This window comes from Tumebacillus lacus (assembly GCF_026410385.1).
Lineage (GTDB): Bacteria > Bacillota > Bacilli > Tumebacillales > Tumebacillaceae > Tumebacillus > Tumebacillus lacus.
On the sequence record NZ_JAPMLT010000010.1, the window covers coordinates 57,672 to 173,014 of the forward strand.

Consider the following 115,343-nt stretch of genomic DNA (forward strand, 5'->3'; position numbering starts at 1 on the left):
GCGGGGATGCTCGCCCTGTACTCGATCGCCATCGCGATCAATCTGCGGCGCGGACGACTTGAGATGTCGTGCGGCTGCGGCGGTGTGGCCGGTCAGCATTCAATCTCGTGGAAACTGGTCGCTCGCAACGCGGTCTTGGCAGCTGCAGCGGTGTGGGTCTGCATCGCGAACGTGCCGCTCGGGACGACAGATGCGCTGCTCGGCGGTGCTGCATGGGGCGAAGTGTTCGGCCTGAGATGGGCGGCCATGCTCGGGATCACAGTCGCGACGATGATGGCGTGGACGATCGGCAACGAGCTGGCTTCGTTGCGCCAAGAGTTCCGAACGCTGCTGGAGGGGAAGTCCTGATATGAGTACTTGGATGATTGTATCGAACGTTTTGTTATGGTGTGTGCTCTTGGTTCAGATGATTTTGTTTTTCGCGGTGACACGGTCGGTGTCGGAGATGGTCAAGCGATTTCAGATGTCAACACCGGGAGGAAGCAATCTGAGCGACAAGTCGATCGTACTCGGGCAGAAAGCCCCGCTGTTCAGCGAGCAAGATCAGCGGGGAGAGATCGTGACGCTGCGCCGGGATGCGGATCATCGCACCTTGCTCTTGTTCACGCTGGACACGTGTGTCGCCTGTCAAAAGTTGATCCCGGAACTGCCGCAACTGCTGAAGGACGAGCCGAACTTGCGCCTGATCGCGATTGCGCAGGAGGACTTGGCCGCACCGGACAAACAAGTGCCGCCCGGCGTTTCCTTGATTCGCTGCAACTGGTTGATGGAACAGTATGAAATCAAACAAACGCCCTATTATGTGCTGATCGACCAAGACGGTCGCATCGCCGACATGGGCGCGGCGGTCAAGATCCGCGAGATCGCCGGATTGCTGGACAAAACGGCTTGAGAGGAGGTGATCAATCATGATGCAACAACTGATGAAAATGTTGGGCTTGTCCGTTCAAGAACAAGTGCAAGCGGAGGGGGACTGGTCTTGCGTTCAGTCCGATCGATGCCCGGACTTAGGCGAAAATACGTATTGCAACTACCATGTTTGCGACACGTACAACGAGTGCTGCTAACATCATTCAAATTGAGGAGATGATCTGTCATGTTGAACCAATTGATGAAGATGCTCGGCGTGTCTGAGTCGGACATCAAACCGGAGTACACCTACTACGCTTGTGAAATTCATGCTGCTTGCGACCTCAACTTGACTGAGTTTGAATGCACCGAAGGCGGCGGTTGCCGCCGCACCGGCTTGTGCTGCTAGTTTCATTCGTACCAAGTAGATGATTCGTCATGATGTACCCCAGAACGGAGTACACCTACTACATCTGCCACGGTGACGCTTGCGAAGGGTACGGCGTTTGCAACAGCACCGGCAATTGCTGCTAAAGTCGCGGATGACAGGCGGCGGACTGTTGGAGACGCTCCGGCAGTCTGCTTCCGTGTCAGGATCACGGTCACAGAAAGGAGCCTGGATATGGAGCAAGCATTGACTCTCTCTCAGTTTGGTTTGTGGGTGTTTGCGTTGGTGCAGTTTGTCCTGTACGGTGTGTTTTTGCGCTCCATCGGCAGGTTTCTCAAGCAAATGCGCCTGAAACAGCCGACGGTGCAGCGGGTATCCTTGACCATCGGCCAGACGGCACCGGCGTTCCGGGGTGTCGATCAACTCGGTCGCACGGTGGAGTTCGGAACTGCGCACGGTCAGCCTGTGCTGATGCTGTTCATCCTGCACACCTGTCAGATCTGCCATTCGATCGTGCCCCGTCTGCACGAAGTGCGGGCGCGATATCCGGAGATGCAACTGATCGTGATCGCCTCGGAAGAAGGCGAAGGAGAAGACGGGAACATCCCCGATGAGGTATCATTCATCCGCTCCAATTCGATTCGCAAAGAGTATTTTGTCACCTATGTGCCGGCAATGGTCATGCTCAGTCGCGACCGCCGCGTGCTGGGCACCCATCGTGCGACGAGCATCGGCGATTTTGAAGCTCGTTTGGAGTCGTATACAAAGACTGCCGGGATCTAGTTCCGGCGGTGTTGATCATAGCAAAAAGACCGTGAGTCGAACGCTCACGGTCTTTTTTCAGGTGGCGGCTTCTGCGTGCGGCTCCGAGTCCTGTCCGCCGCCTAGTTCAGCGAACAGCATGCCGCCGAGGATCAGCAGGCAGCCGAAAACTTGCGCTGCTGTCAGCCGGTCGCCTGCGACGAGAAATCCGGTCGCCGCCGCGAACACAGGCTCCGTGGCAAAGATCAGGGCCGTGCGCGTCGGCGAGGTGAATTTCTGGAATTGATTTTGCGCCACGAAGGCGAAGGCGGTGGCGATCACCGAGCAGATCAACAGCGCGGAGAGCACCCAAGCGTCGAGCAGCACCTGCGGCGACCACGCGGTGGTGTAGTCTTCGAACAGAAACGCGCCGATGGCGTTGAACACCCCGGTGGCGAGGATCTGGATCAACGCGAACGGCATCGCGTGAAAGCGCACCGTATAGCGGCCGACCAGCGTGATGTGCATGCCGTAAGACAGCGCGCAGCAGAAAACCAGCAGGTCGCCGACGTTGATCGACAGGTCCCGGTTCAAGGAGAGCAGCCCGAGACCGACGGTGGCGATGGCGACGCCGAGCAGGGCTTTTTTCTTGAGCGGGTGCTTGAGCAGCCACAAGGAGAGGAACGGCACGAGCACGACGGACAGCCCGGTGATAAACCCGGCCTTTGACGCGGTGGTGAACATAAGCCCGAATGTCTGGAACGCATAGCCGGCAAACAGCCAAAAGCCAAGCCACGTCCCAGCCAGCCAGATCTCCTTGCTCATCCCTTTGAAGGTGTGGCGGAAAAAGGCCGCCATGAACAGAGCGAGCACCAACCCGCCCAGCAAAAAACGGACAGCGAGAAACGTGAACGGCGGCATCGTGTCGATCGCTTCTTTGACCAAGACAAATGTCGCGCCCCACGTAAACGTGACCCCGAGCAAAATGAGGTCGGCCAAGTAGGATTTTTTCATGTTCATACTTCTTACAATAGCCAGAGAGATCCGTTCCGTCAATGTTGTGTGAATCGTTTTGTTAGAAACGAGAGGGACTATCGAACTGCTGATTATATTTTTGAATTGTTAGAGGGTGTTACGGGTGGAATGCAGAATTGTTATTATATTGCAATTGGGATCGTAACAAACAGCGTGTCATCTGTTGGGGGCTGCTGCTAAACTGTCGAATTTTTTCGTGAAATATTCCCCGAGGAGTTGTTCGAGTTGATGAATCTACTGATGAAAATGCTGGGCGTGAGTGCAAAAGAGCAAGCGGAGCCGGAAGTGATCTGGGAGTGCTATCCGGGCAACGTCTGTGAATACGAACTCATGTTGTGTCGTGACAGGGAATGTATGTCTTATGGAGAGTGCTGCTAACGGCACGACTGGCAGTATCATGCAGACTGTTGGGGGACGCTCCAGCGGTCTACTTCCTTTCTTTTTTCTAATGCTCTGACTGGCAGGTGAAAGACGTGAAAAGCAACGAATTGACCCAAGCGGTCCGCTACATCTGGCAGGGGCACCGCACCTGGGTGATCTGCACGGCGGTGCTGAGCCTGATGCTCGGGCTGACCCCGGCTGTGCATCTGTGGGTGGCCAAGGAACTGGTCAACGAAGTCGCGGCTCTGCTCAACGGCGGCGGCGACTACAGCGGAGCGTTTCAATTGCTCGTCGTGCAGTTTCTCGTGCTGTTGCTGGCCTCTCTGCTGACAAAGGCGCAGGAGTTGCTCGACAAGCGAACAGAACTGCATCTGGATCACGACCTGCAGCGGGCCGTCATGGAAAAGACGACGACTGTGCCGCTCGAACTGTATGACCGACCCGATTTTCAACATGCGATCGAACGCGTCCACGGCGGGCAGGCCCACCGTTTTCTCACGCCGATCAAACAGTCGATGGATATCGTCCGCCAACTGACCACCTTGATCTCGTTCCTCTTTTATCTGCTCAGCGTCCATTGGACGCTCGCTCTGGTCAGCGTCGTGGCGGCGTTCCCGCTGTTGCTCGTGCTCGCTCGATTTGGCAACAAACGTTTTTCCCTGATGATGTTTCAAACACCGCTGGCTCGGGAAGCCCGCTACCTGCAACACCTGATGGTGAAGCGCGAATCGGCGAAGGAAGTCCGCCTGTTCCAACTGCGCGACTTTCTGCTCGGCGTTTGGTCAGACCGCTTTCGGCGCAATCAAGAGGAGACCTATCGCTTGTTTAAACGGGAAAAAGGCACGCTGGTGCTGACAGATGCTCTGACCGCCTTTTTCTACGTGGGAGCAGCCGGATTGATCATCTGGGTGGCGCGCGCGGCGACGATCACCATCGGCGATTTTGTCGCGCTCGGTCAGGCGGTGCAAGGCACGCAGAGCGCGATCAACCAGATCGCGGGTCAGATCGCGAGGTTGTATGAGTCGAGGCTGTATCTGCGCGACTATTTTCGCTTTCTGGACGACTCGGTGTATGAGAGCCGAGTGGATCGGGGAACAAAGTCCTTCCCGGCTCCGCTGCAGGCGGGTATCTCGGTTGAGCGCGTCTCCTTCCGCTATCCGGGCAGCGAACGGCCTGCGCTGCAGGACGTCTCCTTGCAGATCCAGCCAGGCGAGCGGATCGCCATCGTCGGCGACAACGGCTCTGGCAAAACGACGCTGGTCAAATGTCTGATGGGCCTCTATCAAGTGCAGACCGGGTGCATTCGCGTCGACGGCGTGCCGATGCAGGACATCGCGGAGGAGCAGTTGTTCCACAACATCACCGTCATCTTCCAAGACTTCATGCGCTACGACTTCACGGTGCGGCAAAACATCACCATCGGCCAGTTGGAAGCGGCAGCCGACAAAGAGCGGCTGGAGACTGTGGCGGCGAACGCGGGCGTCGAGTCGTTTGTCGCCCGCTTTGCGCAGGGCTACGACACGCACCTCGGCCGCAGTTTCCAAGAGGGGGAGGATCTCTCCGGCGGACAATGGCAAAAGATCGCGCTGGCACGCGCGCTGTTTTCCGAAGGGCAGCTGCTGATCCTCGATGAGCCGACGGCGGCGCTCGACCCGAAGGCGGAGATGGAGGTGTTCGAGCATTTCGATCACCTGACGCGGGGCAAGACGGCCGTATTCATCTCGCATCGGATGGCGGCCGCCCGGATGGCCGACCGGATCATCGTGATGCGGGACGGTCAGATCTGCGAGATGGGCACGCACGAGCAGTTGATCGCTCTGGAAGGCGAATACAAGCGCATGTACACGATGCAGGCGCAGTGGTACCGCTAGCACTGAGCAGTACGCAAAGACAGCCTGGCTGAAGAAGAGCCCGGCTGTCTTTTATCTATTTAGTCGCGCCACTTGAGGGTGCGTTTTTCAAAATAGGCAACCAGGTGATACATCGCCGTCGAGACGATCAAGATCACGAACAGAGCCAGCATGACCAGCGTCAGATTGAACACTTGGAACCCGTAGATGATCAGGTAGCCGAGGCCGGACTGAGCCACGAGAAATTCGCCGACGATCACGCCGATCCACGCGAGGCCGACGTTGACTTTCAAAGTCGAGAGGATCGTCGGCAGGGCGGCGGGGAAGACGACTTTTTGGAACACCTGCCAGGTCGAGCCGCCGAACGTGCGCACCAGACGGATCATGTTGGCGTCGACATCGCGGAAGGCGGTGTAGACGACGATGGTCGTGATCACGACGGAGACGGCGAGTGCCATCATGATGATCGACAGGTAGCCTTGCCCGAAGGCGACGAGGAAGATCGGACCGAGCGCCACTTTCGGCATCGAGTTGAAGATGACGATATACGGGTCGAGCACGCGGGCGAGAAACGGCGAGGCCCAGATCAGGACGGCGACGAGCGTGCCGGCCGCCGTGCCGAGCAGAAAGCCGATCAGCGTCTCCGTGACGGTGATGCCGGTGTGATAGAGCAACTGTCCGTCGGCGAGCATCGTCAAGCCTTGCGCCCAGACTTTCGAAGGCTGTGAGAAGATGAAAGCGTTGACAAAGCCTTGTCTTGCGCCGATCTCCCAGAGACCGATGAAGAGCACGAAGATCGCCGCTTGCGTCAGAAAGACGCCGAGGCCAGTCAAGCGTTTTTTCTTGAGAAACTGTCCGTGGTCGGGGGTTTTGGCCCCTCTCGTCCAGAAATTAGTATTCATTTTGCAGATCCCCCCAGATCACGCGGAACAGGCTGTGAAATTCGGCCGATTCGCGGGCTTCGAGCGGCGAGAGGGCGCGCACGTCGTCCGGCACAACCAGCTCCCGTTTGATCGTGCCGGGGTTTTTCCCCATCACGAACACGCGGTCGCACATCGCGATCGCTTCACCAAGGTCGTGGGTGACCAGCACGCCGGTCAGACCGTGTTCCCGGAGCGTGCGGACGACGAGATCTTCGAGTTGCAGTTTGATCTGATAGTCCAGCGCCGAGAACGGCTCGTCGAGCAGCACGATCTGCGGGTCGGATGCGAGCGTCCGCACGAGGGCGACGCGCTGACGCATGCCGCCCGACAGCTGATGCGGGTACTGGTCGGCCGTGTCCGAGAGTCCCATGCGCTCCAGCAGGAGCAGGGTGCGCTCGCGCTTTTGCGGTGAACGGTCGCCGGTGATCTCGTGGCCGATCAAGATGTTTTCCCGGATCGTGCGCCACGGCAGCAGGCAGTCCTGTTGAAACATATAGCCGCACGCCGCGCTCGGACGCTCCACACGCTGTCCGAGCACGCGGATCGTGCCGCGGGTCGGGGTGAGGAGGCCGGCGATCAGCGAGAGGATCGTGCTCTTCCCGCAACCGCTCGGTCCGACCAAGGCGACGATCTCTCCGGGCTCGATGCCAAACTCGATGCCGGACAAAGCCACGGTCTCCCCGCTTTGCGTCATGTATTTCTGACTCACTCCCTCAAAGGAGATAGCTGTCATCTCTCTCTCACCTCGCAAAAAAGATGTGTGCCTACAAGGTATGTGGGTGTTTTGGAAATGTGCAAGTCCGATTTGTCAAAAAAAATGACATTCCCTTAAGAAAATTGTTTGAAAATGTTGCTTATGCTAGAAGGAAGTCGAACAATGTCTGTCTAATAAATTAAAAAAGGCAAACAGAACTGCGCTTTGCAAAGGGGAGGAAAACGTTTTGCTTAAGAAATGGACACAACAGTTAATGAACAAAGGCTTCTCCTTCAAGAACTTCTCCTTTTTGAAACGAGACATCGGATCCCAAGTGGCTTTGCTGCTGATCGGGGTGACGGTGCTTCCGCTCATTCTCCTGAGTCTGTTCGTTGATACGCTCTCGGCGCTCGTCGTGATCCCGTACGCTGTTCTCATGATCGTTCTTTCCATCGGGGCGAGCCGCTGGCTGCAAAAGAGCCTGCAAGCACCGATCCGCCGCATCTCCGAAGTGATGGAGCAGGCGGAGCACGGCGACCTGACCGTTCGTCTCGAAGTGACGTCGAACGACGAGATCGGTCAACTCAGCATGCGCATCAATGCGACGCTGGAAGCGATCTCCTCGCTGATCCGTCAGGTCGGCGAGATGACCGAGCAAGTCGCAGCATCTTCCCAACAGCTGACCGCCTCCTCGATGGCGACCAGCGAAGCCGCCCAAGAGATCAAAGTGACGATGCAAGAAGTCGCGTTTGGCGCGGAAGATCAGTTGGAAAAAGTCGAAAATGTCACCGCCATCCTCGAAGAATTGAACTCTTCGTTTAACCAAGTCTCCGAAAACTCGGAGGTCGTCGCGCACACGGCGAACAACGTCATGCATTCCAGCGAGACCGGCCAAGGTCTCGTTTCCTCGATCGTCACGCAGATGGAGTCCATCCACTACGCGGTCAACCACTCGGCGACCGCAGTCAAGAGCCTCGGTCAGCAATCGGCTTCGATCCAAGGCTTTGTCTCGACGATCTCCGATATCGCCGCTCAGACCAACCTGCTCGCGCTCAACGCTGCGATTGAAGCGGCGCGCGCCGGCGATGCGGGCCGCGGCTTCTCCGTCGTCGCGGACGAAGTGCGAAAACTGGCTGAGCAATCGGCCAAGGCGGCAGGTGAGGTCTCGCAGATTGTCGAGGCGATCCTGAAGGAGACCGACAACTCCACCGGTGCGATGAACGAGGGCATCCGCTCTGTAGAAGAAGGCCTTGAAGTCGTCGCCAAGGCTGGCGAGGTGTTTGCCAACATCCACGGCTCGATCACCGAGGTGGCGCGCCAGATCCAAGAGGTCAACACCTCGGTCAAAGAGATGACCGAAGGCAACGAAGCGTCCGTCTTCGCGATCACGATGATCTCCGGAGCGGCGGGCGAGACGGTCAACCAGACGTTCTCCGTGTTCAACATGACCGACGAGCAGACCTCGACCTCCACGGAGATCAGCGCATCTGCGGAAGCGTTGGCTCGACTGGCGGAAGAGCTGAACGTGATGGTCAACCAATTCCGCGTCTAAAATCGGCCTGACAGCCGTGTATAAAACAAAAGGAAGAGGAGAAGATAGGGATGAAACCCATATTTCTCCTCTCCTTTTCTTGATAGCCCCTTGCGCGAACGTGCGGAGGGGCCTTTTTTTCAACCATCGCCCCGGTTATTGCTTGGCTTTGGCGGCATATTCGGTGTTGACGAGCTTTTCGTAGGCGATGTCCGCTTTCAGTTCGCCCGCATCTTTCATCACGGTGAGCAGGTTGTTCCATTCCTCTTGGTCGATCACAGGGTCTTTGGCCCAAGCGTCCGTCTCCTTGTACCGTTTGACGACATTGACGAGAATGTCTTTTTCCACGTCGGCAAAGAACGGCGCGATCACGTCGGCCACTTGTTCCGGCGAGGATTGGTCGACGAACGTCTGCGCTTTTTGCACGGCGTCGGTGAATTTTTGCAGGGTCTCCGGGTGTGACTTCATGTAGCTCGATTTGGCCATGTAGACGGTGTAGGGCAGCTTGACGCCGTCTTGGCCGAAGGAGGCGAGGACGTGGCCTTGGCCTGCCTTCTCCAGGACGGAAGCGCCCGGTTCAAACGCTTGGAAATAGTCGCCGGTGCCCGATGCAAAGGCGGTGGCTTGGTTGTCGAACGTGATGTTTTGGATGATCGTGTTGTCCACGTGAGGCTGGATGCCCTTTTGTTTTTGCAGATACTCGCTGACCATCTCCGGCATCGAGCCTTTGCGGGAGCCGATCAGCGATTTACCTTTGATCATCGACCAGTCGAAGTTTTCCACTTTTTCGCGGCCGACGAGAAACGTGCCGTCGCGCTGCGTGACTTGGGCAAAGTTGACCACGGCGTCGCTCGCCCCCTGCTGGTCGACGTAGACGGTCGTCTCGGCTCCGATCAGCGCGACGTCGACCTGACCGGCCAGCAGGCGGGTCATCGCTTTGTCGCCGCCCCATGCGGTGTCCAGTTGGACATCGAGACCTGCTTCTTTGAAATAGCCTTTTTCCAGCGCGACATACTGCGGCGCGTAAAAGATCGAGCGAACGACTTCGGTGAGGCGCACCTCTTCCGTTTTTTGACTGGCACCTCCCGTACAAGCGGTGACGGTGAACAGCGAGGCGGTCAGCATGGTGCCAAGTGCGATTTTTTTCCAGTTCATCGTGACATCCCCCTCTGTAACGTAGGTTACTGCACAGGGTATGATGGGCATGAGACCATGGTGAATGTCGAATCAGGTCAAAAAGATGTCATATTTGCCAAGTGCGAATCATAGGCGGCACTGTGATATAATGAATCTGTTTGACTGTGAGAATTGCCATCTTTTGTCGAATGGCTCGTGACAACGAGTTCATCTATAGATTGAATTTTAGTTTTTACTAAGGGGAGTGTGAGTGGTCGTATGTATATCATGTCGATGGGTTTGAACTACAAATCAGCTCCTGTCGAGATCCGCGAGCGCTTCGCCCTGCCGGAATCTGATCTGGAGGGCGCTCTCGAACAACTTCGCGCTTCGGGTCAGGTGAAGGAGTCAGTGATCGTCTCGACCTGCAACCGCACCGAGGTCTATGCGGTGGTCGAATCCAAACCGGCGGGCGAGCAGGAGAGCCGCCGGTTTTTGAGCGAACTGTCCGGTCTGCCGGTCGAGAGCTTCACCGATTATCTGTATGAGCACGGGGAGCAAGAGGCGATCCGCCATCTGTTCCGCGTGACGTCGGGCCTTGATTCGATGGTGCTCGGCGAGACGCAGATCCTCGGGCAGATGCGCGAGGCGTTTTTGTACTCGCAGGAGCACGGAGCGACCGGTCCGATCTTCAATTATCTGTTCAAACGCGCCGTCACGGCAGCCAAGCGCGCCCACACGGAGACCAAGATCGGCGAAAATGCCGTGTCCGTCTCCTACGCGGCGGTGGAATTGGCCAAAAAGGTCTTTGAGTCGCTCGATGACAAGACGGTGCTGATCATCGGCGCCGGCAAGATGAGCGAACTGACGGCCAAGCATCTCAACGCCAACGGCGCGACCCGCGTCGTCGTCGTCAACCGCACTTACTCGCGGGCGAAGGAGTTGGCCGACAAATTTAACGGGCGGGCGCTCGATATGAACTCGCTCGATCTCGCCCTGCGCGAGGCGGACATCGTGGTGTCCTCCACAGGGGCGAAGGGCTATGTCGTCACCAAGGATCAGATCCAAGCGACGATGAAGCAACGCCGTCATCGTCCGCTGTTCCTGATCGACATCGCCGTGCCGCGCGACCTCGATCCGGCGATGGCCAAAGTGGACAACGTGTTTCTCTACGACATCGACGATCTGGAAGGTGTCATCGCCGTCAACATGCAAGAGCGCGCCCGCGAGGCGGAAAAGGTCGGTATGATCATCGGCGAAGAGATGGCGGCGTTCCGCCAGTGGATGCATGAGCAGCAGGCCGCGCCGCTGATCATGAAACTGCGCGAAAAAGCCAAGACGGCGCAATCGAACCTGATGCACAACCTGACCAACAAAGTGCCGAATCTGACCGAAAAGGAAAAGCACACCGTTAACAAGCTGACGATGTCGATGATCAACCAACTGATCCACGAGCCGATCGTCCAAGTCAAAGAGATGGCCTCCGAAAAAGACGCGGCGTTTTATCTGGAGACGTTCGCCCGCCTCTTCGGACTGGACAACCTGCCGGAAGAACAACAGGCGGTCGCGCCTGCCGAACGCGCGGAGCAGCAGGTGGCGGCGGCGATGGCCGTCACGGCGCAGATCAAACAAGCGCGTCAAGAAGAAGCATCGGCCAAAGCGAAGGTGGGCAGCCTGCTCGAACGCATCGGCGCGCGCTGACGACACGGGAACAGGGGTCCGGAAAGGAGGCAGAGAGTCATGCCGCAAAGCGCGTTCTTGTACGAGCTGATGACCGGCATCTACGCGGTGGTCGTCGTGCTGTATTTCTTGGATTTTTTGGCGCACAATGTATATTTAAACCGCGTCGCGTTCGGGTTGCTCGCTGTGGTCTGGGGCTTGCAGACTTCGTTCTTCCTCACGCGGATGACCGAGGTCGGCTATGTGCCGCTGCTGACGACATTCGAGACGACGCTGTTCTTCTCGTGGCTGTTGATCACGTTCTCGCTGGTGGTCAATTATTTTTACAAGATCGACCTGTTTGCGTTCTTTACCAACTTGTTCGGGTTTGGGATGGTCGTGTTCGACCTGTTCACAAAGGACATCAGCGGCGGAGTCGGCAGCTACCTGCAGGGTGATCTGCTCGTGTTGCACATCACGCTGGCGTTCCTCGGATATGCGGCCTTTTTGATGTCGTTTATCTTCTCGGTCATGTATCTGCTTCAGTCCAAGTTGCTCCGGGAGAAGCGATGGAACCACACGTTTCGCCGCCTGCCCGCGCTGGACAAGCTCGATTCGTTCACCTATCGCCTGATCGTGCTCGGGTTTCCGCTGCTCTTGACGGCGATGGTGATCGGGGTCAACTGGTACTATGTCGTGTTTGGCACGGTACTGGTCTGGGATGCCAAACCGATGGTGTCGGTCGTGCTGCTGGCGTTTTACATCGCCTGGCTGTACTTCCGCAACTCCAGCGGTTGGTCGGGGCGCAAACTGGCGTGGTGGAACGTGGCGTCGTTTGGCCTCGTCGTGATCAACTACCTGTTTGTCGGTACGTTCTTCTCCGGCTTCCACAATTGGTAGGGGGCGCGGGATGAGCCGGTTGTACGGAGCCTTTATACAGATAAAAGAACGGCGCTGTGTCGTCGTGGGAGGGGGCCCGGTGGCAGAGCGCAAGATCACCGGGCTTCTCGATTGTCAAGGTGTCGTGACGGTGATCGCGCCGTCTGTGACGGAGGTCATAGCCGGGTGGGCCGGGAGTGGTACAATCGAATGGTTGCAGCGCGAGTACCGGCCCGGCGATGCGGCAGGAGCTTTTCTGACCATCGCCGCCACCGACAGCAAAGAAGTCAACGCCCGTGTCGCGGCGGAGGCGGAGCAGAGCGGACGGCTCGTCAACGTCGTCAACGATCCCGGGCGGGGCAATGTCACGCTGCCGGCGGTCGTGCGGCGGGGGCGGTTGCAGATCGCCGTCTCCACCTCCGGAGCGAGTCCGCTGATCGCCAAGCGGATTCGTCAGGAGCTCGAACGGCATTTTGGCGAAGAATATGAAGAGTATCTCGATCTGCTGGCCGAAGCGAGGCGGCAGTTGTTGCTCCGTGAAAAGGAAGAGGAGCAGCGCACGGCGATCTTTCGGAAATTGGCCGACTCCGGCCTGCTGGCTCTCTTGCGCCAAGGGCGCAGAGCAGAGGCGGAGCGGCTGATCGCAGACATCACAGGGGGACGAGTGAAATGAAACGCATCGTAGTAGGCACACGCAAGAGCCCGCTGGCTCTGACGCAGACCGAATGGGTCATGGAACAACTGCAAAAGCACCACCCGGATCTGGAGATCGGCATGGAGAAGATCGTCACCAAAGGCGACCGCATCCTCGATGTCACGCTCTCCAAAGTCGGCGGCAAAGGGCTGTTCATCAAAGAGATCGAGCAGGCGATGTATGATCGCACCGTCGATTTTGCGGTGCACAGCTTGAAGGACATGCCGACGGAGATGCCGGAAGGACTGATGCTGGTCGCGATCACGCACCGTGAAGACCCGCGCGACGTGGTGATCACGCGGGATGGACGCGGTTTTTCCGACCTGCCGACGGGCGCGAGAGTCGGCACGTCGTCCTTGCGCCGTGCCGCTCAGCTGACCAACGCGCGTCCGGATCTGGAGATCGTCTCCGTGCGCGGCAACATCAACACCCGTTTGAAAAAGCTGGAGGAGCTGGAACTGGACGCCATCGTGCTGGCAGCGGCCGGTTTGGAGCGGATGGGTTGGGCGGACAAGATCTCGGAACGCCTGCCGACCGATCTGTGCATTCCGGCGGTGGGGCAGGGCGCGCTGGCGATCCAGTGCCGCTCGGAGGACAAAGAGATCCGCGAGTTGCTCTCCGTGCTCGACGATGCCAACACCCGCATCATCGTACAGGCAGAGCGTACGTTGCTCGGCAAGCTCAACGGCGGCTGCCAGATCCCGATCGGCGCGTTTGCCGAGTTTGTCGACGGCGGCGAGCTGCAGTTGACAGGCATCGTCGGTACGCCGGACGGCCGTACCTTGCTGCGAGAATCGGCAAGAGGGGCGGATGCGGTGTCGCTGGGGCACGCGGTGGCGGACCGTCTGATCGAACAGGGCGCAGGCGAGATCCTCGCCAAAGTGCGGGAGGAGCTGAACTCGTGATCGAGCGGGCTGGCATCGGGACGGTAGCACTCGTCGGCGCCGGCCCCGGCGACCCGCGCTTGATCACCGTGCGCGGCCGCGAGCTGCTGGAGCGGGCGGACGTCATCGTGTACGATCGCCTCGCCTCCCCGCGTCTGTTGCGGGCGGCAAAGCCGGGCGCGGAGCTGATCTACGCCGGCAAAAGCCCCGAGGGCAACGCCCTCGACCAAGAGGAGATCTCGCTCCTGCTGGTGCGGCTCGCACAGGCGGGCAAGAGTGTCGTGCGCCTCAAAGGCGGCGATCCGAGCGTGTTTGCCCGCGTCGGCGAGGAGATGGAGCTGTTGGCAGCAAACGGGATACCTTATGAGATCGTGCCGGGCATCACATCCGCTCTGGCAGCCCCGATCTTTGCGGGCATCCCGGTTACATATAAAAATGTCGCGTCCTCCTTTCACGTGATCTCCGGTCACGAAGACCCGGACAGCCCGGAGACCTCCCACGACTGGGAGGCGATCTCGCGGCTTTCGGGCACGTTGGTGTTTTTGATGGGCGTCTCCCGCCTGCAGGCCATCGCCTCGCAACTGATGCACCACGGCCGCTCGCCGCAGACGCCGGTGGCACTGGTGCGATGGGGCACGCGGGTCGAGCAGGAGACGGTCAGCGGTACGCTCGCCGACATCGCCGACCGCGTGGCAGCGGCCGGATTGAAAAATCCGGCGGTGATCATCGTCGGCGAGGTGGTCGCCCTGCGCGACAAGATTCGCTGGGTGGAAAAACGGCCGCTGTTTGGCCGCCGCATCGTCGTCACCCGGTCGCGCAGTCAGGCCAGCGAGACGAGCCGCCTGATCGAAGAGCTGGGCGGCGAACCGTATGAATACCCGGTGATCGAAACGGCGTGGCCGGACGACTTGACGCCGTTTGATGCGGCGCTCGCGAACCTGCCTCAGTACGACTGGCTGATCTTCACCAGCGTCAACGCCGTGGAGATGTTTTTCCAGCGAATGAGGCACAATAGGGTCGATATCCGCTCCTTGGCTTCTGTCCGGATCGCCGCTGTCGGTCAAAAAACGGCGCAGGCGGTGGAAAGATACGGCCTGCTCGTCGAGGTCGTCGGCGAAGAGTTTATCGCCGAGGGGCTGCTCGATGTGCTCGGCGACCGGATCGCACCGGGACAGAAGGTCTTGTTCCCGCGTGCGGACATCGCCCGCCGCGTCTTGCCGGACGCCCTGCGTCAGGCAGGGTGCGACGTCACCGAGTTTGACGCGTACCGGACGGTGGCCGTTGCCGACGAAACACAGGAACTGGTCACGATGCTCCGATCCAAACAGATTGATGTCATCACGTTCACCAGCGGTTCCACGGTGAAAAATTTATTTGCCGCTTTGGAAGGTCACGATGCGGCAGATCTGCTTCAAGGCGTGGTGCTGGCGGCCATCGGACCGCAGACAGCCAAAGCGCTGCAGGAGCGGGGACTGCAGGTCGACGTGATGCCCGATACATATACGATTCCCGCGTTGCTGGCGGCGTTGACCGCTCATCTCAACGGGGAATGAAGAGGAGGTTGCTCTCATGCATCCATTCGAATTTAACCGCCACCGCCGTCTGCGCCGTTCCGCAGGCATCCGGGCGATGGTGCGGGAACACCACGTGTCTGTCGATGACATGCTCTATCCGATCTTTGTCGTGGAAGGCGAGAACGTGAAACATGAGATCCCGTCGATGCCGGGCGTCTATCACTTCTCCCTCGACATGTTGAAAAAAGAGATGGACGAGGTCGTGGAACTGGGTCTGAAATCGGTGATCCTGTTCGGCATCCCCGGCCACAAAGACGAGCATTCTTCGCAAGCATACGCTCACAACGGCATCGTCCAACGAGCGATCCGCCAGATCAAAGAGCAGTACCCGCACATCGTCGTCGTCACCGACGTCTGCCTCTGCCAGTACAACCCGGCAGGTCACTGCGGCATCGTCGACGAGCACGAGTGCGTCCTCAACGACCCGTCTCTGGAGCTGATTGCACGGACCGCGCTGTCCCACGCGTTTGCGGGTGCTGACATCGTCGCACCGTCCGACATGATGGACGGCCGCATCGCCGCGATCCGTCATATCCTCGACGAGAACGATTTCCACGACATTCCGATCATGTCGTACGCGGTCAAATACGCGTCCGCCTACTACGGTCCGTTCCGGGAAGCGGCTCACTCCGCACCGGCGTTCGGCGACCGCAAGACGTACCAGATGGACCCGGCAAACGGCCGCGAAGCACTGCGCGAAGCTGCGTCCGACTTTGCGGAAGGCGCCGACATGCTGATGGTCAAACCGGGCCTTGCCTATCTGGACATCATCCGCCAGTTGCGCGACCGCTACGATGTGCCGATCGTCGCTTACAACGTGTCTGCCGAATACGCGATGGTCAAAGCGGCTGCCCAGAACGGCTGGGTGGATGAACGCAGCATCGTGATGGAAACGATGGTCAGTTTCAAGCGCGCAGGTGCCGACATCATCATGACCTACTTTGCCAAAGACGTCGCGCGTTACCTGAAAGAAGGATACTAGGAGGTGGCGTCCATGCATAAAGGATACAGCCGTTCGCAAGCGGCGTTTTCAGAAGCGAAGAAAATCATTCCCGGCGGTGTCAACTCGCCGGTGCGGGCGTTCCGCGCCGTCGGGGGCGACCCGATCTTTATCGAGCGCGGTGCCGGTTCGAAAATGTATGACGTCGACGGCAACGAATACATCGACTACTGCCTGTCCTGGGGTCCGCTGATCCTCGGCCACGCACACCCGGAGATCGTGCAGGCGCTCGGCGAATACGCGGCGCGCGGCACTTCCTTTGGCGCACCGACCGAGTTGGAGACGGAGATGGCGCAGCTCGTCATCGACATCGTCCCGTCGGTGGAAGTCGTGCGGATGGTCAACTCCGGCACGGAAGCGACCATGTCGGCACTCCGTCTGGCGCGCGGCTACACCAAGCGCAGCAAGATCCTCAAGTTCGAGGGCAACTACCACGGCCATGCCGACTCCCTGCTGATCAAAGCGGGCTCCGGTGTGGCGACGCTCGGTCTGCCCGACTCGCCGGGCGTCCCGGACTCGGTCGCGGCGAACACGCTGACCGTGCCGTTCAACGATCTCGACAGTCTGCGCCTCGCGTTTGAAAAGTTTGGCGACGACATCGCCGCCGTCATTCTCGAACCGGTCGCCGGCAACATGGGCCTCGTCAAGCCGCTGCCGGGCTATCTGGAGCAAGTGCGGGCGATCACCCGCGAGTACGGCACCCTGTTGATCTTCGACGAAGTGATGACCGGATTCCGCGTCGCGTACGGCGGCGTGCAGTCGCTGTACAACATCGACCCGGACCTGACCACGATGGGCAAAGTCATCGGCGGGGGACTGCCGGTCGGCGCGTACGGCGGCAAGCGCGAGATCATGGAAATGGTCGCTCCGGCCGGCCCGATCTACCAAGCGGGCACCCTGTCCGGCAACCCGCTCGCGATGATCGCAGGCTACCTGACCTTGAAAAAGATCGGTGAGCCGGGCGTGTACGAGAGCCTCGAAGCGAAAGGCAAGCGCCTCGTCGAAGGCTTCCTCGCGACCGGCAAAGAACTGGGCATCCCGGTGCAAGGCGACTATGTCGGCTCGATGTTCGGCACGTTCTTCTCGGAGCAGCCGATCATCGACTACACGACCGCCAAGCAGTGCGATCTCGACCGCTATGCCAAGTATTTCTCCAACATGCTCCAGCGCGGCGTCTACCTTGCGCCGTCTCAACTCGAAGCGGGCTTCCTTTCCTTGGCGCACACAGACAGCGACATCGACCGCACCTTGGAAGCGTCGCGCGAGTCGATGAAAGCACTGTAAGACATGAGAATCTTCATCAACGGCCTGCAGAGCGTCCAGTGGATGGTTTTTCTGCTGGCCAACATCATCGCCGTGCCGATAGCTGTCGGCGCGGCGTATGATCTTTCTGCGGTCGAAATCTCCACGTTCATCCAGCGCATGATGCTGATCACCGGCGTGATCACTCTGCTGCAGATCTGGATCGGGCACCGGTTGCCGCTGCTCGAAGGGGGAGCGGGCATGTGGTGGGCGCTGTTTCTCGTCATGGCGGCGATGGCCGCACCCGGCGACAAACTGACCGCCCTGCAACAGCTCGAAGCCGGGATGATCGCGGCAGGCGGGGTGCTGATCGTACTCTCGCTCCTGCCATCGGTGATGCGGATCGTCGACCTGTTCACGCCGATTGTCACCGGGGTGTTTCTGATCTTGCTCTGCGTGCAGATGAGCGGCTCGTTCTTTAAAGGGATGCTCGGCGTCTCCCGTTACGGTCACATCGACTGGTCGGTGGCGGGGATGTCGCTCGCGGTCATCGTGATCGTGCTGTTGTTGTCGCTGAAAGGCAAAGGCATCCTCCGCAGCATGGGTCCGTTGCTCGGCATCCTCGCCGGGTGGGGGCTGGCTGCATGGCTCGGCCTGACCGAAGGCGTTGAAACGGCCGATGAGCGCATCTTCGCGCTCCCGGAGATCTTGCCGTGGGGGCCGCCGGTCTGGGACTTCGGCGTCCTGCTGACCTCGGTGCTGACCGGTGTGATCCTGATCTCAAACCTCGTCGCCTCCGTCGTCGTGATGAGCAAGACTCTCGGCGTCGAGCCTGAGCCGAGAGCCTTCTCTCGCGGTCTGCGCATGAACGGCGTCGGCAGCGTGGTCTCCGGCGGATTCTCCATCGTGGGCTTGGTGCCGCTGTCCGTATCGGCCGGATTTATCATGACGACCGGCATCCGCGAGAAACTGCCGTTCATCATCGGCACCGCTCTCGTCGCGGTGGCGGGCTTCTTCCCGGCGACGGGTGCGTTTTTCGCCACCCTGCCGTCGGAAGTCGCGTATGCTTCGCTGTTCATCCCGTTCTCCCAGATGATGGGCTTCGGTTTCCGCGATCTGATGGGCGTCGCCCCGTCCAATCGCAACTTGCTCGTCATCGGTCTGAGCTGCATGTTCGGCGCAGGCATCATGTTCCTGCCGCCCGATGCCCTGACACAGGTTGCGCCGTGGCTGCGCAACGTGATCGCCAACGGCTTGCTGATGGGATTGCTCCTGTGCATGTTGCTGGAGCACGTCATCTTCCGCGAAAAGAATACGGAGCAAAAAGAAACCACTCGCGGGTAGGCGAGTGGTTTCTTTTTGCATTTCTTATCATTCCTTCAGCATCCCGCCGTGATACACCAACTCATACACGAGATGCTCTTTCCTATAAATCCGCTCTTTCCCGTGCAACCGCGTCACATCGCCGTCGTTCCCATCCACGTACCGCAGATCGCCTTCGACATGCTCAAAGCCTCCGAGAAATCTGCTTTCCTCATACATCTTCGACAGGCTGCTCCGAATCATCCGGATCGTTTCCGCCGCCGTGATTTGCTCCGGTTCGAGGATGTATCCGTAATAGTTCATCACCCAAACAACATTCCCCCGGAAATAAACCACTTCCTGACCGATGAAATCGGTGCTGCCGAAGTAGCTGTCATGGTAGGAAAAATCCTCCTCGGCATATTGGAGATCCTTCGATCCAAGACGATAGGACAGCAGTTTCTGCGCACCGCCCACGTACGTTTTGCTTTTCGCACGGACGATAAAAGCTGAGAGTTCCTCAAGGTTGATCATGTTGATTCACCTGCGCGAACATCTTCTTCAACAGATTGAACAGCACGTACGTAAACGTCGCCCCGACCAAGCCCCAGAGCGAGAGCAGAGCCGCTTCGTTGACGGCCGTCATGCCAAACACGCCCTCTGTGTAGAAGTGCCCGTTGATCAGGCCGAGTGCCAGCCAGGCGAAGAGAAAGCAGAACACGACCGACAGCCAGTACACCCGCTTACTTTGCAACACCAGCGTCACCACGCCACCAAGCAGCGCCATGATGAACGGGTTGATCAAAAACAGCCGCATCACGGTGATATGCTTCGGGGTGGCCGCTTCCGGTCCGGCCGGATTGGTAAAACCGAGCAGCGCGAGCAGGCCGGGCAGCAGAGCGAGGAAGAGCAACATCAATCCTTTATACATCCAACGTTCACCTCGATCCCCATCTTATCACAACGGAGCCAACCTTTGGAGCAGGTCGGCGAGATCATCCGGCATCGGCGCTTCGATCTCCAACAACTCGCCGGTCAACGGGTGCGGGAAGCGCAACAACGCCGCATGCAACGCCTGTCGCCCAAACTGGACCGTCGATCCGCCGTACAGCTCGTCCCCGACCAGCGGATGCCCGAGGTGGGCAAAATGGACGCGGATCTGATGCGTGCGCCCCGTGCGCAGCCGAGCTTTGACCAGCGTCGCGTTGCGATACCGGGTCACCACTTCGTACTCCGTCTGGGCCGCTTTGCCCGTCTGCGAGACGCGGCGACGGGTGGCATGGTAGCGGTCGCGACCAATCGGGGCGTCGATCAGGCCTTTTTTCTGCACGACCTTGCCCTGCACCAACGCCCGGTACTCCCGCGACACCGTGCGCTCGGCCAGCATCGCGTCGAGCACCGTCTGGGCGACAGCGTGTTTGGGGAACAGGATCGCACCGGACGTCTCCTGATCCAGCCGGTGCAAGATCCTGACTTTGGTCTCCAATCCCTGCATTTGATAATGAAACGCCAACGCGTTCAACAGCGTGTCCGTCTCGTCCGGATCGTTCGGGTGGACTTTGCGGCCCGCCTCTTTGTTGATCACGATCAGGTGGTCGTCCTCGTACAGCACGTCGAGCGGCCACATCACCGGTTCAAATCCGTACGGCTCCTCCGGGAACAGCAGACAGCGCAGGAGTTCGCCCGCCTTGACCGTATCTTCCGGCCGGGCTGTCTCTTTCCCGCGCTCCACGTCGCCTTTGCGAAATAACTCCCGTGCCGCCTTGTCCGGCAGGCCGATCTCTTCGACCAGCAACTCCAACATCGTGCGCCCGGCCTGTTCCCGCGTGATCCGCGCTTCCAGCCAAGGGCCTGATTTTTCCTGATGCATCCTCACACCGACCTTTTCTTCCAGCAATTGACCTTATTGTAGACAAAAATGGGCTCATACACAATGCACGCGGGCTACCGCCCACACGTACTGTGTTGATGTGCTCAGGGGCACTTGCAAACGACGAAAATAGAAGAGTGGATGAGAGGAGCTTTTCCATGTCTGATACGACCAAGATCAAGAAAATGAAAATGGGTCTGGTGCTGACCGCAGAAACCCGCGCCCAGTTGCAACAATTGCTCTCCGGCCAATGCGATGTGGTGTACCTCGATCACATTTACTTTGAAGACCTGTGCATCGAGGAACTGAAAAACGACGGTCTGTCGATTGACGATCTGAAAGTGAAGTGCGGCAAGATCAAGTGCCTCAAACTGAAAGCGATCCAAGACGACTGCTGCTAAACGCCTTTGACGTGAACACGTGAACATCTGTGCCGTCCTGACCGGTATCCTAACAGATACTGGCAGGACGGCATCTTTCGTGGTATTCTAAAATCAGAAAGTGATTTTTTTCACAAGTCACAATTTCAGGAGGAGGCAATCGACATGTTGCAAAACTCCCCGCTGGTCGTTGTCTATGACGGTTACTGCGCGCTGTGCCGCGCTTCAAAGGATAAATTGGAAAAAATGTTCGGTGACCGGATCGCGATGGTCGACTTTCGCGTCACTCCGCCGGAGAGCCTGCACCCGGACCTGAACGAGCAGGCCTGCCAAGCCCGGATGCATGTCGTCGCCGACGGGCGTGCGTACGGAGGTGCTGCGGCGATGGTGCGTTTGTTCCGGTTGCATCCGGTGCTTCGCTGGCCGGTGCTGCTCTACCATGTGCCGCCGCTCGGATGGCTGGCGGAGCGCGTGTATGACCTCGTGTCGCGCAACCGATTCACCCTTTCCAAATGGATCGGCGGTGAACCGCCCGCTTGCACCGACGCCTGCTCGATCCACCTGCCGGAGAAAAAGAAAAAATGATCACGGCTCGCGGTTGTCGCGCACGCGGATCATTTTATAACGGCGGCCTTTAATAAAGATCGAGACAAACAAGTCGTCGCCGATCTCCTGGCTTTGTTTGATCGCATCGATCGACTGCTGGAAAAAGTACCACGGCAATTTTTCGCCTTCCCGCTCCACGAGCGACAGAAACTCGGGCAGTTCTTCATTTTTTAAATACCCGTAGCGGTGCCGCGTCAAAGGATGGATCGGGTGATCGAAGAGATAACGCCCGTGTGTGACGTAATTCCAATAATGTCGAAGCAGGCTTTTTCGCGGCAGACGTAGAAGTGCATCATGATAGTCGATCTGGTAATCTTTGTCTTCCATGAACCGCTGATAGGAAGGCAAGACCATCACGATCTGGTTGATCGCGTCGTTGTACAGATCTTCGCTGAAGATCTCATGATAGAGCAGGCCGTCGCAGAGGATCGCCTGCGTTACGGTCCACAGTTCGGGATCGCGGTGTTTTTGCCGCAGACGCAGTTTTTCGAGCAGAGACCGATCGTTCGAACCGACCGCGTCATACAGCTCGCCGATGCGAAAGGAATGATAGATGATGCTCACAGTCGCGATTCCCCCTTGCTTGAAGCATACTCATCTAGGTTATCCCACAGCATCGCGAAACTTTCCGGAAATGGAGGCATTTGTTGCATGATCGTACCGTTGCATCATCAAAACAAAGAGACGGCCGAGCAAATCCGAGACGTGCAGATCCCGGCTTATCAAGTCGAGGCGGAGTTGATCGGCTTTGACGGCATACCCGCTTTGCACGAGACGACCGAGCAATTGATGCAGAGCGGGGAGACGTTTTACGGGTATCGAAAAGACGGCAAATTGGCCGGTGTCGTCGCCTTTGAAACGGGCGAGAACGAGGATCAAGCAGCCCGCGCAAACCAGATCCAGATCACACGCCTCGTCGTCCGTCCGGACTGTTTCCGCCAAGGGATCGCGGGCGAGTTGCTTCGATTTGTTTTGGCCCTCCACGGCGATGAAACGCGATATGCCGTGCACACCGGGGCGAAGAACCGGCCCGCCATTCAATTGTATGAAAAATATGGATTTGTCCTGGCCGGTGAGCGGGAGGTCGCTCCCGATTTCTATTTGGCAGAACTGATCAAAGAAGGAGGAGCCTCCCGATGAAGATCGTGAAGCGTATGTTGGGCTCGCTGCTCTTTGTCTCGTTGGTGGTCGGCGGTGTGTGGGTGCATCCGTATCTGTTGCCGTACGCGACCGAGCGCGATCTCCCGGTGATCAACCCTGTCATCTCCGATTTTATCCGCTACCCGGATCTGAAAGCGTTGAACGACGCGTCCGAGATCGTGGCGGAGGTGGAGGTCATCGCGCAGCAGACCGTGCAAAAGGACGACCTCTCGATCCCGGAGACGCGTTCGCAAGTGCAGGTGGTCAAGCCGATCAAAGGCGTTGCCGCCGACCAGACGCTCAACGTCTACGAATCCGGCGGTCCGGGAGAAGCCAAAGTATTGCTGGAAGGCGAGGCCGGCCACCCGCCCAAGCGCAAAGTCGATTTTGCGATGGAATGGTCGCCGGTGATGAGCAAGGGCGGGCAGTACCTGCTCTTTTTGACCCCCTCCTCCGAGCCGGGTCTCTACACCCTGACCGGGTCGGTGCAGGGCAAACTCAAGATCGACAAAGAGACGGAAGAAGCGGTGGTCACCATCCCCCGCGAGCACATCCGGCATGACCATCTGTACTGGCTTCAGCAACGCTTTGGCGGCAAGCACCGCGACAACATTTTGAACGCGGTCGAAAAAATACAGGACTAGCCCTTGGGACCCCCGCCTCCCTTGGGCTTTTTTCATGCGGTGACAGCCCTCACACATCCGCTCCCGCCTACATAGGCTACTTTTGAAACGCCCACTGGGTAGAGGAGGGAGCATGCGTTGGCAAAGCATGAGCAATTGACATATGAAGGGAACGAACTGCTCGGAGTGGATCTGCTGGACGTGTACGGATTGGAAGTGACAGCAGCCAAACAAGTGCGGGCCGTGATCCGGATCGAGACGAACAAAGGGATCTACGCCTTGAAAAAAGTTTCGCACAAACCGGAAAAACTGCAATTTATCTATGAAGCGCAGGAACATCTCTGGAACAACGGATTCCAAAGCCTGCCCCGCTTCCTGAAGACGCGGGCAGGAAAGCCGTTCGTCGATGTCGGCGACGGTCTCGTCTTTGTCAACGACTGGCTCGACGGGGTCGAGAGCGACGTGCGCGACCCGGAGCAACTGGAGCAGATCGTCCGTCTGCAAGCCAAACTGCACGCCGCCTCGCGCGGCTTTACTCCGTCGGTGGACGCGTCGATCAAGACGCGCTGGGCCGGCTGGATCGAGCGGTTCGAGGAGGAACTGACCGACATCGAGACGTGCTACCGGCGCTACCAAGGTCAAGAGCCGCAAAACGAACTGGAGCAGGTGTTCCTCGAGACGGTCGAACCGATGCTGGAGATGGGCAGAAAGAGCGTGCAACTGCTCAAAGACTCGCCCTATCTCGACGTGCTGGCTCGCGAACAGGAGCAGCGCGGCTTTGTGCACGGCGATTTCACCTACCACAACTTCATCCGCACGCCGGACGGGTCGATGCAGGTGATCGACTTTGACTACTGCGCCCATGAACTGCGCGCCCACGACTTCGCCCGCTTCATGCGAAAAATGCTGCGCCGCACCGAGTGGGACCCGGCGTGCGGCAACGGGATCTTGGAGACGTATCATCAGGTCGATCCGCTGCACGAGGATGAGTTGCAGGTGCTCAAGGCGGTGCTCTATTTCCCGCAGCGGTATTGGCGGGCGGTCGAACGCGGGTTCCTGTCGCATCGCTACACGCCGGAGGGCTCGATCAAGAAGATGCGGCAAGAAATGCATCGCCTCGACAAGTGGCAGGCGTATCTCGATCAGTTCCCGACCCGACTGTAGCCGGGAAGGGAGGAGACCGCGATGGAGCAGCTCACGATCTCGCAGGTGTTGGACCTGTGCGGGTTTTGGCCGGAAGTGCTGACGGCGTATGATCTGGAGATCGTCGCCGCCGCTCCGGTGCGCAAAGTGGTGCGCTTGCAGACCCCGCAGGGCGATCTGGCGTTGAAGAAGTTCAAACTGACCGATGAAGAATTGGAATTTTCCCTCGCTGCGATGCGCCACGTCAAAGAGCGCGGCTTCACCGTGCCGGGCGTGATCCGCACCCGCGACGGCCGCGAGTACGTGGAGCACGACGGGGTGAAGTATTTCATCATGGAATGGCTGGACGGCCGGGAGAGCGATTACGGCTATGTGCTCGACCTCGCCAACGCCGCCCGAGGGTTGGCCAAATTTCACGAGGCGTCGCTAGGCTTTGATGCCCCGCCATGCAAGGGCAAAGAGCAGTGGGGCACGTGGACGGGACATTTCCTGGAGCGGATCGAAGAGATGCGCGAGTGGCAGGTGCTGGCGGAGCAAGGCGGGACGGCGTTTGACCGCATGTTCGCCGAAGAGGTGGCATATGGTATCCAAGAAGCGTCGCGAGCCGTCGAGCTGCTCCATGCCTCGCGCTATGAGGAGATCTCCAAAGCCGAGCAGGAGTCTCGAGGATTCTGCCACCACGACTATGCGCACCACAACGTGTTGATCACGCCGCAAAAGCAGGTCAGCCTGATCGACTTCGACTATGCCCTGTGCGACATCCGGGCGCACGACCTCGCCTCGCTGATCCTGCGCAATATGAAAAGCGTGAAATGGGATGCGCGAACGGCCTATTTTATCGTCAAGTCGTACTTTGAATCGACTGCGCCGCAGGAGGGCGAAGAACGGCTGCTGCACGCGATGATGCGCTTTCCGCAAGACCTGTACGAGGCGGGCCATTTTCAGTATGTCGAGAAAAACCGCCCGGCCGACGTGCTGGAGAGCCGTCTGAGAAAGTGGAGCGAGCAGACCAAACGCCGCGAGCGCGTGCTGCAGGAGTTTGAAGCGGGTGCCCGCTACGTGCTCAAGCACGGGACGATCCGCTGATCGTGGAACGCTGGAAGGACGCCATCAGTAAGGGAGTGACAGGATGAAGATCGGACTGGACGCGCGAGGAGCCATCTGGTACCGAGGTACCGGCATCGGCACGTACACCTATCAGTTGGTGAAAAACCTGTATACGATGGATCAGAAAAACGAATACCGCTTCTTCTGGCCGGGCGATGAGTACAAAGACCTCGACCCGACCGAAGACGAAATCTTCAATTCGATCGAGCGGAGCAAAGATAAATTTTGGGAAGAAGTCCACATCCCGATGAGCGTCGAGCAGGAGAAGATCGACATTTTCCACGTGCCGCAAAACGGCATCGGGCTGCCGTTGAAAAAGGGCTGCCTGAACGTGGTCACCGTGCACGACTTGATCCCGTACATCTACCCGGAGACGGTGGGGAAGGGGTATCTGAAGATCTTCCTGCAAGAGATGCCGCGCATCATCGAGCAGTCGGACCTCATCATCACCGTCTCCGAGCATTCAAAGCGCGACATCAAGCGCATTTTCAACGTGCCGGATGATAAAGTGGCTGTCACTTATGAGGCGCCGGAGAGCGTGTATCAGAAGATCGACGATCAGACGGCGAAAGACTTTGTCCGCGAGCGCTTCGGCATCGACCGGCCGTATGTGCTGTACATCGGCGGGTTCTCGCCACGGAAGAACGTGAAGGGCCTGATCAATGCGTTTTACGAGATCCAGGATCAGATTCCGAAAGAGTACGCGCTGGTGCTGGTCGGGAAGGAAGCTCGCGATTACGACGACACGGCGATGCTCGTGGACGCGCTGCGGCTGAAGGATCGCGTGATCTTCACCGGGTTTGCAGCGGTGCCGGAACTGCCGCATCTGTATAACGCGGCTGACCTGTGCGTGTACCCATCGTTCTACGAAGGCTTCGGACTGCCGCCGCTGGAAGCGATGGCCTGCGGAACGCCGGTGATCACGTCGAATACGTCCTCGATCCCGGAGATCGCCGGAGATGCCGCCCTGCTGATCAACCCGCACGATATGTACGACCTCGCGGAGAAAATGAAGCAGGTGTTGAACTCGACGACCCAGCAGAAGCAGATGCAGGCGGCTGGATTGGCGCAGGCGAGCAAGTTTACGTGGGAGAAGTGTGCGCGGGAGACGCTGGCGGCGTATGAGAAGTTGTATGCGCGGGAGTTGAGCGGGAAGTAGGGGTAGAGGAAAAGGGATGGGTGGAAGCCAGGGGCGAAGTGCCCTTGGCTTTTTTGTATTATGTGTGGCGCTGGAACTTTATTCTTTGTAAACCGGATTGCACGTACTCCCATGTTACTACAACAATGGATGAGCGATTTGGTGGAATCGCATTTAGTAAGTAACAGAAGATAGGTACGAGGTGGAAACCATGAAAAAATGGCCGACCATAATGGCCGCTTTGTTGTTTGTGGCGATATTGGTGGTATTCCTGATCCCGCGTGAAGATCCGGCTGAGTACGTGTACCGCGAATTTCCACAAACACATGGCTGGGGCAACTTACAAGTAGAGAAAATCTCACAATGTGACGAGATTGTGACCCTTGAGGTGACCTATTAGGCTGATAAGACTTTTCATGCGCATGAAAAGTGGTTTATCAAGGACAGAACCAAGTTGCAGGACTTGTCGGGCGGTCAATACGAAAAATGGCACGGCTACGTCTATTTAGCGAAAGACGGCTTATTTTCTTGGGAAGCTGTCCAGTAAGTAAACATCCCAACACCAAAGCACAAAAAGCCAGGTAGTAGCGCAGTTTCTAAGGAGAAAGGGAAACATGAAGGTGAGGAGACTTCAACTTAAACCCAACGAAATCGGTTGATCGTTCAGGTGGTGAAGGAAGCACGATATTCGACCATCAACTGACTGTGGAGCAGGCTCTGTTTCATGATGTGTTAGAACTTTGTACGGAAGAGTTATGGAGAGAAGCGAAAAAGCCGTGGAGATCCCACGGTTTTTTACGTCGCAATCCCTACTCGCGCACGAAGATATTCATCGCTGTTAAGCTGGCTATACGTAAATCGGGCCGTATCCCCGACCGAGACCTTTTTCGCATCCTCCGGTAGATAGTCCCGCTCCACCCGGTACGTGCCTTCTTCCGGGTCGTCGGTGAGATGAGTGGGGCAGACAACAGTCCAGTCGAGGTCGGAGGCGGCGAGCATTTCAAAAGCCCGACGATGCTCGTCACTTGCCCTTGTCAATGCCCGCTGCGATTCATTGCTCTCATACCGATACTTCCCCGGCTCGGTGCGGCTGTTGAGGATGCCTGCCGTACCGATGGTGAGGATGCGGCGGACTCCGTGAGACTGCATCGCTTCGATGATGTGCGGCATGCTGTCGGTGAGCACGGTGCCTTTGTCGGTGGAGAGGGCGCTGAGGACGGCGTCGGGCTTGGACACCGCGAAGGCTTGCAGCACGTCGTCGCGGTCGGTGGCGTTGCCTTGGATGACGGAGAGATGTTCATGCTGGATGTTCAATTTCCCTTGATCCCGAACGAAGGCGGTCACATGATGCCCGCCTTCGAGGGCGAGTTCGGTCAATCGTCGGCCGGTGCGGCCGGTAGCACCGAGGATGAGGAGATTCATGGCTTTGGTTCCGTCCTTTGCTCAAAGTATCTTTTTATTCTTCCCTGTCGACAACCGAACGCAAACGGAAGCTCGCAAACAACCCGATGGCGATCAACGGCGCGACGAGGAGCAGGAACGAGGTGCTAAACCCGATCTCATCCACCACCGCACCAAACAACGGGAAGAAGATCATGATCGACAGGCTGGTCAACAGTGAGATCATCGAGAAAAACGTCGCCCGGATGTTCGATGTCACTTTCGACTGAATGAAGTTGTCGAAGATCGGGTCGAGCAGCGTGGAGAGCATGCCGAGGATCAGCATCGACAGCACGGCCAGCCAGCCGTTCAGCAGGGCGAACAGCACGAGCAGGGCGACGAACAGGTAGTAGATCCCGTTGAACGCCGTGCGGAACGGCCAGCGGGAGTCGACGCGGTGGGCCAGTTTGGCGGCGGCGGCTCCGATCAGCGATTCGAGCATCATGATGAATCCGATCTCGCTCGGGCTGTAGCCGAGGCGGGAGAAATACTCTTGCGCGTAGAAGATCACGACGACCATCACAGTCGAGACGGCAATCGCGCCGAGGATCGGGCCGCGCACCGATTGTTCGGCGTTCCAGACTTTGAGAGAGTCGATGAATTGGTTGCGCCAGGCTTCCTTGAGCGAGCGGCGTGCAGCGGGCTCGGGCTCTTGTTCCCGCTGCGGTTCGCGCAGGAAGACGAGCGGAGCGAGCGCGAGGAACTGGAAGATGATGATCGAGGAGTAGACCAACGTCCAACTCCACTCCGCCATATAGCCTCCCACCCATTTTGCCAGACTCATCGAGACGAGGACCAAAGCTGTCATGCTGCCTGCGAGGCGGGTGTAGCGTTTTTCTTCGCCGTTTGCTTTGAGGGTCTCATAGAGCAGGGCTTGCTCCGCTCCCGATTTGAACGTGATGCCGAGCCCCATCAGGCCGAACGCCAGCGAGAAGAGGAAAAAGTTCCCTGAGATCATCATGAACAGGGCGTAGAAGATCGAGATGAACTGGCCGATCAGCAGGCTCTTTTTCCGTCCGTAAAGGTCGGCGACGATGCCGGTCGGGACTTCGAAAAAGAGGATGATCAGGTGCAGAAACGCTTCCAGCACGCCGACTTGCGCCATGTTCATGCCGCGCTCCCCGAGGTAGAGCACCCAGAGGGCGCGGTCGAAATAGAGGCCGGAGCAGAAGACGTACAGATACAGCGACCGGATATTTTGATTCATCCAAGCGGTCATGGGCAAAACAACTCCTTCAATGAATAAGAACCATACATACAGAAATAAGAAAAAGCCGCAGGGGCGATGAGGCTCCCGTGGCTTTTTGCAGTGACGCAGGGAACATTTGACTTTTTCTTACTATACCCGATACCATGAAGGTGTCGCAATCCTGTAAATTTTATAAAAAAGGAGTTTTGACATAATGAAATGGGAACCGTTGCTCGGCTTGGTCGACGAGGTAAAGGCAGATGTGGTGAAATGGCGTCGGTATCTGCATCAGCACCCGGAGCTGTCTTTTTATGAAGAAGAGACGGCGCAATATGTATACAACATGCTGGAGAGCTTTGGCAATCTCGAACTGTCGCGGCCGACGAAGACGTCTGTGGTCGCCCGTTTGATCGGGTCGCAGCCGGGTAAAGTGCTGGCGATCCGGGCTGATATGGATGCGCTGCCAATCACGGAGGAGAACGAATTTGAATTTACCTCGAAAAATCCCGGTGTGATGCACGCCTGCGGGCATGACGGCCACACGGCGATGTTGCTCGGCACGGCGAAGGTGCTCGCCGGGATGAAGGAGCAGATTCGCGGCGAGGTGCGGTTCCTGTTCCAGCATGCGGAGGAGCTGTTCCCCGGCGGGGCGCAGGAGATGGTCGACGCGGGCGTGATGGAAGGGGTCGATGCGGTGATCGGGACGCATCTGTGGTCGACGATTGAGATCGGCAAGGTCGGGGTGCTGGCAGGTCCGATGATGGCGTCGCCCGATATGTTCCAGATCTTCATTCAAGGCAAAGGCGGTCATGCGGCGCTCCCGCACCAGACGATCGACTCGATTGCCATCGGCGCGCAGGTGGTGACCAATCTCCAACACATCGTCTCCCGCTACAACGACCCGCTGGAGCCGCTGGTGGTGTCGGTGACGAAGTTTATCGGCGGCACGACACACAATGTCATTCCCGGCACGGTGGAGATCATGGGCACGGTGCGCAGTTTCGATGCGACTCTGCGTGCAGAGGTGCCGAAGTTGATGGAGCGCGTGGTGAAAGGGATCACGGAGGCGCACGGGGCGTCGTATACGTTCCACTACTCGATGGGGTACAGTCCGGTGATCAACGATGCGGAGATCACCGGCGTGGTTCGGGAGACGGTGCGCGAGGTGCTCGGGGAGGAAGCGCTGTTCGAGATGCAGCCGAACATGGGCGGCGAGGATTTTTCCGCTTATCAGCAGGCCGCGCCTGGTTCGCTCTTCTTTGTCGGAGCGGGCAATCAGGAAAAAGGCATCGTGTATCCGCATCATCATCCGCGCTTTACGATTGATGAGGATGCGCTGGAGACCGGTGTGAAATTGTTTGTGAACGCGACGTTCAAGATCCTCTCGTAAGTTTCCGTCCGGTTGCGTAGTCGTCAAAGTTCTACGCGTACATGTCCCCTCATATTTTATAGTGACGTTCTATGTACCGAAGGAGGGGACTTACTATGGCGGAGGCGGAACATGCGGTTCCATCGATTCGTATTCATGTGGACCAACAGGTGACGATAGAGACGGTGCGCGGTCAGGAAGATTTGGAAGATGCGACTGTTGCAACGGAGATTACCGGATTTGATGTGGAAGACGATGCGTATGTGTTGAAAGGTGCGCTGACTTTTAGCGGATTTTTGCGTCAGGGCGAGGAAGGCAGCGAGGAGTTGCCGGATGCGTTGGATGACGGGGATGTATTTGCCACGGAAGACCTGCCGGAGGATGCGCCGATCTTGCCGTTGCATCATCGGTTGCCGTTTGTGTTGCAGGTGCCGGTGGCCGCTCAATTGGAACACCAGCGCCGCGACGGGATACTCGACGTGAATCCGAAGGTCGGTCAGTGGAACGTCCATGTGCTCGGCGATCAGACGGTCCATCTGCGGGCGGAGTTGATTGTGCAGGGGCTGTCCGCGTCGGAAGGCTATGTGTTCCGCTGCGGTACGCAGGAGGAAGGCGTGGCGGCGCAGCAGCTCGACGCGCTGCTCGATCAGGAAGAGGAGCGCACGTCCTTGCCGCCGCAGGAGTTGCCGGGCGTGGAGTTCGAGCCGCCGTTTGATCAGGTGGCGGAGACGAGTGCGTGGACGATTGAGGAAGCGCGCCACGAGGAGGCAGAAGACACCGCGGAGTCGGACGACGACTGGATCATCGAATCGGCGCCGGACGATGCGCAGGCGGCCGAGGCTCGCGAGGCGGATGGATATGCGGCGGAGGCGATACCGGAGGAGGAGGCAGAGGACGAGATCGTCTTCACTCCCGATCCGAACCTCGTGTTCCCGCTGCCGGAGCCGGGATCGCTGTGGGCGCAGCAGTTGAAGGGGACGGAAGCGGAGCATCGCTCGGCTGCCGATTTTGATCAGCCGCTCGCCGGGCAGCCGGAGTTTGTGATCCCGCAGTCGTATCAGCCGACGACGTATCAGCCGCCGCGATATGACCTGCCGAACTTTGAACCGCCCAAATTTGAACTGCCGGAGCTGAATGTGCCGCAGCCGCAGTCGTTTGAGCAAGCGGAGCCGGAGATGACGTACGGCACGCCGTATGTGGCGGATGAGGAAGCGCAGGCGCGTCCGGATGAGGTGCACGCAGAGGAGCAAGCGACAGACGAGGACGAGGATGCGTTTGTGCTGGAGTCGCCGGAGTGGCAGGAGACGCGCCACGAAGCGGCGGAGGATGAGGAAGAGCCTCTGATCGGGCGTACGGAAGCGTATGAAGTGGAAGCGGGACAACACACGGACGAAGTCGTGGAAGCGTCGCTCGCCCCGGTGGCCGAGGCGCACGACGCGGAACGTCCGGCGGTGGCGGAGTTTGAGTTTGAAGACGAAGTGATCTCCGAGGCGGGAGACGATCTGGACGTGCAGGTGATCGAGTCGCCTGTCGCAGCCAAACCGTCCGGTCCGAAGCTCTCGGTCGGCGGCAAGTCGGCGGTCGTCGAGGGCGCTCCGATCAAGCTGTCCGCGCTGCTCGGCGACTCTCGCTCACGGGCGGAAGCGCCGTCGGCACCGCCCGCTCCGCAAGCGGAGATGCTGGCCGAAGAGCAGGTGATGATCGTGGAAGAGCAAGTGCAGGTGGAGGTCACCGAAGTGAAACTGTCCGATCTCGCGCCTCACAAGGAGTCTTCCTCGCATCACAAACATCACGAGTCGTCCTCGTCGCACCATCATCATCACGACCATGACCACGATCAGGAGTCGGCCTCTGTCCATACCGGACAAAAGGGCAACATGAAGCAAAACGACTCGATCTGGAGCGACATGCTGCTCGTGGAAAGCGGCGAGAAGGCGACGATGAAATTTAAGATCGTCCACCCCGAAGACAACATCCATGATCTGGCGGAGCGGTACAGCACGTCGGTGCAAGACTTGCTGCGCGCGAACAATCTGCAAGATCAAACGTTGGAAGAGGGCCAGGTCCTCTACATCCCGGAACTGAATCGCTGATCCGACCGGCGGGTCGAACGCACATACCGAAAAACAGATGAGCCCTGTGCCCATCTGTTTTTTTTCGTCTACTCGCTGGTACAAACGCATACGATTGTAAGCAAGAGAAGAGGGAGGGGAGAAGTATGGAGCACGAACAATGGGATGCGATCCTGGCATCTGTACTGCCCCGTTACGGAGTACAAGTGCGGGGGATAGAACCTCTTGATGACACGACCGCTTTGATCATCAGCGACCGCGGGGCGAAACGCCTGCGCATCGATACGGACGAAAGGCGGGTGCACCGCCGTCACGCGCTGTGGGAACATCTCGCCAAGCAGGGATTCCGACGCGTGCCCCGGCACATCCGCACGCTGTACGGCGAGGCGATCGTTCAGGCGGACGGTGCGTTCTGCACGCTCAGCGATGAGTGGGAAGGGCGCGTGCCCGAGGTGATGCCGCTCGACATGCGGCTGGCCGGGCGCAATCTGGCGCGGCTGCATCAGGTGGTGAAGGGGCTTGAGCTCGGCGAGGAGATCGCGCTGCCGAAACGGCACGGGACGTGGCTGACCCGTTTCGCCAAGGTGGGCGACGAACTGGAGCAGCGCTACGTCAACTGGAACGAGTTTCGCCAGCGCAACGCGTTGCAAGACCGCTTTGTCGAGCATTTTGAATGGATCGCCGAGCAGGTCGGGATCGCGGTGGAGGGCTTAACGGCCGGACGCTATGAGGAACTGGCCCGCCGGGCGGAGCAGGAAGGCGCGTTTGCCCTCGGCGAGTACCGCCTGAACGATCTGCGCATCGACTATGAAGGGCGCGTCGCTACGCTGCACATCGACGATGCGGTCGCCGATCTGCCGCTGTATGACGCGGCCAAATTTGCCCTCGGTCTGGTCGAACGGGGCGAAAACCAGATGGCGACGCTGTTTTTGGACTCGTATGCGGAGACGATGGGCCTCTCCCAGCAGGAGGTCGTCGTCATCGACTCCTATCTGGCGTTCCCGCACGCGGCGTACCGCCATCTGAGTCAGTACAACCGCTTGAAACGGGGGGCGGATGTGTTTGCGGAGCGTTTGGAGTCGGCCGTGCGCGAAGCGCAATCGCGTCTCCCGATGCTGTACGGAGCCGGGAGTGCGCGTTGGGTGTAAGGAGGTCCCGCGGAAGGGAGGAGTCGCTCATTGTTATACGCCGTGATCCTTGCAGGCGGGGTGGGCAGCCGGTTTTGGCCCAAGTCGTCAGCCAGCAACCCGAAGCAGTTTTTGCAGATCTTCGGGGATAAGAGTCTGCTCCAGACGACGGCCGGACGCGTGCGCCCTTTGATCCGGCAAGACTGCGTCTACGTCGTGACCAACGACCGCTATTTTGACAAGATCCGGGAACAGCTCCCCGACCTGCCGCCGGAAAATCTGATCATCGAGCCAGAAGCGCGGGAGACGGCGGCGGGGATCGGCCTCGCCGCCGTCAAACTGGCTCGCCGGGACCCGCATGCGGTGATGGCGGTGTTGCCCTCTGACCACTTCATCGGTTCGGAGCAAGATTTTCGCCGCTGCCTGTCGTGGGCGGCCGAGTTTGCCCGCACTCATAAAATGCTCGTCACGTTTGGCATCCGCCCGACCGAGCCGAAGACCGGTTACGGCTACATCAAAATGGATCGCCTGCTCGTCAACGACAACGGGCGGCGCGCCTATCACGTTGCGGAATTTACGGAGAAGCCGGACTTTGACCGCGCCTTGCGCTTCTTGCAATCAGGGAAATACCTGTGGAACTCGGGCATGTTCGTCTGGCGGGTCCAGCAGGTGCTGCAGGCGTACCGCAAGCACATGCCGGAGATGTACCGCCAGCTCGCCTATATCTATGAAAATCTCGGCACGCCGGATGAAAAGGAGATCATCCGCGAGACGTACGGCCAGATGGAAAAACTGTCGGTCGACTACGCGATCATGGAAAAGGCGGACAACGTCGCAGTGATCCCGGCCGACTTTGCCTGGGACGACGTCGGTTCGTGGCGGTCGGTGGAGCGGTTTCTCACACACGACAACTCGGGCAACATCGTCAACGGCTTACACGTCGGCATCGACACGGGCCGCTGCATCATCGAGAGCGATGACAAACTGGTCGCGACGATCGGCGTGCGCGATCTGCTGATCGTGCAGACGGAGCGCTCGATCCTCGTCGCCGACAAAGAGCGCGATCAGGAGATCAAAGACCTCGTGCGCCGCATCGAGAAAAATCAAAATCTGCGAGAGTTTCTGTAAGGGGGCTGGGACACGATGGGCAAGAAAAAAGACGAGCGGGAACTGCTCGAAACGTTTGACCTCTACGGAGCCGACCCGGAAATCCTGCGCGAGTGGGACCTCGCTGTGGAAAAAGTCCGCCAAGTGCGCGGCGTGCTGAAGATCAAGACGCCGGCGGGGTACCGGATGTTGAAAAAAGTCACGGCCAGCGACGCGCGCGTGCGCTTTGTCCACGAGGCGATCGAGCATCTGGCAGCGGGCGGATTTGCTCATGTGCCGCGCTTTATCCGCACGAAATACGGCGATCCGTATGTGGTGCAGGGCGATGAGATCTATTACCTGACCGACTGGCTGCCGGGCAAGGAAGCCGATTTGAAAAAGACGAAAAACATTTTCCTCGCCGCCGAGACGCTCGCCCGCCTGCACAATGCGGGCAACGGCTGCGAAGGCGGCGGATTTGGTCATGAAGCCCGCGAAGACTTTACGGCGCAGTGGGGCCGGTTCCGGGCGAAACTGGGCAGCTATGACGAGAGTTTGGAAGACCGCCGCGACGAGCAAAACGAGATGGACCGCGTCTACGCCCAGCATCGCGGTGAGCTGATCCAGATGATCGACCACGCCGCCGGGCAGCTGGCGGAAGCACCCTACGGTGAGGTGCTGGCGTGGGCCCGCGAGCACAAGACGATCTGCCACGGCTCGTTCTCGCGGCAAAACCTGATCGTCGACCGCGAGCGGATGGCGGTGATCGACTTTGACCACTGCCACTACGGGCACCCGATCCACGATCTGGGCGGGCTGCTGGCCCGCTATATGCCGCGCTACGAGTGGGATGCGGAGATCGGATTTTCGATCCTCGACGTCTACCGGGGCGTGCGCGAGGTATCGAATGAGGAAATGACCGTGCTGGCGGCGTATCTGGCGTTCCCGGCCCGGACGCTGGAGACGGTGGAGTGGTATTTTGAAGGCAAAAAGGAGTGGGAACCGGCCAAATTTGCGTCCCGCTTCCGCAAATCGCTGGCGTCCGACCACGGCCGCGAGACGTTCGTGCAGGAGATGATCGACCGATACCGGCTGAACATGGCCGCACCGTCGTTCGCCCCGCAGGTGGAGGACGTCGACGCGTACGGCGACCTCGGCGAGATGGAGTCCTCGTCGGTGGAACGCCGCGATGACGGTTGGCAGGAGGACGCGGATGCTCCGGCGATCAAACGGCGGGAGACCGTCTCCGTCGAAGTGGAGGAGGAAGAGCCGGAAGTCACCCTCGCCTCCTCTCTGGACGCGGTGACCGAGGAGGACGACGAACTCCAGATCCCCGTGCCGCGCCATCCGAACCGCTATAAAGTCAAGCGTTCCACTGCTGAACCGCGCCGCAAGAAGAGCGACGGCGGACCGTGGACGCCGGGTGGTCGATAACTAATTCTCAAATAAAGAAAGAAAGCCATTGTATCTATCGAGTATATTCTTATAGATTCAATGGCTTTTCTCTATTTCGAATGGGGGGACTCAAATGAAAATGAAAGCGATTGTATGCACAAAATACGGCTCGCCGGATGTGCTTCAACTCCAAGAGGTGGAAAAACCTGTTCCAAAAGACGGGGAGGTGCTGGTGCGCGTGCAGGCGGCCGCTCTCAATGCGAGCGACTGGCATCTCTTGCGCGCCGATCCGTTTCTAGTCCGCCTGATGTACGGTCTGTTTACACCCAAATACCAAATCATCGGAGCGGACATGGCAGGGCGCGTCGAAGCGGTCGGCCCGAACGTCACGCAGTTTCAGCCGGGAGATGAAGTTTTCGGGGATCTCTCTCGGTGCGGCTTTGGCGCGTATGCCGAGTATGTATGCGTTTCAGAACGAGTCTTGGTGCGCAAACCGGTCAATCGGTCGTTTGAGGAGGCGGCCGCCGTGCCGACCGCCGGCGTCACCGCCCTGCAGGCTCTCCGCGACCGAGGACAGATCAAGCCGGGACAAAAAGTATTGATCAACGGTGCGTCCGGAGGTGTGGGCACGTTTGCCGTGCAGATCGCCAAAGCGTTCGGTGCTGAAGTCACGGCCGTGTGCAGTTCGAGAAATGTGGACACGGCGCTCTCGATGGGAGCGGACAAAGTCATTGATTATACGAAGGAGGATTTTACCAAAGGCGGGCAGCAGTATGACTTGATCTTGGCGGCGAACGGGTATCGTCCGCTATCAGATTACAGGCGTGCCTTGCGACCTGATGGAAAATATGTCATGACCGGCGGTGCGGAGGCTCAAATGTTTCAAGCCATACTCCTCGGACCGTGGATCTCAAGGACCGGGGGCCCGAAGATGGGGAACTTGATGCTGAAACCCAACCCGAAGGATTTGGAATGTATGAAAGAGCTTCTGGAAACCGGTAAAGTAGTGCCTGTCATCGAGAGACGGTACACCTTGCCCGAAGTCCCTGACGCTCTCCGGTATCTGGAAGAAGGTCATGCCAGGGGGAAGGTCGTCATTTCAATGGAGCGCTAGGTGGTTTTTCCCCTTACAAGGTCATACTAGTCATCACCGGGAAAGGGGGGAGTGACAGATGACTGCGAACAATCTCTGGCGGCAAGGGAGCCGCTCGCTGCTTGTGCTGGTCGTGTCTGTGTGCTTGCTCGCGATGCAAGGGCGGCCGCCGGTGCCCGTCGCGACGATGGAGCCGGAACCGGCAGAGAGGTCGGGCGAATTTTCCCTGTCGATCCTCGCGTATCATCGCGTGTGCCACGAAGAGAGCGATGCATCATGTGTGAGGACGGCCGACTTTGAGCGTCAGTTGACGTGGCTTATGCAGGCGGGGTATGAAACGATCTCGTTTGAGGACCTGCTGAAATGGGAGCTCGGCATCGGTCTGCTGCCGAAAAAGCCGGTCGTCCTCACGTTCGATGACGGCTATCTCGACAACTGGACGATCCTCTACCCCTTGCTGCGGGAGAGGCGGATGAAGGCGACGGTGTTTTTGACGACCGGTTTTATCGGCACGGAGGGCTTTCTGACGTGGCAACAGGTGCGGCGGATGAGAGACGGTGGTGTGGAGTTTGGCTCGCATACGCAGACGCATCCGAACGTGGCGATTCTGACCTCCGCGAAGCAACGTGATGACGAGATTGCCGGGAGCAAACGGGAGATCGAAAAGGAGATCGGGCGGCCGGTGCTGGCGTTTTCCTACCCGTATGGATTCTTTGACGACAGATCGAAGCAGGCCGTCAAAGCGGCAGGCTACCAATACGCCGTCAGCGGCGAGTCCGGCTATGCCACGCCGCGCACGGAGCCGTGGAGTCTGAAGCGGATTGTGATCAGCGGGTATACGGAGATGGATGCTTTTAAGAAAAAATTGCCGTAAATAAAAATTCCGCATGAACCCCTTAAAGTAGGTCACGTGCCCGAACTCTACTTTAAGGGGCCTTTTGTGTCCAAAAAACAAATATGAAGGAGGGGCACTTGATTGCGTCTGTCAGGTATGTATGCAAAAGTCCTCGCTTGGACACTGGTGCTGTCTCTCGCTCTGGGTTATCCTCTTGAATCGCTCGGCACAGCCTATGCGCACGGCACGAACGAGCATAAAGACAAAGAAGACCCCAAAAAGGAAGCACCCGACAAGGTGCTCGAGATCAAAGAGAAACGAACGGAAAACTCAAAAACTTGGAAAAACAGTGATTTAACCGAAACGATTGAAATGTTCTCCACCCCGATCTTCTACCAAGATCCAGGTCAGAAGGAATGGAAGGAGATCGACAACTCGCTCACCGAAGAGATCAAAGACAAAGAAGAGCAAGGCAACTTCAAGTATCGGAACAAAGCGAATAAATTTACCGCTCTGTTCGGGAAGACGGCCGACAAAGACATCTTCAAAATCAAGCAAGGTCAGCACGCGCTGTCCTATTCGGTGGTCGGCGCCAAAGCTGCGGAAGGTGTCAGCAAAGAGGACGCCCTCACTTATTCAGAAATTTTAGCCAATATCGACGCTGTCTACCATGTCCGCAGCACTGGCGTCAAAGAAGACCTCGTTCTAAAAAAGCTCCCCGAGGTCGACCGCATCACGTTTGAACTAAAGACAGACCTCAACGTGAAAAAAGAGGGTCGTCGCATTGTCTTTACCGACAAGAAAGACGGATCGGCGGTCTGGGCGTTCGATCCGCCGTTCCTGCGCGATTCTTCCGACCGAGAGTCGCATGAGATGGACTTCGTACTGGAAGAGAAAGGCGGCAAAGTCCTGCTGACCCTGCCGCTGGACATGAACTATCTGAAAGACCCGGAAACGACATACCCGGTCCTGCTCGACCCGACCGTCACGGTCGGCGGCACGACTGCCACTACGTTTGACGCGTATGTCGGGGAAGTGTACGGCCACGTCAACTATGGAGGCGACCCGGAACTGCGCACCGGGTATGCACCGACTGTCGACAGCCACCGCACGTATATTAAGTTCGGCAGTTCGCTGCCGTCGCTGGACGGAGGCCTGCTGACGGGGGCGAATTTCAAGGCTTACAAGTATTATGAACCTTCTTCTGTCGACACCACGATCAATATCCACCGCGCGTACTCGGCATGGTCGAGCTCGTCCATTACATACGATACGCAGCCGGGATTTGGCGGTACGTATGCGTCAAACACGCTTTCCAAAGGCGAGGCAAACGGTTGGTACACGTGGAACGTCGGCAACCTCGTCAACTACTGGTATGACAACCCGGCGAACTACCACGGGCTGGTCATGCAAGCGAGCAACGAGAACACGACCGGTTCCTACCGCAAGTTTTACTCCAGCGATTACTCCTCCGGCGCGTATGCGCCGCGACTGGAGATCACGTACTCGCCGAAGCCGGCCGCTCCGACCGGGACGGCGTACGGCAACGGCACGAACACGGGCAACGGCTATGTCAACCTGCAGTGGAGCGCAGTCGCAGGAGCCACCGGGTACAAGGTGCTGTTCTTCAACGGCAAGGCTTATGAAGAGATCGATGTCGGGAACACGCTCTCTTGGACCACCAAAGGCAAAAAGCTCTGGCCGACGGCGGCTCAGGTGGCAGCAGGCACGTACACGCTGCGCTTGGACGGGAGCGGCGGTGAGTTGGAAGACGACCCGCGTCCGGTATACCAAGCATCGGGAGGCAACTACCCGAACAGCAAAAACTACTGGTTCCGCGTCAAAGCATACAACGCATACGGCGCGACCGTGCAGTCGGATGCGTTCATGCCGACCATCGAAGACGAAACGGCTCCGACCAAGCCTGGCACACCGGCAGTCTCCAACAAACTGAACAGTTCCTACACGTTTACTTGGGGTGCATCCACCGACAGCCTGTCGGGTGTGAAGCACTATGAAGTCTACCTCGGCACGCAATCTGGCGTGTGGGATGTGGTAAACGGCGCCACGACGACCGGCACCACCTACACGTACAGCGGCGAACTCGTTCCGCGCACACCGTACTACATGGCGGTTAAGGCGGTCGACAACAACGGCAACTATACGTGGTCGACCACTTCGAGCGATACGCCGCGCAAAGCTCTGGATGCTTCGATTGTCTCCTACTCGATCCCGGCGACGATGGAAGCGAGCGGGGATTACAATGTGCAGGTGACGATGAAAAACGAAGGTCTCCAAACTTGGACATCGTCTGGCGCGTTCTATCTTGGGTCTGTGGCGGAGACCGATCCGTTGACGCAGGATACGCGGGTGCCGCTGGCGAGCACCGATTCCATCGGTCCGGCTCAGACCAAGACGTTCAACCTGCGTTTTAACGGCGGCAAAAACCCTGGAGACTTCCTGACCCAGTGGGGCATGCTGCAAGTCGGTGTCGGCCGCTTCGGCGATACGCTGACCTCGAACGTGAAGGTCGCCGACACCACGCCGCCGCAGGGTGCCATCGTGATCAACAACGGGCAGACGCTGACCAACTCGCCGAACGTCACATTGAACCTCTCTGTGACCGACAACGCAAACGGACCGTATCAACAGCGCCTGCGCAACGAACAACTGGCATGGAGCGCAGATGAGGCGTTCACTGCTGTGAAGCAATGGACATTGTCGGAAGGCAACGGCGACAAGACGGTCTCCGTCGTCTACAAAGATGCGTCCGGCAACGAGTCGGCGATCCAAACAGACGGGATCATCCTCGACACCACGTTCCCGACAGCGGAGATGACCTCGCCGAATGAGCGGGATTATCTGAACGGAACGGTCGACATCGCGGGCTCCGCGACCGACAACGATCTGCAGGAGTACACGCTCTCTTACGGCGCAGGCACCACTCCGACGCAATGGACGGAGATTGCGAAGAAGACTGAGGTCGTGGATCAAAACGTGCTGGCCTCTTGGAACACCGCAGGCATCCCGACCGGCCTGTACACGCTTCGCCTGGAAGCGAAGGACAAAGCGGGCAACGTGTCGGTCGTGAGCAAGTACGTGTATGTGGACCAGTTCCTGAACATGCTCGGGACCGAGACGTTCTGGGGTGTGGTTGATACGCCGACCGGTTTCGGCACGAGCAAAGTGAATCTCTCCAACGGCAATCTGTTTTTAACCTATCAAGACTTTGATTGGGACGGCCGCGGGTTGAATGCAGGGATCAACCGTTCCTACAACAGCCAAGACACCGAGTCCGGTTTGCTCGGGCAAGGATGGCGTTTGGATGTGGAATCCAAGCTGATCGCCGAGTCCAACGGGGATCTCACCCATGTGGAAGAAGACGGCAGCCGTCACCGCTTTGTCAAAAATGAGGATGGCACCTACACGCCTCCCACAGGGATCTATGTCAAATTGACGAAACAGGCGGACGGTACGTACCTGCTGCAAGATCAGGACGCTGATGCGATCTCCAGCACCTTTAACGCGCAAGGCTTGCTTACGTCCGAGTTTGACACCAACGAAAACAAGATCACCTATGTCTGGGCAAACAACCAATTGCAAGAGATCGTCGATGCAGTCGGGCGCAAGGTGACGTTTGCCTACATGAACAACGTGATGACGGAAGTCAACTCGCCGATTGGCAAGATCAAGTATTTTTACACCGACCTGCGCCTGACCAGCGTGGAGTTTTACGACGCGGCGGGGACGCTTTACCGCACGCTCGGGTATGCCTATGATGACAAGGGTCGTCTGAAGAGCACCACCGACCCGAACCAGCGCGTGGTCAATTACCGGTACAACGGTCTTCGATTGATCAATGTGGAAAACTCGCTCACCACTCTGAATGCATCAACCGGACAGTTGAATCCTCCGGTGACGGTCGCTCAAACATTTGGCTATGATCTGGTCAACAAAAAAGTTGACATGACCATCGCCGGACCGAACGATTCGCTGGAAGCGGAGTATGGGTACAACGAGGTCGGCAACGTCGTATCGATGACAGAAGACCCGAATGGGTTGAACCTGACCAAGTCGTTCGTCTACCAGAATCATCTCCTCATGGAATCGACCGATCCACGCTTTCTGAAGACGACGTTCACCTACGATGCGCTTGGCAACGTGCTGACCAAGACGGAACCGACTACCACCGATTTGGATGGCGGTCAAGCGACTCCGGTGCACAGCACCAAGTACAAGACCGGCACCAGTTTGGTGGAAGAAGAGATCGATCCGCTGGGCCGTGTGACAAAGCATGAATACGACGCGCGAGGCAACAAGACGGCGACCATTGACCCGGACGGTTTCAAAGTCACGTTCACCTATGACGCTTACGGCAACGTGACTGAAGAGACCCACCAGCGCGGCGCGCTGTACGGGTATCTGCCGAACCACAGCTTTGAAAAAGGCGATGCCGCCGCGCTGAACCAATGGAAGACGAGCGGTTCGTGGTCGTTTCACGCGACTGAAAAGCGCAGCGGTGTGCAGGGCGTCGCTCTGACAGGAACTGCCTCGATTGAATCGGACTACGTGCCGATCAAGGAAGGGCGTCTCCCCGTTCGAGCCCTGGGCAACGTCAAGGCGAACGGCGCGACCGGGCTGGTTTCATCCCTCCAGTTCTATGACAGCTCGAAAAACCTGATCAGCAGCGCGAGCAGCGCCGCGATCAACGGAACGGTCGATTGGAGCATTCAACACGTCTTTGCGCCGATTCCGGCCAACGCAGCATTTGTGACCGCCAAGATCTCGCTGTCGGCAGGGACTGTCTACACAGACGACATCTGGATGGAAGAAGCGGATTACAAACTGATCACCAAATACGATGCAAACGGTCTGAATCCGATCGAATCTTTCGACCCGTACGGCAAGAAGACAACGAACGAATTTGACCTTGCCGGCAACATGACGAAAGAGACGAATGAACTGGGTCAGAGTGCGACCTGGATCTACAACGCGGACGGCGAAGCGGTCGAAGAGACGGACCGTCTGGGCAAGAAGACCGTCCACCAGTACGACGGCAGCGGGAACCTCATCAAGACGACCAATGCGCTGGGTCACTCCATCGAGTATCTGTTTGATGAAGCGAACCGCCAGATCCAGATCAAAAACCCGCACGTGACCAAGCAGTATTACGACAACCAGACGCCTCGAGAAGCGGAAGTTGTATCGATCACGAACATCGACGAATACAACGAACTCGGCTTCATAGTTGCTGAGAAAGACGGCAACGGCTCGATCAGCCGCTATGAGTACGACAAGGCGGGCCGCATGGTTCGTTCCGTCGATCCGTTGCGAAACGAAATGCGCATCACCTACGATGCCAACGATAACAAGCTCACCGAGGAAAACCTGGCGTGGGACACGGTGACATCCACGCTCCATTCCAAAGGGGTCACGCACTACCGCTATGATGAACAGAACCGGCAAATCAGCGAATCAGACCCGACGAAAGACGCCAACACGCTCGTCGAGCAGCAAAAATTCGATGTGATCGGCCGACTGCTCAAGGAAGTCGACGGCATGGGTCTGGCCACGAATTACGGCTATGACATCGACGACAACAGCATCTACAGCAAGGATTCCTCGACTCCGGCTGTCGAGACCTGGGCGCTCTACGACGGAAAAGGCAACCAGGCCATTTCCATGGATAAACTGGGCGCGGTCACGAACATCCATGACCTGAACGGCCTGCTGAAAGAAGTGGTGGACGCCGAGGGAAAGAAAACGGTCTACACGTACAATGCGGCCGGTGACAAAACGAAGCTCGTCGACGCGACAGGCGCGGTCACCGACTGGGAGTATGATGCGGAAGGTCAACTGAGCAAAGAGACCAAGTCGATCAAAGACCCGGTGACCGGCGAGACCAAACTGCAAATCACACTCTATGAGTACGATGCGCTCGGTCAAGTCGTCAAGCGCACGATGCAGGAAGGGATCGGCACGAGCGTTACAACCACGAACGAGGTCACCCTGTCCTATGACGAACTGGGCCAACTCGTTCGCGAACTGGGCATCACGCAGCCCGCAGGCACCCAGACAAACAGCCGTTACTATCACGACAACAACGGGAATGTCACCAACACGTGGATCTATGACGAGACGAACCCGATCCCGCTGGATAAAGACCCGGACGGCGACGGTTTCTACAACAGCCAGACCATCTCTGTCTATGACAAAAACAACCGTCTGTTGGAAGAGACGATCACGCACACACAGACTGTCACCAAGACCGCGTATGACGACAAGAACAACAAAGAGATCATCACCAATGCGTTGGGCGACACCGTGATCAACTCCGATGACAGCGACCGTACCAAGCAGATCCTGACTCCGAACTTTGACACGTTTGACTATGACTACTACGTCAACGACATGGTGTCGAAAGTGACCGCTCCAGGCGTGCAGACCACGTTTACGTACAACGGCGGTGAAAAGGTCAGCACGATCAAGGCGAACAATCGCAACAACAACGCGCCGGTGCTGGATCTGCAATACCGGTACACTGATACCGATCAGATCGCGGAGATCAGCGACAAGGGTGTTGTGAAAGGGAGATACACCTATTCGTCGGTCGGCAACTTGGAGACGGCGGAGGAAAACGGTCGCAAGCTCAAGTACACCTATGACGGGAACTCCAACATCGTCAAAGTGGAAGATCTCGCGACAGGCAAAACGGTGGCGACCTACACGTATGCCACCGGAGACCGCGTGCAGCAAAAGAAAGAATTCGACAAGACGACGGGCGCTTTGGTGCGCACGACCGATTATGAATTCAATCCGAGCGGCACGCTGAAAAAGGTGAAGACGACAGAAGGCACCAACGTCACCGTCATCGATTACGGGTACAACAGCGACGATCAGCTGATGACCGTAGACAAGACGATCAACGGTGCAGTGCAGCCGAAAGTCTTCTACGAGTACGACACAGAAGGCAACAGGATCGCCAAAAACGTGAGCGACGCGGCGGGCAACACGCACTATCACTACCACCGTGACACGACCGGCGGCATCTTCCTGGAAACCAAACTCACGGCCACTTCGAAGACCGAAGCACTCAAATACTACCGCGACGGCGACGGCAACCTGCTCTCGTTCTCGTTGAACGATGTGGTATACTACTACCAATTCAACGCGCGCGGCGACGTGCTGGCGATCACAGACAGCGCGGGCAATGTGGTGACGACCTACGAGTACGACACGTGGGGCAATGTCATCTCCATCGGCGGCGACAAGGCGCTGGGCGAAGCAAACCCGTACCGTTTCGTCGGGAAATTGGGCGTCATCTATGATCAGGATACGAACCTGTATCTGATGGGCTGGCGCGACTACGATTCGAGCACAGGCCGCTTCATCGTGCCGGATGAGTACGAAGGCGAAGAGGATGAGCCGGTCTCTCTGAACCGCTACCTGTATGCCGATGCCGACCCGGTCAATAACATCGATCCGGACGGTCATAAGGCAAAATGGCTCTCCGGTGTCTGGAAGAGTACGAAGAAAGCTGCGAAAAAGGCGTACAACTTCGCTGTTGGCGATGATATCCGCACCTTGAAGAGCAAGAAGTCCAAGTGGTACCACAAAGCGGGTGCTGCTGCCAGCATCGCCTCGAACTTCGTTCCGGGGGCGGGGCAGGCAAAGTGGGCGGTAAAAGGTGCGATCAAAGGCGTCAAAGCAGGCAAGAAAGCGATCAAGTCTGTCAAGTACTACAAACCTTCCGTCAAGAAGGCCAGGGTCAAAAAGACGAAGGTTGTGCTGAAGAAATCCAAAGCGCCGCAGCGAAAGACGTATCGCAAAGCCACACCGCAAAAAGATTGCAAATGTTTCACTGTCGGGACGACCGTCCATACGGAAGATGGCGAGAAACCGATCGAATCGGTCGAAATCGGTGATAAAGTTCTGGCCAAGGACGAAGTGTCCGGTGAGAAAGCATACAAGGAAGTCGAGTGGCTCTTCGAACGTGAAGTCGACGAGATCTACGAAGTCCACGTAGGCGCCGAAGTCCTCAAGACGACCGATGAACATCCCTTCTGGGTCGTCGGAGAAGGCTGGGTGGAAACGAAGGACCTGAAGGCCGGAGACCGCTTTGAGACGGCAGAAGGCAAGATCCTGACGATTGACAGCATCTACGTCAATCACAAAAAGACCACCGTCTACAACTTCAAAGTCAAAGACTACCACACCTACTTTGTCTCGAACCTCGGCATCTGGACGCACAACGCGTGCACGCTGAAGCCGCGGAAAAAATCGAGCACAAAGTCCAGCAACACCGCGAAAGTCAGACCGCAAAAGAAAGCCAAGACGAAAGCGTCGCTCTATCAGGTGGTGCCCTACCGCCCTACGAATACACCGCTGGAGAATCACCACGGCGTGCTGGACGTATGGGCGAAGCACAACATCGCGAACTATAAGAGCCGAGCCACGCACACGCCGGCCATCGCGCTCACAAAAGCACTGCATGACGCAACCAAAGCGGTGACCCGCGACTGGATGGAAATCAACACCGGCAAGCGGGTCGGCGGCAAGATCGGCTGGAAGAACATCCACCCGAGGGAGATGCAGGCGCTCACAGAAGCGATGTTCGACGCGGCGAAAGTTCCTGAATCGTCGCGCAGGGAGTATTACCGAGCCTTGCACAAATATATCTACAGATAGGAGAGAATCGCTTGAGCATCCAGCAATTGATTGAAAAAATCCGCACGCTTCCGGACTGCGAGGTCTATCCGGCAGCCGGACTTCCGGCCGTGGAGCCGGAGCACTCGCTTCCCGTTGATGTCCGCGAGTTTTATCAGGCATGCGGTGGAGTCGAGTTGTTCAAATCGGCCGACTATGCGGCAGTGATCGTGACGCCGCAAGAGTTCGTCCTGGCCAATCCGGTGATCGTGGGCGAGCGGTATGAGGAAGACATCACGTCCAACTTCTACATCATTGCGCGAGAGGCAGGCGGTGAATATCTGACGATCGATCTGGATGCCGAGCGGCTCGGCCGATGCTATGACAGTTTTTCTGACCGCCATGGCATCGTCGGTGAGACGCAGATCATCGCGCTCTCCTTCACAGAATTGTTGGAAAACCTGATCCGGAACAAAGGCAGGTACTGGTACTGGCTCGAGGATGATCACGTCTCTTTGGGCGATGCATACGATGATATAGAATTGGAAGACTAGGACATTAAAAAGGCCATCCTGTACCTCAGGATGGCCTTTTTTTCATGCCCCCATGAACATGACCAGCAAGATCAAAAACAGCAACGCCAACACAACGAGATCGAGCACGTTCGGAAAGAACAGCGCTCGCAAAAAGACGATCCCAATCGCTGCCAAGAGCAGGATCTTGACGGTGCGCAGCAGGTAGTAAAACATCGGCGAAACCCTCCTTCGCGTCTCGCTTCTATCCTATGAGCCCGCCCGCCCAACTGTTCGTGACAATTGCCCACCTGCCTGCATACGATGCAGAACACCTTCATCAAGGCAGGAGGAGAAGGACGCATGGAAATCATCTTTGGTACGGAAGGTTGGCGAGGACAGATCGCCGACACGTTTACGATACGCAATGCAAGAACGGTCTGTCAGGCACTTTCTGACGATCTGCTGGAACTGGGCAAGGCGGCGCAAGGGGTCGTGATCGGCTACGACACGCGCTTTCTGTCCGACCGGTTTGCCCGCGAGTGTGCGCAGGTGCTGGCCGCGAACGGCATCCCGGTCTATCTGCTCGACTCGGTGACGCCTACGCCCTTGCTCTCGTTTGCCGTCCGCTATCTGGGAGCGGCTGCCGGGCTGATGATCACGGCGTCGCACAACCCGGCCGACTGGAACGGGATCAAGTGGAAAGGGCCGCACGCAGGCCCGGTGCGTGAAGACGATGTGCGGCGGATGGCCGCCAAGGTCGGGAAGTCGGCGATTCAGACGATCTCTTTTGAAGAAGCCCGCAGAGCCGAACTGATCCGGCTGACCAACTGCGACGCGCCCTATTTTTCGCAGATGCTGCGCTTCGTGTCGCCCGCCCTGCGCCGCAAGCGGCCGCTGCATGTGGTGGTCGATGCGATGCACGGTGCGGCAGGGAACTATTTTGCCAAAGCGCTGGAAGAGGTCGGCTGTCAGGTCACGCACCTGCGCTCCGAGGCTGATCCGACGTTTGGCGGGGTCAACCCGGAGCCGATCAAGAAAAATCTCGGCCGGCTGATCGGCAAAGTGACGGAGCTGGGCGCTGACCTCGGGCTCGCGACTGACGGCGACGGCGACCGGCTGGGTGCGGTCGACAGCAAAGGCCATTTCATCTCGCCGCAACTGCTGTTCTCGCTGCTCGTTCTCCATCTGGTGAAAGAGCGCGGCTGGTCGGGAGCGGTGGTCAAAACGTTCTCCACGACCGGGATGATCGACCGGATCGCCAAGCAGTACCGCCGTCCGGTCGCGGAGGTGCCGATCGGGTTCAAATACATCTGCGACCGCATGCAGCGGGACGAGGTGTTGATCGGCGGCGAAGAGAGCGGCGGCATCGGCATCCCCCGCCACATGCCGGAGCGGGACGGCATCTTTTCCGCACTACTCCTGATCGAGCATCTGCAGATGACCGGGCAGAGCCTTTCCGAGGCGGTGGAGGGGCTGATGCGCGTCGCCGGAGAACATGCCTACGACCGGATCGACGTCCACGTGCCGGTCAAGCGCAAGGAGCAACTGCTCAAGTCGCTGCGCCAAAAGCCGCGCACGTTCGCAGGCCGGACGGTGGCGGAGGTGCAGACGCTCGACGGGATCAAATATTGTTTTGAGGACGGCGGCTGGCTGTTGTTCCGCCCGAGCGGGACGGAGCCGCTGCTGCGAGTCTACGCCGAGGCGAAAGACGAGCGCGACGTGAAAGCGCTGCTGGCGGCGGCGACGCAATTGATCGAGCGCGGGACTAAACCGGCGCGGGAAAGGTAAGAATAGGGGTACCTGGTACGATGCGGGTATCCATGCCAAGGGTTGCGCGCCCTTGGCTTTTTCTGTATGATCCTTTTCAGAGAGCGGGGTCGCTTGCGATGTTGAGCGGTATCGAAGTGTTGTTTAATTTCCTGTGGTTTGGGATGATCGTCATCGGGGCGGTCATCACCTGGGTGATCCTGCGACGGCGCGATCCGTTTGACGACGGAGCGTTGCCGGAGGAGGACGAATGAGGCAACGTGTGCCCTTCGCGTGGCGCAATCTGTGGCGCAAACCATTGCGCGCGTCGCTGCTCGTGATCGGGGCGATGATCACCGCTTCGATTTTGTTTTTGAGTTATTTTTTTCTGGTCGGCATCGAAAAGAGCACGGCGGCCTCTTCCGCCCGCTTTGGCGCGGATGTGATGGTCGTGCCGAAACACTTCGGCGCGGTCGCCGAGCAGATGATGATCTCGGGGGAGGTCTCGACGTTTTACATGCCGGATACGGTGCTGGACAGGCTGAAGGAGATCCCGGAGATCCGACAGATGTCACCGCAGCTCTATCTGGAGACGTACTCCGGCACGTGCTGTCAGGTGCACGGCGATTTTCCTGTCATCGCGTTCGATCCGGCCACCGATTTTTCCCTGCAGGCGTTTATGGCCGAGACGGGGAAACCGTTTACAAAAGATTCGGTGCTGATCGGCAGTGAGGCGGGCGGGAAAAACGCGCTCTACCACCTGCATTACAAGTCGTACGCCGAGCGGGTCACGCTGTTCAATCGCCCGTTTCAGGTGGCGAAGGTGCTGTTTCCCACAGGCTCGGGAGCGGATCGCACGATTTTCATGGATCTGGCGACCGCCCGCGAGCTCAGGAAAACAGGCGGGAACGAGTTGACATTTCCCGAGAACAGCGTGTCTGTCGTGCTGTTGCGCACGGACGCGGGCGACGCGGAGTTTGTCAAGCGACAGGTGGAGCGGTTGATCCCGGAGGCATCGGCGGTGACCGGCTTGAAGATCCGCGAGACGATCGAGGGGCAGCTGCGGCCGTTGCGCTGGTTTGCCTTTTCGATGATCGCGGTGGTGCTGGTCATGGCAGCTCTGCAGACGATGACGCTGTTTTCGGCACTCGTGGCGGAACGAATGCGCGAGATCGGGATGTTCCGGGCGCTCGGTGCGTCGCGGGGCACGGTCTATCGCCTGCTCTTGCTGGAGGCGTGGTTGGCGAGCACGTTCGGGGCGGTGATCGGCGTCTTTTTGGTTGCGACCACGCTGGCCGACAACCGGGCGCTGCTGACCAAGTCGTTTCAGTTGCCGCTGATTTTCCCGAGCCTTGCCAGCACGGTCTGGCTGGGGCTGGCGGCGGTGCTCGCGACCGGCGTGCTCAGTGCGCTGGCCGCCGCTGTGCCGATCCGCAGCATCCTGCGTCTGCAGCCGTATGACGCGATCCGGGAGGGCGAGTGAGATGGCGATGATCACGATGCAAGAGGTGACCAAATCGTACCGGGGACCGGGCGGGCTCGTGCGGGTGCTCAAAGGAGTGGACCTGCGCATCGAAGCGGGCGAGTTTGTCGCGGTGATGGGCCCCTCCGGCTGCGGAAAATCGACGTTGCTCTCCTTGATCGGGCTGCTCAGCGCGCCGACGAAAGGGTCGATTGTGATCGACGGGGCGGAGACGGCAGGTCTCCGTGAGAAAGAACGTACGCGCCTGCGTGCGGAAAAGGCCGGTTTTGTGTTTCAGTTCCCAAGTCTCGTCTCCACACTGGATGTGCGCGAAAATGTGTTGCTCCCTCTGATTCTCACGGGCCGGACGGAGGAAGGGCACCGCCGCCGGGCCGACGCGCTCTTGGAAGCGGTCGGCCTTGGCGGACGCGGCAAGGAGCGGACGTATCAGTTGAGCGGCGGCGAACAACGGCGAGTGGCGCTCGCCCGCGCCCTGCTGCTCGACCCGCCGCTCCTTCTGGCAGACGAGCCGACCGGGGCATTGGATCACGAGTCGGCGCATGAGATGTTGCAGTTGTTGCAAGATGCAAACGGCCGGGGGCGGACTGTGGTGATGGTCACGCACGACCGGGACCTCGCCCGGCAGGCTCACCGAGTGTTGATGTTACGTGATGGAGTGATGGCGGAATGAACAATATCGAATGGCGCAGAATCTTGATCAGCGGGATCGGGGTCGGTTTGATCGCCGGCATCATCCCGATGTTTTTCGGGGCGGAGCTGTTGTACTCGACACTGCCGATCGGCATGATGATCTCCGCGTATCTGTTGATCCCAAGAGTGCAGACGGGCCGCTTCTGGAACGGGTTTGTCGTCTCGGCGTTGACGGCGGTGGTCGCGACGGCGATCTACTTTGTCTACATGTATCTGCGGTTTGGCGCGGAAGTGACCGGGCCCAATTTGAAAGCGGCGCTGACTCAGTTGCCGCTGCTGATCCTGATGATCTCTCTGTTCGGCTCGTGGCTGTTTGCCAAGACGCATGAATGGACGCTGAAAAAGCGTGAGGAGATCGAAGCGAAACGCGCAGGAAAGACAAGCACCGGCAAAAAAGTGAAACCGTACGTGGCGCGCCCGACCAAGAAAAAGTACAAGCCGAAGAAAAAGAAAAAATAACGTCTTTGGCGTTTGACAATGGCGCGCCCGGTTGTATACTATGGGAAACAAGAACTGATGAACAGACAATGATCGACATGGATGGGAAAGAGTAGGTTCACCACGGCCCTTCGCAGAGAGGGCGGCCGATGCGCTGAGAGGCCGCCTAGGGTACAGGAACTGAACGTCGTCCCGGAGTCGCCTGCCTGAACGTTTCCTCTACGGGGAGACCAATAGGGGAGGCCGGTGAATCCGTTATCTTCATTTTGAGCGCGCATGGTGTTTTTCTGTTCCTTGCGAATCAAAGGTGGTACCGCGGAAGACACAGTCTCTTTCGTCCTTTGCATGATAAAGGGCGAGAGGGACTTTTTTATTTGTCCATGTGTCGTCAAACATCGAAGGAGGCACTTTCATGGAAGAGAACATCACCCCGGAAAACAACATTCCGAAGGTCTACGAACCGAAGGAAGTCGAGACCAAACTGTATCAATGGTGGATTGAAAGCGAGCTGTTCAAAGCGAGCGGCGATCAGACCGCTCCGAAATACTCCATCGTCATCCCGCCGCCGAACGTCACCGGCAACCTGCACATGGGCCACGCGTTGAACCTGTCGATCCAAGACGCGCTCGTTCGCCGCAAGCGGATGCAGGGCTTCGACACGCTGTGGCTGCCGGGTACCGACCACGCGGGCATCGCGACGCAGGCAAAAGTGGAAGGTCAACTGCGCGAACAGGGCATCTCCCGCTATGACCTCGGCCGTGAAAAGTTCCTCGAGAAGGTCTGGGAGTGGAAAGAGTTCTCCCAAGACACGATCCACGCGCAATGGTCCAAGCTCGGCATCTCCGTCGACTACTCCCGCGAGCGCTTCACGCTCGATGAAGGACTGTCCCAAGCGGTTCGCACCGTGTTCGTCAAGCTCTACGAAAAGGGCCTGATCTACCGGGGCAAGCGGATCATCAACTGGGACCCGGCGCAGCGCACCGCGCTGTCTGACATCGAGGTCATCTACAAAGACGTCCAAGGCGCGCTCTACCACATGCGCTACCCGCTCGAAGACGGCACCGGTTCGATCACCGTCGCGACCACCCGTCCGGAGACGATGCTCGGCGACACGGCCGTCGCCGTCCACCCGGAGGATGACCGCTACAAGGACATGGTAGGCAAAAACGTCGTGCTGCCGATCACCGGTCGACTGATCCCCATCGTGGCTGACGAGTATGTCGACAAAGAGTTCGGCTCCGGCGCGGTCAAGATCACCCCGGCGCACGACCCGAACGACTTTGAAGTCGGCGCGCGTCACAACCTCGAACAGATCGTCGTGATGGACGAATCGGGCGTGATGAACAGCGAGGCCGGTCCGTACGCGGGTCTGGACCGCTTTGACGCCCGCAAAAAGCTCGTCAAGGATCTGCAGGACGCAGGCGTGCTGTTCCAGATCGAAGAGCATCTGCACTCGGTCGGTCACTCCGAGCGCTCCGGTGCGGTCGTCGAGCCGTATCTGTCGACGCAGTGGTTCGTCGCGATGCAGCCGCTGGCCGACCAAGCGATCGAGTTCCAAAAGACGGACAACGCCGTCAACTTTGTCCCGGAGCGCTTTGAGCGCACCTATCTGCAATGGATCGAGAACATCCGCGACTGGTGCATCTCCCGTCAGCTGTGGTGGGGCCACCGCATCCCGGCGTGGTACTGCGACTCCTGCGGCGAAGTCCATGTCGCGATGGAAGACCCGTCTGCCTGCTCCAAATGCGGTCACGGCGAACTGCGCCAAGACGACGACGTGCTCGACACCTGGTTCTCCTCCGGGCTGTGGCCGTTCTCGACGATGGGCTGGCCGGAACAGACGGAAGACCTCAAGCGCTACTACCCGACCGACGTGCTGGTCACCGCGTACGACATCATCTTCTTCTGGGTGGCGCGCATGATCTTCACCGCGCTGGAGTTTACCGAAGAAAAACCGTTCGCCGACGTGCTGATCCACGGCCTCGTCCGCGACGCGGAAGGGCGTAAAATGTCCAAGTCGCTCGGCAACGGCATCGATCCGCTCGAAGTCATCGAAAAGTACGGCACCGACGCACTGCGCTTCATGCTGCTGACCGGCGTCTCTCCGGGCCACGACCAGCGCTTCAACTGGGAAAAAGTCGAGAGCGCGCGCAACTTTGCCAACAAGATCTGGAACGCGTCCCGCTTCGTGATGATGAACCTCGACGAGTCGTTCACCTACGCGGGCCTGACCGCAGATGCCAAGCTCGGCACGGCCGACAAGTGGATTCTCCACCGCCTGAACGAGACGGCGAAGATGGTCAACGACCGACTGGAGACCTACGACTTTGGCGCGGCCGGCACAGCCGTCTACGAGTTCCTTTGGAATGAGTACTGCGACTGGTACATCGAGCTGGCGAAAATGCCGCTCAACGGCGACGATGCCGAGGCGAAGCGCACCACGCAAAACGTCCTCGTCTACGTGCTCGACCAAGCGCTGCGTCTGCTCCATCCGTTCATGCCGTTCCTCACCGAAGAGATCTGGCAGCACTTGCCGTCCCGTCCGGAAGGCGCGTCGATCATGACCGCGCAGTACCCGGCGTACACCAAGGATCTCGCAGACGCGACTGCTGAAGGCGAGATGGAACTGCTGATGGAGATCATCCGCTCCGTCCGCAACACCCGTGCGGAGATGAACGTGCCGCCGTCCCGCAAGGTCAATCTGCTGATCAAAGCGAACGACGACGCGACGGCAGACATCCTCCAGCGCGGCGAGTCCTACATCCGCCGCTTCTGCAACCCGGAGGAGCTGACCATCGGCACCGACGTGACCGCACCGGAAAAAGCGGTTTCCAACGTCGTCACCGGCGCCGAACTGTTCCTGCCGCTGGCTGGCCTGATCGACATCGACGCGGAGATCGCCCGCCTCGAAAAAGAAGCGAAAAAGCTCGACGGCGAAGTGGAACGCATCGAGAAAAAGCTGAACAACCAAGGCTTCGTCGCGAAAGCGCCTGCCGACGTCATCGAGGCGGAGAAAGCCAAGCTCGTCGACTACGCGGAAAAACGCGAAAAAGTCCGTGCCCGCATCGCGGAACTGCGCGGCTAGGGAGACCGATACGTGTCTGCAACAGACTGGATTCACAGTTTTGACCGCTTCGACGGACGCAAAGGGATCAAGCCGGGCCTTGAGCGCATGGAAGCGATGCTTTTGCTGCTCGGTCAACCGCACCGCGACCTGCGATTTGTGCATGTCGCGGGCACCAACGGCAAAGGCTCGACCTGCGCCTTTCTCGCCAGCGTGCTGGAGCAGGCGGGCTACCGAGTCGGGCTTTACACCTCGCCGTATCTGTCCGCCTTTGGCGATCGGATGCGCATTGGCGGATGCAACATCACAGATGACGCGCTGGATGCGCTCGTCGACCGGGTCAAACCGGTCGTCGAAGAGGTGGCCGCCACCGTACACGGCCGGCCGACCGAGTTTGAAGTGATCACCTTGCTCTCCATTTTGTTCTACGCGCAGGAGCGCGTCGACTTCGTGGTCTGGGAGACGGGTCTTGGCGGACGTTTGGATGCGACAAACGTCGTCACGCCGCTGCTCTCCCTGATCACCAACGTCGGCCGCGACCACGAGGCGATCCTCGGACAAGGCATCGAGCGCATCGCTGTGGAAAAAGCCGGGATCATCAAGCCGGGCGTCCCGGTGCTGACGACGGCAAAGGGTGTCGCGCTCGACGTGATCGAGCGGACGGCACGGGAGCAGGGAGCACCCTGCTATGCGGCCGACCGCGATTTTTCGGCGAAACGCACGGCGTACGGATTGGACGGGCAGTCGTTCGACTGGCGCGGCATCGGCGATCATCATGTCGCGCTCCGCATCCGGCTGCTCGGTCCGCATCAGATCGACAATGCAGCGTTGGCGCTCGCCGCGTGTGTGCAACTGCGACGAATGGGGGTTGCGATCACGGGCGAGGCGATGCAGGCGGGACTTAAGTCTGCCGCCTGGCCGGGACGTTTGGAGATCGTCAGCCAGTCGCCGCTGACCTTGCTGGACGGCGCGCACAACCCGGAAGGAGCCGCCGCGCTCGCCGCCGCTTTGAAAGAGCTGCTGCCGAATCGACGCCTGATCTTTGTGATCGGCATTCTCGCAGACAAGGCAATCCCCGACGTGCTTGCCCCGCTGACAGAGTTGGCCGCTCACGTGATCGTCACGCGGCCGGACATGGACCGCGCCGCGCAGACGAGCGATGTCGCCGATGCGGTGCGCACGCTCGCGCCGACGACCCCGGTGGAAACGATGGACCGGGTCTCGTCCGCCCTCTATCGAGCCACTGTGCTGGCGATGGAACAGCGGGGCGCCGTGATCTGTACCGGTTCGCTGTACATGATCTCCGAGGCGCGTGCTGTCCTCGTTCCATAACCTGTCAAAGAGAACCTCCCTGACTTCAAAGGGAGGTTCTCTTTTATGTAAGTATCGCTCTTGAGTACCTAAAATTTCATTAAGGGCAGGCAGGAAAGTATCATATCATGTCGAATTACCGCAGAAGAGAAAGATTTGTCTATGTGACAACTCGACTATGACGCACGGACTATCGGGGAGAGGGATGACGGCAGCATGGCACGGAAACGCATCGGGGATTTGTTGATCGACGCAGGCTTGATCAATGACGGACAACTGCAAGAGGCGCTCGCGGTCCAAAAGACCGGCAAGGAGAAGTTGGGGGACGTCTTCTTGAACATGGGGATCATCACCGAACAGCAATTGTTCGACGCCCTCGAAGTGCAGCTCGGCATCCCGCATGTTCAACTGCACCGCTACAAAATTGAACAGGGTCTGCTCAGCATCATCCCGGAGCGGTTGGCCAATCTGTACAAAGTGCTGCCGTTGAAAAAGGAAGGCAACCGTCTGACGGTGGCGATGGTCGATCCGCTCGATTATTTTGCCATCGACGATCTGCGGATGAGCACCGGATTTTTAGTGGAGCCGGCCATCGCGTCCAAAGATGAACTGTTGCGGGCGATCAACCGCTACTACGGCTTGCAAGAGTCGGTCGAAGAGATCATGCAAAATCTGCCGCAGGAGTTTGAAGGAGACCGCGAGATCATCGACGAAGACGCGCCGGTGGTGCGGATGGTCAACCAGATTATCCAGCAAGCGGTGATGCAGCGGGCGTCAGACATCCACCTCGACCCGCAGACGGACGGCATCCGCGTCCGCTATCGGATCGACGGCGTGATGCGCACCGAGCGCGTGCTGCCCAAGCACATGCAAGGAGTGATCGCCGCCCGGCTGAAGATCCTCGCCCACCTGAACATCGCCGAACGGCGGGCCCCGCAGGACGGACGCTTCCACATGGATGTCGACCTGCGCACCGTCGATGTGCGCGTCGCCACCTTGCCGACGGCGCACGGGGAAAAGATCGTCATGCGCGTGCTCGATGCCAAGATGAACATCAACGACATGGAAAAGCTCGGCTTTGAGCGGGACAATCTGGACCGTTTCCACAAAATGATCCGCCATACGCACGGCATCGTCCTGCTGACCGGTCCGACCGGCAGCGGGAAAACGTCGACGTTGTATGCGGCGCTCAATCGCCTGAACACCGACGAAGTGAACATCGTCACCGTCGAGGACCCGATCGAGTATCAGGTCGACGGGGTCAACCAAGTGCAGGTCAACCCGACCACCGGCCTGACGTTCGCCGCCGGCCTGCGCGCCATCTTGCGTCAAGATCCGAACGTGATCATGGTCGGCGAGATCCGCGACGTAGAGACGGCGGAGATCGCCGTGCGGGCTGCCTTGACCGGTCATCTCGTCTTTTCCACCTTGCACACCAACGACGCGGTGGCTTCGATCACCCGATTGATCGACATGGGCATCGAACCGTTTCTCGTCGCTTCGGCCATCGTCGGCGTCGTCGGACAGCGGCTGGTGCGCCGGGTCTGCCCGGAGTGCGCCGCCCCGTACACGCCCCGCCCGGAAGAACTGCGCATGCTGGACGCGCGCGGTCTCTCGGCGGAAGGGTTGCTCGTCGGCACCGGCTGTCCGAGTTGCAACCGCACCGGCTATCGCGGCCGGGTAGCGGTGCAGGAGGTGCTGGTGCTCGACGACGCGCTGCGCCGGATGGTGATGGACAAGCGGCCGGACGCCGAATACCGAGCGCACGCCATTCGCGGCGGGATGCGGACGATGCTCGATGACGGGCTGGTCAAGGTGGCAAACGGTGTCACGACGTTCGCCGAGGTGTTCCGCACGACGATGAGCGAAGGAGAATCGTGATGACAAACATCGAAGGCTACCTGCGCACCGCCTGTGAGCGCGGTGCGTCAGACCTGCATCTGACGGTCGGATCGCCGCCGGTGCTGCGGATCGACGGCGACCTGCGCCCGCTCGGTGATACGGTACTGTCGACGCAGGATACGGCGGAGATCGCCCGCGACCTTCTCGACCGCGACGGATACGAGGAGTTGATGGAGCGCGGCGAGTACGACTTTTCCTGGGAAATAGCCGGTTTGTCGCGGTTTCGGATCAATGCGTTCCGGCAGCGCGGCCGTCTTTCCTTGGCGATCCGCATCGTGCCGACGCACATCCCGTCGCCCGAGGAATTGCGCTTGCCCCACTCGCTGTTGGAGTTTGCAAAGGCGCCTCAAGGTCTGTTTTTGGTCACCGGACCGACCGGCAGCGGCAAATCGACGACGCTGGCCTGCCTGATCGACCAGATCAACAGTCGGTCGCGGCGACACATCATCACGCTGGAAGACCCGATTGAATTTCTGCACGGGCACCGCCAGAGCATCGTCGACCAGCGTGAGGTCGGCAAGGACACGCGCTCCTTTGCCAGCGGCCTGCGCGCCGCGCTGCGCCAAGACCCGGACGTGATCCTCGTCGGCGAGATGCGCGACCTCGAAACAATCTCCACGGCGATCACTGCGGCGGAGACGGGTCATCTCGTGCTGGCGACCTTGCACACAACTGACGCACCGCAAACGATCGACCGTATCGTCGACGTATTCCCGCCGGAGCAGCAACAGCAGATTCGCGTGCAACTGGCGAGCGTTCTGCTCGGTGTCCTCTCGCAGCGATTGTTGCCGACCGCCTCGCTGAACGGCCGGGTGGCCGCGCAGGAGATCCTCGTCAACACGCCGGCCGTCGCCAACCTGATTCGCACCGAAAAAGTGCACCAGATCCGCACGACGATGCAGACCGGACGGGCGCTCGGCATGCAGACGTTGGAGATGCACCTGCAAGAGTTGATGCGCGCCGGGCTCATCAGCGAGCGGACGGCAGCGGAGCAACTCAACCAGCCGGATCTGACCGGCGACGCGAGGAGGTGACGGGAGTGCCCGCTTATTCCTATGAAGCGCTCGACCACTTTGGCAATCGCGTGCGTGGCCGCGTTCATTCGGCAGACCGGCAAGCGGCCGTGCAAGAATTGAAACAAAAGGGACTCTACGTCACCGAGCTCAATGACTTCAAAGGCAGCATCTGGCACCGGGAGATCGAACTGGGCTCGAAGCGCATTCCGGCTCGCGACTTCATCCCATTTTTGCGCCAGTTTGCCACGCTGTTCAAAGCGGGGGTGACGCTGGTCGAGTCCCTGCGCATCCTCAGCGAGCAGACGACAAACAAGAAATTGAAAAAGATCCTGCTCGACTGCGCCTCGCAGGTCGCACGCGGCAATCAGCTCTCCGAGGCGTTGCGCGAACATGACGGTGCGTTTCCGCCCGTCTTTGCCAACATGATCCGGGCGGGGGAAGTGACGGGCAACCTCGAAGACGTGTTGGAGCGTTTGGCCGCCTTTCTCGAAAAAGAGCACTACACGCGGGAAAAGGTCAAATCGGCGCTGACCTACCCGGCGGTGATCTCCCTCGTCGCAGTGATCGTCACCGTGTTTCTTCTGGTCAACGTCGTGCCGAGCTTTGTGCAAAACTTAAAACAGCTCGGCGGCGAACTGCCGACTTCGACCAAGGTCGTGCTCGCCGTCTCCGGCCACCTCGTCCACACGTGGTATCTGTATCTGCTCGGCATCGGCTCCCTGCTGATCCTGCTGCGCGGTGCGCTCCGGACGCCGAAAGGGCGCTACGCCTTCGACCTGCTCAAACTGCGGCTGCCGATCTTCGGCCCGCTGCTGCGCAAAGCGGCATTGGCGCGGGCGGCCCGCACGATGGCGACATTGTTTGCCAGCGCGGTGCCGACCTTGCAGGTGTTCACCGTCGCGGCGAGCGTCGTCGGCAACGAGATCTACGCCCGCGCTTTGCAAGAAGCCCGCGATTCCTTGCGCGAAGGCCAATCGATGGTCCTGCCCCTTCGCAAGGAAAAGATGTTCCCGCCGTTGGTCACGCAGATGATCGCCGTCGGCGAGCAGACGGGCAATCTCGACTCGATGTTTGCCAAGATCGCCGATTTTTACGAGGCGGACGTTGAGACGACGGTCGACAAATTGCGGCCGCTGATCGAACCTTTGATGATTCTCCTGCTGGCGATCCTCGTCGGCACGATTGTCATCGCCACCATCGCTCCGATCTTCGAGATCTACGGCACAGCCGGCAGAGCTCGATAGCCATATTCTTTACGCTACTATTCCTGTTTGGAAAAAAGAGAGGTAGGGTACACCATGTCCTTGATCCGCAAACTCAAGAACCGCATCAAAAACCAACGCGGCGTCACCTTGATCGAGTTGCTCGCTGTCATCGTCATCCTCGGCGTCATCGCCGCAGTCGGCATCCCGGCTGTCGTCAACTCCCGCGCAGACGCGGAGCAGGCGACCTACGAAGCAAACGCCAAGATCATCTCCGAAGCGATCAAAAAGCGCATCCTGTTCGGGGAAGCGTACGACGGCGCGTCTGACGCAGGCAACACCACCGACCGCGTCTTCTCCATCCCGGAGATCGCGACCGAACTTGGCATCACCAACCTGTCCGGCGTAACGGCAGGCACCGGCTCGACCGTCACCGTCAACGCCAACCGCAACGACGGCTCGGCAGCAGGCACCTACACGATCGACACCGCATCCGGCGTCGTCGCGTACGAGATCAGCAAATAATCAACAACGATCTGAACAACTGCGTGGGAGCTGTCCCACGCAGTTGCTCTAGATGGAGGGAAAATGGAAACGATCTACACCGCGGACGCTTTGCTCCTCATCTATTCCTTCGTCGTGTTTCTGTTTATCGGGTCTTTTCTAAACGTGTGGGCGATTCGCACGTTGGATGGCACCTCCGTCCTCCACCCGCGCCACTCGCACTGCCCGTCCTGCAGCACGCTGTTGACCTGGCGCGACCTGATCCCCGTCCTGTCCTGGCTGTTCCTGCGCGGACGGTGCCGCACCTGCGGCGAGCCGATATCCTGGCTCTACCCGCTCGGCGAACTGGTCTCTGCGCTGATCCTGACCTTCATCGTCTGGCAGCAAGGTCTGTCCCTAGAAACATTCGTGATTCTCACGCTGTTTGTGTTCATTCTGACCCTGACAATGACTGACATCCGCGCCAAGCTGATGCCAAACAAGATCACCTATCCGGGCCTTGTCGTCATCCTGCTTTTGCGCCTGTTCATCCATCCGCTCGGGCTGACCGACTATGGAATCGGCTTTTTCGTCGGCGGGGCGTTGCTCACCTTGCTCGCCTTGGTGCCAAACGGCATGGGCGGCGGGGATATCAAACTGTTTGCGCTGATCGGTCTCGCGCTGGGCTGGCAAGGGGTGCTGTTCGCCTTGTTCTACTCCTGCGTCTGGGGTACGGTCTTCGGATTGCCGTTGAAATGGGCCGGCGTGATCAAGCCGCGTCAACCGATCCCGTTCGGACCGTTCATCCTGATCGGCACATTGACCGCGTGGGCGTACGGAGCGGACATCTGGGATTTGTACATGCAACTGTATCGGTAAGAAGGATCACACAAAAGGAGGGAGGTCGTGCGAGTGCACCTTTGGAAAAATGAACGGGGCCTGACGCTGACAGAGCTGCTGGCTGCGGTCGTCCTGCTCGGGCTGATCGTCGTGCCGTTGACGAACATTGGCACGACCGCCCTGCGTTGGCACCGCGAAGACGTGCAGCGAAATCAGGCGCTCGACCTCGCGGGCAGCAAATTTGTCGAAGTCAAAGCGCACGTGATGAGGGCAGGCCGTACCTTGCCGGAGCCGCTCGTGCAAGGGACGTTCCCGGACACCGAGCTGAACTGGCAGGTCGTCACCGACGGAGAACACTCCCGCCAGTTGCCTGTGCAGGTACTCGAAGGTCAGCCGATCCCGGAATTGATCCGCGTGGAGATGGTCGTCACCGATGCCCGGCTGCAGGAGATCACCCGGCTGGAGACGGTCGTGCGCACGAGGGAACTGCGATGAGCCGCCGGGAACTCGTTTCCGAGCGCGGTGTCACGTTGCTCGAATTGCTCACCGTGCTCGTGCTGCTGGTGCTCGTCGTCGGCGCTCTGACCGCGCTGCTCGGCTCGTCCTACGACACGTATGGCCGGATCTCGACTGCGGCCGAAGAGGATCGGATCGCGACTTTGATCCTGAACAAGTTGCAGACCGATCTGCAACAGGCGATTGGGGAAGAGTCGGTGCGAGTCGAACTGTCCGCGATCCTCATCCAGAAGGAAGATCAAGACGGGCAGCCTGTCACCGTCCGCTACGAGAACCGTTCGGACGGGCGGGTCGTCCACGTTACGGCACAGGGGGCCGAGATCGTCCTCGCCGAGCGGGGCCGCATCGAAGTCCCGCCGCATGATCCGACACTCTACCACCTCACCGTCGAAGTCGGCAACACGCGGCGCACGGCGACGGTGGCGCGCTACGACTGGGGGAAGTAGCCGATGAAACTGCTCAAGCTGCTCAAGTTGCACCATCGCTTGCATCAAAACGAGCAAGGCTCCGCGCTGCTCTTGGTGCTGATCGCCGTCGTGGTCGTTCCGATCCTGTTCGGCGGGCTGTACCTGACGTTGCAGCAGTCGCACCGCACCGCGCAGCAGCACGACCTGCTCGTGCAGGCCGACTACCAAGCGCAAAAGATGATGGAGATCGCGCTCTATTACTACTACCGTCAGCCCAAGGCGTTCCAGAGCAAATTTTCCGGCGCGGGTGCCTGTCTGAACGACCCGGACAACGCCGAAAACAGCGTCTGTCTGGAGATCGCAAACGGTGAACGAATGCTCGTCGCACGCGGCACGGCTCAAAGCGGCGGCGAGGGCAAGGCCCGCCTGTCCCGCGAACAGATCATCCGCGTGCCGATCGCAAGCCTCGATCTGCCGACGACCGGAGACGAACCGTTTGCAGGCGATGTTCCCGGCGTTAACGACTATCCGATTCGCGCCGTCATGCTCGGCGAGACGTTCTACGGCGGCAACGCGATGCGCGGCGCAAACAGCGTGAAGATCAGCGGCGGGGTCCTCCTTGGCGAAGGCTCGTCGTTTGAGATCTCGCGGGAGAAACACAATGACAAATTTGATATCGGCCTTGAGGTCGCAGGATATGTCACCGCACCCGAGGGGTTGGCGTGGAGCCTCGGGGAAGGACATCGGGACGAACTTTCGTACCGCTTGCTCGGGGAGCAGGCGGTCGAAGAGAAGAGCACGCTGCACACACCGTTTGCCGAGCAACTGGACGGCTTGTACAGACAGGTCGAAACGACGTTGCAAACGGTCGACGTCTACCGCTTCCAGGACCCGTTGGTGACGTTGGAAACCAAAGGGGAAAAGAAAGAAAAAGGATACTCCTTCTGGCGGCGAAACGATGAATCGCTGGGCGATCTCTTCAAAAACCGCGCCGACGAACCGAAGATCATTTTAATAGAAGGAAACCTCTTGCTGCCCCAAAAAGTGGAATCCAGCGGCTGCCTGATCGTGCGTCTCCACGACGGCGAAAAAGCGACGATCTACCTGCCGGATCAAGCGGATTGGACGCATGACGGTGCCGTGATCGCCGGGCAGTTGCGCGGCTATGACATCCAGCATCAATACCGTTTCAAAGAGAGCCGCCGCTGGCCGGAACAGTATCGATGGCACGTCGAACTGACCCGCGAGGACGCGGACCTCTACCGACAGAAAAAAGAGTAGAAAGGGAGGCTCGGCCATGTTTAGCATCACCCCGGACACCGCGCTCGGGCTTGAGATCACCGACCAGCGCCTGCTGTTGGCGGAAGTGTTTAAAAAGCGCGACCGCAGCGTTTTGCAAGGGATCGTCCAGACGTCCATTCCGTCAGAAGTGATCGAGGACGGCAAGATCAAACAGGTGGACACGCTCGCCGAACTGCTCCGCCGCACGTTGCGCGAGGGAGACATCCGCACCAAGCGGGTCAACCTGGTCGTGCCGAGCCAGTTCGTCGTCATCCGTCAACTCCAGATGCCCGACCTGCCGAAAAAACAGATTCGCAAATTGATCGACTTTGAACTGCAAAACAGCATTCACTTGCCGTTTGACGAGCCGTTCTACGATTTTGTGAAAGTGGAGAAAAACGAAGGCGACCGTGCGTCGCAAGCGCTGATCGACGCGGAGGCGGCTACCGGACAGAAGATGTGCGACATCACCTTGATCGCGTCGTCCCGCGCGGCCATCGACTCCGTTGTCGAAACGGCGCGACTTGCCGGGCTGAAACCGCAGAGCGTCGATATCCGCGCTCTCGCTCTCGACCGCGCCTGCCGCATCCTCGGCAGCGAAGCGGATCAACGGCAGGCGACGATGTACGTTGACGTGGCGGAGGCCTCGACAGACGTGCACATCTTCCAAGGCAACGTGTTGAAGTTTACACGCAACGTGCCGATCCCGCTGGACAGCTACCGGCTCAACCGCGAGCGGGCCAAGCCGCTGAACGTGCTGGAGATCCTCGACTATCTGGAGCAAAACACCGACTATTCCTCGTTTACGTCCGATCTGGCCTACGAGGTTGAGCGCTCGCTGAACTTCTTCCGTTACACGTTGAACAACCGCGACGCTGCGTTGCGCCACCTCGTCCTGACCGGCCTGTTGCCCAAATCGGGGGTGCTGGTTCGCTATCTGCAAGAGCGGCTGCCCGACATGACCGTGTTCACGATGCCTTTCCAGGATCTGGAGATCAAAGGGCGGGCAGCTACCGACGCAGACTCGCTGTATGAATACGCCATCCCGATTGGACTGGCATTGAAGGAGGTGCGCTGACGTGGAGATCAACCTGCTGCCAAGGCCCTCTTTTTACGAGAAATATCGGATCGTCGTGCTCGCCGGCGCGGGACTGCTCGTCGTCGGCATCGCCTGTACCGCCCTTTATTTCTACACCTCGCTGAACAACAAGATCCTCCAGTCAAAAAACGACCTCGACCGAATCAAATCGGACATCATCGTCCTGCAGGCTGAGCGCACCGTCGCGCCGGAGATGCGCCGCTTTCAAGAGCTGCAGCAGGCGGTCGACGTCAGACGACAAGGGGAGTATGAATTTGGCGAGATCCTCGACGGCATCGCCTCCCAACTGTCGCGCAAATCGCGGGTGACAGCCGCGTCGTTCGACAGCGAAAAACAGGCGCTCGTCCTCGAACTGAGCAGCGAGTCGGTCGAAGTGATCGCCGAATATGATACCTTGCTGCGCACCGAGCCGTGGGTGGCCGACGTATTTGTCGAAAAAATCGAAAATGCCACGGTGAAAGAAGAGCCCGAACCGAGCTTGACCGCAGCGGCGGAGACGTCGTCGGCCGAAATGCCGCTGGAGAAAAAAGAGCGGCCGTACGCCGCTGCGATCACGATCCTGCTCGTGAAGAAATAGGAGGTGCCGATGATGACAGTGAAATGGACGACAAAACATTGGATCGTGCTCTCATCGGTTTTGTTGGTTCTTGTCGTTTTAGGCAGTGCATATTCTGTCTACGTGCCGCAACTGAGAGAATATCGCGCCTTGCAAGACGATCTGCGCATCGCCCTTGCAGCCCGCGACGAGATGCTCAGCCGCGATGTGGCACCGGTTGTCGATGAAGCGGCCAAAGCGGCCATCGCCGAGGCGGTCCCGGCCGAACTCGATCAAGCGCGCTTTTTGAAACGGGTGCGCGCCGAAGAGAAAGAGGCGGGCGTGACGATCAAGAGCTTGTTGTTCGACGCGCAGCAAGAAGCGGTCGAAGCCAAGGCCGCCTCCGATGCCAAAGCGGGTCAACCGGCGAAAAACGGCCAAAAAAGTGTGCTCCACGAACAGATCGGCATGCTGTCGGTCGAAGGGAACTACGAGCAGGTGCGCTCCTTCCTCGAAGGGTTTGCCTCCCTGCCGCGCCTCGTCACCTTCCAGAAATGGGAGTTTTCCGCCGAGTCGGCAAATGTGGAAGAAGTTGTCGAAAGGCCCCTGACGACAGCCGATCTTTCGAGCCGAGTAAAGATGAACATTTCGTTCAAAATCTATCTCTCACCGGGCAGCAAAGACCTGTTGCCCGCCGCAGAACCGCTAAAAACCTACTCGCCATCGGAGCGCACGAATTCTGTCGATTCGTGGTAATTTTCTGACATTAACAAATTCCCCCATTGCCAAGGAGAAAAAGTCGGGTTATACTAGGGCAAGTCTGGAAGGCTCGTATACCAAGGGGTGGGGGAACACCCATTTTTGGGCACAGAGATTACAGAAAGAGGTGGTTGAGTGAGTAAGGTCAACCGTAAGTCTGTCTACATTCTGTCAGCAGCAGCAGCCGCTCTATTGATCGGTGGCGGGACGGCCACTGCGGCTTCGGCGTACAAGACGGTCACCCTTGAGGTGGACGGTCAGGCGCAGGAGATCGCCGGGTTCCAGTTCGGCACGATTGAAGAATTTTTGGCAAAGCAAGGCGTACAGCTTGGAACACATGACTTGGTGCAACCTGCGCAGTCGACATACATTGCTGAAGGAACATCTATCGTCGTAAAGCACGCCAAAGAGATCACGTTCTTGGACGGCACCAACGCAGAGGTCAAACGCCATACGCAGGCGTCTAACGTCGAAGCGTTGCTCAAAGAAATGAACGTGACGGTGACGGTTGCCGATCGCGTCTCTCCCGCATTGACCGAGAGGGTCGAAAGCGGCCAGAAGATCACGATCACCCGTCGCACGCAGGACATTCAAGTTGCGGATGAGACCATACCTTTTCAGACCGAACGCCAGCCAGATGCCGAACTGTACACTGGCACAGAAAAAGTGCTGACGCCCGGTGTGGAAGGGAAAGCGAAAGTCACGACGACCGTTGTCATGGAAAATGGCAAGGAAGTCGATCGCCAAGTCAACCGCGAAGTAGTGGAACAAGCGGTCAATCAGATTGTTACCTATGGCACCAAGCAACGTCCTGTTGTCGTCGCATCCCGGAGCGGGTCCAGCTTTACCGCGTCCAAGACGTTGCAGATGTCTGCCTCGGCCTACTCGATGCCTGGCTCGCGCACGGCGACTGGCTCTGCTGCGGCTCGCGGCATCGTCGCAGTCGACCCGAGCGTCATTCCGCTGGGCACGAAGCTCTACATCGAAGGCTACGGCCACGCGGTCGCCGGCGACACCGGCGGCGCGATCAAAGGCAACAAGATCGACCTGCATTTTGACACGCAGGCAGAAGCGATTCAGTTTGGTCGTCGCGTTGTGACAGTCCATATCGTTTCGAACTAAATTTCTCGCAGGGCACCGTTTGGTTTCTACCAAGCGGTGTCTTTTTTTCTGTCATAGACTTACAACTTGATTCATAGAATCTAGCAAAGCAAACAGATGAACGAGAGATGAAGGAGTCGGTGACGATGGACAAGATCGAATATAAATCCAGATTCAACTTCAATCGCGGGCAGGAGTCCACGAAAAAACAACTCGTCCTGCCCATCCTGCTCGCCTCGCTGACCGGCGTCGTGCTCGGCGTCTGCCTGCTGATCCTCTTTAAAAGCCAAGCGGCTCAACCGATCGTCGAAACGATCCCTGCTCCGCAAGCGGCTGCCGGACAACCGGCGAACAGCGTATACGGCGCGGCCGAACTGCCAGGCGTGTCCCTGACCGTCTGGCAGGTGGGCGTGTTCTCCGAACAGGCCAAGGTCGAGCAGGAGCGCACTACATTGGCGCAAAAAGGCGTGACGGCCGTCCCGCGCGGCACCGGCCCGATCCATCTGTTCGCAGGGGCGGCACCGGACAAAAAAGCGGGCGAAGCGCTTGGAACCAAACTGACCGAACTCAAAGTCAACCACTTTGTGAAAGAATACGGGATCACCCCGCTCTCCGGCGTGATCGAAGGCGTCCCGGCGGCAGACGCGAAACAGATCGAGCGGCTGCTGAGCCAAGAGGTGAAAATTGCCGAAGCGCTGCTCAAAGCGGACAGCGCGGGTGGCAAGGCGTTGCGAGATCAATGGAGCGCACTCGCCGCAGACGCAAAGACGGCGGGGGAGAGCCTGGTAAAAGGCGGGCAACAAGAGAACGCCGCCGCCTTGCAACTTTTGCATCAACAGTTGGGGGAAGCGGCTGCGGCGGCGCATGAGAACAAAGGCGTGCTCGACGTGCAAGGAAGATTGATCCAGTTTTTTGTAAGCTATGAAATACTGGGAGCAAAGCTGGTTAAAATCAGGTAGACAAGAGCAGGCACTGCCCGTTAAAATGGAGTTAACTTCATACGGACTGGGCAAACTTGTCGAAAGGCAAGGACGCAAAGCCATGGGTCTTCAGGCGGACGAACGCCAAAGATCGCCAGGTTGCAGGCAACAGACCTTATCTGTTTACACAAACTGTGCAGCGCCCCTTTCCGTTTTGGAGCAGGGGTGCTTTTCATTTTAACGAACAGGGAGTGTCACCGTATGAACAAACAACTGAGAACGCTCGCTGCCATCTGTCTTTTTGCCACTCTGGCCACGGGGAACGCTCAAGCGGCCACTGCGCCGGTCAAAGCGGTAAAACCGATGGCTGCGAAGAAATGGTCTGCCAAACAAGCTGTTTCCACCGAAACGACCGCCACCGTCTCCACCTCGCTTCAGAGCGTGGATTCCTATACGATCTACTACGGACAGCCGTCCGCGACCGCGATCCGTACGCTCAGCAGCTACGAGATGGTCGTGCTCGAACCTCGTCTTTGGAGCGCGGAGCAACTGCTCGCGCTCAAGCAGAGCGGCGTGAAGGTGCTCGGCTACCTCTCGATCTTGGAACAGCATGAGTCGTCCGAACTGCTCCGTTCCGCCGTGGACGGCGACTACCTGACCGTCTCCGGCCAGCGAGATTTCCGCACCGAGTGGAATTCCTGGTCGATGAACATCAACAGCTTGCACTACCGTTCCTTGCTGATCGGCGACCTCGAACGCCAGATCGTCCAAAAGGGCCTCGACGGCGTGTTTCTCGACACCGTCGGCAACGTGGACGACGGCATCTGGCCGGCCAGCATCAGTGATGTGCAGCGTGACGGCGTGGTGTCTTTCCTCTCCGAACTGAGCGTGAAATACCCGAACCTCTCCCTGATGCAAAACTGGGGTCTCGGTGCCTTGAAAGACCGCACCGCGCCGTACATCGACGGCATCCTCTGGGAAGACTTCAACCCGACCGTCGTGACGAAAGACGCGTGGAGCTGCAACCGCATGGCCGAATTGGACAAGCTGGAAACGACCGGTCTTGCCGTGTTCACCGTCAAGATCGGCGCGACCGCGAAAGTTCAGACCTCTTTTACCAACTTGAACCGTCAGCACGGCTATGTGGGTCAGATCATCAAGAAAAGCTATGACGTCCTGTAGGAGGACACTCGGGAAAAGTATGGTATGATAGTTCCTGATACCTGTTGTCAAAGGAGTTTACCGACATGACCGCGACTGTCCGTCTGGAAAAAGATTTGATCGGAACCAAAGAAGTACCGAAAGAGGCGTATTACGGCATCCAAACTTTGCGTGCCGTTGAAAACTTCCCGATCACCGGGATCCCGCCGCACAAAGAGATGATCAAAGCGTTGGCTGCTGTCAAAAAAGCGGCTGCGCTCGCCAATATGGAAGTGGGAGTCCTGAAGAAGCAGATCGGCCAAGCGATCGCCGACGCTTCTGACGAGCTGCTGGCCGACCGGTTGCATGACCAGTTTATCGTCGATTCGATTCAAGGCGGGGCCGGCACTTCGATGAACATGAACGTCAACGAAGTGATTGCCAACCGCGCCATCGAACTGCTCGGCGGCGAGAAGGGCAACTATCTCGTCTGCTCGCCGAACACGCACGTCAACATGGCGCAGTCGACCAACGACGTGTTCCCGACCGCGATCCGCATCGCGTCGATGAACCTTGCGAAAGGCGCGATTGAAGAGCTGGACAAGCTCCGCATCGCCCTGCTCGAAAAGGCAAAGGAATTTGACCAAGTGATCAAGATGGGGCGCACCCATCTGCAGGACGCGGTGCCGATCCGCATGGGGCAGGAGTTTGCCGCTTATGCCCGCGTCATTGGCCGCGACGTCGAGCGCGTCACCCGCTCTTTGGACAACCTGCGCGAAGTGAACATGGGCGCAACGGCGGTCGGCACAGGCCTCAACGCCGACCCGCGCTATATCGTCAAAGTGACCGAACACCTGCGCCAGATCACCGGCCTTGACCTCAAGCGCGCCGAAGATCTCGTCGATGCGACGCAGAACACCGACGCCTACACCGAAGTGTCCGGCGCGCTGAAGATCTGCGCGGTCAACCTCTCCAAGATCTGCAACGACATCCGTCTGATGGGCTCCGGCCCGCGCACGGGCCTCTCCGAGCTCAATCTGCCGCCGCGTCAGCCAGGCTCCTCGATCATGCCGGGCAAAGTCAATCCGGTCATGGCGGAGGTGGTCAATCAGGTCGCCTTCCAGATCATCGGCAACGACCACACGATCTCGCTGGCATCCGAAGCCGGGCAGTTGGAGCTGAACGTGATGGAGCCGGTACTGGTATTCAACCTCCTGCAGTCGCTGTCGATCCTGCAAAACGCCGTCCGCGTCTTCCGCGAACGTCTGATCGAAGGGCTGACTGCGAACGTGGAACGATGCCGCCTTGCCGTCGAGCAGAGCGTCGGCATCGTCACCGCGATCAACCCGCACGTCGGCTATGAGACCGCGTCTGTCGTCGCCAAAGAAGCGATCCAGACCGGACGCTCCGTCCGCGAGATCTGCATTGAACGCGGCATCTTGACGCCGGAAGAGCTGGACGTGATCCTCAACCCCTACGAGATGACTTCGCCGGGGATCGCCGGCAGCAAATTGCTGTTTGGAGAATAATTCAGGGAGATTCCGCCCTTTCCGGGCGGTTTTTCTTTGCATTTCTTTACAGTCGACCGCTTAGAAGGTATCATAGGGCGAGACATAGGTTTTTCATCTTCAGGATAAACTAAAAAATAGACGAAGTTCCAGAAACCGGGTGTCCTGCCCGCATGTGGAGGAATTTCATTTGACTCACGGAGGCATAGGCGACATGCAGGAGAAACGATTGGTGTTGGCTTCTGGTTCCCCGCGCCGCAAAGAATTGCTTGCGGGACTCGGGCTTTCGTTCGAAGTGATCACAGCAGATGTGGAGGAGACGATCGCGCCGGGCACGACGCCCGTGGATGCGGTGCAAGACTTGGCGTACAAAAAAGCGCTCGCCGTTGCGAATACTTTGTCCGGCGGTCTCGTGCTTGGATCGGACACGGTCGTCGCGCTTGAAGATCGTATCTTGGGCAAACCAGCCGACGCGGCGGAGGCCAAACAGATGCTGGCCATGCTCTCCGGTCGCGCGCACACCGTCTACACGGGCATCGCCTTGATCGAAGCGGAAACGAATCGCTCCGTTCGCGACGTCAAAGCGACGCAAGTGGTGATGCGGGAGTTGTCCGCCGCCGAGATCGACGCCTATGTCGCGACCGGCGAACCGATGGACAAGGCCGGTTCGTACGCGATTCAAGGACTCGCTTCGACGTTTGTCACCGACATGCACGGCGATTATTTCGCGGTGGTCGGGCTCCCGTTGCAACTGACGGCGCACCATCTGGCCGCATTTGGCCTCGACGTGCTGCGCCAGGGGCGCGGCTGATGGGCGCCCCGGCAGCGGAGCGTCTGTCGGTCCGGGTCTGTGAGATCCCGGAGGAAGACAGGCCCCGCGAACGCTTGCTCCGCCAAGGGCCGGAAGCGCTCTCGAACGCCGAACTGCTGGCGATCTTGCTGCGAACCGGCACGCCGGGCCACTCGGCAGTCGATCTCGCCGACCAGATCCTCAAGCGCATGGGCGGCATTCACGCCCTGATCGATGCGGATCTGGAAGAGCTGACCGGCGTGCCGGGCATCGGCCCGGCCAAGGCGACGCAGCTCAAAGCTGCCATTGAGATCGGCCGCCGGGTCGCCCGCATCAAACGGGAGTCCCGGCCGCAGTTGCTCACGCCGGGTGACGCGGCCGACTACATGATGGACCGTCTGCGATTCCAACTCAAGGAACACTTCGTCGTCTTGCATCTGGATTCGAAAAACGGTCTGATCGGCGAGGAGATCGTCTCGGTCGGCTCGCTGAACGCCTCGATCGTTCACCCGCGCGAGATCTTTAAAACGGCGCTCAAGCGCAGTGCGGCGGCGATCATCTGTCTACATAACCATCCGAGCGGTGATCCGACGCCCAGTTTTGAGGACGTCGAAGTGACGCGCCGTCTCGTCGACTGCGGCCGCTTGCTGGGCGTCGAGGTGCTGGATCACATCGTCGTCGGCGAGAATTGCTTTCTCTCCATGAAAGAAAAAGGATGGCTGTAACCGTGTGGACTAGGCACACCGCGAGGCTTCCTGTATAATGTCAAATGTTAACATAACAGCCCTGTGAGAAGTCGGGAAGGAGTCTGGCAAGATGTTCAACAAATTTTCGCGAGATATGGGTATTGACCTGGGAACGGCCAACACCCTCGTATATGTAAAAGGCAAGGGGATTATCATTCGGGAGCCGTCTGTCGTCGCGACGCGCACCGACACCGGCGAGATCAAGGCGGTCGGTGAAGAGGCCAAGCAAATGATCGGCAGAACGCCGGGCAACATCGTGGCGGTGCGCCCGATGAAGGACGGTGTCATCGCCGACTTTGAGACGACGGCGACGATGCTTCGCCATTTCATCCGTCAAGCGCTCAAGCAAAAAGGCTTCTGGTTCTCGGCACCGCGCGTCGTCGTCTGCGTGCCGTCCGGCATCACCGCCGTGGAAAAGCGCGCCGTCGAAGACGCAGCGCGCGAAGCGGGCGCACGCGACCCGCAGACGATCGAAGAGCCGATGGCAGCTGCAATCGGCGCGGGTTTGCCGGTTGAAGAACCGACCGGTTCGATGGTCGTCGACATCGGCGGCGGCACGACCGAGGTGGCGATCATCTCGCTCGGCGGCATCGTCACGTCCCGCTCGATCCGCGTCGCAGGCGACGAGATGGACGAAGCGATCATTCAGTACATCAAAAAAGCATATAACTTGATGATCGGCGAACGCACCGCGGAAGAATTGAAAGTGACCATCGGCACGGCGATCCCGCCGGAAAAGCCGGAGACGATGGACGTGCGCGGCCGCGACTTGGTCACCGGTCTGCCGAAGACGCTTCAGATCACGTCCACCGAGATCTCGGAGGCGCTCTCCGATACGGTCAACTCCATCGTCGAAGCGGTGAAGATCACCCTCGAAAAGTCGCCGCCTGAACTGGCAGCCGACATCATGGACCGCGGCATCGTCCTCACCGGCGGCGGCGCGCTCCTGCGCAACCTCGACCGTCTGCTCTCCCGGGAGACCGGCATGCCGGTGCTGGTGGCGGAAAACCCGCTGGACTGCGTGGCGATCGGCACCGGCAAGTCGCTGGAGTACAGCCATCTGATGTTCAACAATGACACGAAAAAGCGTCGCGTTCGCTAAGCGAATCACACGTCGGCACGTAAAGGATGTGGGTAACGGGTGACCCGATTTTTTACTAGTAAGCGTCTGATGGTGCTGCTGGCCGGCTTCATTTTGCTCGCAGCCCTGGCCGGCCTTACGTTGCGCGACCGGGAGAAGCCGACGTGGCCGGAGTCGTTTCTGATCGACTCCTTCGGCTGGGTGCAAGGCGTGATCTACGCGCCCGTGCAGCACGTCGCCGGCTTCTTCGAGGAAGTCCGCAACATCAAAGCGCTCTACGAAGAGAACGCGCGTCTCAAGCAAAACCTCAACGACTATTCGTCGATGCGCGTGCTCATCCGGGAACTGGAGAGGGACAACAAGAAGTTGACAGAGGACTTGGGCATCAAGAGCCGCCTTGGCGGCCTTGAGTTCGTCGCCGCAGCCAATGTGATCGGCAGAAGCCCGTCGACGTGGAACCAAGAGGTGACGCTCGATGTGGGCAGCAAGGACGGCGTCTCGCGAGACATGGCTGTGATCACCGCCACGCGCGGTCTGGTCGGCCGCGTCTACGAAGTGACGCCGTACCACTCCAAAGTGTTGCTGATCACCGACAAGAGCAAGGTCGGCATCTCGGCACGCGTGCAGAACAACGATGAGAACAACCCGGCCTACGGGATCATCAGCGGCGTTTCCACCGCCGTGTCCCAAAACGAGAAGGTGCGGCTGGAGATGACCGGCATCCCGCTCAACTCCAACGTCGAGGTCGGTCAGGACGTCGTGACGTCCGGGCTGTCCGACATCTTCCCGCCCGCCTTGTTCATCGGCAAAGTGACGTCGTTCCAAAACGACAAACTGGGGCTGACCAAGACGGCGGAGATCGAACCGGCCGCCAACCTCGACTACCTCGAATTCCTTTACGTCGTCAAACAGGCGAAACAGGAAGCGAGGTAGACGCGGATGCATCCGGTGTTGATCGTCCTGTCGATGATGGGTGTGCTCATCGTGCAATCGACCGTTCTGCAAGTGCCGCCGTTTTCCTTTGTCGCACCGAACATCGTGCTGGTGATGCTCCTGTTCGTCTCGCTGATGCGGGGGCCGATCTTTGCGCTCTATGTGGGCCTTGCGATCGGTCTGATTCAGGACATCCTGTTCGGCACGTTCCTCGGTCCGTACGCGTTCACCTATGCGACGGTCGGCTACTTTGCCGGCATGACATACGGCACCTACTGGACCCGCCAGTTGGTGACGGCGATCCTCGTCATGCTCGGCTACACCTTCCTCGCCGAGATGATGCTCTACGGAATCGTGCGTCTGTTCGGCTTTGCGCATCTCGACCTGATGGTCGCGGTCACGCACGGCGTGCGAATGATGATCTGGAACGGCATCTTTGCTCTGTTGCTCTACTCGCCGTCGGTGCGCTTGCTCGGCACCGACCGCCGCAAGGTCGGCTTGGCTGACGAATCATCGCTCTGAGTCCTTCTGCCTCCACAGGGAAGGGAGCGTTTTGCATGAACCGCCATCCTCACCAACAGCATCTTGAGGAAGAACTGAAAACGGCCACGGGGAAACGCTTAAACCTTCTGTTTATGCTGATCTTCGTGGCCCTTGCCGTTTTGGTGTTTCGTCTCAGTTTTCTGCAACTCTCGCAGGGTGACTTCTACCTGAAAGAAGCGGAGACCAACCGCTTCATTCAGCAGACCGTCCCCGCGCCGCGCGGGCTGATCTACGACCGCGACCGCAACCTGCTCGTCAACAACAAACCGTCGTTTACGATCACCTACACGATTCTCGACCAAGAGGAGAAACAGTCTCGCCAGATCGCAGACCGACTCGCTCCGGTGATGAAGCGCACCCCGGAGGAAGTGCTGGCGGCGATGGACCTTTCCGGCCAGCGGTACATGCTCTCGATGGCGCGCAAACTGATGACCGGTGCCAACGAGGAGCAGATCGCCTACATCCGCGAGCATCAGGAAGAGCTGCCGGGAGTCAACGTGATCGTCGAGCCGATCCGCGACTATCTGTACGGCCCGTTTGCGTCACACATCCTCGGCTATTTGAACAACATCCCGCAGGAGTACTGGCAGGCACACAAAGACGAGTACCAGCAGACCGACCGGATCGGCATGGCCGGCGTGGAAAAGTCATACGAAGCACAGTTGCGCGGTCGTCCCGGCAAAGTACAGGTCGAGGTCAACATCTACAACCAGCCGTTGCAGGATCAGCGCGTCGAGGACCCGATCAAAGGCCACGACCTGATCCTCACCCTCGACAGAAACCTCCAGACGGTCACCGAGCGGGTGCTCGCCGACCGCGTGCGCGCGTTGAGCCGCCGGGTGCGGACGGTGAAACATGCGGCCGCCGTGGCGATGAACCCCAAGACGGGGGAGATCTACGCGATGGCGAGCTATCCGCAATACGACCCCAATCTGTGGATACGCGGACTGTCCGAAAAAGAATATCTCGAGCAGTTCCAGCCGGCGGAGATGAACCGGGCGATCCAGCAGGTCTACCAACCCGGTTCCACGATCAAGATGGCGACGGTGTTGGCCGGGTTGAAAGAAGGCACGATCACACCGCATACGGTGATGAACGATCCGGGCAAAGTGCAGGTCGGCTACATCGTCAAAGGCGTGCCGAACTACATCAAGTCGTGGAAGCCGATGGGCAACATCAACACGTATCGAGCCCTCGCCGAATCGTCCAACGTCTACATGATCAAGACGTTCCTGAAGATGGCCGGCTACTATGAAGGGATGTCGACGCCGCAGGTCAATCACTTTTTGGCCGACACGCTGCCAAAGACGATGACCAAGATCCTCAACTATCACAAAGAACTGGGTCTTGGCGAAGTGACGACCGGCATCGACCTGCCCTATGAGGCGGAGGGACAAGTCACGCAGGAAGGGCTCGTCTCTGACCTCGCCTTCGCCGCCATCGGCCAGACGGAGAAATACACGCTGCTCCAGTTGGCGCAGTACGTCTCGACCATCGCCAACGACGGCAAACGGATACAACCGCACGTCGTCAAAGCGCTGATCGACCCGATTACAAAAGCGGAGCAACCAATCGAGCCGGTCACGCAAGGTCAGGTCTCGTTCCCGATGGAGCACCTGCGAGCGGTGCAACAGGGCATGTACGACGTCACCAACAAACCGTACGGCACGTTCTACTCCGTCTTTGGCGGCTATCCGGTCAAGGTGGCGGGCAAGACGGGCACAGCCGAGACCGGGCGGGGCACGGAAAACTCCGTCTTTGTCGGTTACGCGCCGTACAACGATCCGGAGATCGCCATCGCGGTGATCGTGCCGGACAACGAAAAGCAAAGTCACTCCAACGAAGCGCTCGGTCCGATCGCCAAAGCGATGATCGACGCTTACTTCGCCCATCGCATCACCCCGTAAAAAGAGGCTCCCGAGCCTCTTTTTTCTATGTGTTTTCCTGTGTTTTGTTGGAGGAATCGCATAGGTCAAGCGCGAATACAGTTACGATGTGGATGTATCAGAGAGAGAGGGTGTGAGTATCGTTGACGCAATATGAGCAAGAAAAACAATCGGTGGTCGGCAAGCGGATGAGCCTGTTGTTCATGGTCATCTTTTTCGCGCTGGCCGTCTTGATCTTCCGGCTGAGTTTCTTGCAATTGTCCGAGGGAGAAGAACTGTTGAAGCGGGCGGAAAACAACCGCTATGTCACGCAGTCGATCCCGGCACCGCGCGGCAACATTTTAGACCGCGACGGCAATGAACTGGTTCGCAACAAACCGGCTTTTACGATCACGTTCCAGCCTTTGAACACCGAGGTGCAAGACTCGACCATGCTCATCTCCGAGCTGGCGCCGGTGTTCAATCTGTCAATCGAAGATCTCTACAAGGCGATGGACCCCCACGCCATTAAATATTCGCCTTCGATGGCGCGCAAAGTGATTACCAACGCTCCGGACCAGATCGTCGCCTATGTGCGTGAACACGCCGACGAACTGCCGGGCTTCAACGTCATTGTCGAACCGATTCGCGAGTATGTGCGCAAAGATTTTGCTTCTCACGTAGTCGGCTATCTGAACGACATACCGGCCGATTATTACGAAGAGCACAAAGAAGAGTACCAACAGACCGACCTGGTCGGCACCGCCGGTGTCGAGAGCCAGTATGAAAAGTTTTTGCACGGCAAAAACGGCACCTACAAGGTCGAGGTAAACATCAACTACCAACCGGTCAACAAAGACAAGGCGATCACCGTCGAGCCGGTCAAAGGTCACGACTTGAAACTCACGATCCACTCGAAATTGCAAGAGGCGACCGAAAACGCCCTCAAAGCCCGCGTTGAAGAGATGGGCAAGACGATTCCGACGGTCAAGCACGGCGCGGCCGTCGCCATGAATCCGAAAACGGGCGAAGTGCTGGCGATGGCCAGCTACCCGGACTACGACCCGACGATGTGGGTCGAAGGCATCTCCGCCAAAGACTACGCAACAAAATTTGCTCCGGCAGAGATGAACCGCACGATGCAACAGGTCTACGAACCGGGCTCGACGATCAAGATGTCGACCGTCCTGATCGGCCTGCATGAAGGCAAGATCACGCCGAGTACCGTGATCTACGACCCTGGTTACACCAAGTTCCTCGACACGACGATCCGCTCCTGGAAGTCGATCGGCGACGTCGATGCGCGCCGCGCGCTGGCCGAATCGTCCAACGTGTACATGATCGAGACGTTTAAAGGAGTCTTTGACTTCAACTCGCTCGGTCGGGACGTCAATCACTACCTGAACGTCACGCTCAAAGAAAAGATGAATCTCGTCCTGGACTACCACAAAGAGATGGGCCTCGGACTGCAGACGACCGGCGTCGACCTGCCGTATGAAGCAAAAGGGCAGATCACGCAAGAGGGTTACGTGTCCGACTTGGCGTTCGCTTCCTTTGGCCAGAACGAAAAGTACACGTTGCTCCAACTGGCGCAATACACCTCGACCATCGCCAACGAAGGCAAGCGCATGCAGCCGTATGTCGTCTCTGAGATCATCAAGCCGGACGGCACGACGCTGCAGAAGACCGAGCCGAAACTGCTCGGCGAGACGTCCTTCACCAAGGACGAGTACCGCGTGGTCCGCGAAGGGATGCTCGACGTCTCCCGCAAGCCCTACGGCACGTTCTACGGCGTGTTTGGAAACTATCCGATCCAAGTCGCGTCGAAGACGGGGACGGCGGAGACGGGCCGGGGCGGCACGGAAAACTCGGTCTACGTCGGGTATGCGCCGTATGACGATCCGCAGATCGCCATCGCGATCATCATCCCTGACAACAAGCACATGTCTCAATCGGGCGCGACGCTCGGCCCGATCGCCAAAGCGATGATGGACGCCTACTTCAACCTCGGCGAACAATCGGCGGAGAAAAAAGAAGAGAAAAAGGCGGAATAACAGGAGAACTTCTCCTCTTTCGCGAAGTAAGTACATCGGCAAGTCGAAGTGTGGAATGGGAGGACCGGTATGGCACATCAAACGGGATGCGAACCGCTGCGAACCAGAACGCCCGTGACGATCAAGGGCATCCGTGATGGACTGGTCTTCATATTGAACGATCAATGCTCCTTCGAGGAGATTCTCACAGATCTTGACGAGAAAATGAACGGCTCCCATCAGCGTCTGCTGCTCGGTCCGCTGGTGCGTGTCACCCTGCAGACCGGTTCGCGCAAATTTTCCGATCTGGAAGAAGCTCAGATCCGTGAAAAGCTGTCCGGCCACGGCAACCTGATCATTCAGGAGTTTCAGTCGAGCAGCGTCGTTCCGGTCAAGCAGGAGCCTGTGCCGTTCATCCATCACGGCACCGTCCGCTCGGGGCAGGTGATCGAGCATGACGGCGACGTGGTCGTCGTCGGCGACATCAACCCCGGTGCGCAGGTGCTAGCGACGGGCGACATCTACGTGATGGGCACCTTGCGCGGCATGGCGCATGCCGGTTGCAAAGGCGATGAGAACGCGGTGATCGCAGCTGTGTTTTTCCGACCGACCCAACTGCGCATTCACGACGTGATCAGCCGCTCGCCGGACACCGGCGACCGGGACCTGGGCGAGACCGAGATGGAGTTCGCCTATCTGCGCGACAAGCAGATGGCGGTTGACAAGATCAGTCATCTATACAGCATTAGGGCCCGCGATTTCAGAGGAGGGAACTGAAAGTGGGAGAGGCAATCGTAGTAACATCGGGTAAAGGGGGCGTCGGCAAGACGACCACCTCCGCAAATATCGGCATCGCCTTGGCGTTGTCCGGTAAAAAGGTCTGCTTGGTCGACACCGACATCGGCCTGCGCAATCTCGACGTGGTGATGGGTCTTGAGAACCGCATCATCTATGACATCGTCGATGTCGTCACCGAACAATGCCGCTTGGAACAAGCGCTGATCAAAGACAAGCGCTTTGATCATCTGTACATGCTGCCCGCCTCCCAGACGAAGGACAAATCCGCTTTGACCCCGGAGAGCGTCAAGGAGATCGTGGAGAAGCTCAAAGGTCAGTTCGACTTTGTCCTGATCGACTGCCCGGCCGGGATCGAGCAAGGCTTCAAGATCGCAGTCAGCGGCGCGGACAAGGCCATCGTCGTCACCAACCCGGAGGCGGCTGCCGTCCGCGACGCCGACCGCGTCATCGGTCTCTTGGAAGCGGAAAAGCTGGAGCGTCCGAAACTGGTGATCAACCGCGTGCGCCCGCATATGGTGCGCGAAGGCAACATGCTCGACATCGAGGAGATCGTGGCGATCCTCGCCATCGACCTGCTCGGCGTCGTGCCGGATGACGAAGGCGTCATCTCCGGCTCCAACAAAGGCGAGCCGGTCGTCATGAACCCGAACGCCCGCGCCGGCATGGCCTACCGCAACATCGCCCGCCGCATCCTCGGCGACTCGGTGCCGCTCTTGGTGCTGTCCGAAAACGGCGGCTTCCTGAACAAGATGAAACGCATGATCGGGCTTGGCAAATAGCGGAGCCAACAACAGAAGGGACAAGCGAGTCACGGCAGTCTGCCGGGCTCGCTTTTTTTGTGGCACATCTTGTCTCATATCCTTCCTTCCTCGCTCATAGGATGTTAGCAGAACAACTGTGGACGAGGGGAGACAGGGATCATGATCAAGTGGGATTTCTGGAAAAAGAAACGCAGACGGGGTGAGTACGAGACGATGCCTTGGTCGCAGGGCTTCCAAAACGGCGGGGGCTTTGATGCCTACAGCAGCGACTCGACGCGCTCATCCCTGTTTGCGGGCGGCGACGATGATTGGGATGCGACCTCTTCGCGGCCGGTCTTTACGCCGCATCCGAGCTCGCGGGGACGAAGTTACGAAGATTTTCTGCGTGCTCGCGGCCAGTCCCGTCAGTGGGACGGGCCGTATGGCGGGCGTCGCTTCGGCTATGAGGACGACGAGTATCACGAGGAAGCCAATCCGATGCGCCGCGCCATGCAGGTGCTCGGGGCGGTCGCACTGACCGGCGTGCTGTATTTTTCCTTCCAAAGCGAGCAGCCGGTGGCGCAGAAAGTACAAGCGTTCGTCACCTCGACGATGACATCCGACAGCAACTTTGCCGCGCTCCCGGAATGGTGGAGAGACAACGTGGCAGACCGCGTCGCCGTGCCGACGATGGGGACGGGCGGGTCGAGCGTCGAGGCACCGGAGCCGTTCGTGCTGCCAGTGCAAGGCACGGTCAAAGTGCCGTATGACGGCAAAGAGCAGCAGGGCATCACCTTCCAAACCGCAGCGGGAGCGAACGTCAAAGCGTCGCGAGCCGGCGTGATCGAAAAAGTCGAACAGGTCGGTGCGGAAGACTTCACCGTCACGATCAACCACGGCACCTCCGGCCGGACGATGTACAGCCACCTCAAAACGGTCAGCGTCAAAGCGGAGGACTGGGTGCAGAGCAACGAAGTGATCGGCGTCCTGAAGGCAAAAGATGACAAATCGGACCTGTTCTTCGCCTTCCAGCGCGACGGGCAGTATGTCGACCCGGACGAGATCCTCGAACTTCCGGCCAGCGGCGAGGCGAGCGGTCAGAAGACCGAAAAGACTGGGACCGACGGCCAGACGAGCGGCCAATAAAGGCGAGGCAGACCGATGAAGAGGCGCATGCGGAGCCGGGCCTTGCAGCGTCTTGTGGCCGCGTGGCCGACCGGCATGAAAATCCGCGTCCATCCGCTGTTTTTGCTTCTGATCGCCGCCTCCGTTGCGGCCGGGATGATCGTGGAGACGCTGGTGCTGTTCACGATTGTCATCGTCCATGAACTGGGGCACATCGGCGTCGCCACCGCATACGGCTACCGCATCCGCGAGATGCAGATCCTGCCGTTTGGCGGGGTGGCCAAGCTCGAACACGGCGCGATGGGCTGGAACCCGCGTCACGAGGTGGCGATCGCCATTGCAGGTCCGATCAACAATTTTCTGATGATCTTGATCGGCCTGCTCCTGCACAGTCTTGGCCTGTGGTCAGACGGGCTGACTCAGTTTTTCATCAAAGGCAACCTGACCATCGGCTTTTTCAATCTGTTGCCCGCCTTGCCGCTCGACGGCGGCCGCATCCTGCGCGCTGCGACGTCGCGGGAGCAGGGATACCGGGCGGCGACGGAGGTGTCGATCCGCTTGTCGATGTTTCTGGCCATCCTCCTGCTCGTCGTCGGCATACTCTCGATGTGGGTGGGCGCGCTCAATCTCTCCTTCCTGCTGCTCGGCTCTTTCTTGCTCCTCTCCGCGTGGGAGTTGCGCAAACAGATGAAGGTGGACGTGATCCGCTTTCTCGACGCAAAACGGCGGGAAAAGCGTCACGACGCGCAGCCCGTTCGCCCGCTGGCCGTGCCGGGTGACATGCGGGTGCGCGACGTGATCGAGATGTTTGCTCCCGACAGCTATCATCTGATCTACGTGCTCGATCAAGAAAAAAAGGTCTTGACCGTATTAGGCGAGGATGATTTGGTTCATAGTGTGTTTGAGGAGGGCGGCATGCGGCTGACCCTGCTCCAGATTGCCGAGCGTCGATAGAGGAAGAGGAATTATTTAGCACCTGTCGAATCAGTAGGCAATAGGCAATCGAAAGGAATGTGCAAGATGCGCAAACAGATCATCATCTCGCAAGACAGCCGGGAGTTGCGCGTGGCAATCCTCGAGGACGGTCGCACGGCCGAATACTATGCGGAACGACAATCCACGACCGGCATCGCCGGCAACATTTACAAAGGGCGGGTCGCCAACGTCCTGCCCGGCATGCAGGCGGCGTTCATCGACATCGGGCAGGAGAAAAATGCGTTCCTCTACATCGACGACGCCCTTTCGCTCGCCCCAGGTCCCACCACGCCGGACAGACGGCCGAAGATCGCCGACCTCGTGCGCGAAGGCCAAGTCCTGCTCGTGCAAGTGACCAAAGAGGCGGTCGGCACCAAAGGAGCGCGCGTGACGACCTCCTTGTCGCTGCCGGGCCGCTATCTGGTGATCATGCCGGAGCAGGACTATGTCGGCGTCTCGCGCCGCATCGAGTCGGACAGCGAGCGCGACCGCATTCGCAAAATGGCTGACCGTGTCCGCGAACAAAACGTCGGCGTGATCGTGCGCACGGCAGCAGAAGGCGTGGAGGACGAGTCCTTGGAAGAGGACTACCGCCACCTGAACGCCGTGTGGCAGCGGTTGCAAAGGCATGCCAAGCACGTCAAAGTGCCGGGCCTCGTGCACAGCGATCTCGACCTGTTGAGCCGTTCGGTGCGCGACTTCTTCACCGAGGACGTCGAGGAGCTCTGGGTCGACAACTTCGAGGCGTTCGGGACGATCCGCGAGATCGTGCGCGAACAGTCGCCGCAGTTGGTCGAGCGCGTGCATCTGTATCGGGGCAAAGAAAATTTGTTCTCCGTTCACCGGATCGATCAAGAGGTCGAAAAAGCGATGAAGCGCAAAGTTTGGCTGAAGTCGGGCGGTTACCTGATCATCGACCAGACCGAAGCGTTGACCGCCATTGATATCAACACCGGCAAGTTTATCGGCACCACGTCGTTGGAAGAGACCGTGCTCAAGACCAATCTGGAAGCGGCCCGCGAACTGGTGCGCCAGATCCGCCTGCGCGACATCGGCGGCATCATCATCATCGACTTCATCGACATGCGCGACCCGGCCCACAAAGAAAAGGTCGTGCAGGAATTTGAAGCGCTGCTGAAAAAGGACCGCACCCGCGCCCACGTGCTCGGCATCACCCAACTGGGGCTGATCGAGATGACCCGCAAAAAAGTACGCCAATCGCTCGACGAAGCGCTGCAGCGTGCTTGTCCGTACTGCGAAGGGCGGGGCAAGGTCTGGTCGGAGGAGACGATGGCCGCCCGGATCGAGCGGGAACTGCGCGAATACCTCGCCGGTCAGGAGCATCAAGCGGTGTTGGTCGAGTGCCACCCGCAGGTGGCGGCGCTCCTGATCGGACCGAGCGCGCAACAGTTGCGACGCCTGGAGAGCGAGTGGGGCATGCGCGTGTTCATCAAAGGCCGCGAGAGCCTGCACATGGCCGAACACCGCATCCTCGCGGCCGGCACCGTCGAGGAAGTGGAGATGCGCGCCCTGCCGGTGCAGATCGGCCAGGTCGTGGAAGTGCGCGTCGAAGAGCCGCACGCCCACAATCCGCAAGACGGCATCGCCCGCATCGAAGGGTATGTGCTCGACATCGCGGGCGGCGGCATGCACGTCGGCCGGCACATGCTCGTCAAGATCTCGCAAGTGTTCCGCACCTATGCCAAAGCGAGCGTGATCGGGGAAGCCTAAGCGGGCTTTCCCTTTTTCATGCATTCGATGTTGACTTCATACTCCCGTATCTGATAAGATTGCTTAGTAGGCGTGATATGGCTATCTATTTGGCTAGTTCGTGCACGCAATACCACATAGCCCGGGTCCTGAAAACTCTCCTTTGCGAGATACCTCGTGGGTAGTGAGTCTTAATTGAGGAGGTGCACATTGATGTACGCAATCGTTGAAACCGGTGGTAAACAGTACAAAGTGGCAGAGGGCGATGTTCTCTTCATCGAGAAGCTCGAAGTCGCGGACGATGCAGAAGTAACCTTCGACAAAGTCCTGCTCGTTTCCAAAGAAGGCGGCGTGGTAGTCGGTTCTCCGCTCGTAGCGGGCGCGACCGTTTCCGCAAAAGTTCTGAAACACGGCAAAGCTAAGAAGATCATCGTCTTCAAGTACAAGTCGAAGAAGAACTACCGTCGCAAGCAAGGTCACCGTCAACCGTATACCCAAGTACAAATCGCGAAGATCAACGCGTAATTGCGATGATTCGCGCGAATGTCTGGCGTAACGGCCAAGGGCATATCGACCGATTCTCAGTCCGTGGACATGCAGAGGCGGCCGACCCCGGTTATGACATCGTCTGTGCGGCCGTGTCCGTGCTCGTCACGAACGCGATCAACTCTGCTGAGCAACTGCTCCGCGTGCACATCGCAGATGATGAACAAGTAGCGCCTGGGGACGTGCAGTGCTCGATCCCGGCTCTCAGCGGTGCGCAGAACGAAAAGCTGCAACTGCTGTTTGAATCGATGGTCTTCGGAATCCAACAAGTCGCGGACTTGTATCCCGACTTTGTTAACCTAACCGTAAAATCTCAAACCTAGGGGAGGTGTAACTCAATGTTGAACCTGAACCTTCAACTGTTCGCGTCCAAGAAGGGGGTAGGCTCCTCCAAGAACGGTCGTGACTCGATCTCCAAGCGTCTGGGCGTGAAGCGCGCAGACGGCCAGGTGGTTACCGCTGGTTCGATCCTGGTCCGCCAACGCGGCACCAAGATCTACCCGGGCAACAACGTCGGCCGTGGCGGCGACGACACCTTGTTCGCTAAGGTCGAAGGCCGCGTCTCCTTCGAGCGCGTGGGCCGCGACAAGAAACAAGTCAGCGTATACCCGGTTGTCATCGAAGCGGAAGCTGTCGAGGCATAAGCGTATTGAACAAAGACGGTCTTCTTTCGGGAAGGCCGTCTTTTTTACGATCCTGTTAGTCTGTTCTTTCAAATTTCTTGCGGAGAGGGAAGATGGGGATGAGTCAACTGTTCGACGCGCGACGTCTGATCGAAGAGAATTTGGAAGTGTTGCGCACGTACCGACATGATCTGATGAATCAGGTTCAGCTGTTGCAGGCGTATTCGCAGATGAAAAAATACGACCGCATGCAAGATCCGATTCAAGCGATGGTCGAAGAAGCGCAGCGCCACACCGAATGGTCCTCGTTCCCGAGCCCGTTGCTCTCCTATGTCGTGCTGTCGCGTGATATCCGGCATTCGATGCTTCGCCTGCACGCCACCTATGAACAGGCGGAAGCGCCGAGCCCGGAGGCGGAAGCGCGGGCAGCCGAAGTCCTGTCTGATATCCTTGACTGCATCGGCGATCAAGCAAAGTATTTGCTCGAACCGTTGCCGGTTGATGTATGGATTGTCTCGTTCAGTCAAGGATATGAGATAGGATGGTTCCTTCGCGGGCAAGATGTAGAAGAGACTGTGAAAATCAACTTCGACCACCTGTTCGCGCGTTGGAAACAAGAGGGGATCGAACTCCGTCAAGAAGAGACTGACGACGGGCGCGAGTTTTCGATTCGACTGTGATCACTTTGAGGTGAAAATGTTATGTTCGTAGATACAGCCAGAGTATACGTTAAAGGCGGCGACGGCGGCAATGGCATCGTTTCGTTCCGCCGTGAAAAATTTGTCCCGGAAGGCGGTCCCGCCGGCGGTGACGGCGGCAACGGCGGCGACGTCGTGCTGGTGGTCGATGAAGGGCTTCGCACCCTGCTCGACTTCAAGTACAAGCGCCATTTCAAAGCCGAGCGCGGTGAGTACGGCAAGACCAGCAACAAACATGGCGCAAGCGCCGAAGACATGTACATAAAAGTTCCGCCGGGCACGGTCGTAACCGACGCCGACACGCTCGAGTATCTCGGCGACCTGACCGAGCACGGTCAAAAGCTGGTCGTCGCCAGAGGCGGACGCGGCGGCCGGGGCAACACCCGCTTTGCCACCCACCAAAACAAAGCGCCGGAGATCGCCGAAAAAGGCGAGCCGGGCCAAGAGCGCAACATCCAGCTCGAACTGAAAGTGCTGGCAGACGTCGGCCTCGTCGGCTTCCCGTCGGTAGGCAAATCGACGCTGCTCGCTTCCGTCTCGGCAGCGCGTCCGAAGATCGGCGCGTACCATTTTACCACGCTGACCCCGAACCTCGGCGTCGTCGGCGTGCCGGACGGTCGTTCCTTCGTCATGGCCGACCTGCCAGGTCTGATCGAAGGCGCTCATGAAGGGCACGGCCTTGGCATCCAGTTCCTGCGCCACGTCGAACGCACGCGCGTCATCATCCACGTGATCGACATGGCCGGCACGGAAGAGCGCGACCCGTACGAAGACTTCCTGAAGATCAACGAGGAAGTCAAACTCTACAGCGAAAAACTTGAGACCCGTCCGATGGTCGTTGCAGCCAACAAAATGGATCTGCCGGGCGCGGAAGAAAACCTTGCAGAGTTTCGCAAAAAAGTCGGGGACCAATACAAGATCTACCCGATCTCCGGCGTGACCGGCCAAGGCATCCCGGAGTTCCTCTACGGCGTCGCCGACACGCTGGACGCGGCCCCGCCGATCGAGACCACCTTGGAAGAGGTCGAAGAGGTCACCGAACGCAAAGTCTACCGTTTGGAAGACGATGCAAACAAATTCTGGATCACCCGAGACAACGAGATGTACGTCGTAAACGGCGAATGGATCGAAAAGCTGGTCAAGATGACCAACTTCGAACAGTACGACTCGGTCAAGCGCTTCCAGAAGATCATGAAGGACAAAGGCGTCGACGCGGCCCTGCGCAAAAAAGGCGCCGAACACGGCGATACCATCGCCATCGGCGAGTACTCCTTCGACTTCCTCGATTACGTGGAATAATGTTCACCGTCGACGACGGCGTGCTGACGGCGACCGTGTCGCACCTGCGAGCTTGTCTGCCGTACGAGGGCGTGGCTCTCTGGAGCGGTGAGTCCGGCCGTGTCACACACTGGACGCCGCTTCGCAACGTCGCCCTTCGACCGGACATCCACTACGCGGTCGATCCGGGCGAGTGGGTGGCTGCCTGGACCGCTTGTTCAGCGGAGCGGCGCATCCCGCTCGCGCTGGTGCACAGTCATCCGACCGCACCGGCGGTGCCGTCTGCCGCAGATCGGGCAGACTGGCACTATCCGGACTTGACCTGCGTGATCGTGTCGTTTGCGGACGGCGGGTTGGACTGGCAATTGCATCGTATGTCGTAACATAAAAACAGGACGGCTGTCTGTCGAGACAGCTGTCCTGTTTTTTCTTTTGCACACATATCATTTCATAATCAGGCGCACCGCCACGATCACCAGCATTATCGCAAGGATGCGCAGGATCAGCTGACCGGGCAATCGATGCGCGATCCGAGCCCCGATCTGGCCGCCGAGAAACGCGCCCGGTGCGAGGAACAGCACTTTCCACCAGTCGATGTTGTCGTAGACCCAGTGTGTGCCGGTGCCGATGATCGCCGACAGGAAGATGGTGAACATCGACGTCGCCGTCGCCACGTGCGGCGGGAACGTGAGCAGCAGCACCATCGTCGGCACCAGCAGCGAACCGCCGCCGATCCCAAGCAGTGCACCGAGAAAGCCGACAAAAAAGGAGACGGCCACACCGGTGGGACGATGGTAGGAAAATTTGAACGCAACGCCCGACGCATCGGTAAACTCGCGATGCATAGTCGGCTCGAACGGCCAACGGAGCGGTTGTTTCGGCTTGAAGACGAGAAAGAACGAGATGAAGATCAAAAAGCAACCGAAACCGACAAAAAACGTTTTGCCGCTCAATCGTTCCGATGTCATCGCCCCAAGGATCGAGCCGGGGATGCTGGCCACCGCAAAGGCGATGCCGGCTGAAAAGTCGATGCGCTTTTGCCGGGCATAGGCGAGCGTGCTGGAAATCGAGTTGAAAAACAACACCGCCATCGAGGTGCCGACGATGTGAGCCGGGATCATCGGGTAGAGAAAGGCAAGCGACGGCACGACGATAAAGCCGCCGCCCAAACCGACGATCGAACCGGAGACACCGGCGAACATCCCGATCAAAAACAAAAGGAGTGAATCGATCATGATTGTGCGTAAACACCTCCTCATCTATTGTAACCGACTGCCCCATAACTTCCCACTGCGCGTGTAGATTTTCTGTTGTGGGACAGGAGAGAGGAGGCTTATTCTCGTATGCGTGCCAACTGGTTCAGTTCGGCGCTGGAGAGAAGAAATTTTCGCATGTTATCCTTCGACGGCGTGCTCTACAACATCGCCTTGACGTTTTTGGATGCCACGATCCTGATCCCGTTGTTCCTGACAGAACTGGGAGGCTCCCCGCTGTGGATCGGATTGGCGACTGCGATCCGCCAAGTGGGATTTATCCTGCCCCAACTCCTCATCGCGCGCTGGTTGCCGCGCATTCCCCGTTTGACCCGCTTCGTTTTTGGGACTTATCTGCTCTGTCGATTCGCTTTTCTCCTCGTCATCCTTGCGATGGTGAACCGGATGAGTCCGGAGATCGTCATGCTGGCATTCTTCCTCGGCTACACGATGTTTTCGCTCGGGGAAGGCATCATCCAAGTCCCGTGGATGGACGTTTTTGGACGTACCATCTCGCCGCACAACCACGGACGACTGTTCGGCTTGATGCAGACGTTTGGCGGCATCGGCGCCTTTTTGTGCGGCCTCGTCATCCAGCACGTGTTGGCGCACCCGCAGCAGTTTCCCTATCCGGGCAATTTCATCGTGATCTTTTCGCTTGCGTTTGTTCTCTTGTTTGTCTCCACACTGTCATTCTTATATGTCAAAGAAGGCCCGCGTAGACGAATCGAGCCAAAAGAAAACGGGTCCGGTTGGCTCGGCCGCGGTCATCTGCTGCGCACATGGCGGCACAACACCGCGTTTCGTCGCTTGCTGATCGTGCAGACGCTGCTCGGGCTGCACCAGACCGCGATGCCCTTTTACATCCTCTACGTGCAGCGCCTCCCAGCGTTTGCAAAAGCCAGCGTCGGCGATCTCGTGCTCGCCCAAGTGATCGGCGGCATCGCGGGCGGGCTGTTGCTCGGCTCGATGAGTGCGCGGCTTGGCAATCGCGCGACGATCTCGCTGACCGTGATGATCAGCGCCTGTGTGCCCGGTCTGATCCTGCTCGCAGGACAGCTCGGAGCGGGTCCGCACGCGATCGATGTGCAATACTGGGTCTGGCTCGGATTCTTCCTGCTGGGCGTCGCGGGGGCGGGATGGATCGGCTGCACAAATTATCTCTTGGAGATCTCAAACGATGAGACGCGGGGCCGGTTTGTGGCCTATCTCAACACCTGCAGCGCGCCGCTGGCGATCCTGCCGATCTTCAGCGCCTCGATGATTGACCGGATCTCTTATGAAGCCGTTTTCCTGATCGTCCTGCTCCTCCTGCTCGTCGCTCTCTGCTGGTCCTTCCGCTTGCCAAAGTCAGGCCGCCGCCGGAGTCGGGATTTTGTCTCGTGGTCTGCCTGACAGCAGTCAGTCCTTGATCCTGTACGGGATCAAGGACTTTTTTCGGTGAGGGACAGGGAAAGATTGTAACGAAAGGGATTTTCAAACGTTTGTATAGAGAAAAGGAACTGTTCAGTGACATGTGGGGGGAGGGGTCCCAAATGTGGATCTTGATGTTGATTTCGGCGATCGTAGGGCTACTGATCGCAAGAATCTCGTATGAGACGAGGTGGACCCGGGTTGCGGAGGTGGAGGTCAGGACGGCGCGGCTGAAAGGCAGAGAGGAAGTCAAGATCCTGCAGGTGACCGATTTGCATAATTTGGCCCTGTCGGATGATGTTCTGCTTCAATTGAGCGCGATGCGTCCTGATCTGATCGCGATCACGGGGGATTTGATCGACGGAGACGAAAAGGACTTTTCGAGGGTGTACCGCCTGATCGACGCCCTTTGTCAGACGGGAGCCCCGATGTATTTTTGCTCCGGCAATAACGACTGGGAGCACAAACGATACCGCGAGATGCTGCAAGAGATGCAACAGCGGGGCGTACGGGTGCTTGGGAACACGCACACGACGCTGACTGTCGGTGATGTCACCTTGAACATCGCCGGCGTCGACGATCCTCATACGAGACGAGACAACCTCGACAAAGCTTGGGAGGGGATGGAACGGGAAGGTCGCTTCACTTTGCTGCTGGCTCACGACCCGATGATCATTCGCCGGGAGTTGCACGCCCTCGCCGACTTGATCCTATCCGGGCACACGCACGGCGGACAGATCCGGTTCCCCTTTTTCGGTGCGTTGGTGGCTCCGGGGCAAAAATTGTTTCCCGACTACGACAAAGGAATCTTCCCTTTGAAGAATGGCACGATCCTCTACATCGACAGCGGTTTAGGGACGAGCCGGTTGCCGATTCGATTTTTAAATCAGAGTCAGGTGACACTTTTACACGTGCGAGGGGACAGTGATTTTCTAGGAGATCACCCGTTTCTTTCCATTGAGTGAAAGAAAGGAGACATTGATTCGAATCAGAAACCGCGCGGGACATTTCAAACGAGCATGGCGATCTTTCGCTGTGCTCGTTTCTGCATTTGTAGAACTGTGTGATTCAAGGGGGGCTACTCGTTTTCAACACGATTTTTCTCTCTTCACCCGCATAATTAACGAACAGGCAGTCTGTTAAAACCGCTCCTTCGAACAGTGTATCAAATCCAATGGATTAGATTATTGAATATAATTTCTTTTAAATTACCCCTTCCTTCAAGCCGGGTAATGATGGTAAAACGTCATTGGATGCGCATCCGCCAACCCAAAACGAGAGAGGAACGTGACAATCACCATGTCCAAACACCAAGAACAACACACCGTCGACCCGATCGAGCCTTTGATTCGCGAGACCTATTCCAGCGGTGCGAGCGATATTCACATCGAGCCGGGGGATCAAGACCGTTATCGGGTGCGGGTGCGACTGAATGGACAGTTGACAGAATGGCGAGCCGGGGAGGGGCTTGATCAAAGCGCGGTGCCGCGCGTGAAGTTGATGGCACAGATGGACATCGCGGAACGGCGGCTGCCGCAGGACGGCAGTTTTCGGGTGGAGTTGAGCGACGGGGAGGCGGTGGATGTGCGCGTCTCCTCGCTGCCGACGATCCATGGGGAGAAGTTGGCGTTGCGCCTGCTGCACAATCGAGCCCGCCCGCTGGACGAGCTCGGTCTCGATGCCAGACAGCGGCGGCAGTTCCTGTCTTGGATCGAGGCTCGCCACGGGATGGTGTTGGTCACCGGACCGACCGGCTCCGGAAAGACGACGACGCTGTACGCCGCGCTGCTGCATCGACGGGATGCGAGCGTAAATCTGTCGACACTGGAGAACCCGGTGGAGGTGAAACTGCCGGGGGTCAATCAGGTCGAGATCCAATCGCGCACCGGGCTGACGTTCGCCCATGCGCTGCGCTCCGTGTTGAGGCAAGACCCCGATGTGCTGATGATCGGCGAGATCCGCGATCTCGAATCGGCTGAGGTGGCAGCCCGAGCGGCGCTGACCGGTCATCTGGTGCTCTCGTCGCTGCACAGCGACAGCGCGATCGGTGCGCTGTTTCGCTTGCTCGAACTCGGGGTGGAGCCGCAGGTGATCGCGACTTCGTTGCGAGGCGTGGTCGGGCAACGGCTCGTCGAGACAAAGGACGGCGGTCGGAAAGCGGTGTTTGAGCTGCTGCCGATCAGCGAGTCGATCCGCTCGGGTCTGTTGAACAAGGTGGATGCGAAGGAATTGATCCATCGGGCGCGTCGCGACGGGACCCGGCTGTTGCCCGATGTGTTGAGTGAGTGGCTGGATCGCGATCTGATCGACGAAGAGGTCTATGACCGGTTGCTCGGAGAGAGGGTGGAGTGATGGTAGAGGTCAGATGGGGACGCTGGGCCGGTCGGTTGGCTCGGCTGCTGGATGCCGGTGTACCGATGCTGCAAGCACTTGACTTTCTGGCGGCTGACGGTCCGCGCCGGGAAGCGGACCGCACAAGGTCGATCTGTCAAGCGCTGCGTGAAGGGCGGCGGTTCTCGTCCGTCTTGCAGACGCAAGGGGCTCCGCTAATGATGCAGACGCTGGTCGAAGTGGGCGAATCAAACGGTGACTTGGCAGGGAGCTTGTTCCGCGCGTCCGACTATTGCGAGGAGAGGGCCCGATGGCGGAAAGAGCGGATGCAGGCGATGAGCTATCCCTTGCTGGTCGTCGCGTTGTTGCTGGTGCTATGTCTGTTTTTGTTCGCAGTGGTCATCCCGCGATTTGCCGCGCTGTACAGCGGGATGGGATTGACGGTGGGCACAGGCACACAGATGCTGTTTGGGGCGGCCAAGGCAGGGCCGTTTTTGATTCTGCTGTCGATCCCGTTCGTTGTGCTGGTCGCCGTGTTTGCCAGAAAGAAACCGAAACTCGCCTGGCTGCAAGTCGGCCATCGGTTGCCCTATCTCCGAAGTTGGTTGCGCGTTGACCGCACGCATGAATGGGCGGCGACGCTCGGGCTGTTGCTCGACGGCGGACTGCCGTTGGCGCAGGCGTTGCACGTGCAGTCGCAACTGCCGTTGCAACCGCGCAATCGGGAGACGTGCGTTCGAGTGCGCAGCCGAGTCCTGACCGGACAACCGCTCGGGGAAGCGTTGGCCGAAGAGGAACTCGACCGAACGCTGGCATTGACCGTTCGCGTGGCGGAGATGACCGGGGATCTGGCCCGGTCCTTGCTGGCAGCGGAGCGGGAGTTGGCCGAAAGACGCCGTCGAATGATGAATGGATTGCTCAAACTGTTTGAGCCGTTGCTTCTGCTCGGAGCCGGGTTGCTCACCGGACTGGTCGCGTTGTTGATGCTGTGGCCGATGATGGATTTGCTTCAGACAATTTAATACACAACTGCACAGCGAGAGGATGGATCATCTCATGAAAAAGTGGCGCAACCAAGGCGGTTTTACACTGATTGAACTGGCGATTGCGGTGTTTGTGATCTCGGTGTTGATCGCGATCTCACTGCCTCATCTGCGGGGCACGGGGGAAAAGGCGCAGGTCACCACATGTGAAGGGAATCAGCGCTTGCTGAGAGCGCAGTTGGAAAACTACTATCTCTCAGAAAAAGGCTATCCGACGGGAGCATCCGATGCGGACAAGTTGAAGCAGATGTTCGATCTCAAATATTTGCAGACCAGTCCGTCCTGTCCGAGCGGCGGAACGTATGCGATCACGGTGGCGGCCGACAAAACGAGTGCGACGGTGGAGTGTACCGTGCACGGAGTTTTGGGGCAATGAGGGGGCAGGAGGGCGGCTATACGTTGCTCGAACTCCTTCTGGTGTTGATGCTCCTCGGCTTTCTGTTTGCGTTGTTGTTGCCGGGGGTGACCCGGCTGTACGGGCACTATGAGATCGACGCGGCTGCAAGGCGGGTCGCGGCCGACATCCGCAGTGAGCAGACGGCAGCCGTGTCGCGGCAACAGGTGCGGGAGATCGTGTTTGACCGGTTTACACCGGGCTATATGCGAAAGCAAGGCGGTGTGAATCGGCAACGGGTGATGCTGTCCCCGACTTTGCAATATCGCAACGGGTATCTGGAACAGACGGCGAGTCGGCTGCGATTCGATCCGAACGGAGTGACGACCGGCGGTGGCGGCGTGCGTTTAACCAATCGCGCAAAAGAAGCGGCCGATGTGATGGTGCAGGTCACGTACGGCAACGTCGTGTACGAAGGGGTGAAGCCGAGATGATCCGGGATCAACGCGGCTTCACGCTGGTGGAAACGCTGTGCGCTCTGCTCGTGCTGTCGCTGGCGGTGCTGCTGATCGGACAGCTGTCGCAGGTCGCCCGCTCTCTGGAGAGACAAGCTGACATCCAGTTCGCCGTCTCCCGCGAGGCAAACAACTCGCTTGCGACACTGCAAGCCCGCACGCGCATCGCTGAAGTCGGAGTGCATCAACGCGATCTGCACATCGCGGGCATCCCCGTTCACGAGACCGAACGAATCACGGAGGAAGGCGAACTCCTGCAGATCACGCTTGTCTACGCCTGGCAGGAGGGAGGTCGCAGACGTGAACAGCGATGGGATTTGCTGCAAAGTCGGTGAACAGGTAAGCTCGACTGCGTTTTGCAAGAGTGAGATCGTGAACCGCGATGGGGGTTGTTGCCGTGCAAATGAACAATGGGTGAGACCGATGAGACGGGTGCATCGCCACAGCGATGATCATGGCGTTACCTTGCTGGAGATGATCATGTCCTTGACGATCCTCGGACTGCTCCTGCCTGTGATCGCTGCCGGGTTGACAGCTTCGACCGGCGAGTGGAACCGGGCAGTCGACCGTTTGGAAGCGCGACAGCAAGCGCTGATGCTCTTGCAACGTGTCGAACGAGAGATCCGCAACGGACGTCAGTTTGCCGCGCAGCCGAACGGGCTGTATTTTCTCAGCGCCCATGATCAACTGATCCGCTATCATGTCTCCACGACCGGTCTTCTCTTGCGCGACGAATCCATCGTCGGTACCTCCGTGATCGGATCGAAAATCGGCTCCTGTACGTTTACCCCTGATCCGACAGGCAAACTGGTTCGACTTCGCTTCACCATCGTCGTCGGTCGTTCGGAGGTGACCGTCGACCAACTCCTCGTCGGAAAGGAGGCTCTTCCATGAACCTCTTGCTTCCAGTTTCCTTGCTTACCTTCGCCCTGTTGCTCTATGGCTCCCTGATCCACCTCTCCCAAACGGACCTGCAGATCACGCTCGATACGATCCGCTCCGAACAGGCGGCCCTCCTGGCCGACTCCGGTCTCGCTGCCGCCCGTGCACGTCACAACCGAGACCCGGACTGGCGTGGAGACAGCGGTTCGATCCCCTTTGGCGACGGGACGTACAGGTACAAAATCACCGACTTGAACGGCGAAGTTTCCTTGCAAAGCAGCGGCTTCGTGGGTGACTCTGTCTCACACGCCACAGCCAAATAAAAAAAGACCGCAAAGAGCGGGAAGACGCTCTTGACGGTCTGCTCTGACTTTTATAACTTCTGATCGGTCGGTGTCAGCAACGGAATCAGGTACTGTGCCCCTTCGATCCATCGTTTGCCGTGGAAGTCTCGGCCTTGAATCACCACTTTGTCATCATACACCGAGACGACCATCCCCTCGCTTTGCTCAGGCGAGATCTGTTGATCTGCGCCGTTGACCGGATCGAGGACAGAGGAGGTGTTGACACGGGTAAACTGATCCCGCATCAAGGTGTTCGGATGCCCGAGGTACGTATGCGTGTGTCCGCTGAAAAAGATGACCTCCGGGTGCTCCGCCAAGATCGCCCGCAGTTCCTCGCCCTGCACCGTCTGCTCAATCGGTTGGTGCAAAAACACAAAGATCGGCCGATTGGCTTCCTTCTTCTCTTTCAATTCTTCCTTCAGCCAATGGAGCTGCCCGCTGGACAACCATGCGCTCTCCAGATTGGCCGGGTTCGACTGACGGTATTGTTCCGACCCGAGAACGAGGAAGTGGTAGCCTTTGATCCACCGCTCATAGTACACCTTTGACTCGCCTGTCAGATGCAGAAAGCGCGTGATCGACGCCTGTTCGGTCTCGCCGTTCGGGAATGTCTTTTCACTGAACTGACCGGAAGTATTCATCCAAGCTTTGTAAAATTCATGGTTGCCGATGGTGAACAGCGTCTGCGCAGGGTGCGGTGTTCCGCTCAAAATGGCGCTCAATGCGGCATAGTCGGCAGGCTGGCCGTTGCCGAGGTCGCCGGTGATCACCATCGCGTCCGACTTTGGGGCGACGTTGTGCAGATCGGTCAACGCCTGTTTGAATTTGGTTTGAGAGCGTGTGTCCCAGGACTGGACATGCGTGTCGCTGATCACGGGGAAGCGCAGTTCCGGTTGAATGGCAGGGACAGTTGTGGCGGGTATGGCCGCGGACTGGAAAGCCAACGCCGCCATGAGTGCGATCGTTTTTAACATCTGTACTGCACCTCCAAACTAAAGGGGAGTTCAATTGATTCTCATTCTATTGAATTCGACAAAATGAATGACAGTCTGTCGGTCTGATTTCATTAAATGTACCACAAAATGGGTCGCTATTATAGGAGAGTATGCGCAAAAATGGCAATAAAAAAAGGTGTCCGCTACGTGTTCTGTGTCGGACACCTGATTATGAAAAGCGTTCGCCGTATGCATTGTGTTTGGAAGCGACAGCTCGGTGATCGGGCATGAGCTTTTGCTCCGACCTTTTCAGACGCTGCATGACGACGAGCAGTTGGTCCAATTGCTGGCTCAACGCGATCACCCGGGGGTCGACCAAACTGCCTGTATGTTCGGCTACGCGGATCATCTCGGAGCGCAAGCCTTCGATTTCCCGGTTGAGCCGTTGAATACTCATCGCGTTTCCTCCTAGAAGAACGTCATAAACAGGTGTGAACATTAGAATTATATGCAATCGCTTGATCGATCTCTACTTTTTTCTTTCGACATTTACTAGGAAGTTCTGTCGGCGGATGGCGAAAGAATCGGCACGATGTCGAAAAATATGAGATCGATTAATAGGCGGAACATTCTGATATAAAACAAGAAAAGGATTCTCCGCACGAGACGGAGCAATCCTTCAGAAGATGTTATGATTTCGGGTTGACCGGCATGTGATCGGACGTTTGCTTGTCCTGATCTTCGCCTTTCTTTTTCTTCAGAACATATTTCTCAAACTGAGGCCACCATAGACCTGGAACACTCAGATAAAGGGTGATCAAAACCGCGACGATATGCCAGATCCAATCCCAGAGGGTCGCTTCGCCCATCCAGTGAACCAACTGATCCCACATGATTGCATCGCTCCTTTCTTATTCTCTAGTTTATCATAGAAGTGGCTGGATAGATCTTCAACTCTCGGGGAGAATTCTTACAAAAGCAGTAACTTTTTTCTGGCGGTTCCGTCTTATATACGTTACGATGGTTCCGAAAACGGTGAAACGGAGCGAATACTATGACAGACTGTATCTTCCTGATCGGGTTTATGGGCACAGGCAAGTCGACCATCGGTCAACATCTGGCTGCCGAACTCGGCTATGAGTTGCACGACATCGACGAAGCGGTGGTGGCGCGCGAAGGCCGCACGATCCCCGAGATCTTTGCAGAGCATGGTGAGGCGTATTTTCGCCGGGTCGAGAGCGAAACGCTCGCGGAACTGGCCGAGCGGCCTCTGGCGGTGATCACCACCGGCGGCGGGGCCGTGCTGGCGGCGGCAAACCGCGAGTTGATGGCGTCCCGCGGCGTCACCGTCTGCCTGCGGGCGACCGTTGACGAGATCGTGCGCCGCGTGGGGAACGACCCGAATCGACCCTTGCTTCGCGCGGAGCAGGACGGGCTGCGCGAACGGGTGGAACGCTTGCTGCGCGAGCGGGATGGATTGTACGATTTTGCAGAGGTCCACATCGACACGACCGGCAAAGACGTGCAAGTGATCACAGCCGAGATCGTCGATCACTTGTCCAATCGTACGCATTGACGTAGAATAGATCAATATGGTCTTTAAAGAAGTAAAGATGATGGTTGTTGACGGAAAGAGGGGTTCCCAAAGATGTGTGGCATCGTGGGTATGTACAATAAAAACGGCCGCCCGGTTGATCCGGCGGCGATTGAACGCATGCACGACCGCATCGTGCATCGCGGCCCGGACGACGCGGGCGTTCATTATGAAGACAATCTCGCACTGGCGTTTCGCCGTCTGTCGATCATCGATCTCGAAGGCGGCCACCAGCCGCTGGCCAACGAGGACGGCAGAGTGTGGATCTCTTTCAACGGCGAGATCTACAACTACCAAGATCTGCGCAAATGGCTGATCGAACGCGGTCATCAGTTTAAGACCGAGTCGGATACTGAGGTCATCGTGCATCTTTATGAAGAAAAAGGCGTCGACTGCGTGAAAATGTTGCGCGGCATGTTTGCGTTTGCCATCTACGACTCCCGTGAAAAGCAACTGCTGCTCGCCCGTGATCATTTTGGCATCAAGCCGCTTTACTACACCGAGACGGAAGACTCGATTGTCTGGGGCTCGGAGATCAAAGCGATGCTGGAAGCGCCGGGTGTCGAACGGAAGGTCAACCAGGAGGCGTTCTGGAACTACCTGACGTTCCAATACGCGCCCGACCCGATGACGATGTTCAGCGGCATCCAAAAACTGCCGGCCGGTCACTTCATGCTGATCAAAAACGGCAAGCATCAGATCGAACGTTACTGGGAGCTCAAGTTCGAAGAAGAAGAAAAGCCGCTCTCGTACTATATTGAAGGAACGAAAGAAATCATGCGCGACTCAGTGAAAGTTCACATGAACTCCCACGTGGAGCGCGGTGCCTTCCTGTCCTCCGGCGTCGACTCGTCGACGATTGTCGCATTGCTCAAAGAGTTGGAACAGGTCAAGACGTTTACTGTTGGCTTCGAAGGAGCAGGCGGTCAATCGGAGATCGATTATGCTCGTGAGACGGCGAAGATCCTCGGCACCGAGCATCGCGACACGATCATCTCGGCCAAGGAATACCTCGACGTCCTTCCCAAACTGATGTATCACCAAGACGAGCCGATCGCCGATCCGGCCGCTGTCGGTCTGTACTTTGTCTCCGAACTGGCGAGCCGCTATATCACGGTCGTGCTCTCCGGCGAAGGTGCGGACGAAGTGTTCGGCGGTTACACGATCTACCGCGAGCCGATGTCCCTGAAGATGTTCGACTATCTGCCGATGTCGATGCGCCGCACGCTCGGGGGATTGGCTGAAATGCTGCCGGAAGGGATGAAAGGCCGCTCCTTCCTCATGCGAGGCGGCAAGACGCTCCAAGAGCGTTTTGTCGGCAACGCGTTCATCTTTGGCGAACAGATGAAAGAGGAGTTTGTCCATCTCGACCCGGACAAACTCGGTCTGCGCCGTTATTATGATATCACCGATCCGTTCTATAAGCGGGCGGCCCACTATGACGACATCACCCAAATGCAATACATCGACTTCCATACCTGGCTGCCGGGCGACATCCTGATGAAGGCGGACAAGATGACGATGGCCAACTCCTTGGAGCTGCGCGTTCCGTTCCTCGACAAGGAAGTGTTTGAGTTTGCCGCGAAGATCCCGTCCCGCTACCGGATGATGAACGGCACCACCAAGTACGTGCTCCGCGAAGCTGTCAAAGACATCTTGCCCCGCGAAGTGGCAGAGCGTCCGAAGCTCGGCTTCCCGGTGCCGACCCGCGCTTGGCTGAAAAAGGAATACTACAACTGGGCCCGCGAGCTGATTCACGAGAGCAAGGTCGATCACCTGATCAACAAGCAATACGTGCTGCAACTGCTCGAAGACCACAAAAACAACGTCCGCGACAACTCGCGTAAAGTCTGGACGGTGCTGATGTTCATGATGTGGCATCAGATCTACATGGAAGGCGCGATCTCCTTCTCGCCGTCCGTGTCGCCGAACGTCAAACTGCGCCGTGAAGGAACCGCCTCTGTGTCGACCCACTAAACGGTCACCGCCTCTCCAACTCCGTTGGAGAGGTTTTTTGCATGGAATGGGGGGAGATCTCGAGATAGGGGCTATACTGTCTTCTAAACATGGAATATACTCTATATACGACGAACATTTTTTGGAAAGGGGGATTTCTCCTTGAGTTCGAAGCGCAGACGCTTTTACTTAGTAGCAGAAGATATCATGCCGGAAGCGATGGTCAAGACGGTACTCGTCAAAGACATGTTGGCGCGCGGCGAATCGAATACGGTACATGAAGCGGTGAATGCTGTCGGCTTGTCGCGTTCCGCTTTTTATAAATACAGAGATCTCGTCTTTTTATACGAAGAGGAAGGCAACGGTCGACCGGTCACGCTGTCGATGATCTTGGAACATCGTCAGGGGAGTCTGTCCTCCGTGCTGAACAACATCGCCCAGTTTGGCGGCAACATCATTACGATCAACCAAGGGATTCCGATGAGTCAGGCGGCTCATGTGACGGCCACCATCGACGTCCAACACCTGTCCGGCTCGCTCGATGAATTGGTCGAGCGGCTGGAAGGAATGACCGGCGTACGCAAAGTGGAGATCGTCGGCTACAGCTAACGGGGAGGGGACACCGCGATGAGTGTCAGGATCAGAGTGCCGGCGACGTCGGCCAACCTCGGTCCCGGCTTCGACAGTCTGGGGATGTCTGTGTCCCTGTACAACATCTTGGAATTTGAAGAGCGGTCGCAAGGTTCGATCCGCATCGAAGTGTCCGGCGAAGGCGTCGACGACGTGCCGCGCACCCCCGAGTACAACCTCGCCTATCGCGGCTTTGCCCGCTATTTTGAGGCGCGGGGCAGCAAACCGCCGGGGGTACGCCTGCACCTGAACAACAACGTCCCGGTCACGCGGGGGCTTGGCTCCAGTGCCACGGCGATCGTCAGCGGTCTTTATGCGGCTGCGCTGATCGACGGGCGCGACATCTCCCGTAAAGACTTGCTCGACCTCGCCGTGCAGATCGAAGGCCACCCGGACAACGTGGCGCCGGCAGTCCTCGGCGGATTTGTCGTCAGCGGGTTGTACGGGGGCGGCGATGCACGGCGGGTGCACGCAGTGCGATTTGACCCGCCCAAAGGACTCCACTGTGTGGTGGCGGTGCCGAGCTTCATGCTCTCGACCGGTCTGGCCCGGCGCGTGCTGCCAAACGAAGTGGTGTTTGCCGACGCGGTGCAAAACGTGTGCGGCACCGCACTGGTCGTGGCGGCGCTCGCCAAAGGGGACGTGGCGGAACTCGCCCGCATCCTGCCCGACGCGATGGCCGACCGCCTCCATCAGCCGTATCGGCTTCCGTTGATCAAAGGCAGCGAACTCGCCATCGAAGCGGCCAAAGCGGCCGGCGCGTTTGCGGTGACGATCAGCGGTTCCGGCCCGTCGTTGATCGCGTTCACCGATGACGCAGGGCTGCGCGTCGGCGATGCGATGCGACAATCGTTTGCCCGTTCCGGCGTTTCGACGCGTATCTTGCAATTGAAGCCGGAATCGCAAGGCATACACCTGTTACGACCCTGATGCGCCGGTTGCAAGAAGCTCCGGCGCATAGTATGTTATGTATACTGATTTTTGAAGAGACGGAGAGGAGGAGCCGCATGCAACACATCGGATCGACCCTGAATTTTGGCGCACGTTTCAAAGAACAACAGTCTGCCTACACACCGGATTATTTCCGGGAGCGACTGCCGCAGGTACGCACATTGGGCGTGGATGATCAGACGATTCGAGCAGGCGCGATCCTCCTGCTGGACCTGCTGAAACAAGAGCGCGTGTGCGGCAGTTGCAAAGGGTTTGACCAGTGCGGCAAAGAAGGCGACGCAAAAGGTCACTACGACATGCTCGACGTCTACAACGGTCAATTGACGGTGCGCACCACGCACTGCAACGAATACCTCAAGTTTGTGGAGCGACGCGAGATCGACAATCTCAAAGAATTCTCCGAAAAGACGCAGGAAGACAAACGCTACCGTTTCGACAACTACCCGGTCGAACAGGCGCGCAAACATCCGAAATTGTACGCGGCGGCGATGGAGTTTGCGGAAGCGTTCACGACCGGTCGCCAAAACCTCAGCGACGCGCAAAAAGGGCTGTATATCTTCGGCCCGCCGGGCGTCGGCAAAACGCACCTGATGCTGGCGATCTGCAACCGGCTCGACGACCGCAAAGTCCCGAACATCTTCGTCCGCGCCGATTCGATCTTCGACAAGCTGCGGATGAGCGTTGCGTCCGGCAAAGAGATGGAGACGGTGATCGAAAAATATTGCACCGTTCCCGTGCTCGCCATCGACGAGTTCGCCCAAGAGCGGGCCAACGAATTTACGCTGGACAAGATGTTCCGCATCATCAACTACCGCTTCTCCAACCAACTGCCGACGCTGTTCACGTCCAACTACGAGCCGCCGGCCGTCTACCGTCCGTTCCAAGAACAGTCCAAGACGGTCGACGCGATGATCTCCCGGATCATTCAGATGACCAAAATCGGTCGGCTCTCGGGTAAAGACGCCCGTTTGTCGCACATGGAGATCCTCGACAATTAACCGGAAAAACGACACGCGAAAAACCTGCCGCAAGTGGCAGGTTTTTTCTATTTCGGGATGGGTATACTACCCCTGAGGTGACGAACGATGAAAAAGAATGGGCGTATCCTCGCGGCAACCGCGTTGCTGCTTGCGACCCCGGCGTTTCAGAACCACGCCGCAGCCGTCGGCACCGACGGGCTGATCCCTGATTTCAAAGTGGCCAAACAAACGCACGCCACAAACGACAAAGCGCTCGAACCGTTCCGCAAACACTTTGAAGAATCTCGCAAACTCGATTTGGAGATCCGTGCGGAGATGCACGAGATGCGCGAAGAGACAAAATCGCTGCGCAAGCTCGTCCGGGAATCGGGCGATCTGAAGCTCAAGGAACAATTGGAAAAAGACCTGACCGCGTTTCATGACAAACTGCGCGAGGCGCATCGTCTGCACAAGACGAACGAATCGCTCACGAAACAGATTCAAACAGCACGGCACAGCGGAGAGTTGGCGAAACTGCGCGAATTGGTCCCGAAACTAGTGGAAAACAAGACCCGTCAATTGGAATTGATACGGTCAGCGCACCAGGAATTGTTAGCTGAACATACGAAAATCCAAGAAAAATTGCGCTGATGTGACATAATGTGTCGTATTTTTACAAAGTCTACAAAAAAATAATATGTCTCAAGACGGCAAGTGTGTTATACTGACTCTGGATTTTGAAATCAAATACCATTTCATCATCGGGGGAAACGAAATGTTCAAAAAATCTTTGGTAGTAGGTATGTCTTTGGCACTGGCGGCAACTGCGCTGGTTGGTTGCGGTGAAAAGGAAGGCGAAAAGTCCGGCGACGCTGGCAAGAAAGACGAACTGGTCTCCGCACCGGAGAAACTGGTTGTCGGCTTCATCCCGTCCCAAAACGCAGAAACTCTGCAAGCAAAAGCAAAGCCGATGGGCGATATGCTGTCCAAAGAGCTGGGGATTCCGGTTGAAGTAAAAGTCACCACCAACTACACCGGTCTGATCGAGGCAATGGCTGCGAAGAAAATCGACATCGGCTTCCTGAGCCCGGTCGACTACGTCTTTGCAAAAGACAAGAAGCAGGCTGTCACCATCTTGCTGCAAACCGTTCGTAACGGTTCGCCGACCTACCGCGCACAGTTCGTCAAGCAAAAGTCGAACACTGCGATCAAAGAACTGAAAGACGTCAAAGGCAAGAAAGTTGCTTTCATCTCTGCAACTTCCGCTGCAGGCTACACCTACCCGTCCGCGATGCTCAAAGAAATCGGCATCGATGCACAAACCGACGTGGAAGGCATCATGGCTGGCGGCCACGACAAAGCGCTGATGGCGCTGTACCGTGGCGACGTTGACGTAGCGACCACCTTCGAAGATGCTCGCACCACGATCAAGAAGGAAGCTCCGGACGCGATGGAGAAACTCGAAGTCTTCGCATACTCCGAGCCGATCCCGAACGACACCGTTTCCATCCGCAACGGCTTCACTCCGGAATACCAAAAGAAAGTGCAAGACGCTTTCATCAAGATCATGTCGACTGAAGAAGGCAAAAAGATCGGCAAAGAGATCTACACCTTCGACAACCTCGTCCCGGGCGACGACAAGAACTTCGATCCGGTTCGCAAAGTCATCAAAGCGCTGGGCATCGAAGAATCCAAGTAATTTCCAACCGACATCAAACGACTCTCCTTCTGGAGGGTCGTTTTTTTGTCGGAAAATATGTATTCGTTCCTGACAGGTTCTAACAAACATCGCATCCCGAATACGCTAGAGTAATAGACAAAGGAGAGTGGATGCGATGAAGGGCAAGCAAATCAGCATGGGGGCGTTGACGGTGCTCCTCTTGAGCGCGGTGGCGTGGACGGTTGCAGTCGCAGCCGAACCGACCAAGCAGGCGCAATCAGTAGCGGCGGCGTCGGTGATCCGCTTGGAACAGGAGATGTTGGAACGGGCATCCGCACAGTCGTTGACGGAACAGTCTATGAACATTTCTCCGCTCGCAGAACGGATCTCGCACCAGAGCGGATTTGCCGATTGGCTGGCAGCGGATGCTGTGCTCTTGCGCACCCTTTACGATCCGGACGGACATGAGACGGCGTTGCTGTGGCAGATCGAGCGGGAAGGGGTGGCAACCGGCTACCTCGTCAGCACGCTGGACGGTCAAAACGTTTACGAATACAGCCGGCAGTCCGCTCCGTCGTTGCCGTCGGACATCGCGGGACAAGCGGTTGCCAAGGGCTACATGTACGCAGGCCCCGGTCTGCACCTCGTCTGGCTCAACGGCGAGAAAGGGTTGGAGCTGTACGATCTCGTGCGACGTCAGACGTTGCCAGGCGGGGAACTGGTGGGCAAATTGCCCGCTTTGACGCCGATGCCGGAGTCAGCGCCACTACGTGAGCAGGATCTCGCGGCGGTCGCCTCTCCCGCCGACAGCGCGTTGTATGCGGTCGGATTGTTCGGAGCCGCGAAACACCACGCACAAAAAAACGGCTTCCCGTCCCTTGCGGCGTACGCAGGGGAGGAAGCCGGAGCAGAGTCCGCTTTTGTCGTCTACGAATCGATCCCGGATCAGCTGAAGATCGTTTTCCAGATCTCCCGACTCATCCGGCACGGCGACTTTACCTACGCAGGACTGATCGATCCGTTTACAGAAGGAGAAGAACCGGCGCCCGTCTACGTCGACAGCCGGTTCCCCGTCGCGGCTGTGCCTGTGAGCACGCCGTCCGCCAAATAGAGCAGACCGAAATGAAACGGCGCGATGGCGATGCGCGGTGCACATCGCCATTCCAACTCGGCGATTCGCAATTCGCGCTCGGCTGCGTACATCGCAGCCTTTTTTTCTTTTTCACCGTCCGTTTTGTTTTCATCGGCGTTGACGAGACACAGCGATTCGTAATAGGTCTCGAGCTGTTCCCGTTCGCGGGCCAGATGTTCGTTCGCTTCTTCCGCCCACGTGTGGTCGAGCGCGGAGATGTCGCCTTCAACCGCTTGGCGGATGATGTGATAGCCTTCGCTCAGGGAGAGCGAAGGAGAGGAGGTCGTCACTGTGCGGGCCGGAGCATCGGTCAGGGTCAGGCGTTCGATCTCCCCGTAGGCTTCGCGGAACACTTGACCTGAGCGCAGATCAACCGCGTAGGACACCATCTCATCGCGGCGGCGGTCGGCGACAAACGACAGTTTGAACGTCGCCAACAGATAGGGCGACAAGGCGCGGCCCGCTGTCCCGGCTCCTGTTTGGTACGCCCGGGTGAAGCGGCCGCGCTTTTGCACAGACTCGATGATTTTGTTCAAACGAAACGATCCGAGCGTGACAAACTCGATCCGTTCCACACCCTCCATCTCCACACCCGGCGCAAACGACAGCGACAGCACCGAGTTGGCCGGATTTTGCCCGGTCGCTTCGACGTACATCCAATAGAAAGGCCGGTCGGTCAGCTCCTTGTCGATGTCGCGGGGCAGTTCCACCTGCAGAAAATCAGGCTGATCGATCAGAATCGGCGCGTCGACCGCTTGAAAATAGCGGCGGCAAAAATCTTGAATCTGCTCGTTGCTCTCCATGTTGCGTCACCTCCTGGCAGCTATGCGGCGGACAGATCGCAGGCTAGACCTTGATCGACGCCTCTTTCAACTTTTCGCCCAGCTCGTCAAATTTAGACTTTAACTCATCGCGCGAGGCCCCTTTGACCAGCAGATCCATCATGTCATGGTCAAACTGCCGCCCGACCCGCAAGTTGCCAAGGATCAGGTCGAGTTCGCCGATGACCAGTTCGAACATCGTGATCTTTTCATCAAGCAGGGAGACGATGTGCTCTTCAATCGTGCCGCGCGTTGACAAGTTGTACACATGCACGTCTTTCGTCTGGCCGAGCCGGTGCACACGGCCGATCCGTTGCTCGACCCGCATCGGGTTCCACGGGAGGTCAAAGTTGATCACGTGATGGCAGAACTGCAGGTTGATCCCTTCGCCGCCCGCCTCGGTCGCCACGAGCACTTGGAAACGGTTTTTGAACAGCTCCGTCATCCAGTCCTTCTTGCTCTTTTTAAACCCGCCGCGGAACATGACCGCCTTGATCCCGTTTTGCTGGAGCATGTACAAAATAAAGTCTTGCGTGGCCCGGTATTCTGTGAAAATGATCACTTTATCGTCGATCTGTTGGATCAGTTCGATGCATTTGTTCACCTTCGTATACGCTTCGATGCTCCCGGCGAGGTCATACAACTGCGTCACCCGATCCCGAATATCCGACGGGGTCTTTTCGCTTTCCATCATCGCTTTGAGCGACACAAGCGCCGCATACGGCGACGAGCAGATCTGCCGCTGCAAGCCGATCAGCTGCAATACGTTGCCGCGCCCTTGTTCGCGGAGCACTTCGTACTGTTCCTTGATGAAACGGGTCACTTCGTCGTAGAGATTCCGTTCGTCTTCGTTGAGGTCCAGCATGATCGACTGGACATTGCGCCGGGTAAATTGCACGCCGCCTTCCGAGCGCTTGTTGCGGATCATGACTTCCGACAGCGCTTCTTTGAGTTCGCCTCTGTTTTTCGGCAACCGTTTGTTCTCCATAAACGTCGAGGAATAGTCGGTTTGGGAGCCGAGTTGACCCGGTTTGAGCAGCGTGATCAGGTTGTACAACTCTTTCATGTCGTTTTGCACCGGCGTGGCGGTGAGCAGGAGCAAGTATTTTTTCCGCAGCGTGTTGATCAGTTCCCAGTTTTTCGATTTGCGGTTTTTCAGCTTATGCGCTTCGTCGACGATCACCAGATCCCAGTCTTGCGCAAGCACGATCTCGCGGTGTTGCTCGCGTTTCGCCGTGTCAATCGAGGAGACCACGATGTCGCAGTCGGTCCAGCTATACGTGCTTTTTTGCGCCCATGCGGTGATCTTGAATTTTTGGTTCAACTCGCGCACCCATTGGATCACCAGCGAAGAAGGCACGAGGATCAACACTTTTTTTACCAAGCCCCGGATCAGGTACTCTTTGAGGATCAGCCCGGCCTCAATCGTTTTGCCAAGGCCGACCTCGTCCGCCAAGATCGCGCGCCCGTGCAGTTCGTTGAGCACCTTTTTGGCGGTGTCCAGTTGGTGGGGGTAGGGCGTGATCTCCGGCAGTTGATCCAGACAGATCAGTTGATCAAAATTGGGCGACACCCGCGTCAGCTCCGATTGATAGGCCAGTCGAAACAATTCCGGGCTGCCAAAGTCCCCCGCCTGTTCCCGCTCCAGAAACTGTTCAAAAAGCCCTTCCTCCCACTCCCGTGCAGGCATGGCGTCCACCTTTTCCAAGAGCGTCACCTCCGAGTCTGTAATTTGTTCGGATAGTATGACCCAAAACAGGGAAAATTTTTCGTGGGACACTTTCAAATGGATCATTTTGTGATATGATGTAGGGGAACTTAATCTGTGTTTGCGAATGATCGCTGGCGGGAGAGCACGTAATGTTCGGGTTTTGACCGACTTTGCGTCGCCGAAGGAGCAAGTGACAGCCCTACCCAGGGCTGCATGAATCTCTCAGGCAAAAGCACCGTCGCGGGACGCAACTCTGGAGAGAGCCGTTTGCCTGTCTCGAAAACGCGCAACGGCCACCCACGGGGTAACTGAGTCGACCGAACGGACGGCGCAGGGAACTCTCAGGTGAAGCGGACAGAGGAGACCGGGGCCCTGACAGGCGTACGTGTCTCCTTTTTTGTATGTTATTTTTCTCAATCAACAGGAGGAATCGGCGTGGAGCATCTGAAAAAGACACCTCTTTATGAGGTGTACCCGAGCTACGGCGGCAAGATCATCGATTTTGGCGGTTGGGCGCTGCCGGTGCAGTATTCCGGCATCCTGGACGAGCATGAGGCGGTGCGCACGCGCGCCGGTCTGTTCGATGTCTCGCACATGGGCGAGATCACCGTCAAAGGCCCTGACGCGCTGGCCAACATTCAGAAATGGATCACCAACGACGCTTCCAAACTGGCGAACGGCCAAGCTCTCTACTCGCCGATCTGCCACGAAGACGGCGGCACGGTCGACGACCTGCTCGTCTACAAAAAGGCGGACGATGACTATCTGCTCGTCGTCAATGCGGCCAACATCGAAAAAGACTATGAGCACGTCAAAAAATACAGCTTCGGCAACGTGGAGATCGTCAACGTCTCCGCCGATGTCGCGCAACTGGCGCTGCAAGGCCCGCTGGCCGAGCAAGTGTTGCAAAAACTCACCACGGCCGACCTGAGCCAGATCAAGTATTTCTGGTTCTTGGAAAATGCCGACGTCGCAGGCGTCAACTCGCTGATCTCCCGTACGGGCTACACCGGCGAAGACGGATTTGAGATCTACTGCGACGCGAAAGACGCTGCCAAGCTCTGGGCGGCGATCTTGGAAGCGGGCAAAGAAGACGGCGTGCTGCCGATCGGACTTGGCGCCCGCGACACGCTGCGCTTCGAAGCGCGTCTGCCGCTCTACGGCCAAGAGATCACCGACACGATCTCGCCGCTGGAAGCGGGACTTGGCTTCTTTGTCAAACTGGACAAAGAGGAGGACTTCCTCGGCAAGGACGCTCTGAAAAAGCAAAAAGAAGAAGGTCTCAAGCGCAAACTGGTCGGCTTTGAGATGATCGAACGCGGCATCCCGCGCTCCCACTACGAGATCCAAGTCAACGGTCGCACCATCGGCGAATGCACCACCGGCACGATGGGTCCGACGGTGAAAAAAAACATCGGCCTTGGCCTGATCGAAACCGAATACGCAAAGATCGGTCAAGAGCTCGACGTGATCATCCGCGGCAAAGCGGTCAAAGCTGTGATCATCAAAACGCCGTTCTATAAGCGTCAGAAGTAAGACTTCAAGGAGGCTACCACGTGAACAAGTTCAGCTACCTTCCGACCACGGAAGCAGAACGCAATGAAATGCTCAAGTTCCTCGGCGTGAACTCGGTCGAAGATCTCTTCACCGACATTCCGGAAAAGGCCCGTCTCGGCCGCGACCTGAACATTCCGAAAGCTCTTTCCGAGATCGAACTGACCCGCTATTTCAACCAACTGGCGGGCAAAAACAAAAACCTCGACGACCACATCTCCTTCCTCGGTGCAGGGGCGTACCAGCACTACATCCCGGCTGTCGTCGACGCAATTGTGAGCCGCTCCGAGTTTTACACCGCGTACACCCCGTATCAACCGGAGATCTCCCAAGGCATGCTGCAGGCGATCTTCGAATACCAGACGGTGGTCTGCGAACTGACCGGCATGGACGTGTCCAACGCGTCGATGTATGACGGTCCGACCGCATTTGGCGAAGCAGCGTTTATCGCATGCGCTGCGACCCGCCGCTCCAAAGTGCTCGTCGCCCGCTCGGTCAACCCGGAATACCGCAACGTCCTGCAAACGTACGGCTACGGCCAAGACATCGAAGTGGTCGAGATCGGCATCGAGAACGGCGTGATCGACATGAACGACCTGGAGTCCAAACTGGACGACACCGTCGCAGGCGTGCTCGTTCAATACCCGAACTTCTTTGGCGGCATCGAAGACCTGCAAAAGATCGGCGAACTGGCACATGCGCAAAAAGCGCTGTTCGTCGTCTCCGTCAACCCGATCGCGATGGGTCTGTTGGAAGCGCCGGGTCACTTCGGCGCGGACATCGTCGTCGGCGAAGGTCAGTCGCTCGGCAACAGCGTCTCCTTTGGCGGTCCGTACCTCGGCATGCTCGCTGTTAAAAAAGAGCAAGTCCGCCGCATCCCGGGCCGCGTCGTCGGCCAGACGACCGACCTCGACGGACGCCGCGCGTTCGTGCTGACCCTGCAAGCGCGCGAACAGCACATCCGCCGCGAAAAGGCGTCCTCGAACATCTGCTCCAACCAAGCGCTCAACGCGCTGGCTGCGACCGTTTACGCGTCCTACATGGGCAAAAAAGGCATGCAAGATGTCGCGAAACTCAACTTGCAAAAAGCGCACTACGCGTTCAACCGCCTGACCGCGGTCCCGAAGGTGAAGGCGCTGTTCAACACGCCGTTCTTCAACGAGTTTGCGATCCGGATCGAAGGCGACGTGGCGGAGGTCAACAAAAAGCTGCTCGACGCCGGCATCATCGGCGGTTACGACATTGGCTCCGCATACCCGGAGTACAAAGGCGCGATGCTGATCTGCGTGACCGAACTGCGCACCAAAGAAGACATCGACCTGTTGGCTGAAAGACTGGAGGCGATCCTGTAATGCGTCAAGAACAAGACAAAGCGTTGATCTTCGAACTGAGCGTGGAGGGCCGCGTCGCGTACAGCCTGCCGGAACTCGACGTGCCGGAGATCGCTGTCGACGAACTCATCCCGTCCGCCTATATCCGCAAAGAGCCGGCTCGTCTGCCGGAGATGTCCGAATTGGACCTGATCCGTCACTACACGGAGCTGTCCAAGCGCAACCACGGCATCGACGACGGTTTCTATCCGCTCGGCTCCTGCACGATGAAATACAACCCGAAGCGCAACGAGCGCATGGCGCGCATCCCGGGCTTCGCACAGATCCACCCGCTCCAGCCGGAAGAGCAAGTGCAAGGCGCGCTGGAACTGATGTACAACCTGCAAGTCGAACTGGCGGAGATCACCGGCATGGACGAAGTGTCGTTGCAACCGGCAGCGGGCGCGCACGGCGAGTGGACCGGCTTGATGATGATCCGCGCGTATCACGAAGCGCGCGGTGAAAAGCGCACCACCGTCATCGTCCCGGACTCCGCTCACGGCACCAACCCGGCGTCGGCGACCGTAGCAGGCTACCGCACCGTCACCGTCAAGTCGAACGAGCGCGGCGGCGTCGACCTCGAAGCGCTGCGTGCGGTCGTTAACGAAGACACCGCCGCACTGATGCTGACCAACCCGTCGACCCTCGGTCTGTTCGAAGATCAGATCGTCGAGATCGCCGAGATCGTCCATGAAGCGGGCGGCCTCCTGTACTACGACGGAGCAAACGCCAACGCGATCCTCGGCTATGCGCGTCCGGGTGACATGGGCTTTGACGTCGTCCATCTCAACTTGCACAAGACGTTCACCACCCCGCACGGCGGCGGCGGCCCGGGCTCCGGTCCGGTCGGCGTGAAGAAAATGCTGATCCCGCACCTGCCGAAACCGCGCGTCGAGTATGACGAAGCGAACGACCGCTACACCCTCAACTGGGACCGTCCGCAGTCGATCGGCAAAGTCAAAGGCTTCTGGGGCAACTTTGGCATCAACGTCCGCGCCTACTCCTACATCCGCACGATGGGTCCGGACGGCCTGAAGCAAGTCACGGAAAACGCCGTGCTCAACGCCAACTACATGATGCGTCGACTGGAGCCGCACTATGATCTGCCGTACAACCAGATCTGCAAACACGAGTTTGTCCTGACCGGCCGCCGCTACAAAAAAGAGTTCGGCGTCAAGACGCTCGACATCGCGAAGCGCCTGCTCGACTTCGGCGTGCATCCGCCGACGATCTACTTCCCGCTCAACGTTGAGGAAGCGATCATGATCGAGCCGACCGAAACGGAGAACAAACAGACCCTCGACCACTTCTGCGACGCGATGATCCAGATCGCCAAAGAAGCAGAGGAAAACCCGGAGCAAGTCAAAAACGCTCCGCACACCACCAAGGTCAACCGCCTCGACGAGACCACGGCAGCCAGAAACCCGGTGCTGCGCTTCGAGTTTTAATGGAAGGCAGGCCAACAAAAAAGCACCCTGTTGACAGGGTGCTTTTTCCTTAGTTTTCATTTAAATGCGCCGTGCAACCGATTTCGAAGATCGTCCAAGACCCGTCGATCTCGCGGATGACGCGGGTGATGCTGGTGTTGCCGAGCTTGTTGACGCCCGAGCCGTAGAGACCTTCGCTGATCTTGTGTAGGAAGGCGTTGATGAAGCCGCCGTGTGAGACGACGAGCACGTTTTGTCCTTCATAGCGGTCGGCGATTACGGTGATGATCCGCAAGGCACGCTCGCGGAGTTGATCGAACGTCTCGACGTTCAGCCCGGACTCTGGCTGGTGACCCGGCTCCCAGAAATCCGGGTAGCGGTCGGTGATCTCGCTGCGCGTCAGGCCTTCCAGATCCCCGAAGGAGCGTTCGCGCAGGTCGACATGGACCTCGTGGTCGACGCCGAGCGTACCGGCGATCATGGCGGCCGTCTTGTGAGCCCGCTGCAGGTCGCTGGAGTGGACGATGTGATGTTCTTCGCCTTGCAGGCGAGCGGCGACCTGTTCCGCTTGCAGGAGACCGGCCTCGCTGAGCGGGATGTCCCGCGAGCCTTGTAGGCGCATCTCGCGGTTCCAGATCGTCTCGCCGTGGCGGACGAGGGTGATGCGTGTGGATGATACGGACATAGGACTGACACCTCACGTACAACAGATTGCTCTTAGTATATCATGAGCCCGCCCGGTGCGTTCCTCTGTTCAATACACCTGTTTCGTGATAAAATGATTCTTGGACTTTTTGGGAGGTACTTCCCTATGGCACACTTACTTGTTTTGCATGGACCAAATTTAAACTTGCTCGGCACCCGTGAGCCGAACGTCTACGGAACGGTGACGATGGAGGGGATCAACCGCGATCTCGCCTCGCTCGCCGACCGATTTGGCATCGGGATCGACTTTTACCAGTCGAACCACGAAGGGGACATCATCGACCGCCTGCAGGCTGCGCGTGGACAGTCGGACGGGATCATCATCAACCCGGCCGCCTACACGCACACTTCGGTGGCGATTCGTGATTGCCTCGCTGCGATCTCGATCCCGACGATCGAGGTCCATCTGTCGAACATCCACGCGCGGGAGGAGTTTCGCCACACCTCGCTGACGGCTCCTGTCGTCATGGGGCAGATCAGCGGGCTAGGCGCGCTGGGGTACACGCTGGCGTTCCACGCGTTGCTGGAGGAGTTTGCAAAACGGGGCCTGCTGGCGACCGAATCATAGCAAGGAGGGCGATCTTGCATGGAACAGCGTTTGACTCGACTGCGTGCGGCGATGGACAAACAGGGTCTTTCGGCCCTGCTGGTGCTTCGCCCTGAGAACCGCCGGTACATAAGCGGCTTCACCGGTTCGGCCGGCCTTCTGCTCGTCACGCAGGATGAAGCGGTGTTTTTCACCGACTTCCGCTATCTGGCACAAGCGGCCGAACAAGCCCCGCACTGCCGTCTCGTCGAGTACAAGTCTCCGAACGAAGTGTTGCGCGATGAACTGAACAAACTGGGCATCAAACAGCTCGGGTTTGAACAGGACTTCGTCACCTACGCGCAGCATCAGGCGTTCGCCGATGTGCTCGGCGTGGAATTGATTCCGACCTCCGGGATCGTCGAAGAGCTGCGCGCCGTCAAAGAGGAGAGCGAGCTGGCGATCATGCGCCAGGCCGCAAAGATCGCCGACGACGCGTTTGCCCACATCTGCACCTTCCTGCGCCCTGGTCTCACCGAGCGCGAGGTCGCGGTGGAGTTGGAGATGTTCATGCGCAAAGCAGGGGCCAAATCTTCGGCGTTCGACATCATCGTCGCATCCGGGTGGCGTTCTTCGCTGCCGCACGGGGTGGCGAGCGACAAAGTTCTTGAAAAAGGGGATTTTGTCAAACTCGATTTTGGCGCATACTACCAAGGGTACAACTCCGACCTGACCCGCACCGTCGTGCTCGGGACACCGACCGACAAGCAGCGTGAGGTCTACGAGATCGTGCTGGAGGCTCAAAAGCATGCCGTGGCGAACATCAAGCCGGGCATGACAGGAGCTGAGGCTGACCGCTTGGCACGCGACATCATCGAGGCGAAAGGCTATGGCGAGTATTTTGGTCATGGCACAGGACACGGCCTCGGCCTCGTCGTGCACGAGCATCCGTCGGTGTCCTTCCGCGGCGAGCAGCATGTGCTCGTTCCGGGCAACGTCGTCACCGTCGAGCCTGGCATCTACTTGCCAGAGTGGGGCGGCGTGCGCATCGAAGATGACATCGTCCTCACCGAGACGGGCAACGACGTGTTGACCCGCTCGCCGAAGGAACTGCTGATCATCCAATAAACAACATTCTATTTGATCTGATACAGGAGGCTTTTCCCAATGATCTCTTCCAACGATTTCCGTCCCGGCGTTACCATCGAGTATGACGGCCACATCTGGCGCGTCGTCGAGTTCCTGCACGTAAAGCCGGGCAAAGGCGCAGCGTTTGTCCGCACCAAGCTGAAAAATCTCCGCAACGGCTCCGTGAAGGAAATGACCTTCCGCGCGGGTGAGAAAGTGCCGCGCGCACGCGTTGAAAACCGTTCGATGAACTACCTGTACAACGACGGCGAAATGTACACCTTCATGGACAACGAGTCCTTTGATCAGCTGAACGTCCCGGCTGCGATGCTGGAAGATGAAGCGAAGTACATGCTGGAAAACATGGAATGCCAAGTCATGATCTACGAAGGTCAAGCGATCGGCGTGGAACTGCCGAACACCGTCGTGCTGGCTGTTGCTGAGACCGAACCGGGCATCAAAGGCGACACCGCGCAAGGCGGCTCCAAGAAAGCAGTTATGGAATCCGGCGCTGTTGTCGACGTTCCGCTGTTCATCGAGCAAGGTGAAAAGCTGATCATCAACACCCGCGACGGCTCCTACATGTCCCGCGCATAACAACATACGCTTTTCGAAGACCTCACGGCTCGCCGTGGGGTTTTTTCTGATTAGCATGTCTGACTTGTCCCTGTGGCGCATAGTCTCTAGTAACAACGAACATTTTTACGGGAGAGGTGTGGCATGCTGTC

The 115,343-nt window shown here is 58.3% G+C and carries 114 protein-coding genes, 3 riboswitches and 1 other annotated feature (2 of these 118 cut by a window edge); of the genes, 96 read left to right on the forward strand and 18 right to left on the reverse strand.

Annotated elements, in window-relative coordinates; genetic code table 11:
* The 4 genes from OS242_RS15425 to OS242_RS15440 all read left to right on the forward strand — a co-directional run.
* Positions 1 to 348 carry the 3' portion of a MauE/DoxX family redox-associated membrane protein gene (locus OS242_RS15425; RefSeq protein WP_267152587.1) on the forward strand. The gene continues 228 nt to the left of window position 1, outside the view, so only the last 348 of its 576 coding nucleotides appear in the window; the start codon falls outside the window, past its left edge; its stop codon occupies positions 346 to 348.
* Position 349: 1 nt separating this feature from the next.
* Entirely contained in the window at positions 350 to 892 is a 543-nt protein-coding gene (locus OS242_RS15430; RefSeq protein WP_267152588.1) for a TlpA family protein disulfide reductase, read from the forward strand.
* Positions 893 to 1,096: 204 nt separating this feature from the next.
* Positions 1,097 to 1,258 (forward strand): hypothetical protein, encoded by a 162-nt coding sequence (locus OS242_RS15435; protein WP_267152589.1) that lies wholly within the window; start codon positions 1,097 to 1,099, stop codon positions 1,256 to 1,258.
* A 213-nt stretch (positions 1,259 to 1,471) separates the two neighbouring features.
* Entirely contained in the window at positions 1,472 to 2,020 is a 549-nt protein-coding gene (locus OS242_RS15440; protein WP_267152590.1) for a TlpA family protein disulfide reductase, read from the forward strand.
* Between the two features lie 57 nt (positions 2,021 to 2,077).
* Here the strand turns inward: OS242_RS15440 and OS242_RS15445 are convergent, their stop codons facing one another.
* Entirely contained in the window at positions 2,078 to 2,992 is a 915-nt protein-coding gene (locus tag OS242_RS15445) for a DMT family transporter (protein WP_267152591.1), read from the reverse strand.
* Between the two features lie 249 nt (positions 2,993 to 3,241).
* Here OS242_RS15445 and OS242_RS15450 point away from each other — a divergent pair, with 249 nt between their 5' ends.
* Complete coding sequence (locus OS242_RS15450) at positions 3,242 to 3,391, forward strand: hypothetical protein (RefSeq protein ID WP_267152592.1); 150 nt, start codon at positions 3,242 to 3,244, stop codon at positions 3,389 to 3,391.
* 95 nt (positions 3,392 to 3,486) lie between these two features.
* Positions 3,487 to 5,265, forward strand: a complete 1,779-nt coding sequence (locus tag OS242_RS15455; RefSeq protein ID WP_267152593.1) for an ABC transporter ATP-binding protein — start codon at positions 3,487 to 3,489, stop codon at positions 5,263 to 5,265.
* Between the two features lie 59 nt (positions 5,266 to 5,324).
* Here OS242_RS15455 and OS242_RS15460 read toward each other — a convergent pair whose 3' ends face one another.
* Complete coding sequence (locus OS242_RS15460; RefSeq protein WP_267152594.1) at positions 5,325 to 6,146, reverse strand: ABC transporter permease; 822 nt, start codon at positions 6,144 to 6,146, stop codon at positions 5,325 to 5,327.
* Complete coding sequence (locus OS242_RS15465) at positions 6,136 to 6,900, reverse strand: ABC transporter ATP-binding protein (protein WP_407702119.1); 765 nt, start codon at positions 6,898 to 6,900, stop codon at positions 6,136 to 6,138. The genes OS242_RS15460 and OS242_RS15465 overlap by 11 nt, the downstream gene beginning before the upstream one ends.
* A 208-nt stretch (positions 6,901 to 7,108) precedes the next feature.
* Here OS242_RS15465 and OS242_RS15470 point away from each other — a divergent pair, with 208 nt between their 5' ends.
* On the forward strand, positions 7,109 to 8,413 hold the full coding sequence (locus OS242_RS15470) for a methyl-accepting chemotaxis protein (protein WP_267152596.1): 1,305 nt from the start codon (positions 7,109 to 7,111) through the stop codon (positions 8,411 to 8,413).
* Between the two features lie 135 nt (positions 8,414 to 8,548).
* On the opposite strand, the gene OS242_RS15475 is transcribed toward OS242_RS15470, so the two are convergent.
* Complete coding sequence (locus OS242_RS15475) at positions 8,549 to 9,547, reverse strand: ABC transporter substrate-binding protein (protein ID WP_267152597.1); 999 nt, start codon at positions 9,545 to 9,547, stop codon at positions 8,549 to 8,551.
* Positions 9,548 to 9,787: 240 nt separating this feature from the next.
* Here OS242_RS15475 and hemA point away from each other — a divergent pair, with 240 nt between their 5' ends.
* The 8 genes from hemA to OS242_RS15515 are packed head-to-tail and all read left to right on the forward strand — an operon-like array spanning position 9,788 to position 18,784.
* Positions 9,788 to 11,209: a glutamyl-tRNA reductase gene (gene hemA, locus OS242_RS15480; RefSeq protein WP_267152598.1), complete on the forward strand. Its 1,422-nt coding sequence runs from the start codon at positions 9,788 to 9,790 to the stop codon at positions 11,207 to 11,209.
* Positions 11,210 to 11,248: 39 nt separating this feature from the next.
* Positions 11,249 to 12,067 carry a cytochrome C assembly family protein gene (locus OS242_RS15485; protein ID WP_267152599.1) on the forward strand — a complete coding sequence of 273 codons (819 nt, stop codon included), beginning with the start codon at positions 11,249 to 11,251 and terminating at the stop codon, positions 12,065 to 12,067.
* A 10-nt stretch (positions 12,068 to 12,077) separates the two neighbouring features.
* Positions 12,078 to 12,719 (forward strand): precorrin-2 dehydrogenase/sirohydrochlorin ferrochelatase family protein, encoded by a 642-nt coding sequence (locus OS242_RS15490; RefSeq protein WP_267152600.1) that lies wholly within the window; start codon positions 12,078 to 12,080, stop codon positions 12,717 to 12,719.
* Positions 12,716 to 13,645 (forward strand): hydroxymethylbilane synthase, encoded by a 930-nt coding sequence (gene hemC / locus OS242_RS15495; protein ID WP_267152601.1) that lies wholly within the window; start codon positions 12,716 to 12,718, stop codon positions 13,643 to 13,645. Before OS242_RS15490 ends, hemC begins: the two co-directional genes overlap by 4 nt.
* Positions 13,642 to 15,177, forward strand: a complete 1,536-nt coding sequence (gene cobA / locus OS242_RS15500) for a uroporphyrinogen-III C-methyltransferase (RefSeq protein WP_267152602.1) — start codon at positions 13,642 to 13,644, stop codon at positions 15,175 to 15,177. Before hemC ends, cobA begins: the two co-directional genes overlap by 4 nt.
* Positions 15,178 to 15,193: 16 nt before the next feature.
* On the forward strand, positions 15,194 to 16,180 hold the full coding sequence (hemB, locus tag OS242_RS15505; RefSeq protein WP_267152603.1) for a porphobilinogen synthase: 987 nt from the start codon (positions 15,194 to 15,196) through the stop codon (positions 16,178 to 16,180).
* A gap of 12 nt (positions 16,181 to 16,192) precedes the next feature.
* Positions 16,193 to 17,482, forward strand: coding sequence for a glutamate-1-semialdehyde 2,1-aminomutase (hemL, locus tag OS242_RS15510; protein ID WP_267152604.1), 1,290 nt, complete (start codon positions 16,193 to 16,195; stop codon positions 17,480 to 17,482).
* Positions 17,483 to 17,485: 3 nt separating this feature from the next.
* On the forward strand, positions 17,486 to 18,784 hold the full coding sequence (locus OS242_RS15515) for a purine/pyrimidine permease (protein ID WP_267152605.1): 1,299 nt from the start codon (positions 17,486 to 17,488) through the stop codon (positions 18,782 to 18,784).
* Positions 18,785 to 18,811: 27 nt separating this feature from the next.
* Here the strand turns inward: OS242_RS15515 and OS242_RS15520 are convergent, their stop codons facing one another.
* The 3 genes from OS242_RS15520 to OS242_RS15530 are packed head-to-tail and all read right to left on the reverse strand — an operon-like array spanning position 18,812 to position 20,612.
* Positions 18,812 to 19,276: a DUF5680 domain-containing protein gene (locus OS242_RS15520; RefSeq protein ID WP_267152606.1), complete on the reverse strand. Its 465-nt coding sequence runs from the start codon at positions 19,274 to 19,276 to the stop codon at positions 18,812 to 18,814.
* A complete protein-coding gene (locus OS242_RS15525; RefSeq protein WP_267152607.1) occupies positions 19,263 to 19,673 on the reverse strand; it encodes a hypothetical protein in 411 nt (136 codons plus the stop codon). Before OS242_RS15525 ends, OS242_RS15520 begins: the two co-directional genes overlap by 14 nt.
* 27 nt (positions 19,674 to 19,700) lie before the next feature.
* Positions 19,701 to 20,612 (reverse strand): RluA family pseudouridine synthase, encoded by a 912-nt coding sequence (locus OS242_RS15530; RefSeq protein WP_267152608.1) that lies wholly within the window; start codon positions 20,610 to 20,612, stop codon positions 19,701 to 19,703.
* Positions 20,613 to 20,770: 158 nt separating this feature from the next.
* Here OS242_RS15530 and OS242_RS15535 point away from each other — a divergent pair, with 158 nt between their 5' ends.
* Entirely contained in the window at positions 20,771 to 21,013 is a 243-nt protein-coding gene (locus OS242_RS15535; RefSeq protein ID WP_267152609.1) for a hypothetical protein, read from the forward strand.
* A 144-nt stretch (positions 21,014 to 21,157) separates the two neighbouring features.
* Positions 21,158 to 21,577, forward strand: coding sequence for a thiol-disulfide oxidoreductase DCC family protein (locus OS242_RS15540; RefSeq protein ID WP_267152610.1), 420 nt, complete (start codon positions 21,158 to 21,160; stop codon positions 21,575 to 21,577).
* On the opposite strand, the gene OS242_RS15545 is transcribed toward OS242_RS15540, so the two are convergent.
* The gene (locus OS242_RS15545) at positions 21,578 to 22,162 is read right to left on the reverse strand and encodes a hypothetical protein (RefSeq protein ID WP_267152611.1); all 585 of its coding nucleotides are present in this window, start codon (positions 22,160 to 22,162) and stop codon (positions 21,578 to 21,580) included.
* Positions 22,163 to 22,249: 87 nt separating this feature from the next.
* Here OS242_RS15545 and OS242_RS15550 point away from each other — a divergent pair, with 87 nt between their 5' ends.
* From OS242_RS15550 to OS242_RS15575, 6 genes are all read left to right on the forward strand, one after another.
* A complete protein-coding gene (locus OS242_RS15550) occupies positions 22,250 to 22,738 on the forward strand; it encodes a GNAT family N-acetyltransferase (protein ID WP_267152612.1) in 489 nt (162 codons plus the stop codon).
* On the forward strand, positions 22,735 to 23,382 hold the full coding sequence (locus OS242_RS15555; protein WP_267152613.1) for a hypothetical protein: 648 nt from the start codon (positions 22,735 to 22,737) through the stop codon (positions 23,380 to 23,382). Before OS242_RS15550 ends, OS242_RS15555 begins: the two co-directional genes overlap by 4 nt.
* A gap of 117 nt (positions 23,383 to 23,499) precedes the next feature.
* Positions 23,500 to 24,525: a CotS family spore coat protein gene (locus OS242_RS15560; RefSeq protein ID WP_267152614.1), complete on the forward strand. Its 1,026-nt coding sequence runs from the start codon at positions 23,500 to 23,502 to the stop codon at positions 24,523 to 24,525.
* Positions 24,526 to 24,546: 21 nt separating this feature from the next.
* On the forward strand, positions 24,547 to 25,590 hold the full coding sequence (locus OS242_RS15565) for a CotS family spore coat protein (protein WP_267152615.1): 1,044 nt from the start codon (positions 24,547 to 24,549) through the stop codon (positions 25,588 to 25,590).
* A 43-nt stretch (positions 25,591 to 25,633) separates the two neighbouring features.
* The gene (locus OS242_RS15570; RefSeq protein WP_267152616.1) at positions 25,634 to 26,770 is read left to right on the forward strand and encodes a glycosyltransferase family 4 protein; all 1,137 of its coding nucleotides are present in this window, start codon (positions 25,634 to 25,636) and stop codon (positions 26,768 to 26,770) included.
* 190 nt (positions 26,771 to 26,960) lie between these two features.
* Complete coding sequence (locus tag OS242_RS15575; protein WP_267152617.1) at positions 26,961 to 27,149, forward strand: hypothetical protein; 189 nt, start codon at positions 26,961 to 26,963, stop codon at positions 27,147 to 27,149.
* A gap of 395 nt (positions 27,150 to 27,544) precedes the next feature.
* Here the strand turns inward: OS242_RS15575 and OS242_RS15580 are convergent, their stop codons facing one another.
* Together OS242_RS15580 and OS242_RS15585 are read right to left on the reverse strand one after the other, a co-directional pair.
* Positions 27,545 to 28,171, reverse strand: a complete 627-nt coding sequence (locus tag OS242_RS15580; protein ID WP_267152618.1) for an NAD(P)-dependent oxidoreductase — start codon at positions 28,169 to 28,171, stop codon at positions 27,545 to 27,547.
* A 34-nt stretch (positions 28,172 to 28,205) separates the two neighbouring features.
* Positions 28,206 to 29,408, reverse strand: a complete 1,203-nt coding sequence (locus OS242_RS15585; protein ID WP_267152619.1) for an MFS transporter — start codon at positions 29,406 to 29,408, stop codon at positions 28,206 to 28,208.
* 184 nt (positions 29,409 to 29,592) lie between these two features.
* Here OS242_RS15585 and OS242_RS15590 point away from each other — a divergent pair, with 184 nt between their 5' ends.
* The 9 genes from OS242_RS15590 to OS242_RS15630 all read left to right on the forward strand — a co-directional run bounded on the left by OS242_RS15590 (position 29,593) and on the right by OS242_RS15630 (position 47,555).
* Positions 29,593 to 30,768, forward strand: a complete 1,176-nt coding sequence (locus OS242_RS15590) for a M20 family metallopeptidase (protein WP_267152620.1) — start codon at positions 29,593 to 29,595, stop codon at positions 30,766 to 30,768.
* Positions 30,769 to 30,863: 95 nt separating this feature from the next.
* A complete protein-coding gene (locus OS242_RS15595) occupies positions 30,864 to 32,840 on the forward strand; it encodes a LysM peptidoglycan-binding domain-containing protein (RefSeq protein WP_267152621.1) in 1,977 nt (658 codons plus the stop codon).
* A gap of 125 nt (positions 32,841 to 32,965) precedes the next feature.
* Positions 32,966 to 33,967, forward strand: coding sequence for an aminoglycoside phosphotransferase family protein (locus OS242_RS15600; RefSeq protein ID WP_267152622.1), 1,002 nt, complete (start codon positions 32,966 to 32,968; stop codon positions 33,965 to 33,967).
* A 30-nt stretch (positions 33,968 to 33,997) separates the two neighbouring features.
* The gene (locus tag OS242_RS15605; protein ID WP_267152623.1) at positions 33,998 to 35,074 is read left to right on the forward strand and encodes a mannose-1-phosphate guanylyltransferase; all 1,077 of its coding nucleotides are present in this window, start codon (positions 33,998 to 34,000) and stop codon (positions 35,072 to 35,074) included.
* A 15-nt stretch (positions 35,075 to 35,089) separates the two neighbouring features.
* Positions 35,090 to 36,466: a CotS family spore coat protein gene (locus OS242_RS15610; RefSeq protein WP_267152624.1), complete on the forward strand. Its 1,377-nt coding sequence runs from the start codon at positions 35,090 to 35,092 to the stop codon at positions 36,464 to 36,466.
* Between the two features lie 100 nt (positions 36,467 to 36,566).
* Entirely contained in the window at positions 36,567 to 37,541 is a 975-nt protein-coding gene (locus OS242_RS15615; protein WP_267152625.1) for an NAD(P)-dependent alcohol dehydrogenase, read from the forward strand.
* Positions 37,542 to 37,599: 58 nt separating this feature from the next.
* Entirely contained in the window at positions 37,600 to 38,394 is a 795-nt protein-coding gene (locus OS242_RS15620) for a polysaccharide deacetylase family protein (protein WP_267152626.1), read from the forward strand.
* Between the two features lie 102 nt (positions 38,395 to 38,496).
* Positions 38,497 to 47,043 carry a polymorphic toxin-type HINT domain-containing protein gene (locus OS242_RS15625; protein ID WP_267152627.1) on the forward strand — a complete coding sequence of 2,849 codons (8,547 nt, stop codon included), beginning with the start codon at positions 38,497 to 38,499 and terminating at the stop codon, positions 47,041 to 47,043.
* A gap of 11 nt (positions 47,044 to 47,054) precedes the next feature.
* Complete coding sequence (locus tag OS242_RS15630) at positions 47,055 to 47,555, forward strand: SMI1/KNR4 family protein (protein ID WP_267152628.1); 501 nt, start codon at positions 47,055 to 47,057, stop codon at positions 47,553 to 47,555.
* A 42-nt stretch (positions 47,556 to 47,597) separates the two neighbouring features.
* On the opposite strand, the gene OS242_RS15635 is transcribed toward OS242_RS15630, so the two are convergent.
* On the reverse strand, positions 47,598 to 47,750 hold the full coding sequence (locus tag OS242_RS15635; RefSeq protein WP_267152629.1) for a hypothetical protein: 153 nt from the start codon (positions 47,748 to 47,750) through the stop codon (positions 47,598 to 47,600).
* A 126-nt stretch (positions 47,751 to 47,876) separates the two neighbouring features.
* Here OS242_RS15635 and OS242_RS15640 point away from each other — a divergent pair, with 126 nt between their 5' ends.
* From OS242_RS15640 to OS242_RS15835, 40 genes are all read left to right on the forward strand, one after another.
* Entirely contained in the window at positions 47,877 to 49,304 is a 1,428-nt protein-coding gene (locus OS242_RS15640) for a phosphohexomutase domain-containing protein (protein WP_267152630.1), read from the forward strand.
* Between the two features lie 98 nt (positions 49,305 to 49,402).
* Positions 49,403 to 49,537, forward strand: coding sequence for a hypothetical protein (locus OS242_RS15645; RefSeq protein WP_267152631.1), 135 nt, complete (start codon positions 49,403 to 49,405; stop codon positions 49,535 to 49,537).
* Positions 49,534 to 50,745, forward strand: coding sequence for an ABC transporter permease (locus tag OS242_RS15650; RefSeq protein ID WP_267152632.1), 1,212 nt, complete (start codon positions 49,534 to 49,536; stop codon positions 50,743 to 50,745). Before OS242_RS15645 ends, OS242_RS15650 begins: the two co-directional genes overlap by 4 nt.
* A gap of 1 nt (position 50,746) precedes the next feature.
* Positions 50,747 to 51,415, forward strand: coding sequence for an ABC transporter ATP-binding protein (locus OS242_RS15655; protein WP_267152633.1), 669 nt, complete (start codon positions 50,747 to 50,749; stop codon positions 51,413 to 51,415).
* On the forward strand, positions 51,412 to 51,894 hold the full coding sequence (locus tag OS242_RS15660; protein ID WP_267152634.1) for a hypothetical protein: 483 nt from the start codon (positions 51,412 to 51,414) through the stop codon (positions 51,892 to 51,894). Before OS242_RS15655 ends, OS242_RS15660 begins: the two co-directional genes overlap by 4 nt.
* A 69-nt stretch (positions 51,895 to 51,963) precedes the next feature.
* Positions 51,964 to 52,218: a binding site (T-box leader), on the forward strand.
* Between the two features lie 67 nt (positions 52,219 to 52,285).
* Positions 52,286 to 54,958, forward strand: a complete 2,673-nt coding sequence (locus OS242_RS15665; RefSeq protein ID WP_267152635.1) for a valine--tRNA ligase — start codon at positions 52,286 to 52,288, stop codon at positions 54,956 to 54,958.
* A gap of 12 nt (positions 54,959 to 54,970) precedes the next feature.
* Positions 54,971 to 56,269 (forward strand): bifunctional folylpolyglutamate synthase/dihydrofolate synthase, encoded by a 1,299-nt coding sequence (locus OS242_RS15670; protein ID WP_267152636.1) that lies wholly within the window; start codon positions 54,971 to 54,973, stop codon positions 56,267 to 56,269.
* A 195-nt stretch (positions 56,270 to 56,464) separates the two neighbouring features.
* Entirely contained in the window at positions 56,465 to 58,129 is a 1,665-nt protein-coding gene (locus OS242_RS15675; RefSeq protein ID WP_267152637.1) for a GspE/PulE family protein, read from the forward strand.
* Positions 58,129 to 59,184, forward strand: coding sequence for a type IV pilus twitching motility protein PilT (locus OS242_RS15680; protein ID WP_267152638.1), 1,056 nt, complete (start codon positions 58,129 to 58,131; stop codon positions 59,182 to 59,184). The genes OS242_RS15675 and OS242_RS15680 overlap by 1 nt, the downstream gene beginning before the upstream one ends.
* A gap of 5 nt (positions 59,185 to 59,189) precedes the next feature.
* Positions 59,190 to 60,410, forward strand: a complete 1,221-nt coding sequence (locus tag OS242_RS15685) for a type II secretion system F family protein (protein WP_267152639.1) — start codon at positions 59,190 to 59,192, stop codon at positions 60,408 to 60,410.
* Positions 60,411 to 60,464: 54 nt separating this feature from the next.
* Positions 60,465 to 60,893 (forward strand): type II secretion system protein, encoded by a 429-nt coding sequence (locus OS242_RS15690; protein ID WP_267152640.1) that lies wholly within the window; start codon positions 60,465 to 60,467, stop codon positions 60,891 to 60,893.
* A 63-nt stretch (positions 60,894 to 60,956) separates the two neighbouring features.
* Positions 60,957 to 61,730, forward strand: coding sequence for a prepilin peptidase (locus tag OS242_RS15695; protein WP_267152641.1), 774 nt, complete (start codon positions 60,957 to 60,959; stop codon positions 61,728 to 61,730).
* Positions 61,731 to 61,763: 33 nt separating this feature from the next.
* Entirely contained in the window at positions 61,764 to 62,186 is a 423-nt protein-coding gene (locus OS242_RS15700) for a prepilin-type N-terminal cleavage/methylation domain-containing protein (RefSeq protein WP_267152642.1), read from the forward strand.
* Positions 62,183 to 62,653, forward strand: a complete 471-nt coding sequence (locus tag OS242_RS15705; RefSeq protein ID WP_267152643.1) for a hypothetical protein — start codon at positions 62,183 to 62,185, stop codon at positions 62,651 to 62,653. Before OS242_RS15700 ends, OS242_RS15705 begins: the two co-directional genes overlap by 4 nt.
* Before the next feature lie 3 nt (positions 62,654 to 62,656).
* Positions 62,657 to 63,895, forward strand: a complete 1,239-nt coding sequence (locus tag OS242_RS15710; protein WP_267152644.1) for a hypothetical protein — start codon at positions 62,657 to 62,659, stop codon at positions 63,893 to 63,895.
* Positions 63,896 to 63,911: 16 nt separating this feature from the next.
* The gene (pilM, locus tag OS242_RS15715; RefSeq protein WP_267152645.1) at positions 63,912 to 64,973 is read left to right on the forward strand and encodes a type IV pilus biogenesis protein PilM; all 1,062 of its coding nucleotides are present in this window, start codon (positions 63,912 to 63,914) and stop codon (positions 64,971 to 64,973) included.
* Position 64,974: 1 nt separating this feature from the next.
* Positions 64,975 to 65,571, forward strand: a complete 597-nt coding sequence (locus OS242_RS15720) for a hypothetical protein (RefSeq protein WP_267152646.1) — start codon at positions 64,975 to 64,977, stop codon at positions 65,569 to 65,571.
* 12 nt (positions 65,572 to 65,583) lie between these two features.
* The gene (gene pilO, locus OS242_RS15725; protein ID WP_267152647.1) at positions 65,584 to 66,285 is read left to right on the forward strand and encodes a type 4a pilus biogenesis protein PilO; all 702 of its coding nucleotides are present in this window, start codon (positions 65,584 to 65,586) and stop codon (positions 66,283 to 66,285) included.
* A 138-nt stretch (positions 66,286 to 66,423) separates the two neighbouring features.
* Positions 66,424 to 67,410, forward strand: coding sequence for a G5 domain-containing protein (locus OS242_RS15730; RefSeq protein WP_267152648.1), 987 nt, complete (start codon positions 66,424 to 66,426; stop codon positions 67,408 to 67,410).
* A 125-nt stretch (positions 67,411 to 67,535) separates the two neighbouring features.
* Positions 67,536 to 68,348, forward strand: a complete 813-nt coding sequence (locus tag OS242_RS15735) for an SPOR domain-containing protein (protein ID WP_267152649.1) — start codon at positions 67,536 to 67,538, stop codon at positions 68,346 to 68,348.
* Positions 68,349 to 68,387: 39 nt separating this feature from the next.
* Positions 68,388 to 68,476: riboswitch (cyclic di-GMP riboswitch) on the forward strand.
* Between the two features lie 94 nt (positions 68,477 to 68,570).
* Positions 68,571 to 69,491 (forward strand): endo alpha-1,4 polygalactosaminidase, encoded by a 921-nt coding sequence (locus OS242_RS15740; RefSeq protein ID WP_267152650.1) that lies wholly within the window; start codon positions 68,571 to 68,573, stop codon positions 69,489 to 69,491.
* A gap of 65 nt (positions 69,492 to 69,556) precedes the next feature.
* The gene (aspA, locus tag OS242_RS15745; RefSeq protein WP_267152651.1) at positions 69,557 to 70,978 is read left to right on the forward strand and encodes an aspartate ammonia-lyase; all 1,422 of its coding nucleotides are present in this window, start codon (positions 69,557 to 69,559) and stop codon (positions 70,976 to 70,978) included.
* Between the two features lie 193 nt (positions 70,979 to 71,171).
* A complete protein-coding gene (locus OS242_RS15750; RefSeq protein ID WP_267152652.1) occupies positions 71,172 to 71,768 on the forward strand; it encodes a Maf family protein in 597 nt (198 codons plus the stop codon).
* Positions 71,768 to 72,472, forward strand: a complete 705-nt coding sequence (radC, locus tag OS242_RS15755) for a RadC family protein (protein ID WP_267152653.1) — start codon at positions 71,768 to 71,770, stop codon at positions 72,470 to 72,472. The genes OS242_RS15750 and radC overlap by 1 nt, the downstream gene beginning before the upstream one ends.
* Before the next feature lie 91 nt (positions 72,473 to 72,563).
* Entirely contained in the window at positions 72,564 to 73,595 is a 1,032-nt protein-coding gene (locus OS242_RS15760) for a rod shape-determining protein (RefSeq protein WP_267152654.1), read from the forward strand.
* Positions 73,596 to 73,634: 39 nt separating this feature from the next.
* On the forward strand, positions 73,635 to 74,507 hold the full coding sequence (gene mreC / locus OS242_RS15765; protein WP_267152655.1) for a rod shape-determining protein MreC: 873 nt from the start codon (positions 73,635 to 73,637) through the stop codon (positions 74,505 to 74,507).
* 6 nt (positions 74,508 to 74,513) lie between these two features.
* Positions 74,514 to 75,029 (forward strand): rod shape-determining protein MreD, encoded by a 516-nt coding sequence (mreD, locus tag OS242_RS15770; RefSeq protein ID WP_267152656.1) that lies wholly within the window; start codon positions 74,514 to 74,516, stop codon positions 75,027 to 75,029.
* Positions 75,030 to 75,064: 35 nt separating this feature from the next.
* The gene (locus tag OS242_RS15775) at positions 75,065 to 76,957 is read left to right on the forward strand and encodes a peptidoglycan D,D-transpeptidase FtsI family protein (protein ID WP_267152657.1); all 1,893 of its coding nucleotides are present in this window, start codon (positions 75,065 to 75,067) and stop codon (positions 76,955 to 76,957) included.
* A gap of 122 nt (positions 76,958 to 77,079) precedes the next feature.
* On the forward strand, positions 77,080 to 78,969 hold the full coding sequence (locus tag OS242_RS15780; protein WP_267152658.1) for a peptidoglycan D,D-transpeptidase FtsI family protein: 1,890 nt from the start codon (positions 77,080 to 77,082) through the stop codon (positions 78,967 to 78,969).
* A 69-nt stretch (positions 78,970 to 79,038) separates the two neighbouring features.
* Positions 79,039 to 79,725: a septum site-determining protein MinC gene (locus OS242_RS15785; protein ID WP_267152659.1), complete on the forward strand. Its 687-nt coding sequence runs from the start codon at positions 79,039 to 79,041 to the stop codon at positions 79,723 to 79,725.
* Positions 79,726 to 79,727: 2 nt separating this feature from the next.
* Positions 79,728 to 80,525: a septum site-determining protein MinD gene (gene minD, locus OS242_RS15790; protein WP_267152660.1), complete on the forward strand. Its 798-nt coding sequence runs from the start codon at positions 79,728 to 79,730 to the stop codon at positions 80,523 to 80,525.
* Between the two features lie 141 nt (positions 80,526 to 80,666).
* On the forward strand, positions 80,667 to 81,632 hold the full coding sequence (locus OS242_RS15795) for a M23 family metallopeptidase (protein ID WP_267152661.1): 966 nt from the start codon (positions 80,667 to 80,669) through the stop codon (positions 81,630 to 81,632).
* 15 nt (positions 81,633 to 81,647) lie between these two features.
* Complete coding sequence (locus tag OS242_RS15800; RefSeq protein ID WP_267152662.1) at positions 81,648 to 82,565, forward strand: M50 family metallopeptidase; 918 nt, start codon at positions 81,648 to 81,650, stop codon at positions 82,563 to 82,565.
* Between the two features lie 66 nt (positions 82,566 to 82,631).
* Entirely contained in the window at positions 82,632 to 84,317 is a 1,686-nt protein-coding gene (locus OS242_RS15805; RefSeq protein WP_267152663.1) for an Rne/Rng family ribonuclease, read from the forward strand.
* Positions 84,318 to 84,509: 192 nt separating this feature from the next.
* On the forward strand, positions 84,510 to 84,821 hold the full coding sequence (gene rplU / locus OS242_RS15810; RefSeq protein WP_267152664.1) for a 50S ribosomal protein L21: 312 nt from the start codon (positions 84,510 to 84,512) through the stop codon (positions 84,819 to 84,821).
* Positions 84,822 to 84,826: 5 nt separating this feature from the next.
* Entirely contained in the window at positions 84,827 to 85,165 is a 339-nt protein-coding gene (locus OS242_RS15815) for a ribosomal-processing cysteine protease Prp (protein ID WP_267152665.1), read from the forward strand.
* Positions 85,166 to 85,180: 15 nt separating this feature from the next.
* The gene (gene rpmA, locus OS242_RS15820; RefSeq protein ID WP_267152666.1) at positions 85,181 to 85,486 is read left to right on the forward strand and encodes a 50S ribosomal protein L27; all 306 of its coding nucleotides are present in this window, start codon (positions 85,181 to 85,183) and stop codon (positions 85,484 to 85,486) included.
* Between the two features lie 98 nt (positions 85,487 to 85,584).
* The gene (locus tag OS242_RS15825; protein ID WP_267152667.1) at positions 85,585 to 86,145 is read left to right on the forward strand and encodes a Spo0B domain-containing protein; all 561 of its coding nucleotides are present in this window, start codon (positions 85,585 to 85,587) and stop codon (positions 86,143 to 86,145) included.
* Between the two features lie 21 nt (positions 86,146 to 86,166).
* Positions 86,167 to 87,462, forward strand: coding sequence for a GTPase ObgE (gene obgE, locus OS242_RS15830; protein ID WP_267152668.1), 1,296 nt, complete (start codon positions 86,167 to 86,169; stop codon positions 87,460 to 87,462).
* On the forward strand, positions 87,462 to 87,824 hold the full coding sequence (locus OS242_RS15835) for a M67 family metallopeptidase (RefSeq protein ID WP_267152669.1): 363 nt from the start codon (positions 87,462 to 87,464) through the stop codon (positions 87,822 to 87,824). The genes obgE and OS242_RS15835 overlap by 1 nt, the downstream gene beginning before the upstream one ends.
* 60 nt (positions 87,825 to 87,884) lie before the next feature.
* On the opposite strand, the gene OS242_RS15840 is transcribed toward OS242_RS15835, so the two are convergent.
* Positions 87,885 to 88,676, reverse strand: coding sequence for a sulfite exporter TauE/SafE family protein (locus tag OS242_RS15840; protein WP_267152670.1), 792 nt, complete (start codon positions 88,674 to 88,676; stop codon positions 87,885 to 87,887).
* Positions 88,677 to 88,784: 108 nt separating this feature from the next.
* Here OS242_RS15840 and OS242_RS15845 point away from each other — a divergent pair, with 108 nt between their 5' ends.
* From OS242_RS15845 to OS242_RS15885, 9 genes are all read left to right on the forward strand, one after another.
* On the forward strand, positions 88,785 to 90,089 hold the full coding sequence (locus tag OS242_RS15845; protein ID WP_267152671.1) for an MFS transporter: 1,305 nt from the start codon (positions 88,785 to 88,787) through the stop codon (positions 90,087 to 90,089).
* A gap of 140 nt (positions 90,090 to 90,229) precedes the next feature.
* Positions 90,230 to 91,072 carry a metallophosphoesterase gene (locus OS242_RS15850; protein ID WP_267152672.1) on the forward strand — a complete coding sequence of 281 codons (843 nt, stop codon included), beginning with the start codon at positions 90,230 to 90,232 and terminating at the stop codon, positions 91,070 to 91,072.
* A 322-nt stretch (positions 91,073 to 91,394) separates the two neighbouring features.
* Positions 91,395 to 92,459: a GspE/PulE family protein gene (locus OS242_RS15855; protein ID WP_267152673.1), complete on the forward strand. Its 1,065-nt coding sequence runs from the start codon at positions 91,395 to 91,397 to the stop codon at positions 92,457 to 92,459.
* The gene (locus OS242_RS15860) at positions 92,459 to 93,460 is read left to right on the forward strand and encodes a type II secretion system F family protein (protein WP_267152674.1); all 1,002 of its coding nucleotides are present in this window, start codon (positions 92,459 to 92,461) and stop codon (positions 93,458 to 93,460) included. The genes OS242_RS15855 and OS242_RS15860 overlap by 1 nt, the downstream gene beginning before the upstream one ends.
* Before the next feature lie 34 nt (positions 93,461 to 93,494).
* A complete protein-coding gene (locus tag OS242_RS15865; RefSeq protein WP_267152675.1) occupies positions 93,495 to 93,857 on the forward strand; it encodes a competence type IV pilus major pilin ComGC in 363 nt (120 codons plus the stop codon).
* Positions 93,854 to 94,309 (forward strand): hypothetical protein, encoded by a 456-nt coding sequence (locus tag OS242_RS15870; protein ID WP_267152676.1) that lies wholly within the window; start codon positions 93,854 to 93,856, stop codon positions 94,307 to 94,309. The genes OS242_RS15865 and OS242_RS15870 overlap by 4 nt, the downstream gene beginning before the upstream one ends.
* Positions 94,306 to 94,665: a prepilin-type N-terminal cleavage/methylation domain-containing protein gene (locus OS242_RS15875; RefSeq protein WP_267152677.1), complete on the forward strand. Its 360-nt coding sequence runs from the start codon at positions 94,306 to 94,308 to the stop codon at positions 94,663 to 94,665. The genes OS242_RS15870 and OS242_RS15875 overlap by 4 nt, the downstream gene beginning before the upstream one ends.
* 88 nt (positions 94,666 to 94,753) lie before the next feature.
* Complete coding sequence (locus tag OS242_RS15880; protein WP_267152678.1) at positions 94,754 to 95,224, forward strand: PulJ/GspJ family protein; 471 nt, start codon at positions 94,754 to 94,756, stop codon at positions 95,222 to 95,224.
* Positions 95,221 to 95,535, forward strand: a complete 315-nt coding sequence (locus OS242_RS15885; protein WP_267152679.1) for a hypothetical protein — start codon at positions 95,221 to 95,223, stop codon at positions 95,533 to 95,535. Before OS242_RS15880 ends, OS242_RS15885 begins: the two co-directional genes overlap by 4 nt.
* A gap of 50 nt (positions 95,536 to 95,585) precedes the next feature.
* Here OS242_RS15885 and OS242_RS15890 read toward each other — a convergent pair whose 3' ends face one another.
* The 3 genes from OS242_RS15890 to OS242_RS15900 all read right to left on the reverse strand — a co-directional run bounded on the left by OS242_RS15890 (position 95,586) and on the right by OS242_RS15900 (position 97,384).
* Positions 95,586 to 96,530, reverse strand: a complete 945-nt coding sequence (locus tag OS242_RS15890) for a metallophosphoesterase family protein (protein WP_267152680.1) — start codon at positions 96,528 to 96,530, stop codon at positions 95,586 to 95,588.
* Positions 96,531 to 96,720: 190 nt separating this feature from the next.
* Positions 96,721 to 96,948, reverse strand: a complete 228-nt coding sequence (locus OS242_RS15895; protein WP_267152681.1) for an aspartyl-phosphate phosphatase Spo0E family protein — start codon at positions 96,946 to 96,948, stop codon at positions 96,721 to 96,723.
* Between the two features lie 232 nt (positions 96,949 to 97,180).
* Positions 97,181 to 97,384, reverse strand: coding sequence for a hypothetical protein (locus OS242_RS15900; protein WP_267152682.1), 204 nt, complete (start codon positions 97,382 to 97,384; stop codon positions 97,181 to 97,183).
* Positions 97,385 to 97,545: 161 nt separating this feature from the next.
* Here OS242_RS15900 and OS242_RS15905 point away from each other — a divergent pair, with 161 nt between their 5' ends.
* From OS242_RS15905 to OS242_RS15940, 8 genes are all read left to right on the forward strand, one after another.
* The gene (locus OS242_RS15905) at positions 97,546 to 98,067 is read left to right on the forward strand and encodes a shikimate kinase (RefSeq protein ID WP_267152683.1); all 522 of its coding nucleotides are present in this window, start codon (positions 97,546 to 97,548) and stop codon (positions 98,065 to 98,067) included.
* A gap of 72 nt (positions 98,068 to 98,139) precedes the next feature.
* On the forward strand, positions 98,140 to 100,062 hold the full coding sequence (gene asnB, locus OS242_RS15910) for an asparagine synthase (glutamine-hydrolyzing) (protein ID WP_267152684.1): 1,923 nt from the start codon (positions 98,140 to 98,142) through the stop codon (positions 100,060 to 100,062).
* A gap of 141 nt (positions 100,063 to 100,203) precedes the next feature.
* Positions 100,204 to 100,650, forward strand: coding sequence for an ACT domain-containing protein (locus OS242_RS15915; protein WP_267152685.1), 447 nt, complete (start codon positions 100,204 to 100,206; stop codon positions 100,648 to 100,650).
* A gap of 18 nt (positions 100,651 to 100,668) precedes the next feature.
* Positions 100,669 to 101,601 (forward strand): homoserine kinase, encoded by a 933-nt coding sequence (thrB, locus tag OS242_RS15920; RefSeq protein ID WP_267152686.1) that lies wholly within the window; start codon positions 100,669 to 100,671, stop codon positions 101,599 to 101,601.
* 77 nt (positions 101,602 to 101,678) lie between these two features.
* Positions 101,679 to 102,620 (forward strand): AFG1/ZapE family ATPase, encoded by a 942-nt coding sequence (gene zapE, locus OS242_RS15925; RefSeq protein WP_267152687.1) that lies wholly within the window; start codon positions 101,679 to 101,681, stop codon positions 102,618 to 102,620.
* A gap of 87 nt (positions 102,621 to 102,707) precedes the next feature.
* Complete coding sequence (locus OS242_RS15930; protein ID WP_267152688.1) at positions 102,708 to 103,232, forward strand: MICOS complex subunit MIC60; 525 nt, start codon at positions 102,708 to 102,710, stop codon at positions 103,230 to 103,232.
* Positions 103,233 to 103,356: 124 nt separating this feature from the next.
* Positions 103,357 to 104,280 carry a phosphate/phosphite/phosphonate ABC transporter substrate-binding protein gene (locus OS242_RS15935; protein ID WP_267152689.1) on the forward strand — a complete coding sequence of 308 codons (924 nt, stop codon included), beginning with the start codon at positions 103,357 to 103,359 and terminating at the stop codon, positions 104,278 to 104,280.
* A gap of 136 nt (positions 104,281 to 104,416) precedes the next feature.
* The gene (locus OS242_RS15940) at positions 104,417 to 105,352 is read left to right on the forward strand and encodes a hypothetical protein (protein ID WP_267152690.1); all 936 of its coding nucleotides are present in this window, start codon (positions 104,417 to 104,419) and stop codon (positions 105,350 to 105,352) included.
* Here the strand turns inward: OS242_RS15940 and OS242_RS15945 are convergent.
* Both OS242_RS15945 and OS242_RS15950 read right to left on the reverse strand, forming a co-directional pair.
* Complete coding sequence (locus OS242_RS15945; RefSeq protein WP_267152691.1) at positions 105,292 to 106,176, reverse strand: YqhG family protein; 885 nt, start codon at positions 106,174 to 106,176, stop codon at positions 105,292 to 105,294. The genes OS242_RS15940 and OS242_RS15945 overlap by 61 nt on opposite strands.
* Before the next feature lie 43 nt (positions 106,177 to 106,219).
* The gene (locus tag OS242_RS15950) at positions 106,220 to 107,893 is read right to left on the reverse strand and encodes a DEAD/DEAH box helicase (RefSeq protein ID WP_323372964.1); all 1,674 of its coding nucleotides are present in this window, start codon (positions 107,891 to 107,893) and stop codon (positions 106,220 to 106,222) included.
* A gap of 136 nt (positions 107,894 to 108,029) precedes the next feature.
* A riboswitch (glycine riboswitch) is annotated at positions 108,030 to 108,153 on the forward strand.
* 3 nt (positions 108,154 to 108,156) lie between these two features.
* A riboswitch (glycine riboswitch) is annotated at positions 108,157 to 108,265 on the forward strand.
* Between the two features lie 75 nt (positions 108,266 to 108,340).
* Here OS242_RS15950 and gcvT point away from each other — a divergent pair.
* The 3 genes from gcvT to gcvPB are packed head-to-tail and all read left to right on the forward strand — an operon-like array spanning position 108,341 to position 112,277.
* Positions 108,341 to 109,441 carry a glycine cleavage system aminomethyltransferase GcvT gene (gcvT, locus tag OS242_RS15955; RefSeq protein WP_267152692.1) on the forward strand — a complete coding sequence of 367 codons (1,101 nt, stop codon included), beginning with the start codon at positions 108,341 to 108,343 and terminating at the stop codon, positions 109,439 to 109,441.
* Positions 109,442 to 109,461: 20 nt separating this feature from the next.
* Positions 109,462 to 110,811 (forward strand): aminomethyl-transferring glycine dehydrogenase subunit GcvPA, encoded by a 1,350-nt coding sequence (gene gcvPA / locus OS242_RS15960; RefSeq protein WP_267152693.1) that lies wholly within the window; start codon positions 109,462 to 109,464, stop codon positions 110,809 to 110,811.
* Entirely contained in the window at positions 110,811 to 112,277 is a 1,467-nt protein-coding gene (gene gcvPB, locus OS242_RS15965; protein WP_267152694.1) for an aminomethyl-transferring glycine dehydrogenase subunit GcvPB, read from the forward strand. The genes gcvPA and gcvPB overlap by 1 nt, the downstream gene beginning before the upstream one ends.
* Positions 112,278 to 112,326: 49 nt before the next feature.
* Here gcvPB and OS242_RS15970 read toward each other — a convergent pair whose 3' ends face one another.
* Complete coding sequence (locus OS242_RS15970; protein WP_267152695.1) at positions 112,327 to 112,941, reverse strand: histidine phosphatase family protein; 615 nt, start codon at positions 112,939 to 112,941, stop codon at positions 112,327 to 112,329.
* 126 nt (positions 112,942 to 113,067) lie between these two features.
* Here OS242_RS15970 and aroQ point away from each other — a divergent pair, with 126 nt between their 5' ends.
* From aroQ to OS242_RS15990, 4 genes are all read left to right on the forward strand, one after another.
* Positions 113,068 to 113,529 (forward strand): type II 3-dehydroquinate dehydratase, encoded by a 462-nt coding sequence (aroQ, locus tag OS242_RS15975; protein WP_267152696.1) that lies wholly within the window; start codon positions 113,068 to 113,070, stop codon positions 113,527 to 113,529.
* A gap of 18 nt (positions 113,530 to 113,547) precedes the next feature.
* On the forward strand, positions 113,548 to 114,615 hold the full coding sequence (locus tag OS242_RS15980) for a M24 family metallopeptidase (RefSeq protein WP_267152697.1): 1,068 nt from the start codon (positions 113,548 to 113,550) through the stop codon (positions 114,613 to 114,615).
* Between the two features lie 39 nt (positions 114,616 to 114,654).
* Positions 114,655 to 115,212 (forward strand): elongation factor P, encoded by a 558-nt coding sequence (gene efp, locus OS242_RS15985; RefSeq protein ID WP_267152698.1) that lies wholly within the window; start codon positions 114,655 to 114,657, stop codon positions 115,210 to 115,212.
* 123 nt (positions 115,213 to 115,335) lie between these two features.
* Positions 115,336 to 115,343: the 5' end (the start) of a YqhV family protein gene (locus OS242_RS15990; RefSeq protein WP_267152699.1), read on the forward strand. It continues 268 nt past the right edge of the window; the window shows 8 of its 276 coding nt (coding positions 1-8); the start codon lies at positions 115,336 to 115,338; the stop codon falls past the right edge of the window.

Coding starts and splice junctions, on each gene's coding strand:
- OS242_RS15430 (WP_267152588.1), top strand. CDS start 350: ATGAGTACTTGGATGATTGTATCGAACGTTTTGTTATGGTGTGTGCTC.
- OS242_RS15435 (WP_267152589.1), top strand. CDS start 1,097: ATGTTGAACCAATTGATGAAGATGCTCGGCGTGTCTGAGTCGGACATC.
- OS242_RS15440 (WP_267152590.1), top strand. CDS start 1,472: ATGGAGCAAGCATTGACTCTCTCTCAGTTTGGTTTGTGGGTGTTTGCG.
- OS242_RS15445 (WP_267152591.1), bottom strand. CDS start 2,992: ATGAAAAAATCCTACTTGGCCGACCTCATTTTGCTCGGGGTCACGTTT.
- OS242_RS15450 (WP_267152592.1), top strand. CDS start 3,242: ATGAATCTACTGATGAAAATGCTGGGCGTGAGTGCAAAAGAGCAAGCG.
- OS242_RS15460 (WP_267152594.1), bottom strand. CDS start 6,146: ATGAATACTAATTTCTGGACGAGAGGGGCCAAAACCCCCGACCACGGA.
- OS242_RS15465 (WP_407702119.1), bottom strand. CDS start 6,900: ATGACAGCTATCTCCTTTGAGGGAGTGAGTCAGAAATACATGACGCAA.
- OS242_RS15475 (WP_267152597.1), bottom strand. CDS start 9,547: ATGAACTGGAAAAAAATCGCACTTGGCACCATGCTGACCGCCTCGCTG.
- hemA (WP_267152598.1), top strand. CDS start 9,788: ATGTATATCATGTCGATGGGTTTGAACTACAAATCAGCTCCTGTCGAG.
- OS242_RS15485 (WP_267152599.1), top strand. CDS start 11,249: ATGCCGCAAAGCGCGTTCTTGTACGAGCTGATGACCGGCATCTACGCG.
- OS242_RS15490 (WP_267152600.1), top strand. CDS start 12,078: ATGAGCCGGTTGTACGGAGCCTTTATACAGATAAAAGAACGGCGCTGT.
- hemC (WP_267152601.1), top strand. CDS start 12,716: ATGAAACGCATCGTAGTAGGCACACGCAAGAGCCCGCTGGCTCTGACG.
- hemB (WP_267152603.1), top strand. CDS start 15,194: ATGCATCCATTCGAATTTAACCGCCACCGCCGTCTGCGCCGTTCCGCA.
- hemL (WP_267152604.1), top strand. CDS start 16,193: ATGCATAAAGGATACAGCCGTTCGCAAGCGGCGTTTTCAGAAGCGAAG.
- OS242_RS15515 (WP_267152605.1), top strand. CDS start 17,486: ATGAGAATCTTCATCAACGGCCTGCAGAGCGTCCAGTGGATGGTTTTT.
- OS242_RS15520 (WP_267152606.1), bottom strand. CDS start 19,276: ATGATCAACCTTGAGGAACTCTCAGCTTTTATCGTCCGTGCGAAAAGC.
- OS242_RS15525 (WP_267152607.1), bottom strand. CDS start 19,673: ATGTATAAAGGATTGATGTTGCTCTTCCTCGCTCTGCTGCCCGGCCTG.
- OS242_RS15530 (WP_267152608.1), bottom strand. CDS start 20,612: ATGCATCAGGAAAAATCAGGCCCTTGGCTGGAAGCGCGGATCACGCGG.
- OS242_RS15535 (WP_267152609.1), top strand. CDS start 20,771: ATGTCTGATACGACCAAGATCAAGAAAATGAAAATGGGTCTGGTGCTG.
- OS242_RS15540 (WP_267152610.1), top strand. CDS start 21,158: ATGTTGCAAAACTCCCCGCTGGTCGTTGTCTATGACGGTTACTGCGCG.
- OS242_RS15550 (WP_267152612.1), top strand. CDS start 22,250: ATGATCGTACCGTTGCATCATCAAAACAAAGAGACGGCCGAGCAAATC.
- OS242_RS15555 (WP_267152613.1), top strand. CDS start 22,735: ATGAAGATCGTGAAGCGTATGTTGGGCTCGCTGCTCTTTGTCTCGTTG.
- OS242_RS15565 (WP_267152615.1), top strand. CDS start 24,547: ATGGAGCAGCTCACGATCTCGCAGGTGTTGGACCTGTGCGGGTTTTGG.
- OS242_RS15570 (WP_267152616.1), top strand. CDS start 25,634: ATGAAGATCGGACTGGACGCGCGAGGAGCCATCTGGTACCGAGGTACC.
- OS242_RS15575 (WP_267152617.1), top strand. CDS start 26,961: ATGAAAAAATGGCCGACCATAATGGCCGCTTTGTTGTTTGTGGCGATA.
- OS242_RS15580 (WP_267152618.1), bottom strand. CDS start 28,171: ATGAATCTCCTCATCCTCGGTGCTACCGGCCGCACCGGCCGACGATTG.
- OS242_RS15585 (WP_267152619.1), bottom strand. CDS start 29,408: ATGACCGCTTGGATGAATCAAAATATCCGGTCGCTGTATCTGTACGTC.
- OS242_RS15590 (WP_267152620.1), top strand. CDS start 29,593: ATGAAATGGGAACCGTTGCTCGGCTTGGTCGACGAGGTAAAGGCAGAT.
- OS242_RS15595 (WP_267152621.1), top strand. CDS start 30,864: ATGGCGGAGGCGGAACATGCGGTTCCATCGATTCGTATTCATGTGGAC.
- OS242_RS15600 (WP_267152622.1), top strand. CDS start 32,966: ATGGAGCACGAACAATGGGATGCGATCCTGGCATCTGTACTGCCCCGT.
- OS242_RS15610 (WP_267152624.1), top strand. CDS start 35,090: ATGGGCAAGAAAAAAGACGAGCGGGAACTGCTCGAAACGTTTGACCTC.
- OS242_RS15615 (WP_267152625.1), top strand. CDS start 36,567: ATGAAAGCGATTGTATGCACAAAATACGGCTCGCCGGATGTGCTTCAA.
- OS242_RS15620 (WP_267152626.1), top strand. CDS start 37,600: ATGACTGCGAACAATCTCTGGCGGCAAGGGAGCCGCTCGCTGCTTGTG.
- OS242_RS15635 (WP_267152629.1), bottom strand. CDS start 47,750: ATGTTTTACTACCTGCTGCGCACCGTCAAGATCCTGCTCTTGGCAGCG.
- OS242_RS15640 (WP_267152630.1), top strand. CDS start 47,877: ATGGAAATCATCTTTGGTACGGAAGGTTGGCGAGGACAGATCGCCGAC.
- OS242_RS15645 (WP_267152631.1), top strand. CDS start 49,403: ATGTTGAGCGGTATCGAAGTGTTGTTTAATTTCCTGTGGTTTGGGATG.
- OS242_RS15650 (WP_267152632.1), top strand. CDS start 49,534: ATGAGGCAACGTGTGCCCTTCGCGTGGCGCAATCTGTGGCGCAAACCA.
- OS242_RS15655 (WP_267152633.1), top strand. CDS start 50,747: ATGGCGATGATCACGATGCAAGAGGTGACCAAATCGTACCGGGGACCG.
- OS242_RS15660 (WP_267152634.1), top strand. CDS start 51,412: ATGAACAATATCGAATGGCGCAGAATCTTGATCAGCGGGATCGGGGTC.
- OS242_RS15665 (WP_267152635.1), top strand. CDS start 52,286: ATGGAAGAGAACATCACCCCGGAAAACAACATTCCGAAGGTCTACGAA.
- OS242_RS15675 (WP_267152637.1), top strand. CDS start 56,465: ATGGCACGGAAACGCATCGGGGATTTGTTGATCGACGCAGGCTTGATC.
- OS242_RS15680 (WP_267152638.1), top strand. CDS start 58,129: ATGACAAACATCGAAGGCTACCTGCGCACCGCCTGTGAGCGCGGTGCG.
- OS242_RS15690 (WP_267152640.1), top strand. CDS start 60,465: ATGTCCTTGATCCGCAAACTCAAGAACCGCATCAAAAACCAACGCGGC.
- OS242_RS15695 (WP_267152641.1), top strand. CDS start 60,957: ATGGAAACGATCTACACCGCGGACGCTTTGCTCCTCATCTATTCCTTC.
- OS242_RS15705 (WP_267152643.1), top strand. CDS start 62,183: ATGAGCCGCCGGGAACTCGTTTCCGAGCGCGGTGTCACGTTGCTCGAA.
- OS242_RS15710 (WP_267152644.1), top strand. CDS start 62,657: ATGAAACTGCTCAAGCTGCTCAAGTTGCACCATCGCTTGCATCAAAAC.
- pilM (WP_267152645.1), top strand. CDS start 63,912: ATGTTTAGCATCACCCCGGACACCGCGCTCGGGCTTGAGATCACCGAC.
- pilO (WP_267152647.1), top strand. CDS start 65,584: ATGACAGTGAAATGGACGACAAAACATTGGATCGTGCTCTCATCGGTT.
- OS242_RS15735 (WP_267152649.1), top strand. CDS start 67,536: ATGGACAAGATCGAATATAAATCCAGATTCAACTTCAATCGCGGGCAG.
- OS242_RS15740 (WP_267152650.1), top strand. CDS start 68,571: ATGAACAAACAACTGAGAACGCTCGCTGCCATCTGTCTTTTTGCCACT.
- aspA (WP_267152651.1), top strand. CDS start 69,557: ATGACCGCGACTGTCCGTCTGGAAAAAGATTTGATCGGAACCAAAGAA.
- OS242_RS15750 (WP_267152652.1), top strand. CDS start 71,172: ATGCAGGAGAAACGATTGGTGTTGGCTTCTGGTTCCCCGCGCCGCAAA.
- radC (WP_267152653.1), top strand. CDS start 71,768: ATGGGCGCCCCGGCAGCGGAGCGTCTGTCGGTCCGGGTCTGTGAGATC.
- OS242_RS15760 (WP_267152654.1), top strand. CDS start 72,564: ATGTTCAACAAATTTTCGCGAGATATGGGTATTGACCTGGGAACGGCC.
- mreD (WP_267152656.1), top strand. CDS start 74,514: ATGCATCCGGTGTTGATCGTCCTGTCGATGATGGGTGTGCTCATCGTG.
- OS242_RS15775 (WP_267152657.1), top strand. CDS start 75,065: ATGAACCGCCATCCTCACCAACAGCATCTTGAGGAAGAACTGAAAACG.
- OS242_RS15785 (WP_267152659.1), top strand. CDS start 79,039: ATGGCACATCAAACGGGATGCGAACCGCTGCGAACCAGAACGCCCGTG.
- OS242_RS15795 (WP_267152661.1), top strand. CDS start 80,667: ATGATCAAGTGGGATTTCTGGAAAAAGAAACGCAGACGGGGTGAGTAC.
- OS242_RS15800 (WP_267152662.1), top strand. CDS start 81,648: ATGAAGAGGCGCATGCGGAGCCGGGCCTTGCAGCGTCTTGTGGCCGCG.
- OS242_RS15805 (WP_267152663.1), top strand. CDS start 82,632: ATGCGCAAACAGATCATCATCTCGCAAGACAGCCGGGAGTTGCGCGTG.
- rplU (WP_267152664.1), top strand. CDS start 84,510: ATGTACGCAATCGTTGAAACCGGTGGTAAACAGTACAAAGTGGCAGAG.
- OS242_RS15815 (WP_267152665.1), top strand. CDS start 84,827: ATGATTCGCGCGAATGTCTGGCGTAACGGCCAAGGGCATATCGACCGA.
- rpmA (WP_267152666.1), top strand. CDS start 85,181: ATGTTGAACCTGAACCTTCAACTGTTCGCGTCCAAGAAGGGGGTAGGC.
- OS242_RS15825 (WP_267152667.1), top strand. CDS start 85,585: ATGAGTCAACTGTTCGACGCGCGACGTCTGATCGAAGAGAATTTGGAA.
- obgE (WP_267152668.1), top strand. CDS start 86,167: ATGTTCGTAGATACAGCCAGAGTATACGTTAAAGGCGGCGACGGCGGC.
- OS242_RS15835 (WP_267152669.1), top strand. CDS start 87,462: ATGTTCACCGTCGACGACGGCGTGCTGACGGCGACCGTGTCGCACCTG.
- OS242_RS15840 (WP_267152670.1), bottom strand. CDS start 88,676: ATGATCGATTCACTCCTTTTGTTTTTGATCGGGATGTTCGCCGGTGTC.
- OS242_RS15845 (WP_267152671.1), top strand. CDS start 88,785: ATGCGTGCCAACTGGTTCAGTTCGGCGCTGGAGAGAAGAAATTTTCGC.
- OS242_RS15850 (WP_267152672.1), top strand. CDS start 90,230: ATGTGGATCTTGATGTTGATTTCGGCGATCGTAGGGCTACTGATCGCA.
- OS242_RS15860 (WP_267152674.1), top strand. CDS start 92,459: ATGGTAGAGGTCAGATGGGGACGCTGGGCCGGTCGGTTGGCTCGGCTG.
- OS242_RS15865 (WP_267152675.1), top strand. CDS start 93,495: ATGAAAAAGTGGCGCAACCAAGGCGGTTTTACACTGATTGAACTGGCG.
- OS242_RS15870 (WP_267152676.1), top strand. CDS start 93,854: ATGAGGGGGCAGGAGGGCGGCTATACGTTGCTCGAACTCCTTCTGGTG.
- OS242_RS15875 (WP_267152677.1), top strand. CDS start 94,306: ATGATCCGGGATCAACGCGGCTTCACGCTGGTGGAAACGCTGTGCGCT.
- OS242_RS15880 (WP_267152678.1), top strand. CDS start 94,754: ATGAGACGGGTGCATCGCCACAGCGATGATCATGGCGTTACCTTGCTG.
- OS242_RS15885 (WP_267152679.1), top strand. CDS start 95,221: ATGAACCTCTTGCTTCCAGTTTCCTTGCTTACCTTCGCCCTGTTGCTC.
- OS242_RS15890 (WP_267152680.1), bottom strand. CDS start 96,530: ATGTTAAAAACGATCGCACTCATGGCGGCGTTGGCTTTCCAGTCCGCG.
- OS242_RS15895 (WP_267152681.1), bottom strand. CDS start 96,948: ATGAGTATTCAACGGCTCAACCGGGAAATCGAAGGCTTGCGCTCCGAG.
- OS242_RS15900 (WP_267152682.1), bottom strand. CDS start 97,384: ATGTGGGATCAGTTGGTTCACTGGATGGGCGAAGCGACCCTCTGGGAT.
- OS242_RS15905 (WP_267152683.1), top strand. CDS start 97,546: ATGACAGACTGTATCTTCCTGATCGGGTTTATGGGCACAGGCAAGTCG.
- asnB (WP_267152684.1), top strand. CDS start 98,140: ATGTGTGGCATCGTGGGTATGTACAATAAAAACGGCCGCCCGGTTGAT.
- thrB (WP_267152686.1), top strand. CDS start 100,669: ATGAGTGTCAGGATCAGAGTGCCGGCGACGTCGGCCAACCTCGGTCCC.
- zapE (WP_267152687.1), top strand. CDS start 101,679: ATGCAACACATCGGATCGACCCTGAATTTTGGCGCACGTTTCAAAGAA.
- OS242_RS15930 (WP_267152688.1), top strand. CDS start 102,708: ATGAAAAAGAATGGGCGTATCCTCGCGGCAACCGCGTTGCTGCTTGCG.
- OS242_RS15935 (WP_267152689.1), top strand. CDS start 103,357: ATGTTCAAAAAATCTTTGGTAGTAGGTATGTCTTTGGCACTGGCGGCA.
- OS242_RS15940 (WP_267152690.1), top strand. CDS start 104,417: ATGAAGGGCAAGCAAATCAGCATGGGGGCGTTGACGGTGCTCCTCTTG.
- OS242_RS15945 (WP_267152691.1), bottom strand. CDS start 106,176: ATGGAGAGCAACGAGCAGATTCAAGATTTTTGCCGCCGCTATTTTCAA.
- gcvPB (WP_267152694.1), top strand. CDS start 110,811: ATGCGTCAAGAACAAGACAAAGCGTTGATCTTCGAACTGAGCGTGGAG.
- OS242_RS15970 (WP_267152695.1), bottom strand. CDS start 112,941: ATGTCCGTATCATCCACACGCATCACCCTCGTCCGCCACGGCGAGACG.
- aroQ (WP_267152696.1), top strand. CDS start 113,068: ATGGCACACTTACTTGTTTTGCATGGACCAAATTTAAACTTGCTCGGC.
- OS242_RS15980 (WP_267152697.1), top strand. CDS start 113,548: ATGGAACAGCGTTTGACTCGACTGCGTGCGGCGATGGACAAACAGGGT.
- efp (WP_267152698.1), top strand. CDS start 114,655: ATGATCTCTTCCAACGATTTCCGTCCCGGCGTTACCATCGAGTATGAC.